The sequence below is a fragment of the Evansella tamaricis genome (genome assembly GCF_019042215.1).
In the GTDB taxonomy this organism is placed as follows: Bacteria; Bacillota; Bacilli; order Bacillales; family Salisediminibacteriaceae; genus Evansella; species Evansella tamaricis.
The window spans coordinates 1-102,875 of record NZ_JAHQCS010000107.1 but is presented as its reverse complement, the minus strand read 5'-3'; the positions used below and the strand labels follow the sequence as shown (position 1 = coordinate 102,875).

Annotated in this window: 81 protein-coding genes, 1 pseudogene and 1 other annotated feature; of the genes and pseudogenes, 54 read left to right on the top strand and 28 right to left on the bottom strand. The window is 40.0% G+C overall.

Annotated features, from left to right (window positions below; translation table 11 throughout):
- The 3 genes and pseudogenes from KS419_RS13420 to KS419_RS13415 all read left to right on the top strand — a co-directional run.
- Positions 1-215, top strand: a 215-nt coding sequence (locus KS419_RS13420; RefSeq protein WP_217065473.1) for a zinc ribbon domain-containing protein, incomplete at its 5' end; no start/stop codon positions are given.
- 162 nt (positions 216-377) lie between these two features.
- Positions 378-488, top strand: a pseudogene (locus KS419_RS25685) (Rv1352/Rv1906c domain-containing protein); the annotation flags it as partial.
- 367 nt (positions 489-855) lie between these two features.
- Complete coding sequence (locus tag KS419_RS13415) at positions 856-3,417, top strand: beta-mannosidase (protein ID WP_217066917.1); 2,562 nt, start codon at positions 856-858, stop codon at positions 3,415-3,417.
- Between the two features lie 1,182 nt (positions 3,418-4,599).
- Here KS419_RS13415 and KS419_RS13410 read toward each other — a convergent pair.
- The 8 genes from KS419_RS13410 to KS419_RS13375 all read right to left on the bottom strand — a co-directional run bounded on the left by KS419_RS13410 (position 4,600) and on the right by KS419_RS13375 (position 17,958).
- Positions 4,600-5,262 carry a hypothetical protein gene (locus tag KS419_RS13410; protein ID WP_217066916.1) on the bottom strand — a complete coding sequence of 221 codons (663 nt, stop codon included), beginning with the start codon at positions 5,260-5,262 and terminating at the stop codon, positions 4,600-4,602.
- Between the two features lie 5 nt (positions 5,263-5,267).
- Positions 5,268-5,951 (bottom strand): hypothetical protein, encoded by a 684-nt coding sequence (locus KS419_RS13405; RefSeq protein ID WP_217066915.1) that lies wholly within the window; start codon positions 5,949-5,951, stop codon positions 5,268-5,270.
- Positions 5,951-9,019, bottom strand: coding sequence for a serine-rich family protein (locus tag KS419_RS13400; protein WP_217066914.1), 3,069 nt, complete (start codon positions 9,017-9,019; stop codon positions 5,951-5,953). The genes KS419_RS13405 and KS419_RS13400 overlap by 1 nt, the downstream gene beginning before the upstream one ends.
- A 15-nt stretch (positions 9,020-9,034) precedes the next feature.
- Positions 9,035-11,917, bottom strand: coding sequence for an acetate and sugar kinases/Hsc70/actin family protein (locus KS419_RS13395; RefSeq protein WP_217066913.1), 2,883 nt, complete (start codon positions 11,915-11,917; stop codon positions 9,035-9,037).
- Between the two features lie 10 nt (positions 11,918-11,927).
- Positions 11,928-12,707: a hypothetical protein gene (locus KS419_RS13390; RefSeq protein WP_217066912.1), complete on the bottom strand. Its 780-nt coding sequence runs from the start codon at positions 12,705-12,707 to the stop codon at positions 11,928-11,930.
- 1,586 nt (positions 12,708-14,293) lie between these two features.
- A complete protein-coding gene (locus tag KS419_RS13385; RefSeq protein WP_217066911.1) occupies positions 14,294-15,526 on the bottom strand; it encodes a hypothetical protein in 1,233 nt (410 codons plus the stop codon).
- 373 nt (positions 15,527-15,899) lie between these two features.
- On the bottom strand, positions 15,900-16,409 hold the full coding sequence (locus KS419_RS13380; RefSeq protein ID WP_217066910.1) for an antibiotic biosynthesis monooxygenase family protein: 510 nt from the start codon (positions 16,407-16,409) through the stop codon (positions 15,900-15,902).
- Between the two features lie 250 nt (positions 16,410-16,659).
- On the bottom strand, positions 16,660-17,958 hold the full coding sequence (locus tag KS419_RS13375) for an ATP-binding protein (protein ID WP_217066909.1): 1,299 nt from the start codon (positions 17,956-17,958) through the stop codon (positions 16,660-16,662).
- 772 nt (positions 17,959-18,730) lie between these two features.
- Between KS419_RS13375 and KS419_RS13370 the strand changes: the two genes are divergently transcribed.
- The 3 genes from KS419_RS13370 to KS419_RS13360 all read left to right on the top strand — a co-directional run bounded on the left by KS419_RS13370 (position 18,731) and on the right by KS419_RS13360 (position 20,551).
- Complete coding sequence (locus KS419_RS13370; protein ID WP_217066908.1) at positions 18,731-19,087, top strand: helix-turn-helix domain-containing protein; 357 nt, start codon at positions 18,731-18,733, stop codon at positions 19,085-19,087.
- Between the two features lie 306 nt (positions 19,088-19,393).
- Positions 19,394-19,579 carry a sporulation protein Cse60 gene (locus tag KS419_RS13365; protein WP_217066907.1) on the top strand — a complete coding sequence of 62 codons (186 nt, stop codon included), beginning with the start codon at positions 19,394-19,396 and terminating at the stop codon, positions 19,577-19,579.
- Positions 19,580-19,813: 234 nt separating this feature from the next.
- Positions 19,814-20,551: a sulfite exporter TauE/SafE family protein gene (locus KS419_RS13360; protein WP_217066906.1), complete on the top strand. Its 738-nt coding sequence runs from the start codon at positions 19,814-19,816 to the stop codon at positions 20,549-20,551.
- Between the two features lie 65 nt (positions 20,552-20,616).
- Here the strand turns inward: KS419_RS13360 and KS419_RS13355 are convergent, their stop codons facing one another.
- Positions 20,617-21,834: an SEL1-like repeat protein gene (locus KS419_RS13355; protein WP_217066905.1), complete on the bottom strand. Its 1,218-nt coding sequence runs from the start codon at positions 21,832-21,834 to the stop codon at positions 20,617-20,619.
- A gap of 590 nt (positions 21,835-22,424) precedes the next feature.
- Between KS419_RS13355 and KS419_RS24955 the strand changes: the two genes are divergently transcribed.
- The 4 genes from KS419_RS24955 to KS419_RS13335 all read left to right on the top strand — a co-directional run bounded on the left by KS419_RS24955 (position 22,425) and on the right by KS419_RS13335 (position 28,357).
- On the top strand, positions 22,425-24,839 hold the full coding sequence (locus KS419_RS24955; RefSeq protein WP_246594020.1) for a right-handed parallel beta-helix repeat-containing protein: 2,415 nt from the start codon (positions 22,425-22,427) through the stop codon (positions 24,837-24,839).
- A gap of 265 nt (positions 24,840-25,104) precedes the next feature.
- A complete protein-coding gene (locus KS419_RS13345; RefSeq protein WP_217066904.1) occupies positions 25,105-26,118 on the top strand; it encodes a M28 family metallopeptidase in 1,014 nt (337 codons plus the stop codon).
- Between the two features lie 106 nt (positions 26,119-26,224).
- On the top strand, positions 26,225-27,043 hold the full coding sequence (locus tag KS419_RS13340) for an outer membrane protein assembly factor BamD (RefSeq protein ID WP_217066903.1): 819 nt from the start codon (positions 26,225-26,227) through the stop codon (positions 27,041-27,043).
- 477 nt (positions 27,044-27,520) lie between these two features.
- On the top strand, positions 27,521-28,357 hold the full coding sequence (locus KS419_RS13335; RefSeq protein ID WP_246594018.1) for a transglycosylase SLT domain-containing protein: 837 nt from the start codon (positions 27,521-27,523) through the stop codon (positions 28,355-28,357).
- A gap of 157 nt (positions 28,358-28,514) precedes the next feature.
- Here KS419_RS13335 and KS419_RS13330 read toward each other — a convergent pair whose 3' ends face one another.
- On the bottom strand, positions 28,515-29,270 hold the full coding sequence (locus KS419_RS13330) for a hypothetical protein (RefSeq protein WP_217066902.1): 756 nt from the start codon (positions 29,268-29,270) through the stop codon (positions 28,515-28,517).
- On the bottom strand, positions 29,270-29,995 hold the full coding sequence (locus KS419_RS13325; protein WP_217066901.1) for a DUF1129 domain-containing protein: 726 nt from the start codon (positions 29,993-29,995) through the stop codon (positions 29,270-29,272). The genes KS419_RS13330 and KS419_RS13325 overlap by 1 nt, the downstream gene beginning before the upstream one ends.
- Positions 29,996-30,152: 157 nt before the next feature.
- Positions 30,153-30,489, top strand: a binding site (T-box leader).
- Positions 30,490-30,677: 188 nt separating this feature from the next.
- On the opposite strand from KS419_RS13325, the gene KS419_RS13320 reads away from it, so the two are divergent.
- The 16 genes from KS419_RS13320 (at position 30,678) to KS419_RS13245 (ending at position 48,969) form a co-directional block, all read left to right on the top strand.
- On the top strand, positions 30,678-31,577 hold the full coding sequence (locus KS419_RS13320) for an SAM hydrolase/SAM-dependent halogenase family protein (protein WP_217066900.1): 900 nt from the start codon (positions 30,678-30,680) through the stop codon (positions 31,575-31,577).
- 40 nt (positions 31,578-31,617) lie between these two features.
- Positions 31,618-32,172 (top strand): ECF-type riboflavin transporter substrate-binding protein, encoded by a 555-nt coding sequence (locus KS419_RS13315; RefSeq protein WP_217066899.1) that lies wholly within the window; start codon positions 31,618-31,620, stop codon positions 32,170-32,172.
- A 115-nt stretch (positions 32,173-32,287) separates the two neighbouring features.
- Positions 32,288-34,039 carry an ABC transporter ATP-binding protein gene (locus tag KS419_RS13310; RefSeq protein ID WP_217066898.1) on the top strand — a complete coding sequence of 584 codons (1,752 nt, stop codon included), beginning with the start codon at positions 32,288-32,290 and terminating at the stop codon, positions 34,037-34,039.
- Positions 33,993-34,820 carry an energy-coupling factor transporter transmembrane component T family protein gene (locus KS419_RS13305; protein WP_217066897.1) on the top strand — a complete coding sequence of 276 codons (828 nt, stop codon included), beginning with the start codon at positions 33,993-33,995 and terminating at the stop codon, positions 34,818-34,820. Before KS419_RS13310 ends, KS419_RS13305 begins: the two co-directional genes overlap by 47 nt.
- A gap of 56 nt (positions 34,821-34,876) precedes the next feature.
- Complete coding sequence (locus KS419_RS13300; protein ID WP_217066896.1) at positions 34,877-35,836, top strand: S16 family serine protease; 960 nt, start codon at positions 34,877-34,879, stop codon at positions 35,834-35,836.
- A gap of 71 nt (positions 35,837-35,907) precedes the next feature.
- The gene (locus tag KS419_RS25520) at positions 35,908-36,660 is read left to right on the top strand and encodes a GNAT family N-acetyltransferase (protein WP_217066895.1); all 753 of its coding nucleotides are present in this window, start codon (positions 35,908-35,910) and stop codon (positions 36,658-36,660) included.
- Between the two features lie 390 nt (positions 36,661-37,050).
- Positions 37,051-38,292 (top strand): ROK family transcriptional regulator, encoded by a 1,242-nt coding sequence (locus KS419_RS13290; RefSeq protein ID WP_246594016.1) that lies wholly within the window; start codon positions 37,051-37,053, stop codon positions 38,290-38,292.
- Between the two features lie 392 nt (positions 38,293-38,684).
- Complete coding sequence (locus KS419_RS13285) at positions 38,685-39,383, top strand: hypothetical protein (protein ID WP_217066893.1); 699 nt, start codon at positions 38,685-38,687, stop codon at positions 39,381-39,383.
- Between the two features lie 4 nt (positions 39,384-39,387).
- Complete coding sequence (locus KS419_RS13280) at positions 39,388-40,755, top strand: FAD-dependent oxidoreductase (RefSeq protein ID WP_217066892.1); 1,368 nt, start codon at positions 39,388-39,390, stop codon at positions 40,753-40,755.
- A 3-nt stretch (positions 40,756-40,758) separates the two neighbouring features.
- Complete coding sequence (locus KS419_RS13275) at positions 40,759-41,934, top strand: ROK family transcriptional regulator (protein ID WP_217066891.1); 1,176 nt, start codon at positions 40,759-40,761, stop codon at positions 41,932-41,934.
- Between the two features lie 94 nt (positions 41,935-42,028).
- Positions 42,029-43,300 (top strand): ABC transporter substrate-binding protein, encoded by a 1,272-nt coding sequence (locus tag KS419_RS13270; protein ID WP_217066890.1) that lies wholly within the window; start codon positions 42,029-42,031, stop codon positions 43,298-43,300.
- A 59-nt stretch (positions 43,301-43,359) separates the two neighbouring features.
- Positions 43,360-44,334: a carbohydrate ABC transporter permease gene (locus KS419_RS13265; protein ID WP_217066889.1), complete on the top strand. Its 975-nt coding sequence runs from the start codon at positions 43,360-43,362 to the stop codon at positions 44,332-44,334.
- Between the two features lie 12 nt (positions 44,335-44,346).
- Positions 44,347-45,225: a carbohydrate ABC transporter permease gene (locus KS419_RS13260; protein ID WP_217066888.1), complete on the top strand. Its 879-nt coding sequence runs from the start codon at positions 44,347-44,349 to the stop codon at positions 45,223-45,225.
- A 22-nt stretch (positions 45,226-45,247) separates the two neighbouring features.
- Positions 45,248-46,846, top strand: a complete 1,599-nt coding sequence (locus KS419_RS13255) for a DUF4127 family protein (protein ID WP_217066887.1) — start codon at positions 45,248-45,250, stop codon at positions 46,844-46,846.
- Between the two features lie 27 nt (positions 46,847-46,873).
- Complete coding sequence (locus tag KS419_RS13250; RefSeq protein WP_217066886.1) at positions 46,874-47,599, top strand: helix-turn-helix transcriptional regulator; 726 nt, start codon at positions 46,874-46,876, stop codon at positions 47,597-47,599.
- Between the two features lie 41 nt (positions 47,600-47,640).
- Entirely contained in the window at positions 47,641-48,969 is a 1,329-nt protein-coding gene (locus KS419_RS13245) for an alpha amylase family protein (protein ID WP_217066885.1), read from the top strand.
- A gap of 278 nt (positions 48,970-49,247) precedes the next feature.
- Here KS419_RS13245 and KS419_RS13240 read toward each other — a convergent pair whose 3' ends face one another.
- The 6 genes from KS419_RS13240 to KS419_RS13215 form a co-directional block, all read right to left on the bottom strand.
- A complete protein-coding gene (locus KS419_RS13240; protein WP_217066884.1) occupies positions 49,248-50,249 on the bottom strand; it encodes a GNAT family N-acetyltransferase in 1,002 nt (333 codons plus the stop codon).
- Complete coding sequence (gene nagZ / locus KS419_RS13235) at positions 50,242-51,843, bottom strand: beta-N-acetylhexosaminidase (protein WP_217066883.1); 1,602 nt, start codon at positions 51,841-51,843, stop codon at positions 50,242-50,244. The genes KS419_RS13240 and nagZ overlap by 8 nt, the downstream gene beginning before the upstream one ends.
- 249 nt (positions 51,844-52,092) lie before the next feature.
- The gene (locus KS419_RS13230; protein ID WP_217066882.1) at positions 52,093-53,400 is read right to left on the bottom strand and encodes a hypothetical protein; all 1,308 of its coding nucleotides are present in this window, start codon (positions 53,398-53,400) and stop codon (positions 52,093-52,095) included.
- Positions 53,401-53,654: 254 nt separating this feature from the next.
- A complete protein-coding gene (locus KS419_RS13225; protein ID WP_217066881.1) occupies positions 53,655-53,876 on the bottom strand; it encodes a hypothetical protein in 222 nt (73 codons plus the stop codon).
- Between the two features lie 110 nt (positions 53,877-53,986).
- Positions 53,987-54,148, bottom strand: a complete 162-nt coding sequence (locus KS419_RS13220) for a type II toxin-antitoxin system antitoxin (protein WP_217066880.1) — start codon at positions 54,146-54,148, stop codon at positions 53,987-53,989.
- Between the two features lie 13 nt (positions 54,149-54,161).
- Entirely contained in the window at positions 54,162-55,004 is an 843-nt protein-coding gene (locus tag KS419_RS13215) for an SPFH domain-containing protein (protein ID WP_217066879.1), read from the bottom strand.
- 557 nt (positions 55,005-55,561) lie between these two features.
- Here KS419_RS13215 and KS419_RS13210 point away from each other — a divergent pair.
- A complete protein-coding gene (locus tag KS419_RS13210) occupies positions 55,562-56,140 on the top strand; it encodes a hypothetical protein (protein ID WP_217066878.1) in 579 nt (192 codons plus the stop codon).
- Positions 56,141-56,603: 463 nt separating this feature from the next.
- Here KS419_RS13210 and KS419_RS13205 read toward each other — a convergent pair whose 3' ends face one another.
- Complete coding sequence (locus tag KS419_RS13205; RefSeq protein WP_217066877.1) at positions 56,604-57,440, bottom strand: aldo/keto reductase; 837 nt, start codon at positions 57,438-57,440, stop codon at positions 56,604-56,606.
- A gap of 32 nt (positions 57,441-57,472) precedes the next feature.
- Positions 57,473-58,495: an NADH:flavin oxidoreductase/NADH oxidase gene (locus tag KS419_RS13200; RefSeq protein WP_217066876.1), complete on the bottom strand. Its 1,023-nt coding sequence runs from the start codon at positions 58,493-58,495 to the stop codon at positions 57,473-57,475.
- A gap of 305 nt (positions 58,496-58,800) precedes the next feature.
- Here KS419_RS13200 and KS419_RS13195 point away from each other — a divergent pair, with 305 nt between their 5' ends.
- Entirely contained in the window at positions 58,801-60,090 is a 1,290-nt protein-coding gene (locus tag KS419_RS13195; RefSeq protein ID WP_217066875.1) for an alanyl-tRNA editing protein, read from the top strand.
- 71 nt (positions 60,091-60,161) lie between these two features.
- Here the strand turns inward: KS419_RS13195 and KS419_RS13190 are convergent, their stop codons facing one another.
- The 3 genes from KS419_RS13190 to KS419_RS13180 all read right to left on the bottom strand — a co-directional run bounded on the left by KS419_RS13190 (position 60,162) and on the right by KS419_RS13180 (position 61,207).
- The gene (locus KS419_RS13190) at positions 60,162-60,338 is read right to left on the bottom strand and encodes a hypothetical protein (RefSeq protein ID WP_217066874.1); all 177 of its coding nucleotides are present in this window, start codon (positions 60,336-60,338) and stop codon (positions 60,162-60,164) included.
- A 304-nt stretch (positions 60,339-60,642) separates the two neighbouring features.
- Entirely contained in the window at positions 60,643-60,963 is a 321-nt protein-coding gene (locus KS419_RS13185; RefSeq protein ID WP_217066873.1) for a hypothetical protein, read from the bottom strand.
- A gap of 100 nt (positions 60,964-61,063) precedes the next feature.
- The gene (locus KS419_RS13180; protein ID WP_217066872.1) at positions 61,064-61,207 is read right to left on the bottom strand and encodes a hypothetical protein; all 144 of its coding nucleotides are present in this window, start codon (positions 61,205-61,207) and stop codon (positions 61,064-61,066) included.
- A gap of 446 nt (positions 61,208-61,653) precedes the next feature.
- On the opposite strand from KS419_RS13180, the gene KS419_RS24950 reads away from it, so the two are divergent.
- The 5 genes from KS419_RS24950 (at position 61,654) to KS419_RS13155 (ending at position 68,117) form a co-directional block, all read left to right on the top strand.
- A complete protein-coding gene (locus tag KS419_RS24950; protein WP_217066871.1) occupies positions 61,654-63,408 on the top strand; it encodes a CehA/McbA family metallohydrolase in 1,755 nt (584 codons plus the stop codon).
- Between the two features lie 155 nt (positions 63,409-63,563).
- A complete protein-coding gene (gene galU, locus KS419_RS13170) occupies positions 63,564-64,451 on the top strand; it encodes a UTP--glucose-1-phosphate uridylyltransferase GalU (RefSeq protein ID WP_217066870.1) in 888 nt (295 codons plus the stop codon).
- Positions 64,452-64,774: 323 nt separating this feature from the next.
- On the top strand, positions 64,775-66,967 hold the full coding sequence (locus tag KS419_RS13165; protein ID WP_217066869.1) for a hypothetical protein: 2,193 nt from the start codon (positions 64,775-64,777) through the stop codon (positions 66,965-66,967).
- A gap of 59 nt (positions 66,968-67,026) precedes the next feature.
- Complete coding sequence (gloA2, locus tag KS419_RS13160) at positions 67,027-67,413, top strand: SMU1112c/YaeR family gloxylase I-like metalloprotein (RefSeq protein WP_217066868.1); 387 nt, start codon at positions 67,027-67,029, stop codon at positions 67,411-67,413.
- A 218-nt stretch (positions 67,414-67,631) separates the two neighbouring features.
- Positions 67,632-68,117 (top strand): hypothetical protein, encoded by a 486-nt coding sequence (locus tag KS419_RS13155; protein WP_217066867.1) that lies wholly within the window; start codon positions 67,632-67,634, stop codon positions 68,115-68,117.
- 137 nt (positions 68,118-68,254) lie between these two features.
- Here the strand turns inward: KS419_RS13155 and KS419_RS13150 are convergent, their stop codons facing one another.
- Positions 68,255-68,947 carry a YetF domain-containing protein gene (locus KS419_RS13150; RefSeq protein ID WP_217066866.1) on the bottom strand — a complete coding sequence of 231 codons (693 nt, stop codon included), beginning with the start codon at positions 68,945-68,947 and terminating at the stop codon, positions 68,255-68,257.
- Between the two features lie 76 nt (positions 68,948-69,023).
- On the opposite strand from KS419_RS13150, the gene KS419_RS13145 reads away from it, so the two are divergent.
- The 10 genes from KS419_RS13145 to KS419_RS13100 all read left to right on the top strand — a co-directional run bounded on the left by KS419_RS13145 (position 69,024) and on the right by KS419_RS13100 (position 81,143).
- Positions 69,024-69,386, top strand: coding sequence for a hypothetical protein (locus KS419_RS13145; RefSeq protein WP_217066865.1), 363 nt, complete (start codon positions 69,024-69,026; stop codon positions 69,384-69,386).
- A 734-nt stretch (positions 69,387-70,120) separates the two neighbouring features.
- A complete protein-coding gene (locus KS419_RS13140) occupies positions 70,121-70,438 on the top strand; it encodes a hypothetical protein (protein ID WP_217066864.1) in 318 nt (105 codons plus the stop codon).
- Between the two features lie 109 nt (positions 70,439-70,547).
- A complete protein-coding gene (locus tag KS419_RS13135) occupies positions 70,548-70,958 on the top strand; it encodes a hypothetical protein (protein ID WP_217066863.1) in 411 nt (136 codons plus the stop codon).
- A gap of 101 nt (positions 70,959-71,059) precedes the next feature.
- Positions 71,060-71,971 carry a PGN_0703 family putative restriction endonuclease gene (locus KS419_RS13130; protein WP_217066862.1) on the top strand — a complete coding sequence of 304 codons (912 nt, stop codon included), beginning with the start codon at positions 71,060-71,062 and terminating at the stop codon, positions 71,969-71,971.
- Between the two features lie 277 nt (positions 71,972-72,248).
- Positions 72,249-73,463, top strand: a complete 1,215-nt coding sequence (locus tag KS419_RS13125) for a DUF418 domain-containing protein (RefSeq protein ID WP_217066861.1) — start codon at positions 72,249-72,251, stop codon at positions 73,461-73,463.
- A 322-nt stretch (positions 73,464-73,785) separates the two neighbouring features.
- Entirely contained in the window at positions 73,786-74,922 is a 1,137-nt protein-coding gene (locus KS419_RS13120) for an ABC transporter ATP-binding protein (protein WP_217066860.1), read from the top strand.
- A 76-nt stretch (positions 74,923-74,998) separates the two neighbouring features.
- Complete coding sequence (locus KS419_RS13115) at positions 74,999-75,892, top strand: carbohydrate ABC transporter permease (RefSeq protein ID WP_380086397.1); 894 nt, start codon at positions 74,999-75,001, stop codon at positions 75,890-75,892.
- Entirely contained in the window at positions 75,889-76,704 is an 816-nt protein-coding gene (locus KS419_RS13110; protein WP_217066859.1) for a carbohydrate ABC transporter permease, read from the top strand. The genes KS419_RS13115 and KS419_RS13110 overlap by 4 nt, the downstream gene beginning before the upstream one ends.
- Positions 76,705-76,720: 16 nt before the next feature.
- Positions 76,721-78,130, top strand: coding sequence for an ABC transporter substrate-binding protein (locus KS419_RS13105; protein ID WP_246594006.1), 1,410 nt, complete (start codon positions 76,721-76,723; stop codon positions 78,128-78,130).
- A gap of 247 nt (positions 78,131-78,377) precedes the next feature.
- On the top strand, positions 78,378-81,143 hold the full coding sequence (locus tag KS419_RS13100) for a hypothetical protein (RefSeq protein ID WP_217066858.1): 2,766 nt from the start codon (positions 78,378-78,380) through the stop codon (positions 81,141-81,143).
- Positions 81,144-81,207: 64 nt separating this feature from the next.
- Here KS419_RS13100 and KS419_RS13095 read toward each other — a convergent pair whose 3' ends face one another.
- Both KS419_RS13095 and KS419_RS13090 read right to left on the bottom strand, forming a co-directional pair.
- On the bottom strand, positions 81,208-82,038 hold the full coding sequence (locus KS419_RS13095) for a glycosyltransferase family 2 protein (RefSeq protein ID WP_217066857.1): 831 nt from the start codon (positions 82,036-82,038) through the stop codon (positions 81,208-81,210).
- Between the two features lie 529 nt (positions 82,039-82,567).
- The gene (locus KS419_RS13090; RefSeq protein WP_217066856.1) at positions 82,568-82,849 is read right to left on the bottom strand and encodes a hypothetical protein; all 282 of its coding nucleotides are present in this window, start codon (positions 82,847-82,849) and stop codon (positions 82,568-82,570) included.
- Between the two features lie 700 nt (positions 82,850-83,549).
- On the opposite strand from KS419_RS13090, the gene KS419_RS13085 reads away from it, so the two are divergent.
- From KS419_RS13085 to KS419_RS13035, 11 genes are all read left to right on the top strand, one after another.
- Positions 83,550-85,517, top strand: coding sequence for an NAD-binding protein (locus KS419_RS13085; protein WP_217066855.1), 1,968 nt, complete (start codon positions 83,550-83,552; stop codon positions 85,515-85,517).
- 291 nt (positions 85,518-85,808) lie between these two features.
- Positions 85,809-88,223: a glycoside hydrolase family 65 protein gene (locus tag KS419_RS13080; protein ID WP_217066854.1), complete on the top strand. Its 2,415-nt coding sequence runs from the start codon at positions 85,809-85,811 to the stop codon at positions 88,221-88,223.
- A gap of 48 nt (positions 88,224-88,271) precedes the next feature.
- A complete protein-coding gene (locus KS419_RS13075; RefSeq protein WP_217066853.1) occupies positions 88,272-89,588 on the top strand; it encodes an ABC transporter substrate-binding protein in 1,317 nt (438 codons plus the stop codon).
- A 390-nt stretch (positions 89,589-89,978) separates the two neighbouring features.
- The gene (locus tag KS419_RS13070; protein ID WP_217066852.1) at positions 89,979-90,854 is read left to right on the top strand and encodes a carbohydrate ABC transporter permease; all 876 of its coding nucleotides are present in this window, start codon (positions 89,979-89,981) and stop codon (positions 90,852-90,854) included.
- On the top strand, positions 90,854-91,690 hold the full coding sequence (locus KS419_RS13065) for a carbohydrate ABC transporter permease (RefSeq protein WP_217066851.1): 837 nt from the start codon (positions 90,854-90,856) through the stop codon (positions 91,688-91,690). Before KS419_RS13070 ends, KS419_RS13065 begins: the two co-directional genes overlap by 1 nt.
- A 61-nt stretch (positions 91,691-91,751) precedes the next feature.
- Complete coding sequence (locus KS419_RS13060) at positions 91,752-92,447, top strand: YesL family protein (RefSeq protein WP_217066850.1); 696 nt, start codon at positions 91,752-91,754, stop codon at positions 92,445-92,447.
- Between the two features lie 71 nt (positions 92,448-92,518).
- On the top strand, positions 92,519-93,562 hold the full coding sequence (locus tag KS419_RS13055) for a LacI family DNA-binding transcriptional regulator (protein ID WP_217066849.1): 1,044 nt from the start codon (positions 92,519-92,521) through the stop codon (positions 93,560-93,562).
- A 32-nt stretch (positions 93,563-93,594) separates the two neighbouring features.
- Positions 93,595-94,914 (top strand): sulfatase family protein, encoded by a 1,320-nt coding sequence (locus tag KS419_RS13050; RefSeq protein WP_217066848.1) that lies wholly within the window; start codon positions 93,595-93,597, stop codon positions 94,912-94,914.
- A gap of 47 nt (positions 94,915-94,961) precedes the next feature.
- The gene (pgmB, locus tag KS419_RS13045) at positions 94,962-95,639 is read left to right on the top strand and encodes a beta-phosphoglucomutase (RefSeq protein ID WP_217066847.1); all 678 of its coding nucleotides are present in this window, start codon (positions 94,962-94,964) and stop codon (positions 95,637-95,639) included.
- Positions 95,640-95,656: 17 nt separating this feature from the next.
- A complete protein-coding gene (locus KS419_RS13040; protein WP_217066846.1) occupies positions 95,657-97,930 on the top strand; it encodes a glycoside hydrolase family 65 protein in 2,274 nt (757 codons plus the stop codon).
- 124 nt (positions 97,931-98,054) lie between these two features.
- Entirely contained in the window at positions 98,055-99,080 is a 1,026-nt protein-coding gene (locus KS419_RS13035; protein ID WP_217066845.1) for a formylglycine-generating enzyme family protein, read from the top strand.
- Positions 99,081-99,510: 430 nt separating this feature from the next.
- Here the strand turns inward: KS419_RS13035 and KS419_RS13030 are convergent, their stop codons facing one another.
- From KS419_RS13030 to KS419_RS13020, 3 genes are read right to left on the bottom strand one after another with little or no spacing between them, the layout of a single operon-like run.
- Positions 99,511-100,281, bottom strand: coding sequence for an amino acid ABC transporter ATP-binding protein (locus KS419_RS13030; RefSeq protein WP_246593999.1), 771 nt, complete (start codon positions 100,279-100,281; stop codon positions 99,511-99,513).
- A 34-nt stretch (positions 100,282-100,315) separates the two neighbouring features.
- Positions 100,316-101,512 carry an amino acid ABC transporter permease gene (locus KS419_RS13025; protein WP_217066844.1) on the bottom strand — a complete coding sequence of 399 codons (1,197 nt, stop codon included), beginning with the start codon at positions 101,510-101,512 and terminating at the stop codon, positions 100,316-100,318.
- Positions 101,513-101,518: 6 nt separating this feature from the next.
- On the bottom strand, positions 101,519-102,691 hold the full coding sequence (locus KS419_RS13020) for an amino acid ABC transporter permease (protein ID WP_217066843.1): 1,173 nt from the start codon (positions 102,689-102,691) through the stop codon (positions 101,519-101,521).
- Positions 102,692-102,875 lie beyond the last annotated feature (184 nt).

The following is a 102,875-nucleotide window of genomic DNA, read 5'->3' as shown; positions in this document are numbered from 1 at the left end:
AATACAAAGCGAAATGGTATGGTAAAACAATCGTGAAAATAAGCAGATGGTTTCCGTCTAGTCAAATATGTTCCGATTGTGGACATCAAGATGGCAAGAAATCTCTTGAAATAAGGGATTGGACTTGTCCTGTTTGCAACGAACATCACGATAGAGATATAAATGCCAGCAAAAATATCCTAGCCGAAGGTTTAAGAACCTTAGTTTTGGCTTAAACAAAAAAATAGAACCGTAGGAATCTACGGGGATAGCTTGGTCAATAAGAGAAACCTCTGTTGGCAAAGAAATACGCTAACAAGTACGCTCTATTCCCAAGAATCTCCCACTTCTAACAACCCGAAAGGGTGTTAAGTGGTGAGTAGTTCAAAGGAGACCTTAATCATATCATCGCAAATGATATTGTAGATGGGTCTGTCATTGTTGAAATTTCATCCAGTGACTTCGGTTTCGAAACGTCAGGCTCCGGAGTGTGGACAAAGATAGATTAGTTATTGATGCAGCTGAATTTGTTCACGAAATAATATAAAAAGTATAAAAAGCCCGGTGGCCCCTAACCGTTAAAGTGAAATTCATACTTTAGGGTGAGTACCATATGGGCTTTTCTTAATTGTCCGAAAAACAAGATTTTGAAAAAATAAAGTGTATCGTTACCATTACCGCCGTTTCTTAATATCGTATTTCTAAATAAAAGAAGACCGATTATGGAAGGAGACGCTTGGTTTAAAGTGTCATAAATCGTCTGCGTCCATTTCTAATGGCCCTAATGTAGTTTAATGATAAAATGAAATAAAGAGCAGGCTATAAATTGAATTACAGTATTTTGTAAAGTTATGTCAACAAAGGAGGACCGGCCATATGATGAAAGTGGATTTAAACGGAAGTTGGAAGATGAAAAAGGTACAAGACAAGGAATGGATTGAGGCGACAGTGCCAGGTTCGGTTTTGTGGGACCTTTTAGCGGCGGAAAAAATTCCCGATCCCTTTTACCGGGACAATGAAGACTTTGTAAAAGAATGGACAAAATTTGATTATCAATATGAACGGGAGTTTCATGTGGACAGCAAGTTGATGGCTTGCGATAGGATCGTATTATCTACAAAAGGTCTGGACACACTTGCTGACCTTTTTATTAACGGGGAGAGCATCATCACCACGGACAACATGCACCGGAGCTATGAAGTAGACATAAAACCGAATGTTCAGGAAGGCTCCAATACCATAGCGGTAACCTTTTTTTCCCCAACCAACTATACAAAAAAGTTGCTAAAGGAGTTTCCGGATGTGTGGAATACATTGAATGGCCCCATGCCGGGAATCTCTCAAATCCGTAAAGCCCATTATATGTTTGGCTGGGATTGGGGGCCGCAGTTGCCGGACATGGGAATTTGGCGAGACATTGCAGTCGAAGGCTATGAAAACGGCAGACTGGAGGATATATACATAACGCAACACCACAAGGACGGGGAAGTTACTCTCATGATTGATGTGAAGGTGAGTCACTTTGGGGACAGGGACACACCTCTTGAGGGAGAAGTTCACTTAACGGACCCTTCTGGGAAAAAACAAGTGGTGGGAATACCAACCGTTCATGGGAAGGAACAAGTGGAGATACAAGTGGAAAATCCCCAATTGTGGTGGCCAAATGGTTATGGCAAACAGCCCCTCTATGAAGTGGAAGTATTGTTGAAGTATGATGACACGGTGATCGATTGTAAGGAAATGAAAATTGGGTTACGTACAATAGAAGTAAACCGGGAGAAGGATGAGTGGGGGGAAGCATTTGAATTTGTCGTCAATGGAGTTGATTTGTTTGCCATGGGGGCTAATTACATTCCTGAAGACAATTTGCTGACACGGAAGTCTGGGTACACAACAGAGAATTTGATTCAGGATTGCGTGGACGCCAACTTCAATTGCATCCGCGTCTGGGGAGGCGGTATTTATCCGAGCGACCATTTTTATGATCTGTGTGATGAATATGGATTAATCGTCTGGCAGGATTTTATGTTTGCCTGTGCTACATATCAGCTCACAGATGAATTTAAAGAAACGGTCAAAGAGGAAGCCGTCGACAACATCCGTCGTCTTCGCCATCATGCCTCGTTAGGACTCTGGTGCGGAAACAATGAGATGGAGGAAGCGTGGGAAGGATGGGATTTTCCAAAGCCGGATTATCTCCGTGAGGATTACTTGGAACTGTTTGAAAAAATTCTCCCTGAGATCGTAAAAAGGGAGGATCCAAATACATTCTATTGGCCAGCATCCCCATCTTCAGGAGGTGGGTTTGACGATCCCAATGACCCGAATCGGGGAGATGTCCACTATTGGCAAGTGTGGCATGGGAAAAAGCCGTTCACTGAATACCGCAATTTCTATTTCCGTTTCTGTTCAGAGTTCGGATTCGAATCGCTGCCATCTATGAAAACGATTGAGGAGTTCACTGTACCAGAGGACCGAAATCTTTTTTCCCATGTTATGGAAAAGCATCAGAAGAATGAAGCGGGAAATGGTCTGATTCTCCATTATCTGAGCCAGTATTTAAAGTACCCGGAGGACTTTGAAAGTCTCGTGTATGCCTCGCAAGTGCTTCAGGCGGAAGCGATCAAATACGGGGTAGAGCATTGGCGCCGTCACCGGGGCAGGTGCATGGGTTCCACATACTGGCAGATGAATGATTGTTGGCCGGTATCTTCCTGGTCGAGCGTGGATTATTACGGCAGATGGAAGGCACTCCATTATGCGGCGAAAAAGTTCTATGCTCCTGTCCTGTTGTCTTGTGAAGAGGAAGGGACTGAGGCAAGCCTGACATTAACGAACGATACGCGAGATTTGGTTGTTGGAGACGTACATTGGCAATTGTGTTCCCACGATGGCACTGTCTTGAGCAGGGGCAGCCAAGAAGTTGAAGTAGAAGCGTTATCGGCGAAAAAAATTGTGGAGATGGATTTTACGAAGGATCTGAAAAGGCAATGGGATTCAGATAAGGATGAGGTTGAGGTTCACTCGTATGCTGGCACTGACGGATCGGTTGAATTTGATAATGGCTCTGCTTTGCGAAAGACATATCTGCATTTTTATTTTGAACAGGATGGAAACATTCTCAGTGAAGGAACGACGTTGTTTGTCCCTCCAAAACACTTTGATTGGTTAGACCCAAAAATTTCAGTGAATGTGGAAGAGCTGGAGGACCAGTTTGTGGTTCGATTGACAAGTTCGGCATTTGTGAAATTTGTTTTCCTAGATCTAACGGAGGCTGATTGTAAATTCAATAATAACTACTTTGACCTAGTACCTCATCGTGAGTTTGTGGTGTCTATTTGGAAAGAAAGCTTGAGCAAAAAGGAATATTCCTTAGCTGATTTAAAACGCCAGCTGAAGATTCAGACCGTTTATGATCTGGAAGTGAAAAGGAATTAAGAGTCTAATGGGTGAGATAGTGCGGCATGGAGCAACTTCCTACCGAACCTCCGGCAGAAGATCCGTTTCGGTCAGAAGATGTAGCAACTTCCTACCGAACCTCCGGCAGACGGAACCGTTCGGTCAGAAGATGTAGCAACTTCCTACCGAAACTCCAGCTGACGCTCCCGTTGGGTCAGAAGATGTAGCAACTTCCTACCGAACCTCCGGCTGAAGCTCCCGTTCGGTCAGAAGATGTAGCAACTTCCTACCGAACCTCCGGCTGAAGATCCGTTTCGGTCAGAAGATGTAGCAACTTCCTACCGAACCTCCGTCTGAAGCTCCCGTTCGGTCAGAAGATGTAGCAACTTCCTACCGAACCTCCGGCAGAAGATCCGTTTCGGTCAGAAGATGTAGCAACTTCCTACCGAAACACCGTCTGAAGCATCCGTTTGGTCAGAAGATGGGGTAACTTCTTACCGAACCTCCGGCAGACGGAACCGTTGGGTCAGAAGATGTAGCAACTTCCTACCGAACCTCCGTCTGAAGCATCCGTTTGGTCAGAAGATGGGGTAACTTCTGACCGAACCTCCGTCTGAAGCATCCGTTCGGTCAGAAGATGTAGCAACTTCCTACCGAACCTCCGGCAGACGGAACCGTTCGGTCAGAAGATGTAGCAACTTTCTACCGAACCTCCGTCTGAAGCAACCGTTCGGTCAGAAGATGTAGCAACTTTCTACCGAACCTCCGTCTGAAGCAACCGTTCGGTCAGAAGATGGAGCAACTACCTACCGAAACACCGTCTGAAGCATCCGTTCGGTCAGAAGATGTAGCAACTTCCTACCGAACCTCCGGCAGACGGAACCGTTTGGTCAGAAGATGTAGCAACTTCCTACCGAACCTCCGGCTGAAGCTCCGTTTTGGTCAGAAGATGTAGCAACTACCTACCGAAACTCCAGCTGAAGCATCCGTACGGTCACAAGATCCACCAACATCCACCAACATTTTACCAAATACCAGCCCGACCAGCTTCAATCTCCAGACGGATTACATGAATGAGAGGGTAAATCTCGAGTCGAGAACTGATCAAGCATCGAGTGGCGGTTGGAGCGAGGTCACATTATAACCAGACTACTATTCCCCGTTCAGAGAAAACAAAAAAAAGCAATCCCAACAGGATTACCCTTGGGATTGCTTCCTTAGTTAGTTATTCAGATTTTCATAACTTTTCGTTTTATTTCGGTAATAAATAGATAGTAAGCTATCTTTCGTTTCATCGTCAGTTTCCAAATTATCATTCTTTCCATTTGAGGCATTTTGAAACTTAGTCTGAGGATAAAAGAATACATAGATGTTCTTGCCAAATTTAAACCCATCATCGCCACTGTATCCCTTATCACTTAAACTGCCCACCTGAGAGCTATCGCTATCAAGTAGTGGATGTAATTTGGATTCCTGCATGATAACTTTCGAATACTTCGAGAACTTTTCTAAGAACATGTCCAGTTCTTCCGTTTTCCAGGAACTATGTACTGGTGGAGGGAGTTCTTCTGTCAACTGTCCCACTAAAGGTGAAGTGGTGGGGTTTGAACCCGAGTTCGACTCCTTTTTCAAACCTACATTAACACACCATCTCATTCCATCTGGCAAGTATTCTTGGTCATTCATAAAACAAAAATCCACTTCGTCTTCTCCGTTGATGAAGGACGACACCTTTTTCCACCAATCCCAAAATACTCCTGGCGATGCATTTACAGAGGAATAATAGTCATTCCCTTTGTGGGGAATAAGTTCGAAAGAGCCCCCTCTAAAATGATAGGTTCTTATTTTTCCATGACGGATAAAGAAGAGATACTTATGAATCACTGATATTACCTACCTTCAGTTTCATTACTAATTTGTTTCATTTCCATCATCTTTTCTTGAATTTCCTCCGCAGAGAGTTCGGAATTTAACTCCTTTAGTGTGCTTTCCATAATGGAGGCAATCTGTTTGTTTTCAGAGATAGACAGGTTTCCTTTTAAATAGTCACTTAACTTTAACTCTTCAAATCCGTTCACTTTAAACTGTTCAATATAAGCCTTCACTTCTTCTGCTTTCATGTTTTGTTTCCCAACTTCCACCCAGAAATCAGCAGGGATACTAATCTCCGCTTTTTCTTCAATGCCTTTCGCAAGGATTGCGGTACCGATGGCCGTATATGCCATTCTTTCTTCCGGTTTTAAGTTTTTCATTTTTTCCGCATCCAATTGAACTTCCTCACGCAAATACTGGATGTAATCCTCTGTAGATTGAAATTCTTCTGCTGATTTATCGCTTTCTGCCGCTTTCGCCCCAAGATCTTCCGCCGTTTCATCTTTGTTTATTAGACCGAATATTTGAGACAAAGTCTCTACAGCCGCTGATATAACTCTTAAAATCATTTCAATTTTTGGTCCATTGACTACGATCGTTCTTGCTAAATTTGTAAGCGCAGTTCCGATGGCACTGGAACAGTTAGTAATAACCGTTACAACTGGACCTACAATCCCTGTTAAAAATGCTCCAAAACCCATTATGAAATCCCCCTTAAATGATCACTGTGATGGTTGATCGTTTGTTTTATGTTGTCTTTCAGAACATCTTGGAAAAAATCGTTTATATATCCTTTTCGTTCTTCTAAACTGCAATCCTTTTGGTGCTTATAAAGCTGAACGGCAATGATGTGATAAAGCATGTCCATTTCCATCGGAAAATCCGTTAACATAGTTTCTAAAAACTCTTTAAATCCCTTTAATTTATTTTGGTTGATAGCATCCCGGTACATGGAGAATAGTTCCTTGTCTTGCAATAAATCAATGTATTTTTCCAAAAATTCAACGCTTGGTTCCTGCTCTAACCATTCAATACCAGCAAAGATCCCTTTTTTATACGATGATTGATAGAATCGTAGAATTCTTTCCCGTAATTCCTGTTCTAATGTCTGGAAAGTCCCGGTTGTATTCGTTGTGGGAATAATTTGGACTTGTAACGCTTTATTCCACCCTTGTGTGAAAACAATGGCCCTTCCCACTTCCAGGTTGGATAAGAAGTTCTTTTGTTCGTCACTTAACGCCATCGTATTTCCAATTGCTTCTTTATCATCTTTTGCAAAAATCTTATGGACAATTTTGGTGTTTGTATTCTTCAGGACTTCTGACGTGAGCTTATCGGGAATCTGATCCACAATGATGAGGGATTCTCCATATTTACGAACTTCAGCTAGCATGTCCGTAAACACTTCTACCCCTTGTTTTTTAGTTAAACTTTCCCCAGGAACGTATTTACTTAAAAGACGATGTGCTTCTTCCATTAATGTAATGTGTTTAAATTCCCCTGTTTTGAAAAACTTGGCTTTCATGGCTTCCATGAGGTTGGTTAAGATAAATCCCATCATTAAAGATTTTTCACTGCCACTTCGGATTTCCTCCAATTCCAAGATAACTCTCCGTTCCAATAGGCTTTCAAAATCAATGGATCTTTTTGTGTTCAAAATAAGCCCTTTCGTTCCAACTAATAACCCTTGCAGCCTTGCTTTGATTGAACCGATATAATCATTTTTTAATCGATCATCAAATCCTTGTTGATGGACAACCTTCTCGATCTTATGTAGTAAATCCTCGAGAGTGGGGAAGGGAAAGATTCCATCTTCAAACGGGTTCGAATAGAACTTATTTTTGTTTGTGGCAATATTCCAACCATAATCTTCATAACATTCATAAATAGCCGCTTCTAGCAACTGAGGGATAGCCGCTTCCATTTTGAAGGATGCCTCCAAACTGGCTTTAATCATGTCCACTCTTGAAGTGATACTTTCATGTTCAAAAAACTCGAATGGATTCAATCGGAACGGAGCAATCGTATTTTTCCCAAGGGTAAAAATGAGTAAATCATCAAACCGTTCGTGTAAAATTCGATACTCAGTTTTGGCCGGTTCTATGACGAGAAACGGAAGTTCACTGTCCACAAGCAGTTTCTGACAAGTAGTGGTTTTTCCACTCCCAGTTACTCCTGTCACAAAGATGTGCTTATTTAAATTTTCCTTTTCAAGGGAGACTTCAATGGTCTGTAACTCCCTGCCGCTCTGGACTAAATTTCCCAAAGGAATAGACTGGGTTTCCTCTGAATGATCCTCTCCCTTCCTGGAATGGGGAAGGGAGTTGAAGTTAAGCCCAAATTCCACTTCTTCTTTCAAACTCAAGCCAACGACTTCCTTTTGAGGTAATCCAGCGATTAAACTCAGTTCATTCGTTGAAATCCAGTTTCCTAAATATGCCTTCGAATCCGTCACCACTTGAGAGAGAACCGATCTGGAAAACAATTCGTTTTGTGTCGTCTTTTCAAGAGTTCCCCTCGGAAGTTGGAACTTCTTAAAGCTATCCAACAACCGTTTGTTATCTGTTATATTTAATGTTAATGGTACCTTGTTACCGCTTTTTCCTGAATAGAGGGAACGCATCGTATTCCCCAGTTTAAATAAATTTAATTTGTTATTGGAGAGGAGAAATGCACTCGTAATAAAAATTCCATTCCCTTTTCCATAATCAAGTCTCGGAAGGATTACCTCATCCAAATACTTTAGCCATTCTTGTGCTTCTTTGTTGATAAATTCCAGTGTGACGGATTGGTTCTCACTCTTTGTATGCCCAGTGCTTTCAGTTGCTGATTCTCCATTTGTAATGGAGGTGGAGGTGGCATTACTTTCTGTGGAACTTTCCGACTCACTTTTTCCCCAAGTATCAGAGGTGCTACTCCCTTCCTGGCCTGATTCCGTTTCACTCCGCTGATTATTATTATGGGATTTGGAAGTTCCCTTTGTGGTTGACTTGGAAGTTCCGGAGCTGCCACCTTCGTTTGTGGATTGCCCTTCTGTTTTTCCCACCGTAATCGTCGTTCCGTTTACGTTAGAGTGCGTTGTTGTTTTGGTTTTCCCTTCGTTGACCCCGAAACTATTTCCCTCCTGCACATTCTTTTTCGTAAGTGGAGTGATGGAGGAGTAGGCATGGTTTACGTTCTTTTCCATTTCGGTGATGGATGCTTGGTCCATTGGATCAGCGATGATGACTAACCCGAATTGATCTCCCAACATCACATCGATTAATCTGTCAACCCCTTGAAAGTCCTTGCTGTCTTCGTTAATTCCAGGAACCCCCTCCAGAAATCCTCCATACTCCATGGATTGGATAGACTGGAGAAGCTGCTGTTTTCTTTTTGGGGGAACTTCCGTAATTTTACTTCCACGGAAGTTCCCGCTTAAACTGGGGCGTAAAATGTTTTCTCCAATTTCATTAATATTAATAGATAAAGGTTGTGCTGTTCCTTCATTTAACTTTCGGACGACACCGAAATAAAATTGAACCCCGTTTTGATCTCCAAGGATTAGGTAGATAAAACTCACCCCTTCAATCCGGAGAGCACTCAGGACATTTTCAAACGCTTCTTTTCTTGGAGACTGATCTTCAAACGTTAACTCTTCAATATGATAAAAAGAAACGTCCTGAAGCAAAAGCGTATCCAATTCCTTTGTCTTCAATCGATGATTATTCCCTAAGTAATAGTTAGTTTGGTTTGAGATGAAGTCTAGTACAAATGTGTCTTTTTCCATGGGAACCCTCTTTTATCAGTGTAGTTCTATCTGATTGATTTCGCTTAAATAGGATTCGTTTTTTATGCCATCCTCTGTTGCAACGACATATTCCATCATCGTCGGGCTCAATGGACGGATAAAAATATAGGCGTCCTCATCCAGGTAGTCAATCTTACATTTTTTACGTTGGGTCTGTTGAATTTCCAACTGATTTCTGCTGGCTTCCGGAAGAGTCGTATAATATAATTCGAAGTCTTCTTCCGATGCATCGATAAATAAATGCCATTTGCTGTAACCATTTTCCGGATCGAGAATAACTTTGAATTTTCCACGTCTGCTCATACCCACAAAGAACTTGAACTTCACTTCATCCTGAACAATATTATGATCTATCACCCGGATTCTTCCGCCTTTTCGGCTCTGAATCAATCCGAATGCAACACCTGTTTTTCCAGTTGGTTTTGTTATTTTATTCCGGTTGAACGGGACTCCCATTTCTTCCAATTTCTCATATGCCTCGTCTGTACCGAGGGGAGGGAAGATCTCAAACAGTTCTTTGTCTATCTTTTCGATTTGATATGCCCCAAACGTTTCTTCTTCCATATATTTATCAAATAGTTGTTTTACAATGGGAGATTTGCTAGCGTTTCCTGCTAGAAATATATTCACTTTTTCGATCTTGCGAGTTGCAGTTTTTTCAAAAGAACGTCTGAGGGAGTCGAAGAAATTACGAATTCCCTTTTCGATCCGTTGTTCAATAATATCTTCTAACCCTTCTTGAGTGATAGATAACTCAAAGTTAGGTTTGGCTTGTCCAGCCTTATCAAACAGATTTACTTTCAAGAGATCCTTTTCAAATTCTTTTTCATAATTTTCGTGTTTTTCCCAAAGAGGGCGGAGTTTTTCCATCAACTGTTTCATATTTAACTTCGCTTCTTGAGATTCACTGAGGAGGGTTTCACTCCCTGCAAACCGAGTGCACTCAGGTGGCAAGGTAAATGTGATCATTCCTTCTCTTAATTTATCTTGATTTGCCTTGAATACTTCGAATGCGAGTAATTCCAGTAAATTTTCTCCACCAAGGAATTTGTCTCCCCCAGCGGCGAAGTGTTCGATTACAAAGTCATAACGTCTTTCCTTTTCATTGGCTTCCCGCCAGATTCCAAAGTCAAAATCTGTTGTTCCACCTCCGAAATCAAATACCCCATAAAAAACAGAATCCTCATCGACAGGTTCAAAACCGTATTCCTGAAGGGCACAAATGGCATACGCTGCTGGTTCGCTTGCCCCATTGATTACACGAAAGTTTTTCATTATCTCCTCATCTTCTAAGAGGGATGTTGGAAGGGACTTTTTAATTCCCTTTTCAAAACTCTCGATGATTTTCTTCCGCACGTCTTTTTCATAAGTGACGGGGAAGGATAGGATATAGTCCATATAAATGCCATGGTGCTGGTTATTAATGTATAGTCCAATATAATAGGCATATAACTCAATAGGATTAAAGCCACCATCTTCGATCTCTAAAAAGGAAGGGAGGATCATGTCTTTTCCGGTTTTGTCTTTTAAGCGGATCTGTCTTCTTTTATCTCCGGCCCATTGCTTAATATCACTAATTACAGAATAATAATGCTCACTGCTGCTTTGCATCAGACTGTTAAATGCTGTGTGGGAAACGGTAATATCTTCCCAGCTGGTATTCGGTCTCCCTGGTTTTAGCTGATACTGGTTTAAAAAACTGTCCAAGTCAATAAATTCCATCACGGTTGGATTTTCATAGTGTTTTGGTTCCACTTTCTTACTGAAATGTCCTAAGCCAACCCTCATAGGCAATGTATGTTCACTATTTTCCTGATACACAACTACTGTACTCTTCGTTCCAAAATCAATCCCGATTACCCCATCTTGTCTAATATCTGCTGCTGGATTTCGAGAAATAATGGCGTTAGTTAATGGGATGGTTACCGTTTCCCGGGAATCTTTTTCCTCCCATAAATCCCAATGTCCCCTATTGGGATCTGTGAGCATCTTTTCATCATACGTTTCTATATCTGCTCTGTATCTTTCACAGTTTAGTAACTTGTCATAGAATACCTCAGAATCCATGATCAAATCAGAGGTGTTTTCTTGTAATTGGCGCAACAGTATGGATCTATCGAAACTCCTGCCACAGAGGGTACCTGAAAAATCTTGTTCCTCAATATCCTCTCGCAGTAATTCCATATCAACCGTTAAGTCTTGATTGAGATAATCCAACTCACGTAATGTGCAGAAAATCTTGAATACATCTTTATATTTTTGTTTGATTCCCTTTGGAAGAAGATGATGTTTTAACCATTGATGGATGACTTGATTGGAATCCAATTTTGTTGCTGGTGCTGGTTTTCCAAGCAATCGAAAAATGGGGATGACGACTCCAGGCTCATCTCTATATGTATTATCATCAATGTCAAATCCACCTAAAGTGTTTTTCCCTTTTTTATATGCGATGCGGTAAGTTTTGTTGTTTCCGTTATATTTAACATGATGTTCTCCTGATTTATGCGGGAAATTAATGGATCGGTTAAAAACAGTTTTCAATTCCTTAATAGTCATGAAATCTCCAGAATAACCACTGAATTTCAAGTAACTTCCTGGGATGTTTTGAATGAACCTATTATTTTCTGATGCTTTAAAACATTTATAGGATTCGAGATCCGGGAAAACGGAGACGGTTTCATTATCGTAAAAAACATTATTCTCCATAAAAACCCACCGATCTTCGATAAGCTTGTGGAAGTGTTTAAATAAGACTGCACCATCTTTGTTTACCTCTTCCACCACTTCCTCTAATAAATTATCAAAGTATAAACCGATGATTTCATCTAGTTCAGATGTATGGACATTGATGCGGTCGATAACTTTTGTTTTTTCCATAACTCTCTCCTTATATCTGGACAATGGATTTTTTGATGATTTTATTATTGATGCGATTATAGTATCCATTCAAGAGAACGGAGCTAATCTCCCCAATGACTTTACTGTTCCCCCCACGAATATGCAGGTCTTCATCAAACCTCTGACCAATAGAAGTACTCTGTATCTCATAGATGGGAGAATCATAGATTTTGTTGTATGCATGAAAGAAAAAGCGGAAGATTTCGTTGAGGGAATCTAAATCCTGATTACTTCCTTCGATTGTCTCCCGTTTCATATATTCCCAAAGGGAATCAAGATTTTCATATTGAACCCCACAAGAGAGGAATTCATGGATCGTCATCCCCTTAAATATCCCTACTAATGATTGTTTTGTGTTAGGCGATAAGTTTAAAAAAAGGTTATGGATTGATTCGAGAGGTTCATAGTTTTCTTTATAATGATTACGCTCTTGTAGCACTGTTTTGTGTTGTTCAAAAAGCTCTGCATGTTTGTTTTGCAGTCGAAGGTATTCCTGTTCTATTTTTGTTTTGTTGTCCGTTTCATGCTGCAATTTCGACTTTAATTGAAGAAGCGATTCCTCTTGGAATTTTTGAAGTGCCTTAGATTCTGCCAGTTCCTTTTCTAAGGAAGTGATTTTTTTATATAGCTCAGACTTTTTCTCACTCTTTTCTTCCTTCTGGAAGGGGGGATTCGTTGTGTGTTTTTGGGTGGTAATTTCCTGTATCTTTAAGACTACTTCTTCCTTCTCTAATGCGGCTAATAGATCGTTAATAAAAGCTGAATTCATCCTTTCACCTCTAGTCTAGTTCGATTTTAGTATGTAGGAGATTCTTGATGTTAGTTAGGTGAGTACTTTTTATTATTTACGTTTAAGTTGCAGATAAGTTTCGCTTAGGGTCATGGACAATCCTATATTCGGCAAAAAAATGTAGTCCAATTATACCATAATTGGAAAGTGTTAGAATGGGTCTCTTGTTTATGATTTGATATTCATTTTAGAAGGAATTGAATGTGGTGTGAATGTTTACTTTTGGGGTAGTGGGTAGTGTTGTGAAGTGAAGTGTAGAGTGAAGTGTTATGTAGTGTGTAGGGCGATTTAGTGCCCGAACATGGTGTACGGGCTGGTATTCGGTAGGAAGATGAGCGAACTTGAACCCGAGCGAGAGGGTCAGCCGGAGATTCGGTAAGAAGATGCTCGAACTAGTGTCCGAACGGGAGTGACGGTCAGGTATTCGGTAAGAAGTTGTTCGAACTTGTGCCCGAACGGAAGCGTCGATTTGGTATTCGGTAGGAAGATGAACGAACTAGTGCCCGAACGGAAGTGACGGTCAGATATTCGGTAAGAAGTTGTTCGAACTAGTGCCCGAACGGGGTGGACGGTCAGGTGTTCGGTAAGAAGTTGTTCGAACTAGTGCCCGAACGGAAGTGACGGTCAGATATTCGGTAAGAAGTTGTTCGAACTTGTGCCCGAACGGGAGTGACGGTCAGGTATTCGGTAGGAAGTTGTTCGAACTTGTGCCCGAACGAGCGGTTCAGTCTGGTATTCGGTAGGAAGTTGTACGAACTTGTGCCCGAACGAGCGGTTCGATCAGGTATTCGGTAGGAAGTTGTTCGAACTAGTGCCCGAACGAGCGGTTCGTTCAGGTATTCGGTAGGAAGATGCTCGAACTAGTGCCCGAACGGGGTGGGCGGTCAGATATTCGGTAAGAAGTTGTTCGAACTTGTGCCCGAACGGAAGCGTCGATTTGGTATTCGGTAGGAAGATGAACGAACTAGTGCCCGAACGGGGTGGACGGTCAGGTATTCGGTAAGAAGTTGTTCGAACTTGTGCCCGAACGGAAGCGTCGATTTGGTATTCGGTAGGAAGATGAACGAACTAGTGCCAGAACGGAAGTGACGGTCAGATATTCGGTAAGAAGTTGTTCGAACTAGTGCCCGAACGAGCGGTTCGGTCAGGTATTCGGTAGGAAGTTACCAGATCTTCTGCCCGAACAGGAGCATCACCTGGAGATTCGGTAGGAAGATGCTCGAACTTGTGCCCGAACCGTGGATGTAACCGGTCTTTAAGTAAGTAAGTTACCCGAAGTAGTTACTTGAAGACTAATATCTAAACAAAACAAAGATTTCCCAATTTGATAAAATACTTATTCGGCTAAAGAGGGGTCCAGAAAAGACAATAAAGCAATAAATAAAAAAAAACCTAGTCATCCATCTGTCATAAGATACTGGATCTTTTGACGAATGACTAAGTTGATGAATCTATAAGTCCTATCACTATTTTAATGAAAGATTGTCGGTTCCATGAAACAATACTAGTATCAGTATTGCTCTTTGTTAACCCATTTAGTTTTTATCCCAACCAAACCTATCAGATTAACGATCTAATCGAATAAATACTGCAGGGGAGTGTTCGTCTTCTAAGATGAATAGTATACTGTAATTGCCTACAGTGAAATCCAAATCATAGCCATCCCCGTGGGGAGCAGGATTATCTATGTTTGGGGTGCCAAAATGAGCAATTAAGTCTTCCCTGTAAAGAGCAGGGAAATGATCATCCACTAAATAGGTGATAGTATCTACGCTATCGCCACCTGTGCCAGTTAAGAAGTTATAATAAGCGTAATAATTGTAATCGGAATAGCTGTACATGATATTACCACCGTCATCCATCTTTTCATCGGGAAGGCCGCTTGCTGCTTCCATCTCCTCAAATGATGTTCCCACATGGTGACCAGAGAGGTATAAATATCCGTTTGTTGCATTGGTTCTTAACGTATCCAATACTTCTTCTTTAGGGTCAAGTTCATATTCTAAATCAGCAGTCACGAAAAATTCTTCATCCTCATGAAACTCGGTAGCGAAAACTTCCCCAAGCCTAAACTCATCACCACTGAATTCGAATGTTTCCAAAAGCTCGAATTCTCTTTCGGCCACGTTTAAGAGAATCGTATGGAACGTCCAGCTCCCTTGCTGGTTGTTATACCAAAAATGCTGAAAGGTATTTTGCTCCATTTTTTTATATATGGAAGAATTAGATATGAAGTCAGGATATGTGACTAGATGTAACTCTTCTTCGTCGATGATAAAACCAAGATTCTCCACGGCATTACTAGATAGTGTTTCTCGGAAAAAAATGACATCAGGCTCATTCTCTGTCACATAAAATGGAGTTCTGTCATGGTTAAACATCCAGTTATTTAGCTCGGTCGATTGAATTACAACGAATTCCCCGTCCACTTCACGAAGGGCAAATTGGTAATCCCCCTGTGTTATGAGGTCACCTGAATCAGCACCTGCCCATCCATGCTCCTCGGTAAACTCTTCTTCGTTTTCACTGAACAAATAGACAATAAATCGTTGACCGTTACTGTCGGTTACTTGGAACTCTTCCCGGACATTCCCGTTGAACTCATCGAAGGGAATACCATCTTCCTTGCCAAAAACATTTTCTTTAACTTCATGATCTTCCATGTCATCAACTTCATTATTTACTTCTCCCTCAACATTCAGGTTTTCTTGCTTTTCTCCAGATGCATCGTTCCCATTATTGCACGCCACTAAGAGGAGTAGAAAAAGCAGGGAACCAATAAATACTAGTTTCTTCATTCGTGATACCATCTCCTTATGTAATACTAGTTTAGTTATCTATTGAGATTAATAGAATACAGAGTGAATTGTGTTTAATAGGTTACGATAAAAGTAATTGTGTTAAATAAAAGTCAAAGTGATGATAAATGGTGGACTAATATCACGGCAATTGATTGCATGGAGGAAAAGCTTGGTAAAATTCCTTTTATGAATGAAAAGAAGTGAGTACATTTGAGGATGTAGAATGTTTACTTTCCTTTTTTCAAAAAACACTGTGAATATTATCCTATATAGGAGTCTATTTTTCAATATTTTTTCTTCATTTGAAGGAAGGGGGAAGGGAGAGGGGACGCTACATCCACTCTCCCCCTCAATATTCATAACGGAGGTGTCACAATAAAACGTCATATGTCTCCACAAAAGAAGGACGTGGAAAGATCTGAGGTTTTTGCATATCAATGCCTTCCGATGTCCCGCGTTTTTTATGGGCATGCTCATAGGCAGAGGACTGTTTCCAGTTTAAAAAATCTTGCTCTTTTTCCCAAAAAGTCATGATTACATACGTATCAGAGTTCAATGGCCGACACACCCGTATTGCCACAAATCCAGGTTCGTTTTCAATCATTCTGGCCCGATTCTGGAATCGCTGTTCAAAAACTTTTCTGCCATTTTCCACCACTGGAATATTATTGCACACTAGAAATGCACCTTTCTGAAGGGAAGAGGAGGCGTCAATGACTTCAAATATCAAATCGCTCTCTGTTAACTCCAATTCGATCATTGAGTCACTTTCAACCAGGTGAAGTAAATCGTCCTCACCTTTGAGCGTGAGACGGAAAATTTTTGGCTCAGAATCTAATTTTTCAAGTGTACGTTCTTTGTTTGTCAAATAAATATACATTTTTAGTTCTCTCCTTTGTAAATGCTACACCACTTTTTTTAAAAGGCTCAGTCATATTTTGTTGTTGCTTTTCCCTTTAGGGCGATCATTTTCACGGGTCGGTGGGGCGGCTCGAGAGCCTCATCGTTACTGTACTGCAATTCTGCGTGTCTCCCTGACTCACTGTTCTCGCTGGGAATCCAGTGTCTCTCACTATAATCATTACCATTGCCTGTTTAAAAAAGTAGTAGGGATTTGTGCAGGCAGATTGTTAATTATTACGTTGTGCGATCTCCAGCGTATTACCAGCTAATTGAGTAGAGCTGTCGTCTGAAATGGGCAACGAGATTTCCACTTCGGTTCCAACATTTTCTTCACTTGTGATAGAGAAGGTTCCTCCGTGGGACTCAATGATCCGATAAGTTACAAGAATTCCTAACCCATTACCAGATTGTTTTGTTGTGAAAAAAGGTTGTCCAATTTTTTCTAAAATTTCTTTTGGGATGCCAACCCCTTCATCTTTTATTTTTATCGAGAGAATGTCCACATTATTTGAAACAGTAATAAATATATTGCCCCCTGAGGGCATTGCTTCCATCGAATTTTTCAACAAGTTAATGAAAACTTGTTTCAACTGATTTTCTTCACAGTGAACTTGAGGTAGATCTCGGTCGATGGTGGTATGTATCTCTACTTTATTGAGCAGTGCCTCCGGTTTAATAAACTGAACTACATCAGTGAGTATCACACCTATGTTTTGAAAAACGAAGGAGACCTTTTGGGGCTTGGATAAAAACAAAAATTCACCAACAATCTGATTAATCCGTTCTAACTCCAACTCCATAATTTTCACGTATTCTCCACTTAATTCTGATTTCGAAAGTTGAATAAAACCTTTCAGTGAGGTGAGGGGGTTTCGTATTTCGTGTGCAACTCCGGCCGCCAGTTGACCAATGGCATTCATTTTATCAGAATGATACATCATTTCTTCTAATTTTTTGGATTCGGTTATATCCTTAATGATTTCAAAGAGACCAACAATTTCTTCATCTACTTTAATTGGGATCATTTTTACCATAACAAGCAGTTTTTTCCCAATCCTATTTTGAACGTGTATATTAAATTCTTGCGGAGAACCTTCCAGTGCTTTTTTTGTATGTTGGAACTTCTTGTCTAAATCATCCTCGCAAATGAAGGAAGATAATTCTATATTTTTGAACTCTTCTAACGTGTATCCGCTCATCTTGCAGATGACCGGATTCCCGTCTACTACATTTCCATTTGTGTCGCTCACTATGATGCCATCACTATTATTTTTGAATAAAGAATCATATAAGAGCGCTGTTTCGTTGACGAGATCCACGGTTATGGAATGGATGTTCTGCGATTTTTTTGTTGAAACGGGATTATGTGTTAAACGGTTTATATTCATATACAAGCCGAAGAGAAAAGAACATAGTAATAATGACAAAATAAGCCAGAAGTTTTCCCCATAAAAGGTTAATATTCCCCATGTTCCTAGACCAAGTAAAAGCATGGGAATAAACACTTGAAAAACCTTCTCTCTCATTCAATCCCATCCCCCTTAATAACGAAAAATTATTTATGTAATTCTATGTGTATTTTGGTAATACCGTATAAATGGTTTCCCGTCATTGGAACCCCAAATGATTACTCGTACTATGCCTTGAGGGCAATTGTCAAAGTGTTTACGAGAGTGGTATTTTTGTTGTACATTTATTGTAAAATTATAGCACAATTTGAAAATGATCACATGATTTGAATCCTGATAGTGAAAAACCCTTACACAGCAGTTAAATCTCTCATAACTCCTAGTAAGGGGACTCTTTTTGTCGGGAGGTGACAGGCACTTGTCGAATGGCACTTGTTCAATAATATGGATGAAAATTCCGAACAGGATAAAGTACGCTTTCAAATTATAGGTACCATAAACATACCAATCCAATAATACGGTTTATATTATACAAAGGTATAATATTTCGAGAAACAATCCGAAACTAATCGACACTCAACGACAAGTTCCATAACTCGTCGGAAGAATGTCGAAAAAGTTATTGATAGATAATGTGACTATATGACTATTATAATAGCCAGAAAATTGAAAATGTTATATAATGGTTAACGGTTTATCTGGAATATTAGGTAAATTGGTCTAGGCCCAGCAAAAGGGAAAAATAACATCTAAATTAAATTTCCGAACGGAAAAGGTGAACCATTAGCAACTACCATCAAAAGTTCACCGGAAAACATAAACATCGTATTACGTTTTAAAATAATAATAATAACGGGTAATATCTTTTAGTGAAAGAGTGGTGTGAACGTTGATTGGCAGTAGAATTAGAAGATATAGGAAAGGCGCAGGCTTAACATTAACAGAGCTTGCGGAAAGGGCGGGAGTTGCCAAATCATATTTAAGTACATTAGAGCGAGATCAAAATACAAACCCCTCTGTGGAGTTAGTCGCCAAGATTTCTTCGGAACTGGATGTCCCTGTTAATGAACTGGTTCCTGAGTTAATTGAACCTGAAGTCGCTCAATTTGATAATAGTGATTACGCATGGTGGAATCTTATACAAGAGCTTAGGGAGTCTGGAATTACCTTGAAAGAGCTCCAGGAATTCGTTGAGTTCCATAAGTGGAAAAAGCAAGTTAGAGGAGATGAACCATCTTCACCTTAATCAGGGAAAAAAGGAAGGTAAACCTATCAAAATTTAGTTACTTCGGAAGTGACAACCGAAGTCAAAGAGCGAACTTCTGTTGTCAATCCTCCACTGTCCTACGCTCGTGAGCATAGGCGGTTGCGCTTTTCTGATGAATAAAACCCAAAGTAATAACTTTTCACGTGTTGTTAATAATCTGTTTTTGTCCAAAAAACATCTGGAGAACACACTTTTGACATTCCGTCACAATCCAATAGGTCTTAAAAGTTCCCTTTGTCCATATATTTTATCATTATCATTTATACAGAGAAGGAGGGGACGGAATTGATTCTACGATCTAGGGAGATGAAGGTGAAGCATTTTGATTCAGATGATACCTATATTGACGATGATATTAATGAATGGCTAGAGGCAAACGACGTGGATATAATTGATATCAAATTTACAACGACCGTTTCAGAAGATTCCGTTTGCAATGATGCGTTATTGATTTATAAAGAACGATATTAGAGAGTGTGTTTGGGAGTATCGTAAGGTCACGATGCTCCCCTTCCTGCTTCTCTCTGTCCTTGACGATGGAAGGGATTATTCCACGTATTATTTTAAGAATAGAAGGTATGATAGTATAGAAAATAGAAAGAAAGTGTGGGTTGAGTACCTACTTTTCCAAACCGTAACTTTTTAACAAGAGAAAAGTGGCAAGAAGTAAGAGTTCCAGTTCAAAATCAGAAAGGTTCGCTAGTCATGGTCATTGAGTTAGTACTGATTTTTATTATCCTACTTTGCGGGAGTTTCGTTCAGGGAGTAAGTGGATTTGGATTTGGTCTCATTGCCATGAGTTTTTTACCATTTCTTTTTACCGTAAAAGAAAGTGCACTCCTAGTAATCACCTTAACTTTTATCTTGTCCTTAAGCATCGCGGTACAACTATTTAAACATATTCAATGGAAGTCCCTCCTCGTCATACTTAGTGCCGCCCTAATCGGCCGGGTTGGTGGTTTTTTAATTCTTCACAACTATGGGGATATGGATATTTTGAAAACATTCCTTGGCCTTTTTCTAATCACCGTAGTCATTTATTTGTTTTGGAATGAAAGTCCTAATCCAGAAAAAAAGGTAAATGGAACGTGGTTACCGATTGTCCTCGGACTATCCGGCGGTCTTATGGGAGGCATTTTTGCAGTTGGTGGACCGTTTTTTGTGTTTTATTTCCTTTTGGTTTTCCATGATAACAAATATGCCTACAGCGCCAACCTGCAAGTTACATTTGTGATAACGGCTATTCTCACCATTACTTTACATGGGGTGAGCGGTGACTTCTCCATGGAATTTATTAGTTACTTCCTGGTGGGTCTCGTCAGTGTGCTGATTGGTTCCCGAATCGGTATCCACTATTTCGCCAAGCTCTCCCAACAGAATATCAAAAGACTGGCCGCGGTTGTCGTTGCCATCGCCGCCGCGAATTTGATTTTATTTGGTTAAGGGAAAACGAAGTGAAGGGAATAACTAACCTAACTCCATCAGGGCATTCCCCCTATAGAAACCACTCATCCTGTCACAATGGATGCTCCGGTTTTCACAAACATCAACTCTTCTTGGCTCCCATCCACCAAGAAACCGACACTTTCCCCGGCTGATGCCATTTCACTGAACTTCCCAAACTTTTCAATTTTCTTAATTTTTCCATCAACGGAAATCCCGCCCGGAGCGTTTATCTTAATGGTATTGCCAGCAGCAAACTCACCCCGTTCCACATTCGCCAGTAAAATGATTCCCATATTCGAAATATTCAAGAAGTCCGACGTAATGGCGAAGTCCTCACTCACCCCAGGCAAATCCTTTGCCTCCAACGACTGCACAAACGCAATCTCCTTTTGGATAATATCCAACATATACTCCCTGAACGGAATATTCCCAGAGTGCTGCTCATTGCAAACATCCCAGCGAATCTCCAGTAACTTTATCATCTGATTTTTATAAATGGCTAAAGTATCCCTGTACCCTATCTCCAATTGATTCTCATTTGCTAACGTTATGTAAAAATTAAAATTCGAGTAATCATCTTTTGTAATAACGTGATGATCCAATGAAGTGAAATAGCGGTCCCACCATTGTTTTCCCAATTCTAAGTCCTTTACAACCGTATCCCTCCAGTAGAGACAAGCAATCTTCGCACACCCCACATTACTGCCGCCCGCCACCGCAGACTCATAATATTGAAGCGCCTTCACCACGTCCGGCTCGACACCTTCCCCGTACTCAAACATCCGGCCGAGGTAGATAGAAGCCGCCAGCACCCCAAGCCCGTGGGCCTCCTCCAACAACCTTCGCGCTTCCCTGTAATCCTTTCCAATGCTTCCACGACCATAATAATAATCACAAGCTTGATCGAACAGAACAAAAGCGTCCATTGGGATATCTGATCCCCCGTTCGGAGGGAAGACAAGTCCATCCTTCCTTTCTGGGAAAAACGACGTGTGAAGCTGCTGAATCTTGTCAATGATCTGATAAGGTTCCACTTGAAAATAGCCGTTGCTGTTATCCTTGTCATTGTCCTTTAACCAATTGTTCAGTTCTATTTCCAGAAGGTCAATATTTTCTGCAAAGAACTCCCGATAAACAAGGATGCGTTGTGTATCCTTATCCGTTGGAGCCTGACTTCCATCCAGTGTCATGGCAGGATCATCTTTCACACGACCAACCATTACCTTCCCTTCCATTGCTAGATTTAACATCACGTATATGTAACCAGAATTCCCATTCATATGATATTCCTCCCCGTAAATTAGCTGGTAATCTGTGATAACAATTAAGCATGGATGCCTTAATCAAACCTATCATTCCTATCTAAAAACTAGTTAGTATTCATGGTAACAAAAAGGAAGGCAGGGTGAAAGGAAGAGCATTCCCCTTGGTGAGAAAGTCAGAGTAAGGAATGCCATTATTTCTATGGGATTATTAAAGGGCAATTTTAAAATACTTTTAAACATGATTTTGTCGATTTGCGCTGTCAAATTTTCTGAATTAATAGTAGAATTTAGTGGACATGATAGAGTTATTAACTTTATGACGGTAATAAACGTTAAAACTATTATTTTGGAAGGGGAGTGGTTATATAGAATAAAAGACATATCTGCATATCTATCCTATCCTTACGTTTACGATGTATCCTAGATGGAATAACGAAACCCTGCTATAATACTAAAATTTCTATTTATTCTTATACGTTACTTAGAGAACTGATCTAACGGGATTGCTAGCATTAAGTGTTCTATATAGTGAATTGTAGATAGGTGAGTCGGAATATTCGAAATCATATTCTGAGAAATGACATTAATTGAAAAAGGTGATTATATTGAAAAAAAGATGGAAAACAAAATCTTTATTACTGTCAGTGGTATTATTGTTGTTTGTGTTACTGCCTTCAGCTTGGAGTGCAGGTGGAAACATCATTTACGTAGATGTAAATGCTACTGGTGAAAATAATGGACAATCGTGGGCCGATGCTTTCACTGATCTTCAAGATGCGATTGATGCAGCAGGGGATCGTCAAGAAATCTGGGTTGCTAAGGGAACTTATCGTCCCACCACATCTACATCTGTCGGAGAAATTGAACTTACAGGAACAGAGTATGTGGAAGACACGTCCTTCTTTCTGAAAAGTAATGTTTATATTTATGGTGGGTTTGCAGGTGGAGAAACGTATCGTTATGAACGGGATAGTAAAGCAAATGAAACGATTCTAAGTGGGGATCATGGCAATGGGAACTCTGTAGCAGTAGTGACTGGTAACCATGTCTCAGGTGTAGAGCTCGATGGGTTTACTATTACTGGGGCTAAATCGAATGGATCTTACGGGGGCGTTGGGATTGGATTGTTTTCTAGTGAACATATTTTCCTGCAGGATTTAGTAATCAAAGAAAACGCTGGATATCATGGTGGCGGAATCCTGTTAGAATACAGTAATGGTGTGAATTTACTAAATGTATATATTACGAATAATTCATCCGTTGAAGATGGAGGAGGAGTACAACTCTATCATAGTTTAGCGTATATATCTAATTCAACGTTTACAAATAACCATTCAAGTAAAAGTGGCGGAGGAATTGCCTCCTTATCCAGTAGTGTTACTGTTGCTAACAGTTTTATAACAGGGAATACTGCATTGGAATCAGGCGGAGGAATCTTCGCTTTAGAGAGTGAATTTCTAAGTTTTAATACTTTGATTGCAGGAAATACAGCTGAAATTTCAGGTGGAGGAATTTATGAGGCATCAAATCTTTTCAGGGAACCGGAAATGACTCCAATGCATTTAGGTGAATCCTTGGATTTTGAGTTAAAGATGGTCGCTGAAAACGAGATACAGGAATCGGTCAGTCTATATAGTATGACAATAACAAATAATGATGTAACACAAGGGTCGGGGTTTGGTGCTGGTGTTTCCCTTGCCTATAGGGAGCAACCACCAAGAATATTCAATACAATTATATGGGGGAACGGAGGAAACTCACTTGAAGAAAATTTATTGGTGCGAATGGATTCCGAATTCTCCTTACAATCGGAAATTGCTCCGTTAGAGATGAATCCCGCTGAATTTATGTCCAATTTAATCATTGGAGGAATTGATGCTCTACTAGATGAACAGGAACTAAGAGAACTGATGATCTTTAGCGATGATCCAATGTTTTTGGCACCAGCCCAAGGGGACTATCGGCTATCTGCCCATTCCCCTGCTATAGATCAAGGAAATAACGGTTTTGGAAGTGGATATAGTGATGTTGGAGGGAACACTAGAATCCAAAATGGAAAGATTGACATTGGGGCGTTCGAATTCCAGCCAAATATTGTTTCTTTGTCCGGGGGAGAAAATACGAATGTGACGTTTGGAAAAACGCTGGAAGAGATAACATCACTCCTGCCACAGAAGTTAACTGCTGAACTTCCGAGTGGGGAAACAGTTGATCTCCCCGTTTCCTGGGAACTGGAAAATGATCCTTATGATCCCACGTCCTTGAAATCATTAAATGTTCAGGGGGTATTAGATCTACCAGACCATATAACAAACACTAATGATATTTCAGTATCATTAACAGTCACGATTGAGGATGACTATCTCATTAGTTATGGTGTAGAGAGGGAAGTAGGCAGTGGCGCACACTATTATATTCAAGGGAGTAACAGCTCCATCATTATGCCAACTGATCTCCCTGAAGCGACGAGAATAAAAGTGGAGCAAGTGAATCCAGACAATATTTCTCATATGGATGACTATGTAGTGGCAGGGGATATCTATGAAGTAACGGTTGTATACCCGGATGGTACAAGTGAACCTTTAACACATGGGGACTTTATCTTAAACCTTCACTATTTTTCGGGATTAGATCCGGAGTTAGTTGAAATATATTATTACGATGAGGGTACAAATAAGTGGGTGTTAAAAGGTGGGCAAGTTGACAAATCTGAGCAATTTATCACATTGGAAGTCTCCCATTTTTCTACTTATGGTGTTTTCCAAAAAAGGCAAGAGCAGACACCAGTTGAAAAAGAAGAGGATAATGAGGGACCAATACTTGGAACATCCCCATCATCAGGTAAAGTAGGCAAAGATTCAACTAACGAGAAAAACCATGAAGTCAAAGATGGAGAAGCATTACCGTCAACGGCAACGAATTCCTATAATTGGTTATTGGTTGGTTTGTTGATGCTCCTTATTGGCTCAAGTATCTTCTTTTGGAATAGAAAAAAACAATCTTTAATGGGAGTGCACTGAAAAAGGTGCTTTTCTCATTTTAACAGTCCCTCTTAAATGGGAGTGTAAATTTTCTTAAAAAACGTTTTATCAGCATGGGGGTATTAACCTCCATGCATTTCTGTGTTAAATTATTTAGTAGAGTTTTCCATTCCAGACTTTTCCTATTAAATTTACAAAAAACTCTATTAACTTAGTGATTTGGAAAAAAATAGTGATATACTAGTCATAAAAGAATGGTTGGTCAATAGTTTAGTCGATAGTTGGAAGGGAGAAAAGGGAAGAAATGAACCGCCAATTTATTGAACTCATTGAAAATTTATCGGACCCGGTCTTAAATGGACGTGTTCCAGGAACCACAGGTCATGATCAAGCTAGGAAGCTCATCATCGACCAAATGGAGACGATGAAACTTGAGCCCCTTTTGACAAGTGGATGGGAACAGATTTATGTGGCTGATGACACGGTTATAGGCCGCAACATTCTCGCCGTGAAAAAAGGTAACGCCAAAAAAGACTGGTTATTGCTTGGAGCCCATTATGATCATCTTACTGGATTTCCTGGGGCTGATGATAATGCTGCTGCAATCGGTATATTGCTTTCCGTAATGGATTCTTTAAAAAATTCCCACTTAGACTTAAACATTGTCCTTGCCATATTCGATATGGAGGAACCACCTTATTTTAAAACCCCTGATATGGGGAGTGTTTACTTTTATCGACATTTACCGGAATGCTTAGACTTCCGCTTTTTCCACGGTGCAATTATTTTAGATCTTTGCGGTCATGATCTGGCTGTTTGTGATCGGGAAAACGCCTTGTTTGCCGTTGGGGCAGAGACAAGTCCTGCTTTATCCCATAGTATTAATAAAGCACGTGAGAAGAATGAAGAAATTCAGACTTATAAGTTAAAAAGCAGAGACATTTTATACTTATCTGATCATTATATTTTTGACATTAATAAAAAGCCGAATCTATTTTTTTCCTGTGGCCATTGGCCGTATTACCACACAAAACATGACACCTTTGAAAATTTGAATCATAAAAAGATCGAAAATATCGCAGAGTTTATTAAACATCTAGCTTTAGAAATGGACGAGACTATTCGTGGAAAAAACGTTGTTTTAAACCCGTTTACAGATATGGATGAGGCACTGGAACTAGGGAGATTCCTCGATACAAAACTTAGTACTACCCATTTAGATACCATTTGTAGTGTATTAATGACGGAGATTTCAACTGAACTGAAGACTGACTTGGGGACGTTACGGAGGATATTAAAGGAGTTAGGTCTTCTTTGATGAGCTTTTATACAGTTTTCTTAATATAGAATGTGCAGTTAACTCTAGCAAAGTGTAGATTTAATTTGGTAATTTAGTTGATTAGGAGAGGGAGGTAGTAGTTCAAGTGTGGAAAAAATGGAGTAGTTTTTTAGCAATTATAATATTATTTTTCTTATTGGCAGGTTGTTCTAGCAAAGCATCTGAGACATTTACAGACAATGTGGAGGCAGGCCATATGGCAATGTCTTTGGGGGATTATGAAGAGGCGATGGAAGCTTTTCAAAATGCCCTTGATGAGGATGCAGAAGCAGAAGAGGTGAAAAATTATTTGATTTATGCAGAATCATTGTTTTCCCTCCAGCAGGAGTTAGAGGAAGTTAGCGAAAACTCCAAAACAGAAGTGAAGGAATTGACGGACACGTTTTTAAATGATATTAAAAATTTGCAGTCAGTCATTTCTGAGAAGGAGCAGGAAGTAGCATCCTTGTCGGCACAATCTGGTACGAATGAAAGGTTAGAAACAGAACTGGAATCTGCTATGGAAGTCCTGAGTTTACAAGAAAAAAAGATTGAACAGTTAGAAGGTGCCCTTCAACAGTATGAGGAACTCCATAGTCAGGTGGAGCAGGCACAGCGCCAAGAAAGGGAAGCCCGTGAGAATTTGACGAATCCGATTACCATTGATATAACGGATGTTTACACGAACACGGCCGGTACGATTGTGGAAGGGGAAGTACAAAACATCAGCAACTTTAGTTTAAGATCTGTTAAATTACGCGCTCTATTCAAGGATGACAATGGGAACATCATTGACTCCTCTGAAACGTATCCCACATCAGGTACGTTACTGCCGTCTGCAAAAACAGGGTTTAGAACTTCAGCGCGACTGGATAACCGCATTACGAATGTGACTGTAGAACTTATTGATTTTAGAACAGAGTAAAACTAGAGAATATAAAAAAACCGTGTGCAACTACTGTAACACGGTTTTTCTATGAATTAATAGAAAGGGACTACTGTTTTTTCCAGAAAGTATTAGTTTTTGCACCTTCGGGCAATGTCTAGCTCCAGCCGCCTACTCCCTACGGGGCACTTCGGAAGTGACAACCGAAGTCAAAGAGCGGACTTCTAGTTGTCATTCCTCCACTGCCCTACGCTCGTGACCAAGGCGCTTGCGCTTTTCTTACATTCCCCTTTCCCTAGGTCTCTTATGTTAAATAATCTTCCTTTTGTTAAATTCAAATCTATCAAATTTCTTAATATATGTATAAATTCTATGAAATTGGTAATTGCTTGTTACTAAGAATTGCAAATTCACCTAAAACTATCAGAACATGATCGAGGCTCAATGGAAAAACTTCAAATCTAGTTTTTTCAAAAAGAACCATCAGGTGAACGCAAAAAGGAGGAGCAAGCAAAGATGAAAAAGTTAGTGATCATCTTATCGTTGTTGTCACTACTTCTAGTCACGGCAGTAATAGGGAATGAATATATCAAACTAAAAGGTCAATATACAAAGGTGGAAAGTGAATTTACAGAAATGGAATTGGAGATGTCCCAATTAACAGAGGAATACGATTTAGCCAAATCAGAAAACGCCCTTTTTCAGACAATCAACAGGTCCTTGGACTATCAAGTCGGGGGGTTAATGACGAAATGGGATTCGGAGAGGGACGGATTGATTGAGGCACTGGAAGTGGAAAGGTTACAAGTATATTTAGAAAACAGGTCAGAAACGTCACAGACTGCAGGATATCTCACTTGGGAACAGGCAAATGAACTTGCAGATCACTTTTATGAAGACAGTGGTGAACGCTTTGAAAGGGAATGGGGCCGTTTCTTAGTTCTAGAATCAACAGCAAAAGGTATTGATCCGTTTCTGATTTATGAACTGCTGCGGGTGGAGACAGGTGGAACATTCAGTCCTGATACCGTTGGGCCACAGACAAGATATGGACGGGCATACGGGTTAGCTCAGTTCATGGAAAACACGAGTCCGTGGATTGCAGACATGGCTGATCTGCCTTACAATCATGACATGTTATTCGATCCACTCTATTCCATTCAGTTATGTGTAACGTATTTAGAGTTTCTATACAATCAATACGGGGATTGGGATTATGCTCTGACGGCCTATCACCGAGGTATTTATGGTATGCAAAACTACGTGGAAGAGCACGGGAATGCGAGAAGTTGGTATGCCGTGGAGATTCAGGATAAAGCCAATAATAATAGAGCAGTAGCTATGAATCATTAGAATATAGGTGTAAGAAGTATCCCTCCTTCGTTCGTGGAAGGGGGGATACTGTTTAGTCAGATGGTAATAGCCACTGACCTACGAGGGCACTGAAAAAGTTTTAAACCACTTTTTCACTGCCCTCTTGACCTACTCCTGTGAGTTTCGTTCTGCTTTTCTATTCTATATCATACTCGTTTATATTCCTTAAATAGTCTACGGAACTATCTCCAAAGCCATATCCAGATCCATTAGGTATTTGTGGATAATAAATATTGCCCTCTTTATCAAACGGTTTCCAGCCGAAATACACACTGGAATGGGGGAAGAAACTGTCAAAGAATGAATCGTTAGGGATTTTAGCATGCTCCACTTCATAATACTCCTGCAAAAAAACCTTCCAGTCTTCCGGAATTGAAACCACACCAAACGATTTTTCTGAATTAGATGTGCCAGTAAATGGAATGGTCATAGAAAGTTGTACATGTGGAGTATAGGTGTGAACGTTATTGCTCACGAAGTAATTTCTTGGATTGATCATAAAGAATTCCCCTTCATGGAGATCTGTATCTGGACTCATATTCCAAAGGAAAACAAACGTAGAAGGATCTTCAGGGTCAACCCTCCAAATAGTGGGAGTTTGAATCGTATCAATGCGGCGTAAATTCCACTTTCTTTTTTCCCAGTACCAATAACTGGTGCCGTATATGTTGTTGATGCGGAATGGGACAAATACATGACTCTCATCTATGAAAATAATATCTTGTATTTCTGTACTAGAATCTGCCTCATAGTAATAATCACGAATCTCGTCTAGGAGAGCCCCCTCTGACAAAAACTCATCAGGACCGGAATAATAGTAATAATAGATCGCCCCAATACCGATCAATATGATGGTCAGAAGAATAGGTAACCGAAATCTCGTGTTCCACATTATTTCCCGCCACCCTTCAAAAATGATTCTTCCCCTCGGAAGTACCTTTGCCGTTCAGATGAATCAACTATTAACCCTTTCCCGTCTCGCTCCACATAGATAATTGTGGGTAAACCACTGCCCCACTTAGAAGACGTACCCGTCAATACATATGGAAAGATTTCCTCCCTGTCTGCAGGTTCCATATTAAAGTTTATGTCGTTGTACCACTCAATACTGTCAAAAGGCTCTTCTTTGAAGCTGGAAAAATGTTGTTTAAAGCTATCCGAATCAAATGTAACTTCCTCAGCGGAAGGGTGAATCGCAACCAGCATAGCATGTTCCTCCATGGTTGATATGTATGTTTCAAGGTCACTCTTAGGATAAATCAAGTTATGAAAGAGGACAGAGACGATAGCTGCCACAACAAAAATAAAATTCCCAATAAACCCTAGCCATGCGAAGGACCTATATTTATCCCAAGCCCCCGGCTTCCCCTTGGCATACCATAATAAAAGCCAAACTCCTATTGGTAGAATAGGAATCTTTATAATGGTGCCTAAGATCGCGAAGTCAAGTGAAAATGCAAATAAACCAACTAACATGGCAACGCATGCTTTCCATATTTTCGGCTTTCGATTTTGTTTTTGATAGTAATAATAAATCCCGTAGATGAGAAATCCCCAAGTGAGGGAAGTGGTGATTAGTTCAATGATATTTGTTGGAAAGTCAAGTGAAAATTGCATAATTATATCCCCCTTATATCTTATTCTAACAAAGTTTTGACATGGAGTGTGTGTAGCAATTCCCTCCAATGAAGAATATTTTTTCTCAACAAATAAAATTTTTTCAATATTTGTATTGATTTTTATATTCACATCATTTATGATTAGTCTTAAATAATTTAAGGCGATGAAGGGATAAAGTAAAATCAGCTTATTTTTCCGCAGAGAACCCCGGTAGCTGAAAAGGGGTAAAAATACTGATTTGAACAATGGGCTCTGAGCTGCGTGACTGAACTTGCCAAAGGCATCAGTAGGTTTCGACGAGTGTGGGTACTCGTTATCAAAACCACAGTATAAGAAACGGTAATTGCTGCGTTGACGAATCAGAACTATGATTCACAAACGATCCAACGGTCATTTTCCAGCGATTCATCGGAGTTCTGTACTTGCTAAGTCCAATTGTGTGAACAATTGGAAAATTAAGGTGGTACCACGTATAAGACTGCGTCCTTATCGAATGATAATGGCGTGGTTTTTTTATGCTAAAAAAGGGGGAAGTCCAACCAAACAAGAACAGACAACGCTAAAAGCTGAGTTTACATACACGAATACTATGAATTAAGTTCATCCATTTTTAACTAGAAATCAATATCATTTTTTAAAATTAAATGTATAACGATAATAAAAGAAGGGAGAGGTATACATGAGTCAAGCACTGGTATTGCAGACAGATTTTGGATTAAGCGATGGGGCGGTGAATGCCATGTATGGTGTTGCCCATTCAGTGAATCAAACTTTGCCCATTTATGATTTAACACACGATATACCTCCATTCAATATATGGGAAGCGTCATATCGGTTACTTCAAACTTGTAACTACTGGCCGAGGGAGACGGTGTTCGTATCTGTTGTAGATCCAGGAGTTGGTTCGGAACGTAAGAGTGTTGTGGCAAAAACCACAACGAATCAATATATCGTCACACCGGATAATGGAACACTCACCCATATTAGCCAGAGCATCGGCCTCGTGGAAGTAAGGGCTATTGATGAAAGGACAAATCGATTGCCGAAATCCGGTGCCTCACATACTTTCCATGGCAGAGATATTTATGCCTACACTGCTGCGAGGTTAGCGTCGAAGGAGATAACGTTTGAACAAGTGGGGCCACAAATTGATTTGAATTCGATCATAAATCTTTGCTCTCAGAAAGCCGATATAGAAAATGGTGAGATTAGAGGTATTATAGATATTTTAGATGTTCGATTTGGAAATCTTTGGAGCAACATTAGCCGTGACCTTTTTGAAAAACAGAAAATTAATTATGGGGAAACAGTGGAAATTGTGATTAAACACGGAAACCGAAAAGTGTATGTGAATCAGATGACGTACGGCAGGTCATTTGCCGATACGCGAATTGGTCAGCCCATTGTGTATGTAAATTCTCTCGACAATATGGCAGTTGCCATTAATCAAGGATCCTTCGCGAAAGCGTACAATATAGGAACAGGCTCCAACTGGAGTATTGCAATTCGTAAAACAGAATCGACCTATTCCAAAAATGGGATCAATTTAGCAACAAGGCAACATCAGCAGCAACAGTAAAACCAAAATTAAATCAGTGAAATTAGGAGGAATGGAACAAATGAATGGAAAATTAGCAACAAAAACAATCGTCGCAATTGGTATCGGGGTAGCTGTATTTGTCATTTTAAACCGTTTTGCCGCAATCCCTACAGGTGTACCTAACACAAACTTTCAAGTTTCTTACGCCTTTTTAGCATTAATGGCTGTCGTATACGGACCTATCGCAGGGGCATTAATTGGATTTGTTGGTCACGCATTAACAGATGCTATCGTCTGGGGATCTGTATGGTGGAGTTGGGTCGTTGTCTCCGGTTTTGTGGGGTTAGCCATCGGTTTAGTAGCGAAAAAGATTGATATTGAAAATGGAGTTTTTGGTTTAAAAGAAATCATTACCTTTAACGTGACCCAAGTGGTTGTGAACGCCATCGGTTGGATGCTCATTGCACCATCTCTTGATATTTTAATTTATGTGGAGCCTGAAAATAAAGTTTACGTACAAGGTGCTGTAGCTGGTGGTTTTAATATTTTAACAGTTGGTGTCATTGGTACACTTTTATTAATTGCCTATGCGAAAACACGAAGCAAGAGTGGAAGTTTAGACGCAGAAGCTTAATCTTCAACAACGCCGGGGGCATTCGCTTCCGGTTTGTTTTTTTGCAGAGGAATTGGTAAATTAAGATAGATAACTAAGATTCCTAATTGTTCGACAAAAAGTGGGGTATATTTGAATGAAAAATCCAATTATAGAATTCCAGAATTATAGTTTTAAATACAGAACACAGGTGTCTCCCACTTTACACGATATTAATCTCTCAATCTATGAAGGAGAGAAAGTGTTAATATGTGGTCCGTCTGGTTCAGGGAAAAGCACCCTCGGCCACATTATTAACGGCCTCATTCCCAATTCTTACAAGGGAGAGGTAACTGGAACCTTAAGGATTAAGGGAGAGGAAGTAACTAACCAAAATATCTTTGACAGGTCTCAATTAGTGGGCACTGTCCTGCAAGACCCGGACGGTCAGTTTGTGGGTATAACTGTCGGGGAAGATATTGCCTTCGCCCTGGAGAATAATTGTGCATCTCAAGAAAAAATGGTCGGCAGAGTGAAAGAAGTGTCTAAAATGGTGGACATGGCTAATCATCTTACTGCATCCGTACACCAACTATCCGGTGGGCAGAAGCAACGGGTTGCCCTTGCAGGAGTCATGGTGGATGATGTGGACATCCTTCTGTTTGATGAACCATTAGCAAATCTTGACCCTGCCACTGGAAAGCATGCGATCCATCTCATCGACCGCATCCAACGGGAAACGAATACAACTATTATTATCATTGAACACCGATTAGAAGATGTTCTGGCGTCACATGTTGATCGAATTATTGTGGTAAACAAGGGAAAAGTGGTCATTGAAGCGACACCGGCGGAGCTGTTAACAACAACCGTTTTAGAGGAAAATAACATTAGGGAACCATTGTATGTGAAGGCACTTAAATATGCCGGTTGCTCGATTACCGAGGAAATGCAACCAGAGCATTTGGACAACCTTGTTTTGGAAAAATGCCGTGAACGTATCAAGAACTGGTTTAAGGAAAGCCCTCCACCTATACCGCCAAAAATGGAAACACCAGTTTTAGAACTGAAAAATATCGATTTTACCTATGCCTCCGCAGACACGAAGACGTTGAAACAAATTTCATTCTCCATAAGTAAAGGGGAAATGGTTAGTATCGTTGGGAAAAATGGTGCAGGGAAATCCACCTTATCCAAACTTATTTGTGCCTTTGAAAAGCCTGATTCAGGTACTATCCTGATGGATGGAAAAGACATCACGAAGGAAACAATCAAAGAGCGGGCGAAACGTATCGGGATGGTGATGCAAAACCCTAATCACATGATATCTAAGCACATGATTTTTGATGAAGTGGCCTTTGGACTTAGGATCGAAGGGATTGCAGAGGAAGAAGTGAGGGAGCGTGTGGAGAAGACGCTGCGTATTTGCGGTCTCTACCCATTCCGAAATTGGCCCATCACTGCGTTGAGCTTTGGGCAGAAAAAACGGGTCACAATTGCTTCCATTCTGGTAATGGAACCGGAAGTGCTAATCCTTGATGAACCTACGGCAGGGCAGGATTTCCGTCATTATACTGAAATTATGGAGTTCATTGTGGAATTAAATCAGCTTGGGGTTACGATAATCATGATTACCCATGATATGCACCTCATGCAGGAATACACCCCGAGGGCTATCGTAATTGCTAATGGGGAAAAAATTGCCGATGATACAGCTGTAAATGTGATTACTGACCTGGAAGTAATTTCAAAAGCAAATTTAAAGGAAACTTCTTTGTTTGAATTGGCAGTAAAAGCAGGATTGGAAAAGCCAAAGGAATTTGTCCAACGGTTTATTGATTATGATCGGGAGGTGAGGGAACATGGCAGAAATGCTGTCGTACATCGAACGGAAATCTCCGATTCATAATCTTACAGGGGCTACCAAATTATTGTGTTTCGTTATGTGGTCCACTGCTGCGATGTTAACATACGATACTCGTGTCCTCGTTTTTATGTTCCTGGCAAGTCTCGTGATCTTTCAGATTTCGAAAGTGAAGATTCGGGAAGTATCATTCGTCTTAATTTTAATTTTGTTCTTTTTATTATTGAACAATATCGCAATCTATCTCTTCGCACCACAGCAGGGGGCAGAAATTTACGGCACGCAGACGGCTATCTTGACCCTTCCTGGAAACTATGATTTGACTCTTGAGCAATTATTCTATCAATTGAATATTACGTTAAAATATTTTGTGGTGATTCCAACGGCACTGCTCTTTATCATTACTACTAATCCAAGTGAGTTTGCCTCATCCCTGAATCGAATCGGGGTAAGTTACCGCATATCATACGCAGTGGCCATTGCCCTTCGCTACATTCCAGACGTGCAGCGGGATTATAAGACCATCGCCGTCGCTCAACAGGCAAGGGGCATTGATTTGTCGAAAAAAGAGAAATTGGCTACTAGAATAAAGAATGCCGCAAGTATCTTTACACCACTTATCTTTTTAAGTATGGAACGGATCGATGTTATCAGTAATGTAATGGACCTTCGCGGTTTCGGAAAAAATAAGAAACGGACGTGGTATGGATATCGTCCATTCCAAGCCAGAGACTTTGTGGCACTAGGACTACTTCTCATACTGCTGGTAGTTTCCTTAGTCATCACATTTAATGATGGGAACCGATTCTATAATCCGTTCGTTTAATATAGAAGGAAATTAAACCAGTTGTATTAATCATATCGTAACTTAAGGAGAATGGAATGGAACATGAGAGAATAATTGACTCAGAAACTAGTATAGAATTGGAATTGAAACGTGAGCTCGATAGACTCAACCACAAGCTTGCCATTTTGTATGCTATAACTGGTGCCACCATCATCTACGGTTTGTTATGGTTTATGTATTTTTTCGATTGGATTGGCGGATTTGTTTTCGTAGGAGCAATACTCTTTTTTTCCTCGATTACCATTGTATTTCTCATCCTCCAGCGGAAAAGGAAAAATCGGAGATTGGCAGGAACGATAGTATTGATTCTTCTGGCTGCCTTTCTGATCTTCGAGCTCCCAATCTTACAGTTTGAGAGTCACACCTATCATGTCAGTTCCTATTATGAACCGGAAGATCTGCTCGGTGATTCAGGAATTCACATTCTTGCCGTAAACACGAGCGATATTTATTATATTGAAGATCGGGAATGGCTTGTGGAAGGTTTGAAAAAAGACGGTATTGAAGTTCTTGAAGTATATGAAGTTACGAATAAGGACCGCTTCAATAGTAAAATGGAATACTTAATAGACCTCCTATTTTCACGGAAGAGTACGTTTCAAGTTATGGGGGAAAATGTCCGAGAACATATCGTGGATGATATTGATGAAATTACTTCTTTTTTACAACGGGAAAATTTGGATGGAAATAGTGCTGGATTAGCCCTTGGTTTGACGGCAATGGTGTACCGAGGGGAGCTTGAAAATAAAACTGCGATTGGGGTTACTGGAACTCTGGAGCCAGGAGGAGAAGTGGGACCAGTGGGAATGGTTATGGAAAAAACGCTTATTTCTGAGTTGAGTGATTTATCCGTCATCATTGTACCCGAATGGAATGTGGCAGAGGCGGAATATGCTAAACAGGAATACGGACTTTCCATTGAAATTATTAGTGCAACCCATATTGACGAAGCAGTGGAAGCGATTCTCCAGTTGAATAAAGATTTTTATCCATAAGAGTGAAGAGTTGGCTGTGATAGGTGTATTAATATGTATAGATAAAATCAATTAATGGGGAGTGAGGATAAGTGGATAATCTTTCCTTTGGAAACCTTCATACACTTGGCAATGTCGTAAAGGAAACCGAATTGTACAGGCAATTTCACTTCCCTGAAATGTTGGTTATGTACGATGCCAACTACATTGAGTTTAAGAAAATGCCGTCGGTTCCAGAATTTAAAGAGGCCGAAGAGTACTTAATAAATTTTCATCAGGCCCATGGGCAAGATCACGTGAAATTTTATTTTCCCGATGGTGAAAAACCAGATTCAAATCTGGAAATATATTTGACTTCCAATGGGTATGAACTGGACTTTATGGAATTATACGGAATTCGCCCATCTGGATTTCCAGAGATAAATCCAAATTTGTCAATTAATGTTCAGGTGGTATCGGAAGATAATGAAACAGCTTTTTTGGACCTTAATTATAAACATAGTCTAGACTATGGAAAAAACTACGCAGACCAGAAACGAGAACTTCTCAAGAGGCAGTTAAAGGATACTAAGCACGTTAAGGTTTTGGCGTATTATGAAGGGGAACCAGCTGGATACGTTCATTTAATTCAATCGGATGATACAGTTGAAATCGACGATCTCCATGTGGATGACGAGTTTCAAAAAAAGGGGATCGGAAGCGCCTTGCAGCAATTTGTGATGAGTAATTATCCGGAAAAAATAGTCATTTTAATCGCAGATGGAGAAGATACTCCAAGAGAAATGTATCAAAAGCAGAACTATCAGTATGTTGGTTTAAGATATGAAGTGTTGCGAACTTTTTAGTGTAGGTTGACTCAACATCTCCTTTTGGATAGGTGGTGAAACAAGCGCAAGTAGCTGGATTTCACCTCCGAACCAACCTATGCCAATAAGATCAAAGAATCAAATAGCATCGTTACTATCAACTCCAAAAGGTCATATAATTACATTTACAAAACCACTTTTGTTTGTTTACAATACAAACAAAAGTGGTTTATTTGTATTCGAAACAAATAAATTACCAAGTTCAAAGCACGATACTTATAACCCAACAACTATTAAACTAACAAGCTGCTATAGGAAGATCACCTACCCAATCAAGAACGAGTTGACTACAGAACGACGAATCAACCACCACAACCTAATAACACAATAGTAATACACTTCAAAACCAACTTTATAGGAGAGATGATCATGAATGTACCTCACAAATTAAGAGTGATGAATAAATCGTTAGTATTAAACATCGTCCGTGAACACGGAAGGATTTCACGGGCACAGATTGCCTCAAAAACGAACCTGACACGTGCGTCGGTGTCACAAATTGTGAATGACCTACTAGAAGATAATGTCATTTATGAAGCTGGTACTGAAAATAGTGCCCTTGGAAGAAAGGGAATCGGTTTGGAATTTAACCGATCCTATGGATATACACTGGGAGTAGATCTTGGTGGAACTAAAATATCTTTAGGTCTATTTGACTTTAACGGTGACATCATGGAGAAAGAGACATTTCCAACCTATGAAGTGGATAATAGCAATGAATTTATACATTTGTTGGGAAATAGCCTTTTAAAATTTATGAGAAAGCACAAAGTGGCTGATGAAAAACTTCTGGCGATAGGAATTGCAAGTCCGGGGATCATCGATTATAAAAATGGGATTGTGGTGGAAGGGTCACCAAACTTGCCAGAGTGGGATAGTCTTAACCTCAGTAAAGAAATTGAAAAAATTTTTGATGTACCTACATTTGTTGAAAATGATGTTCGTTCTGCTCTTATTGGAGAGTTCTGGAAAGGGAAATGCCAGGGTGTAAAGAGTGCAGTTCTTCTTTCCCTCGGAACTGGTGTGGGCTCTGCCTTGCTAATTGATGGACATATCATTCGTGGCGCAGGGAACGGAGCAGGGGAAGTGGGTTATTTTCTATTTAACCGAGAGCAATTGAACCAAGATTGGGGAAAAGAGGGATGTTTAGAATCCTTAATATCAGGTTCCGGCCTTCCGAAACAATATGACAAAAGACGGCAGATGGAACAGTCTAAATCAAACACATCTCCTTCAGATGGGAACAAAGACCCGAAGAGTAACCACGAACAAGTAACTGCCAAACAGATTTTTCAGATGGCAAAAGAAGGGGAACCAATAGCGGAGGAACTTGTGGATGAATTTATTGATTACTTATGCCTTACCATCTTGAATCTAATTGTCACGGTCAACCCGGAAAAAATAGTTCTCACAGGGGGACTCTCCCGTTCTGCAGATGTTTTTCTGGAAAAAGTGAAGGAGAAGGTGAACCGGCATACCTTCACTCAGCATGCCGTGGATCTGGAAGTCTCAAATCTTTTTGATGATGCTGCATTAAGTGGAATTGCCATACTATCTTTAAATTCCCTTCTCCCCGATATTAATTTCATGCAGGATATCAAAATTAGATGAACATGATCAGTTGCTAGTTATCAACAGGTACGCTCAAACTACATTATCACCATTTTAATAAGGTTTGTAAAATAAAGGTAGGAATAATACCATTTATTTGTTAGTAAACTTTACAAACGATAACCCCTTTCGGGAACAGGTATGTCCCGATCATATATGATGATGTCAGTAATTATTCGAAACTATAGTAAAAAAATGACTTGGGTTTCCGCAATTTAATGTATCAAAGTGGTAAAATGGTAATTTTATTACCTATCTGGGACAATTGATTGAAAATTTAAATATATCGTGTTTTACTAAGTGAAAGATATAAATTAGTTTAGTTAACTAATTAAAAGAAACGAACAACTAGGGAATAAATCCAAAATAGATGGGATCGAGAGGTGAGGAAATTGACAAAGAGTTTTACATCATTGCTGTCAGAACAACCTATGAATATTATTGTCAGTCTTCCAGTCAATTCGATGGAACATGTAAGAGCTGCAATTGAAGGTGGAGCTGATGTTTTAAAAGTACATATGAATGTGGAACATCGGGCAAGTGGGAATACCTTTGGAACATTTGATGAAAATCAAGAATTTTTTGAATCTATGAATAAAGCCTTTAAAGGGCCAATGGGAATAGTTCCAGGAGATTCCCCTGAGAAAGTAACCGAAATAGACATTCAGAGGTTAAAAAAAGTTGGTTTTCAGTTTTTATCCATTTATGGCCATACTGCACCAGCTTGGTTATTGGGGGACAATCATTTAGAAAAAATGATTGCCATATCAAATGAATATAAACAGCATGAACTCCAGGCTTTTCAGCAAGCAGATATTCAAATCCTCGAGGCGTCCATTATGGAACCATCACATTATGGAACACCTTTAACAATCCAAGACATACTCCATTATCAACACTTACTACAACAAGTAAATCAGCCAATTGTCATTCCAACACAGAAGAAGGTGAGTATCGAGGACTTGAAACCACTCTATCAAATAGGAGTTCATGGACTTATGATCGGCGCAGTCGTTACAGGGAAAAATCCAGATGGTATCTACGAGACTACGAAAGCGTTCAAAGAAAAAATTCTGGATTTAAGGAAGTGATTTAATGAAACGAGAGGAAAAATTTGATGTTGTTGTTGCAGGGGGAGGTCCATCAGGAATTATGGCAGCCATCGCCGCTGCACGATCTGGAGCAAAAACCATGCTTGTTGAACGATATGGATTTCTTGGGGGAATGGCTACCAATGCACTAGTTGGACCTTTGCAGACCTTCCACGCAGGAGAAAAGCAAATTGCCAAGGGTCTCGGCGAAGAGGCGATTCAGCGATTAAAAAAGATTGGCGGAACCCCTGGTCATGTGAAAGATATGATTGGTTTTGTGCCTACTGTCACACCAGTTGATGTGGAAAAATTAAAATTCGTCTATCAAGAAATGGTAGAAGAAAGCGGAGTACACCTCCAGCTTCATACAGTGGTTACAGGAGTTCAACTAGGGACAGATTCAAATTTGGAAGCGCTTCACTTATATAATAAATCTGGTCATTTTCAGGTGGAAGGCAAGGCCTTCGTTGATTGTACAGGGGATGGTGATGTTGTTCATTATTCAGGTGTTCCTTACGAAAAGGGGCGTCCAAAAGATGGATTGGCCCAGCCCATGAGTATGATGTTTCGAATGGGAAAAGTGGACCTGGAGCAAGTGAAAGCCTACATGAAAGAGAATGTGGATGACTTTGTCCTGGCAGATGAATGGGAAGATGCCCCTTTTGTAGCCGTCTCTGGTTTTTTTAAACTAGTGGAAAAGGGCAAGAAGGATGGAAACCTTAAGGTGGAACGGGATCGAGTATTGTTTTTCGAACTTCCAAATGAAGGGGAAATTAGTGTAAATATGACCAGGGTAATCAGATACGATGCAACAGATGGCCAGGCATTAAGTCAGGCGGAAGTGATTAGTCGAAGACAAGTCATGGAAGTCGTTCAATTCCTTCAAGAGTATATACCAGGTTTTAAAGAGTCTATTTTAATCAATTGTGGAACCCAGATAGGAGTTCGGGAATCCAGAAGGATTATTGGGGAATACATCTTAACAGGGGAAGATCTTATTAATGGGAAAAAATTTGAGGATTGTATTGCACTAGGATCATATCCAATTGATATCCATGCTCCGGACGGGGATGAATTAAATGTGATCGAAATGGAACCGGGTACAATCTATGATATTCCGTATCGATCTATATTAAATAATAAAGTACGAAACCTGTTAGTGGCAGGAAGGTGTTTGTCAGCCACACATGAGGCATTGGCATCAGCTAGAGTTACTCCAACTGCAATGCTCGTTGGCCAGGCCGCAGGGACTGCAGCTGCAATGGCGGCGAAAGCAGGCGTTTTGCCCCGAGAAGTAGATATCAAAAGTTTGCAGGAATCACTGAGAAAGCAAGGGTGCTATTTATCTGAAAACGAAGTTGAGGAGAGCTAAGGCATGATAAAAAAAGGTGGAGATCAAAGTTTTGTTAGAATTCATAACCAAAACTTAATTCTCGATGAAATCATTAAAAAGAAACAGATTTCCCGTGCGGATTTATCGAAAAGCTTGAATATCAGTGCACCTAGTATCTCAAGCAATGTGGAACCCCTCCTCCGATCAGGGATCTTACGGGAATGGGGGCCCGGAAAATCTGTTGCAGGAAGAAAACCAATTATGCTTCAATTTAATTCAAAATATGGCTACATACTAGGAATAGATCTCAGTAAAGGCCAAATCATCAGTGCCCTCAGTGACTTATCAGGAATTCCGCATGTTATTACAAAGGGAGAAAAAACAAGGAATGTGGTTGGGCATGACTTGATTAATATGATTGAAGAACATATTTACAAAGTGTTAAAGAGGGAAGGCATGGAACTGTCCTCCATCCTAGCGATCACGATTGCATCTCCAGGAATTATGATGAATCACCGACATATTCGAATTGATCCTGAGCAGATACATTGGCAGGATACGAATCCAGCACTTATCTTACAGGAACGATTAAATGTTCCAGTCGTCATTGAAAATGATATTAATGTAGCTGCACTAGCGGAATATAAAAACTTGAAAAAATATGAACGAACGGAAAATATGGTTTTTATCAGTGTCGGCAGGGGATTAGGTTCAGGATTGATCATTGGGGGACAACTCTATAAAGGTTCATTTGGCGGGGCTGGAGAAGTGGCTTTGATGTCATCTTCCATCTCCCAACAGCACTTGAGTTATTATGAAGCACTCCTTTCGCTGGAGACATTTAAGCAAGAAGTTGCTGGGAATCAGCCGAATTCGTCACCACCGATCAATGAGGAAGAGGATGAACAGTTCCTCCAACGGGTACAAGATCTCCTGTCTAAAGGTGATCCCTTTGTGGAACAAGCAGTAAATAAAATTTCCCGTCATATCGCTGTCATGATAGCAAATGTATCAGCCCTGTTAAATCCACAACTAGTCGTTGTGGGAGGGGAACTAATGGCCTTATCTAATTATCTTTTTCCGAAAATTAAGAATGATGTATACACATTATACCCATTTCCAATAGAGATGAAAGTTTCCGAAGAAGTGGAGCATGTGGGGCTCCATGGAAGCCTAGTCATAGCTCGAGATGAAGCTATTAGACGTTTAATTAAATAACAAACTAGAAGTCTTTTAAAGGGGTGATGTTCACAGGAAATGCAATTAAATGCTGAGTGTCGCAACCGACGAAAAATGATAAGGGGGATTAATTGTGAAAAAGTGGATGTTAGCTTTACTAGTACTTACCATGTTGATTGTTACAGCGTGTGGAGGAGACGATGATGCTTCCGGTGATGGATCCGCAGAATTAACCATATGGGTTGCAGGTAATAGTGCGCAAATACAGGAAACATTCAGTTCGATCATCGACGATTTTAATGAGCAGTATGAATCAGAAGGAATTACAGCAAATGTGCAGTTTGAGCCTTGGGGTGAACTGGATCAGAAGCTTAGTACAGCATTAGCAGGTGGTGTTGGACCTGATGTATTTATGCACGGGGCAGCAGCGGCGGCAGGATTTGCTGACGGAGGTCAGATTGAACCGTTAGATGCTTATTTTGACGGTTGGGACGATTACTCCGATTTTAACCCTGGATACTTAGAAGCTGGTTCTGTGGAAGGGGAGTACTACGTTGTTCCTATTCAAGGGGCAAACCGTATGATGTTCTACCGGGAAGATATTTTTCAAGAGGCTGGGGTAGAGATTCCGGAGACTTTAGATGAATTGCTTGAAGTTAGTGAAGCGTTTGTGGAAAAAGATGGATCCCGCTTCTTAAGAGCAGCAACCACATTACCGACAGAAGGAAATGATCTTCAGCAAGTATGGAGTGCGTTCCTGTGGTCCAATGGGGGAGACATCTTAAGTGAAGACTTTTCGGAAGCCGCTATTAATTCCGAAGAAGCAATTAAAGCCATCGAATTTTATAAAGGATTCTTTGAAAATGATTTAACACCAATCGCCGGAATGGATGGTCAAGGGGATCAACATCCATTAGGTACGGGAGAAGTGGCCTTCACTTTTGATGGAGTATGGGCCATTGAGCAAATTCTTGCGTATACACCAGATGCCTATGATCACGTGAAAGTGGCACCGCCACCACGTGGACTTGAAGGAACAACGACATTAGTAGGATCATCCGGATTCTTTATGAATGCCAATTCCGATCATAAAGATGAGGCATGGGAATTAATGTCTTTCATCGGTAATCAGGAAAACATTGAAAAAGTATCTGCAGAATTAAAATTCTTGCCTGTAAGATTATCTGTAGCGGATGCTGATTTCGTTCAAGAAGATCGACTATTTTCTGAGTTTGTACAATTGACAAATGAAGTGGATGGAAAAGCCAATCCAAACGTACCTCGATGGACGGCCATCCGTGATATCGTTGCATCAAGTGTGGAGGAAGCCATTTATGGTCAACTAACACCTCAGGAAGCTGTGGAAAAAGCGGAACTAGAAATAAACGAAGAGTTAAATCGATAAAAGGTTAAGTAGGGGGAAGTAATTCCCCCTATAAATTCATCAATTAGGGTGATTCACAGATGGCAAATAATCAATCTAACAGTCCATTGACAGTGTCTTCCACTCCCCCGCCTCCGAGAAAAACATTTCTTCAGAAGCAGCGGGCGTTTTGGGCAAGTAAGCAAAATAGAAAGCGAGCTATTGCAGGGTATTCCTTTATCGCTCCTGCCTATTTATTGTTTGTTGTCTTTTTGTTCATTCCTGTTATCTGGGCATTTTATTTAAGTTTTACAAGCTATACCATTTTCACACCAGGGGAATTTATCGGTGTAGATAATTACACGAGATTAGTGAATGATGGGGCGTTTCGAAATGCCCTTTGGAATACGACCTATTATGCTTTAATGGTTATTCCGTTAAATATCTCCATTTCTTTATGTCTCGCTGTATTAGTGAATCGAAAAATAAAAGGGATGAATTTTTTTCGGGCATCGTATTACGTGCCTGTTGTCACCTCCATTATCGCAGCTTCTATGATTTGGATGTGGCTATACGACTCGAATAACGGGTTAATCAACTATGCCTTAATTCAGTTAGGTTTTAATCCGCAAAGTTGGCTGAATGATCCTAACTTAGCCCTTCCAGCGTTAGCTTTAATGCGTGTATGGAAAGGTGTAGGTTGGAACATGGTTATTTTCTTGGCAGGGTTGCAGTCAATACCGAAGACGCTATACGAAGCTGCATCGATCGAAGGGGCAGGAAGATGGAAAAGCTTTTGGAAAATAACTTGGCCGCTTCTTGCACCGACTACATTTTTTGTATTCGTTATGGCAACGATCAGTACGTTCCAAACGTTTGGAGAAATCTATGCCATGACATCCGGGGGACCAGTAGGTTCCACCACCACCCTAGTTTATTTAATATTTGTTTACGGGTTTGAAAGATATGAAATGGGTTATGCATCTGCCATTGCCTTTGTTCTGTTTTTCATTATCTTCGCCTTAACATTAATTAATATGTTCTTTACACAGAAGAAGGTTAACTATGATCTGTAAGGAGGCTAGAGCATGAATAAGAAAAAAAAGAATCTAAAACAGTTTTCCAGAACAACCGGCCTCTATCTGCTGATGGCTGCGATTGCCGTCATCATGCTGTGGCCCTTCATATGGATGATGGTGACCTCCTTTAAACCAAATACGGAAATGTTTTCGTATCCACCAACGATCATACCAAATGAGCTCACCTTTGATCATTATGTTCAGGCTTGGAGAGCCGCCCCGTGGGAAAGGTTTTTCCTAAATACGACGTTTGTTGCTGTTGTCATCACTTTTAGTTCTTTACTGTTGAGTGCTTTAACAGGGTATGCCTTTGCAAGGCTCGAGTTTCCGGGAAGGAATTTTCTATTCATTTTATTATTGGCATCCATGATGATTCCGTTTGAAGTAATGTTAATCCCGTTATATTTGATTATCGTCAATTTTCCATTTGCTGGAGGAAATGACCTTTGGGGTGGAGGAACGGGATTATTAAACACGTATAGTGCTCTTATCGTTCCAAGGTTGTTATTTCCATTTGGGGTATTCCTCATGCGCCAATTTTTCTTAACCTTACCAAAGAGTTTAGAGGATGCTGCGAGAATTGATGGTTGTTCCGAGTTCGGCATTTTCTGGCGTGTCATGTTCCCGTTGATCAAGCCAGCTTCAGCTACACTAGTGGTATTTGTTTTCTCCATGATTTGGGATGATTTCTTTTGGCCACTCATTGTTATTAACGATCAGAGTATGATGCCGGTTCAGCTCGGTTTACAAAGTTTCCAAACTTCCCAGTATACAACTGATTGGGGACCTTTAATGGCTGCTACGGTTTGGGTCACTATCCCAATCATCATCGTCTTCATTTTTGCTCAGAAATATTTTATGAATATTAATGTACAATCGGATAAATAAAGGAAGGCAGGATCAGGATCTTATGAAAAAAATAGCTATCTTACCACTGGATAATCGTCCTTGCTGTTATGACTTTACCGAAAGCTTTGGAAAGTTTGGGGCAGTAGAGGTATTACAGCCTGAAAAAGAAATTTTAGGAGAATTCACCTATTTTGGCGACGTGAAGAGAATCAATCAATGGCTAAAAGCCGTTGCCGGAAAGGTGGATGGACTGATTTTAGCCGTTGATCAACTGGCTTATGGCGGTCTCATTCCGTCACGGATGATGGAGAGGGATTTTGACAAATGTGAAAAGATTGTTCAAGTGATCCGAGAGATTCGTAAGGAACATCCTGACCTCCTTATTTATGGTGTTAACGTGTTAATGCGAATTTCAGTCACAACGAAAAATAAGCAATTCCTCTCCTATTGGAAGTCCATTTTTCGTTACTCTCAACTATACGACCGCCTCCACAGATTAAAGGAAGTAGAAGTGGAGAAAGAGCTAAAGGAGATGGAGGCAGAGGTCCCATCGGAGGTTTTACAGGAGTATTTGCAGGCAAGGGAACGTAATCATCAGATCAATCAATTAATGATTGATTGGGTGGCAGATGGAACTCTCGATTTCCTGGCGATCACCCAGGAGGATGCGAGTGCCATTGGAATGCACCTTTTAGAACAGCGAATATTAGTGAAAAAAATCTTTGAATTAAACGTTCAAAGGAGAGTTCTTGTCTATCCTGGAGCGGATGAAGCAACACAGACACTTCTTGCGAGAATGGTACAATTTTTGGAAAATAAGAAACTTAAGATCTATCCGAAATACGGGTCCACATCTGGTAAGTTGGAAGTGGCAAAATTTGAAGATCGCCCTGTGGAAGAAAGTGTGATCAGTCATATCACCGCTGCAGGGGCACTGGTAGCTGATAATGTAAGGGATGCGGATCTTGTTCTATATGTGAATACTCCAATCGGGGGTACATTAGATGGAAATGATCCTTCTCAAGAAAAAGCACATTTCAATTCTCGTCACCCCTTACTTTATTTCATTGAATCCATAGATCATGATTTAAGGGAAGGGCGAGCTGTTAGTATCGCAGATATTAGTTTTCCGAACGCATCAGATATGGAATTAGTGTCCTTTTTACTAACGGAAAAATTATATTATCCCCTTACCGCTTATGCAGGATGGAATACAGCAGGGAACACGTTAGGAACGTGTATTTCTCATTCCATTATTCATCTTTTTGCACAAAGGAACCAGCGAGAAACCCAATCGACCGATGTCACTAATTTACATCAACGACATCTTGCTTTTATGACCGAGCGGTTATTGGATGAATGGGCATATCAGGCGCAAGTGAGGGGAAAAGTGAACCTGGAAATTACTGAAAAGTTCAATATAAATGGGGCGAATCTGGAAAATTATTATGAAACGGTCAATCAGACTGTTAAAGAAGAAATGCAGCCTTACTTTACTCAGTTGGTGGAACATTTGAGAGAATATGAAGTATCCGGTTCGTCAGTCACCGATAAAAGGGAAGGCGTTCAGAAAGAAAGAGGGACGTGGAAGTTTGAAATCTGTGAATTGCCGTGGAATCGGACGTTTGAACTTCGGGTGAAAGTTAGTCAGGAAAGGTGAATGTGGTTTAAAAAGGAGGAGGAAATGTTGAAGCTTAGTCAAGGAAGCAGTAGCCAGGTCGTGAAGAATCAGGAAAAACGTTTTGTTGTTACAAGACTGGAAAAAAAGCTGGAGCTTGCCCTTGAATCCTATGATCGGGAAGTTGTTATCCCTTTATTGAAAAGCTACATTCAACAAACCCCAATCCATTTTTCAACGGAAATAGATTCGAGGGAAAAATACTATTATCTAATCAGTCTATGTATCTCCTTTATTCAAAAAAAAGGATGGTATATACACGATGTATTAGGGGAAGGGGAGTTACCTCAACAACATGAGAGCAAAATCTCTCATGAAAATTTGTTGGAGATATTTTCTGAAAAACTCGAGAGAATTGTACAATACGGAAAAAAAGATTCAAAACCACAAAATCAGCTTATTCAACGGGTAATTAATATCGTGTCTGAGAAAGTTTATGAAGACATTACTTTGAAGGAAGCAGCCGATCTCGTCTTTGTGAATTCTTCCTATTTAAGCCGGTTATTTAAGCGGGAGGTTGGGCAGTCCTTTTCCCACTATGTGATGGAGCAAAAAATGCTCCATGCGAAAGCATTGTTGAACGAAGGGTACCGAATTTCAGATGTGGCTCAAAAACTGGCGTACAACGATGTCAGTTATTTCACTAAAGTTTTCCGAAAGTATTGGGGAATGACACCACGGGACATGTTGGCATTTATACGCTCGGAAGAACAATTGGATGTTGCTTGTCGATAGTGGGTTTGCTGAATTAACGAACAGAAGCTTAGGAGGAGAATATGGACGTTAAAACGGTTACCCTTTGGATTGATTTTATGGCGAACCAAAAAGTGCTCCAGTCAGAAAAGGAACAGAAATTGATTATTGAGAAGGCGGTAAGTTGTGGTGTAACAGACATTGTTGTGGATGCAAAAATCCCTTATGGTTACACCACTTTTCCGTCCCGTTTTAGTGGTCATGTTTCGGATTTTCCAGATGGGCGGTATGAACAATGGGCAGGAAGAGATTTCGTCAAAGAATTGATGATGAAAGGGTTAAAAGAAGGTGTCCGATTGTGGATCAAGCTCGATGTCTTTACAGAAGGTCACATTGATTTTCCACTAACACAACAGTTGGCGGAAAACGAGGATTGGCATGTCTCTTATTTAGGCGACCGACTGTCAGGCAGTTCCCAAAAGGAGGAAAAAGGGTCGGAAAAGACCATCTTTGTAAATCCTGCTCACCCAAAAGTTCAGAACTACGAATTGAATATTATAGAAGAAGTCGTTTCCATGTATACTCCCTTTGGGATTATTCTTGACCGAGCGAGATACCCAAACCGTTTCAGTGACTTCAGTGAATATTCTTTAGCCCAGTTTTCTGCATGTCTTACATGTCATGACCAATCTGTTTCGAAATCGGGAGGTCCGATTGGATCATTTAATAGTTCCATTGATTCCATTACTAGTTTCGAAATGGGGGAAAATAATTCACCCTTTGGTCTTAGTCATAAGAAGATGATTGAGCAAGTGAGGGGGGATCAAATCCTTCGATATGATCGTCAAATTAATAGTTGGATAGAGGGTCCGTTGTACCATAAATGGTTGATGTATCGGGCAAAAGTTATTCAAAATTTTTTCAAGAAGGTAAGACGCAGTATTCAACATATTTCCCCTTCCACCCAACTTGCCCTCTATACTGGATCCTGGTATGAAACTGCCCATGAGGAAGGACTGAACTGGGCATCACCTACTCATTCCTGGCAACCAGTTCCTAGTGTTTGTAAACAGGAAGAATATCTTACAACCAGTCTAATAGAATTTGTTGACCGGATTTATGCAGGGTGCTATTATCCTAAAATCTATCAAAGTGAGCGGTTAACCCAAGAGTTAAGTGAAAACACAGTGGAAGGGTCAGTCAGAAGAGCCAAAGAATTGACAAATCATGTCACTGAACTCCATGGAGGGTTATATCTTCTCCACTATAGGAAAGATAGAAGTAAGCTTAAGGATGCGTTTGAAGTCGTTGGAAAAAATGCAGACGGACTGATGCTATTTGACTTGGTTTACTTTGATGAGGATTTATGGGATGTTGTCCGGAGTTATAAGCACAGAGTGAATGAAAACTAATACTATGAATCATATCCTAGTGAAAAAAGGCATCAGATCCCCTATCTGATACCTTTTTTTTAAAGGAAAATTTAAAGTTTTGGACCTTCGGGCATTGTCTAGCTCCAACGCCTACTCGCATGGGAACTGAAAAAGTGGTGCTTTTCCACTTTTACAGTCCCTAAGCCACTTCGGAAATGACAACCGAAGTCAAAGAGCGGACTTCTAGTTGTCATTCCTCCACTGCCCTACACTCGTGAGCCTAGGCGTTTTCGCTTTTCTTACAACTTCTTAAGATGTCATGATTCATCAATCATTTTTTGTGCATGGACATACTTACGAAATGGACGAAAACCAAATTGGCCATAGAAATCCAATAAGATCGTCCAATCAATCACCATTTTTTTGACCCCTTCTTTCCGAAGAATCCCCAGGGCTTTCCCCATGAACAGAGCTCCAAGTCCTTTCCCGCGATACTCCTTGGAAATCCCAACGGGACCTAAACCACCAATATTGGGATTTCCCCCTTTCTCCCAGTAGACACTTGGAATCCAGAAGCTATCCCCAATAGAATGGACATGGGTAAATCCAATAAGCTTAGTGTGATGAAACAGGCCGATCATGGAAGTTATATTCTTCTCGTAAAGGAGACTCCACTTCGTATCTACCAACCACCTCAAACTGAAATTCTCTTCTATAAGGCAAAACAAGTTCCTTTGATCAGTTGGATGAAGACGTCGGACATCATATTCAGCAAATGCCGTCGCATCATCATGCACTATCAGCTTATCTGGTCCATTGACCAAATCACCAGCTAGATCGTAGGCTTCACCACTAACATCAAACCCGTGCCCTTTGAAAAAAGTCTTTGCATTATCTAGGTCATTTGGGATTCCAGGGAAAAAATGGTGGGGGTCCGTCCCCACATGACATTCCTGAAATTTCTGCACATCCTTATCATCCCCTGCTAATGCCTTTCTCACCATTTCCCCCCCATAGCCATTCCTTTGGAAATCTGGGTGGACAACAATACAAGAAATCCAAAAGCGATTCGGTTGATCTTTCCCATGAAGGACACCGTAACGATCCGATTTCCCAATTAGAAATCCCTGTACCTTTTCGTCATCATCAAGCAATAAACAAGACCTTCCCAAATTTAAATAAGGGGAGTGGAAGACATTCCTTTCCAATAGATCCACTGACAAGGAAAATTCCACCGGCATGCTAGTATTCCATACCTCTACCAGTTCTGAAATCCAATAACGTGCATTCCTCTCCTTAAATGAAAATAAACTAAGCATTCCCGTCCGATTCCTTTCCCAAAATCGTAACAGGAGATTTTCCAGTTGGTATGACTTCCCCACGAAGAATCCGCTCCAACGCCTTTAACACGTGTTCGGTGTTGCTGTAGCAAGCGATGAATGTGCTATCTGAGGGAATAGCTTCTAATAATTGTGGATTCCATAACGATGCAACGATTAATCCCGATGTTTTTTTTCCGAGACGATCCATTAACACGCGCCATTTCCGTTTTAACTGACGCCGTTCATTCAGCAGGATAATGACGGGTTGCCTGGATTGAATGGCATCAACCATCTCCCGACTCTCTTGGTCAGTGGGCTCACTTCCTTGCACAGCGAATGACTGATACACTTCTTTTGGAAAAATGGAGGGGGCTGCATTCTTCCGATCTCCCATATAGTTTTCATCATTGAACGTTGTCTGATATATGACAAAAGGCTTCATGTCCCTTGATGAAGTAACAGGAAGGAGGTTTTTTGGATCCTGCACCACCGTTATACCCTTGGAGGCGATGACCTCCATGGTCTGTTTTAGTCGAGAATCACTGTCATATAGTTTTACATTACCCTTGTCTTGTGATAATTCTCGTATCCATTTCTTCTTATAGGCTTTATTTCTCCCATAAGCCGTATCGATGACCTGTTCTTGGAGTTCACCTTGTTCGACAGCATGAATAGCAGCATCAATCATTCCCCACTGGCGCTCGTAATCACCACCACAGGCCAATATAATATCTGCCCCGGCATGAAGTGCCATAACCGTCCCCTTTTCCCGCCCGAAATACGTGGAGATCGCCTCCATTTCCATGGAGTCTGTAATGACCAAACCTTCAAACCCTGCGCGATCCCTTAAAATATTTTGTAATATGAGTGGACTGAGGGTTGCAGGCTTTTCTGGATCAATTTGTGGGTAAAGAATATGTGCCGTCATCACTGCTTCCAAACCATGGTTCATAGATTCATGAAAAGGGTAAAGTTCAAAAGCCTCTAACTCTCCCAGAGACTTATCAACCGTTGGGAGGCTTAAATGGGAGTCCATTTCCGTATCCCCGTGACCAGGATAATGTTTACCACACGCAAGGATGCCGGCGTCGTGTAGCCCTTTGATGGATTGTATTCCGAATTCAGTGACAAGTTCTTTGTTTTCCCCGAAGGAACGGGCACCGATAACAGGATTGAGAGGGTTGTTGTTGATGTCGAGCACAGGGGCGAAGTTCATGTTAAAGCCAATGTTAAGTAATTGTTCACCCATATGAAAATGTGCAGTATAGGCGTTAGTAGGATTGCCAGTGGCGCCAAGCAACATATTACCAGGAGAAACCACCATATTTTTCCACAAGTAAGCAATCCCTCCCCCTTCCTGATCAATGGAAATCCAGAGTGGTGGACGGCCAACCTCTTTGGCATAGGCTTGAATATCTTGGATAAAAGAGGTGACCTTCTGAAAATCACGCAAGTTCTGCTGAAACAGAATTAAACCTCCGATATTATAATCTCGAATGGATGTTTTTAATTTCTCATCCAGCTCTTCATTTGGAACGGAAAGAATAAACAGTTGACCGGTCTTTTCTTTCAAGGTTACTGGTTTAGTCATAGACGAATAGCCTCCTGTATGCAAAATAGCTGTTTCTATCATTAAACCTTCCTTTGATATCAAAAACAACCGTCATGGAAAAAGAATAATAATAATGCTAAGAAAAGTCATTAGAGTACTGTAGTAACAGGGTCGTTGGAGCCGTGTGAAAAAAGATTGTAAGTAACATTAGATGGACATGGGGACTAGGCGAACAAAGAAAACTTGAACCCCCAAAAAGGAAAGGGGGTTCAAGCAGAGTGAGAAATTCTAATATTTTAAGACTAGTTTGATGTGGGTGACATCGATCAAACTGTCATCATAAGTACCAGTCAATGGCTCCGGGTCAACCCATGATACTCCACCATCATAGGAAAGCTTAAAGTGTGTGGATTGCCCTTTTACAGGATTCTCAGGAACGCGGTCCCTGTTCGCCTGTTTTGGTAATAGGTCGTGAGTAGTAACATATTTCGGTTTTATATAGTTACTGAAAAGTGGTGCCACCGCTTCGAAATGAGGGTCATAAGCTAACCCTTCCTCATCATAGTAAGTAGGGTCATACAGCCTATCAGGAGTGGAACCTAAATGTCCCACGAGCATATACTGCGGACGATCGATATAGTTTAAATCAAGGAAATAGCGTGAATAGACCGCATGATTGGCAGGAACGATCTGGAATCCTCCCATCAGTTCCATGTCCCACGTAAATCCAGCGTAAGGAGATACTGATAAATCTAAAACTCCCCCGTGATTTGCGCGAACATATCCAGTGTGAGCATACTCAGAACCACCGAAACGCCCAGTTCCTTCCACACGCTGAAGTACCGTTGCAATTGGTTTGGAAAACCCATTTTCGTAATGTAACGTAATGTCACCGCCCACTTCATTTTCAAAGATGATAGATTTCGGACTTCCGTTTTCCGTAGAAGGTTTATAGACTTCGATTTTTATATTTTCTGGGGCCTCATTATCGTCATGTTCATGATAGAAGTAATCGATAGACACCCATTCCCCGTCATCATTAAGGTATTTTACCGGCGAACCTACATACGCTGATGATATACCGCCAAAGAGTTTTGTTCCTCCTGGTATATCGGTGGAGATACGACCAGGGTGGGGGCCAACACCTGCTTTATTGTATTCGCGGTCCGGTAGTAAGGAGATAAGCTGTGGTTTCCATACTTCATATCTACCTTCTTGAGCCTGTTCCGGATCATAGTAGTCATCCGGTGCTACTCGCAGATGCATAGCATTGACAGCCGTTGCCGTTACATTCCCAGCATAGCCATCAATAGAGCGGGAGAATTGTGCAGCCCAAAACCCATCGGAAGCAGTGTACGTACTATCGGCAGGGACAATGACGTTCCCTAATTTCTCGGTACTCCCATCTGGATCTTCTCGATAAATAGAACCGTCTGAATAGTTTTCAATGTAGATACTGTACTGCAGTGTATAATCAGCGTTGTTTTCTTCATAGACTTCTTCAGGAATGTCTGACTTAATGAAGTTGGATCCTGCATAAACGGATGTTGCAAGGAACAGAAAAACACCAAGGACCATTAGAGATTTTCTTAGCATATTAGATTTCCTCCCATGAATTTATTTTTCATAGAGGATTATACTAACTATTTTTTGAAGAATGGTGTCGATTGGGTGATAGGTCATGAAAGTACAAGGGAAATAAAGCGAATGACCTAAGTGCTTGTTTAACCGATACGGTTTATTGGTTGACGGGACTATGAGACTAGGATGGTAGATGTGTCAAATTGGGATATTAAGTTTATAGAATGAAACAAAAAAATCCTCCAACAAACATTGGAGGATCAGTTTCATTAATGCTCATCTTCAAATAATTCATCATCCGGAATAAAATCATCCGATTCAAAGTCATCTCTATTAGGAGATTCTTCAAATTCATCGTTCACTTCTGTTTCATAGTAAAATATAGAATCATTTTCTTCGGCAACTTCACACTCGATACATTTACTAAGGCTCCGTGCATCCAACACATTAAATCTCTTTCCGCATTCCATACAGATTTCAAATCTAGGCATCGGCGAAACCCCTTTCTCCATATAATAGTTTCATAGTACCACTGGATCAACAACTTGTCAGTAACAAGTTGCGTGTATAAAGGGTGATTTTTCGACAAGTGACAGGCACCTTAGTCTTTCTTTTTAGGAAGTCTGCCTGCCTTTTTCGCCGCATCCCGAAGAATGTATTCGATGTGACTGTTCACGCTACGGAAATCATCTGCTGCCCATTTTTGCAATACTTCATAAAGCTCTGGATCCATACGTAGTGGAAAACTTTTTTTCTTAGCCATTTAAAACACTCATTTAATACAATGTCCCTGTATTGATGACAGGCTGCGTCGCTTTTTCAGAGACGATGGCAACGAGGAGATTATTAACCATTTGAACTTTCCTTTCCTCATCTAATTCAATCGTATTATTCTCTTCTAATTGCTGCAGCGCCATTTGTGCCATTCCAACGGCACCTTCCACAATTTTTTTACGGGCAGAGATGATCGCAGAAGCTTGTTGGCGCTGAAGCATTGCCTGAGCGATTTCAGTGGAGTAAGCTAAGTGAGTTAGGCGTGCTTCAATTACTTTTACACCAGCTACATCAAGCCGGTCCTGTAATTCGGTGGTCAGTTCACTCGAGACCTCTTCTGCATTTCCCCTCAATGTCAACTCCACGTTTTCAAATGTATCATAGGGATACTTCGTCGCCACATGACGAATTGCCGTTTCGCTTTGGATTTCCACAAATGCTTCATAATTGTCCACATCGAAAACAGCTTTGGCTGAATCCACTACTTTAAAAACAATGACGGCTGCAATTTCAATGGGGTTTCCGTCAACATCGTTTACTTTTAGTCGTTTACTGTTAAAGTTCCTTACCCTCAAAGAGACGCTTCTCCTGTAAGAAAGGGGTACGGTTAAGAATAAACCACTGTCTCGTATGGATCCTAAATACCTTCCAAAGAAAGTAACTACAATGGCTTGATTTGGCTGAACAACGGTGATCCCACTTGCTAATGCCACAGCAACGAGCAACAGTGGGACAGCAATTGGCAGTGATTGCTGAACAAGCATAAATACGCCACCACCGGCAAAAAGAGCGATTAACAAAACACCAATAAATCCGTTTACCTGAAAAGCTTTCGTTTCTTTCAAATAAATCCCCTCCTGATCATTAATATTATTTATATATCATTATGATATCACTTTTGTATAATTTTGTTAATTAATATCCCTTGAAGAAATTCAATTAGTTCCAATAAATTAGTCATTTTTTCTAGAAAGAGGCACTGCCTACGCTCGTGTTCAAAGAGCAATTCTTCATGAATAAGCTACGATTTGTGTCGACGAATATTCTTCTGTGAAATACTGGTAGAAGAAGATACATAGGCGCTTGCGCTTTTCTTATTGTCTAGCTCCACCGCCCTACGCTCGTGACCATAGGCGCTTGCGCTTTTCTTGTTTCTAACTGGTATAATAGTATTAGTTCGTTCTATTTAGTTAACTTAAATAATTGAATAATAGTATCATAGAGGAGGAAAGTAATCAGAGAGAATTTTTGTCCTACATGTGGTTTGAAGCGGGGGGAAAAGGCTGATTTTTGTATAAATTGTGGATATAAATTTACCACAGTCAAGCTGGATGTGAACCAAAGCGTTATCCAACCGCATTTGGACTCCACTCACACGTCAATAGACCGAGGCCAGACAACCGTGGAACCCCCACAAAATATTGAAACTGCACAATCTAACCAGACTGGAAATGAAGAATATGTAGCTAAAATATCCAGCGCTGTTGTGCCAGTGATAGATAAGGGAATTGGCAAGATTGTGAAAGTAAGTAATAATAAGAAAATTGGGATTCTAAATTTATTAATAAATCTTTTATTTACATGGATCATTATTTTTTCCTATGCGGTCTTAGAAAGATACATCGATTATGGAGGGCCGGAAAATCAAGTTAAGTTTTGGCTATTTATGGGTGTTTCTGGTTTTGCAGTTGTCTTCTTTCTCCATTTTAAGAAGTTTAGTCATACCATTTGGATTCCTGTTGTTGTTAGTGCCTTTCATATTTGGCCAACTATCAAACTCTATAACAGTTTTAAGAATTGGATAAGTTATCAAAGTTCGATGATGCAATCTGCTTTTTCTGGGGATTCTACGTTATTAATTCTATTTATTGCTTTATATATCGCTATTCCAGTTATCATTGTTTTTCATCTGCTGAACAAGTCTCAGCCAACTAGCCATCATAATAACAGGGAGTTCAGACATCACCCGATGGTTAGATAAACGTTGTAAGGACTAGACACTAGAAAAGTATAATGTATTCAACAAATAACCCCCAAAATCTTATTATAGATTTGGGGGATTTACGTTTTATCTTTAAAAAAACTTTAAATACTATTCTCTTTTTTCGTTCAATGTTGATTTTCACTTCAGGCTTATCCCTTGTCTCCTGCGATTATTCGTCGTATAAACCCTTTGCTCCTGCGATTACTCGTCGCATAAAACCACCTGCTCCTGCGATTACTCGTCGCATAAAACCACCTGCTCCTGCGGTTACTCGTCGCATAAAGACATTGCTCCTGCGGTTACTCGTCGCATAAAAACATTGCTCCTGCGGTTACTCGTCGCATAAAGACATTGCTCCTGCGATTACTCGTCGCATAAAAACATTGCTCCTGCGATTACTCGTCGCAGAAAACCACTTGCTCCACTAATTAACCACGTATCTTATGAACTGGGAGCCAGCTTAAAACCCATAATCAAATACATCTGGATCTGGGCCAACGCGTTCATCTTTATTTAATGCATCTAACTGTTGCATATCCTCGGCGCTCAGCTCGAAATCAAAGATATCAGCATTTTCAATCATACGGTGTTCCTTCACCGATTTCGGGATAGTAACCACTTTATTTTGCAGATCCCACCGTAAAATAACCTGTGCAGGAGTTTTTCCATATTTTTCGCCGATCGCTTTGATGGTTGGTTCATCCACTAACTGACCTTGCTTAAGGGGAGACCATGCTTCCAGCTGAATACTTTCTTTTTCACAAAATGAAAGCAGTTCCTTTTGCCCAAGGTGAGGATGGTATTCCACTTGGTTCACCATCGGTTTGACTTCCGCATCTTTCATTAACTCTTGCAAGTGATGGACTTGGAAGTTACTCACACCAATAGCTCGGACACGGCCATCTTTGTAAAGTTTCTCCAACGCTTTCCAAGTGTCTTTGAATTTGTCTTTACCGGGCCAGTGTATTAAATATAAATCTAAATACTCCAAGCCGAGTTTTTCCATGGTGGTATCAAAAGCCTTTAGGGCATTCTCATAGCCCTGGTCAGAGTTCCAGACTTTCGAAGTGACAAATAACTCTTCACGGGGAACGCCAGATTCACGGATTCCACGGCCTACACCTTCCTCGTTCCCGTAGATGGCCGCTGTATCAATACTTCTGTATCCGTTTTTTATTGCTGTCTTTACGGTTTCTACCGCACTTTCGCCTTCCTCCACCTTAAATACTCCAAGACCGAACCATGGCATTTTCACACCATTATGTAATGTGGTAGTATCCTGTAAACTTGTTGGCATATTTATTTCTCCTTTTTCTTTTTTTGAAAAAATTAGTTGATGCTATAACCAGCTGATAACGCTGATGGTGTCAAAGGTTTTCCCCCTAAAGCAAGAGAGGCTTCATTTGCCCAGAATGGATTACGTAGCATACCCCGGCCAACAGCTGCCATGTCAGCTTTCCCCTCCCGGATCGCGTCGTCACTCAACTTTGGATCTTCCATTCGTCCAACGGCAATGACCGGAACGTCTAACTCTTTTTTTACAGCAGAAGCTAAATCCAGCTGGTAGCCAGGACCGTTATAGGTAGGTCCAGAACTGCTTTCTCCACCAGAGGAGATATCGAAAATATCGACACCTGCATCCCGGTAGCGCTTTGCAAGCTTCAGAGAATACTCAAGGTCATACCCGCCTTCAGCATATTCAACGGCTGAAATTCTCATTAGTAGCGGCATGGATTTTGGAAGTACACGTTTAGCAGCCTCAATAATCTCCACACCAAAACGGGCTTTATCTTCTCCATAAATATCACTTCGCTGATTTGTTAGAGGGGAATGGAACTGGTGAATCAAATACCCGTGGGCACCATGGACTTCCACCGTATCTGCACCAGCTTTTATAGCCCTTTCAAATGCCGATTCAAACTTTTTAACCATTTGTTGTACTTCTTCTGTTGTTAATTCCCGCGGCGCTTTATATTTTTCAGAAAAAGCAAGTGATGTGGAGGATACAGGTTGTGGTGCATCTTCCGCTTTCCGGCCTGCATGTGCTACTTGTATACCCACTTTTGTTCCGTAACTTTGGCATGATTCAATGATCCGTTTAAAAGCTGGAATTTGTTCATCAGACCATAGTCCAAGATCATAATCAGAAATTCGGCCATCCGGTTCCACATCTGTCATTTCCATGATGATTAAACCTGTCCCCCCAACGGCACGGCTTGTATAGTGGGTAAAATGCCAATCATTTGGTTTACCGTCTTTAGCGGTAACAGAATATTGACACATGGGAGGCATCACTACCCGATTTTTCAAATGTAATCCCTTATATTCAAATGAATCTAATAATCCTGGCATTACAGTGATCTTCCTTTCTGTGTGTATTTCCTATGTAGGAGGGTTATATTGCATTTGTACACCTAACCTTGTGAACAGTCAAACATTTCGCCTTACTAAGTTTAGTATGGTCCATATGTTGAAAAATAAATATGGAGTTGCAGGCGGCTATCTCTTCAGATACTATTTTAATGTGATGATCAAAGACGGATTAGAACGGGAAATCCCTTAATTGAATGAATAAGCATGTTATACCTAGGTATCCATTAAGCGAAAGACAAAAAGACTAGAAAATAAAATTAGTATCGGAAGTGAGGTTATAGTCCATGACGAGTAGACTATATTATAAGGACCCCTACATAAAGAACTTTATCACGACCGTTTTAAAACAGGATCAGGAACTGGAAACTAACCGGAGATATGTTGTACTAAAAGATACCGCATTTTATCCAACCGGTGGAGGTCAACCTTCTGACCGAGGTACTATCCAGAATAGGCTTGTTACTGGAGTGGAAAATGTGAATGACGAAATTCGTCATTATATTGAATCACCCCTTGAAATGGAGGAAAACAAGGAGGTTACTTGTCAGGTTGATTGGACACGTCGTTTTGACCATATGCAGCAACACACTGGACAACATATTCTTTCTGCTGCATTTGTTGAATTATGGGATGTGGATACTGTTGGTTTCCATTTAGGGGAAGAGATCTCAACCATTGACTTGAAAGTGGATGCCTTATTGGAAGAAGACCTATTAAAGGGGGAAGAGTTGGCTAACAAGATCATTTTGGAGAACCGTCCCATAGAGACCACTTGGGTAAGTGCCGATGAATTGTCAAATTACCCATTAAGGAAAAAACCAAAAGTCTCAGATAACATCCGTCTCGTGATAATACCCCAGTTTGATTATAATGGTTGCGGCGGAACGCATCCTAACTCCACAGGGGAAGTGAGTACAATAAAGGTCCTTAGTTGGGAACGGATGAGGGGAAATATTCGAATTCAATTTGTATGTGGAGACAGGGTTCGAAAAGTATTGGGACGTAAACATCAGGTATTGCAACGTTTGACGGATCTTCTCAATACGCCTGAAGAGGAATTACATATTTCGGTGGAACGGCTGTTGGGGAAAGAGAAGGAATTGATTAAGAATATAGAAGAAAAAGTAGAGTCTTTATTGGAGTATGAAGCAAGGGAACTTTTAATGAATAAAACAAACTACAATGTTAATCCAAAAGAAGCGACTTCTATTACGTCACTGGAAACGAATACGAAATTAATAGAATTGCCGTTTCAAGTCATCAACCATACTTTTCACAATCGACCAATCAAAGAACTGCAGAAAATGGCTAAAATAATGCTGCAACGTGGAGACCGAATGGTGATACTCTTGGTAAACGAGACAGAAGATAAGCAGATTCAATTCTTTTGTACACGTGATAAAAAAACAGAGTTGAATTTAAAGAAGTTGGCACCAAAACTCCTATCCCTTATTAATGGAAAAGGTGGGGGAAAGGAAACACAAATTCAAGGTGGAGGAAATGGGGACATTTCAGGAGAAGAGTTCATGAAAAAGGCGTTAGAGCAAATAACTGAGATTCTAGGAAACCAGTAATTTTCTTTCCCAGCATGGAATGGGATCCATAGGTGATTGCAGCCACCTTTCCTATCATTGCGTTATTTTCATCACTTTTCGTTTATTTCGTCTTCCATAATGGCACGATGGTCTTTCATTTTCACGTAAACATACATAACTACGCCAACGATTAAACTGGTAAGAATAGAAAGGGGCCAAGAAGGATAAATAAGATATAGGGTAAATCCCGTAGCGATGGGGACTAGGGTGCGAATCAAAAACTTCATTTGACAAGAGCTCCTCCTACGACGTTCAAGATTTTAAAATAGTATTATGGACATTGTACCATTTTTTTGTTTTATGATCTTTTGGTTTTGGGGAAAAATCATGTCATTTCCTGGGGAATAATATTCATCATCATACACTATCTAAAAATGGGATATGCAACTGAAATCAAACAAAGAAGTTAAGTTGGAAAAATTAGTCCTTAGTTATAGCTTAAATGGCAAATGAATGTAAATCAAATGAGGTTACCTTCCTTAGTAACTCAGTTAATTACTAAGGAGATAACCTCTATAAGTCCAAGTCTCATTATTTTTTTCTGTTTTTATATTCTTCCAGTTCTTCCTGTGCTTTATCTAACTTTTGGAAAAATTCTTCTTTCTCTGCCGCTTTCCTTTCTTTCTCTTGAACCATTTGATCTTTTCTCCGTTTTAGTTCCATCGTACAGGCAGCTTTTTTTTCGGGGCTAGCACTTGTCTCCCCTTTTGCAATTGCAATGAGGGACTGATTATCCATAGATTCGGCTTCCAATGAATAGCGGTTTATCCGAGACTGTTGCTCTCGCCCTCTTTCTATTATTTGATCTCTACCTTTCGCTACGGCTTTAAAAACCCCTCCCCAAAAACCCATCGACCCACTCCTTTAAATAACTAATTATGAAAAATTCCTACTTGTAAATTTATCTATTTCCCAATCTATTAAACTCCTAAGCTCCAACTTTTAGACTAAACTATTTTCGGTTCACTTCTGCTTGGCAGGAAGAACAAATTCCATTATGACCATCGGATTTGGTTCGATTTCTATGGAAATCAGACAGACTTTTCTCTTGACCGCATTTTTGACATCGTTTCATCACTGTAGATTTTCTAGACATATTATTCTCTCCCCGTTTCTTTTGGTATTTATGGATGAAAAACAATATAATGTTACCCACTGCCAAAAACATTGTTTTTCAAAATAAGGCCATTAGCCCTCCTTCCATGGTAACATATGCCACAGGTCGTTTCACCAAAAAGAACGACTCTAAAGCGGTACAGAATAGGAGAAGTAGGAGAGAGTTCAGTAATGGATTGATTAAACACAAATGCGATTATCTTGATTATCTGAAAAGAAATACCACCACCTTTACCGCTGATAGTTTCTAAAACTTTGTAACTGCATCTAACACACCACTATTATCCATCATTATTTTTAGAGGATAGGGAAGAAGTTTGTAGAATAATAGTTTAAAATGGAACTAAATGTTAGGAAATGATTCATACCAATTCCCAAATGCAGCACTAATTTTTTCAAGACGAAATGATTTAGGAGGTTCCACCTGTGACTAGATTCAGAAGTGACCAATTGCTAGGCAAAATAATGCCCCGAAAACGAAACGCATTTCCCGCTTACAGTCCAGTGTCGAAATCAATGGGAAAACACCCATATAAGAAGGGAAGATGGGGCGTCCTACGAAATTACTTCATCGTTTTAGCCCTAATCGGAATCATTGGTTACGCCCTGATATCTCCCACAGCAACGACATATCAACCGGAAGCCAGCCTCCTTTGCACTCCAGGTGGAGATACGATTGAATATCATGGCACGTTAAGTAAAGACGTGGAGAAAACGTACGAAGTGCTCCCGTTTGAAGTTGCCCCCGAAACCACCCGAATCGAAGTGACGTATGATTATGGTAATGAAGGATTTATTCCAGGTACACCGTTTACGAATACCACTGTTGATTTAGGATTATGGGATCAAAACGGATACGACACATCAGAGGGATTTCGGGGATGGTCAGGTTCACGGATGCGTACTGTTTTTGTACAACAGGACGAAGCAGAACGGGGATATCTTCCTGGCGTCATTGAGCCTGGAACATGGCATGTGGAACTGGGATATGCTGCCGTTGCCCCAACTGGCGGCTGGTGGGAACTGTCCATCACCTGCTCTAATCCTGAAGTGGGGGAGCCGTTCCAAGCAGAAGCCGTTGATCCGACACATATAGCCAATTCTGAACCAGGCTGGTATCACGGGGACTTCCATATGCATAGCTATCACAGCCATCCCGATGCTCTAGAGTATGAAGGTTTTGTGGAATTTGCCAGAGAACAGGGCCTTGATATTTTGTTCATGACAGACTACGTGTCCTCCTCCCATTGGGGAGAACTGGGGCCAGTACAACAGGCAAACCCGGATCTTCTCATTTGGCCAGGGCGAGAAATCATCACCTATTACGGACATGCCAACGCCCTCGGAGAAACGTGGGACTATATCGAATACCGTCATGGATTTAACAATGTTACCCTTGGAGACATTCAGCGAGAAACTAAGGCAAGGGATGTCCTGTTTCAAGTAAATCATCCAACCACCTTCGCAGGAAGTGTATTTAACAATTTTTGCCGTGGATGCGGCTTTACCCTAGAAGATGATATTGATTGGGCACAAGTGGATACGATCGAAGTAGTAACCGGACCAGCGATCTTTCATCCATCAGACCACCTGAGCCTTGGAAACCCATTTGTGACCAGTGCCATCGAGATGTGGGAAGAACTATTAAACCAAGGCTATCGGATCACCGCCGTTGGTGGCTCCGACGATAAACTGTCCGGTCGCGGAAGCAGCCCTTATGGAGGATACGCTCCCCACGGCGAACCTGCTGTTGCAGTATATGCCACCGAACTCTCTAGAGCCGCCGTGACCCGTGGTATTAAAGACGGCAAAGCATATATCCGGACATTAGGCGTTCACGAAAGCCCCACCGTTGAACTAGAAGTGACAGGAGACCGGATCGAGACCGGCACGGGGAAAACGGAAGTTGCTGCAATGGGAACATTCGGTGACACGTTTCTTTCTAATCAAGTAGAAGCGACTGTGAAGATAGCTAACGGTTCCGGACAAACATTGCACCTCATCCAGAATGGAGTCAGTGTCCAAGAAGTGGAAATCACCTCAGACCAATTCCACTTTACCTGGTTGGCAGACCGTGGTGAGGCGAAGGAAGGCCCCCTTGGAACATGGTGGCGCTTTGATATTGAAAACAATGACGGAAGAACAATCATCGCAAACCCATTCTACCTAGTGGGAGAATAGGTAAGGTGCCTGTCACTTGTCGAATTCGACAAGTGACAGGCACCTCCCGAACCAAATATTTTATTTTTGTAATGATTGTAAAATTATTCAAGTTACTAATTCTTCCTTTTCTAATATGGTATAATGACGTTAGTTTAAATACAGGAGTGATAGTAATGAAGGTACGTAAAGCGATAATTCCCGCTGCTGGTCTCGGCACTAGGTTTTTACCTGCAACAAAAGCACAGCCAAAGGAAATGCTCCCTATCGTGGACAAGCCGACGATTCAATACATTGTGGAAGAGGCCATCGCGTCTGGGATTGAAGATATTATTATTATTAGTGGCCGAAGTAAAAGGGCGATAGAGGATCACTTTGATAAATCGTATGAGTTGGAAGAAACATTGTTAAAGAAACAAAAAATGGCATTATTAAAAGAGGTTCAGGCTATTTCCAATATGGCCAATATTCACTATATTCGTCAGAAGGAAGCGAAAGGGTTAGGACACGCCATTGCCTGTGCTAGTCACTTTGTTGGTGATGAACCGTTCGCAGTATTGTTGGGTGACGATATCGTTCAGTCTGAAAAACCATGTTTAAAGCAGTTAATTGATGTGTTTGAAAGATATAATTCTTCTGTAGTTGGGGTGCAGCCTGTAGCGGATGAGGATGTATCTAAATACGGAATTGTTGCTCCAAAAACTACCGAGATTGAACCTGGAGTTATTCACGTTCAGGATTTAGTGGAAAAGCCAAAAATGGAAGAGGCCCCATCAAATTATGCGATTATGGGCCGCTATGTTTTACGGCCAGAAATCTTCCGTATTCTTGACGAACTGCCACCGGGAGCGGGAAATGAAATTCAATTGACCGATGCTATCAAAAAGTTAAACGAGGAGCAAATCGTTCTGGCATATGAATTCGCAGGGGAACGATACGATGTTGGGGATAAATTAGGCTTTGTGAAGGCGACTGTTGACTTTGCACTCCAACGGGAAGATTTAAAATACGATGTGATGGAATATTTAGATGAAGTTTCTAAAAAGTTTTTAACAAACAAATAAACAAATAACTAAATTAATTAAGTTAACTTTCGGATTTGCGAGATGAAAATTCCGGCAATCCGCCATAAAATCCCTTTCCCAATTAAATTTGGGAAGGGGATTTTTGTATCGATAAAAAAGTTTTACTATTGGCGCCAAGTTACTGGCTTTACTTGCCGCCGCGAAAGCGGAAAAGGATTCCATTTGTTTCCGAAAGGATATCCCACAGTCGTTGTCGAAATGAGTATTATTCTGACATTTGCTTATTTGAAAAAAATCAAAGCCATCCATCTATGAGTGGATGTTGGATACTATAATTTCATGGCATGCAGGGGGATGAATTCATGACATCAGGTAAATTTGAGTTATGGTTAGACGAAAGTGGTGATTTTATAAAGGAAAGTGAAAAAAAGGGAACACCATCTATGGTTGGGGGAATATTGGTTAAACAAGCAACCATAAACGATACATGGCCTTCTTTGTTAGTGGAGCAAGCGAGACAAACTTACAATATTAATGAAAGGTACATACACGGAGCGGAAATTCACGGGGAAAAATATGGTGAAATGGCTGTAAAGCTCATTAAAGAAATTCAACAATACGGGGCAGAGCCCATCGTTTTTGAAAATCCTGAGAGGGTAGATATTGTCAGCAGTGACATGACCTATTTAAATATTCTTGCGGAGGGAATTATTCAACTGCTCCAAGCATTGGCAGCAGAGTTTGATGAAGTGGAGCTTGCTATCCTCGCTGCCAATCGAATTAAGGTGGATGGGAAAGAGGAACGAAAGATTACCATCCTCCTGAAGGATCAAGACTATAAGCAACGGTTAGAAGAAAAAATAGCGATTGGAATGGCGCGGAGAAATCTCTCCAATACCGAATCGTGGAATTGGTCATTTAAACTTGACTCCGCTAAAACGAATCCACGGCTTATGATAGCAGATGTTATCTGTCACTCTTGGTTTGTTCAAAACAGCAGGAAATTTACAGATAAGACAAGACAAGAACTAATATCCTATTATCAACCAGCCAATATTTTCTCTGTGTTTGAACATGCCACCGAATCTGCTATCCGCCGGTCACTTGCAAGTGGAGCAATTGGTGATGCGTTATTTGAATGGCTGGAAGCCAAAACAGAGAATCATTTTTACGAGACAGGGAGTAAAGAGAATGTAATCAGGCATGGAGAAAAGAAAGAAATCGACTTTGACCACTATCTCGACTTGATAACAAAGAAACTTTCCTCCCTTCCGGATTTTGTACAGCCAACCCAGTTGCTAATAGTGGAAAACAATCTAGAGTCCCTTGTATCCATTGAAAGAGACTTTGTCAGGGCGAGATATATGCTCGATGTTTTGAAACAGGAAGTGGCAGCGTCTCTCCGCAGATATCGTATCCAAGGGGACCAGTTTTTGTTTAGGACCCACTTAAACTTGCTGAAAACGGCTAATCACAGTGGAAATGTCATCTTAGCAGAAGAGCAAATGGGAGTGTGCCGGTCAGCCATGGACCAGTTGGCTGGAAGATGGGAAACGATCGATGATGTCTTGAATTTCCTTGTTTTAGAAGGGGTTCATCATATGAATACGTTTAATTTTAACGGTGCAATTACGAAAATGAATCAAGTTCAGCGATTTATCGACACGTCTTTTGATCTCCTTTCCATGAGTATGTTGGAAGATCTTTCCTTAATCACCGAGAATATAAAGTCTAATATTAAAGGGAAAGTTTTGGGGACGAGACTTCAAGCGAGGTGTTTTCAAGTCCGATATAATAAAGAGCAATTGGAACAGGCAGTCATTGATTCAGATAATGCCATACAAGAGTTTTCCCGTCCTGGGGATCTGAGCCGTCAGTATCAGTACCGTTCCCAACTGGAGTGTGAAGCGAAGAATCTGCACGGGGCACTGGCCTGGTTAGGGAAAGCATTTCAGGTGGAGTATGATAATGGACAACAGTTAGGGGAACTCTTACAGGCCATAAAGGGATCCCATTATATTAGTATCATTTTTGGAGCAATGCATTATTCGCGGGCAATGGCAGCAGCAGTGGATTGTGACGAGTTTTCGTTGGCAGAAAAAATGTATGGAGAATGGATAAAGAATGAGATGGATGATATCTTGTTTCCGAATGGGGAAGCAGTAAGTGAACATCCATATCAAATCATCCTGTGGAAACATGCGTATTATTTAGGGAAAACGAATAGCCTGAAAGCATCCATTGCTAAATACGATGAGGCTATAAAGATCTGTCATACAAGGCAAGAAAGATATACCATTCGGGCGATTGGCTTGGGAATTCAATGTGAGAAAGTTTCCGTTTTATTAGAGGGTGGTGCGAAGTTTTCCAAAGATGCCAGCAAGGAACTCAAACTTTTTTTGAAAAACTTTGAGCAGTTTATGGAAGAAGAGCTACCCGTGGAAATGAGGGACTTCTTCGAACCGTGGGAGGACACATTACAGCAGTTGGATTCCAGGTCTATTGAGGAGCAAAGGAACCAATTATTTATTCTATCACAAAAGATTCCTTACTAGAGATTGTCTGAAGGCTCGACCAAGAGAAGTTATTAGATGAAAAGTAGAGGTGTCATCCTTTGAGAATAAAAAAGATTCACCATGTGGCAGTAATCTGTTCTGATTACGAACGCTCAAAAGACTTTTATGTTCGTATCCTCGGGTTGAAACCGGTCAATGAGGTGTATCGCGAAGAACGTGGATCTTATAAGTTAGATTTGACGGTGAACGGGATGTACCAAATCGAATTGTTTTCCTTTCCAAATCCCCCAAAGCGACCGAGTTTTCCCGAGGCTGCAGGACTACGTCATTTAGCTTTCGAAGTGGATAGTGTCGAGGAAACGGTTGAGCATTTGATAGGCGAAGGAGTTCCTGTCGAGGAAGTCCGGATAGACCCTTCTACGCAAAAAAAGTTTACATTTTTCCCTGATCCAGACGGACTTCCCATCGAGATTTATGAAGCATAAAGGTGAGCGAAGCCCATAATCAAAAAAAGTGAAAATTGTTTCAAGCTTAGATGTTGTTTCCATACATAGTACTACTTCCTTCCTGAATAGATATAAATGTTGTCATCGCCAATAACGTTTTACATTAGTTGGACCGACAGAGAAAAAAGGTCCGAGAATGAGTTGAGTAAACCGTATTGGATAAGGTGACAGGGATTAAAAGGGAAGGGAGTAGGGGAATGAAACTAGGGAGGGTTTTGTTTGGGGTAATCTGTCTATGTTTGGCAGCTGTTCTGCCGGCGTGTGGGGAGGATCCAGTTCAAGAGGATATTTTGACTTACATGGATGAGCTGGAGCCGTTAATCACTCTAGAAGAGCAAATTGTATATGAGTTTGAGAGTGTTACTGGTGTGAATTCTGTAGATGATTGGACAACTTACATCCATATAGAAGACGTAGTAATTCCTTTGTATTTGGATTTTATAGACAGGTTAGAGGAAATCACACCAGCCACAAGGGAAGTACGGGATATTCATGAAATATATATTGAAGGTTCCAATCTTCAGTATAATGCCTTTTTAAAAATACTATCGGCAATTGAATACGGGAGTTATGACATGATCGGGGAATCCAATCAAATGCTTGCAGAGGCAAGGGCATTAATGCGAAACTATGTTAGTGAATTTGGACATTTAGCAGATGAACATGGTGTGGAATTTGAATAATATACTTACTCACCAAATGGAGAATCGGTTTTGAAATTCTATTGAAACGATAAAAGAGCAGTCGCATACATTTGTTATGCGCTTGCTCTATTTTTTTGGGTTCTTAGATCAATTAAAATTTAACTGAGGACAGAGTGCTATAATACGTCCTCAATAATACCGGACCATTTATCTACATAAAGACTACCATCTGACTGAAGTTGGGCGATAAGAACTTCTTTTAAATTGGTTACACCCTTTTTTTCTAGTTCTTCCATCAGCCAATTGGTCGAAAGATTCAGTTCGTTTAATGTCTCTTCTAAAATATCCCCTTCTATAACTAAAATGCGAGGTTCTTTTTCCGGTTTGGAATGGAGATCGTTGACAGTTGCATTACTTGCACTCTTCTTCTTCATCGCACTTAGATCCCCGGTAGTCTCCAGAACAGCTAATTGAATATCCCCAAGCTTAAAATTTCCTCCCTTTCTCAACAGAAGCATAATGTTATGAATGGTCATGTTTTCCTTCAGAAGTGCCTCTTCCCGGACTTTTCCATTTTCAATGATCACTGTCGGTCTGCTTTCAAATACTCTGCGAAAAAATAAATTTTTCCTGCTTAATATACTTTGAAGGACAGGAAGAACGCCCCATACTGCAGCAGCCACGAAGGCATTCACGGGGCGAATTTCCGGTTCAACAACAATACTTGCAGTGAAGTTTCCAATTGTAATGCCGACGATGTAATCGAAATAGGTCAGTTGTGACAACTGCTTTTTCCCCATCAGTCTCGTTAATATAAACAGGAAGAAGAAACTAAGCAATGCTTTGAGAACAAAAACGGAATCAATCATGAAATGGAAACCTCCATTAAAAATATTAACCTTATTATTGGACAAAATAGAAAAAATAAACAAAGGGGGAATTTGTTTGAAGGTTTTATCAAGTAAGTTTTCAAAAACAATGTTGACGATTTTAATAGTGGCGGTATTAAGCTGGACTCATACGATACTTGAAACAATGGACAATCCCCTTTCTAGACAAGTGGATAAAGTAGCTGCAGCGGTTGAATCAGAGGATTGGGATACAGCACGGACGGAAGTCATTGAGTTACGGGAACAATTTGAACGTAAACGGTGGATTTTAGAATTCTTTGGTCCTGTAGAACATGTCAGTGTCACGAGATACCACATTATCTCATCTATTCAGGCTATAGACGGTGAGCAGGATATAGAATCCAAGCAATTATTGGCTAAGATAAAAGGAAGATTGAATGAATTTATTATATTTTAACTATTTTCGTCACTGAGGAAGCATGGGGAAGGGAGAGTGTACTTTCCCATGCTTCCAGCCAATTCAATGTTTCTAAAGAGATAGAACGAACATCAATTAATAGTAAACATTTATTCTGACTTGTAAAATGACAAACCTTTTATTTTATTTATTGGAGAAATGGTATAAATAGATTCCCAATGGAGCATACTAGTTTACTAGATAGATCTTATGAGAGGTGGAATTCCTGTGAATACAGAAGTGATTTTACCGGAAGAACTTCCAGAGGATGTTAATGATTTTTTAGAGATGTTGTATGAGTTAGTATTAAAGGATTAATGCACGACTATATATTGATACTATCAAAAATATTGTTATATTATAACCGAGAATCGATAAGGTTCTTGGATTTTTTTTGTATTTTTCAAATACCATTACATTGATGAGGGACTGAAAAGGTGATGTTTTTCCACTATGCCAGTCACTCGAATCAATGAGCGTAGCTGTCACAATCTTTAAACGGATAAGGGCGGATTTTCCTATCAGTCAAGTGATGAGTGAAGTTATTGCCATACAAATAAAAGGCAGAGAAAAAGTTGATTTATCCATTTCAGTGCCCTCACATTTATATAGGCCTTTTTTCTTTAATATCTAAAAAAAGGATGTTAGTACTGTAATATTTAGTATAATTTACATATGTGTACTATTTCACAAGTGGAAAACTTGAAGCTACCACCAAGGAGTGTGAAGGGATAATGGAATATAAATTGACTAACAGTCGTGATGAAGAATATGTATTTGAAGGAAGATTACTAGATTCCACGTTGTTTTATCCAACAACTGGACGGGAAGGAAAGGAAATGGTCATACGGATATACCGAACGGCAGATGCCCATTACATGCTAGAGAAAAGAGAAGTGGAAAACCTTAGGGTCACAGATACGGTTATTTTTCGGACAGCATCTCAAAAGCAACTCACTCAACGTCTGGCATATTTTACAGAAGCGGAGGAGTGTAAACAACAATATATTGAAAAAATTCAACGTTTAATAGGGAAAAATCTAGTACTTTAAGAGACATTGGTGCTTAAGATTGTCTGAATGTATTTCAAAACATCCTCATCAAGATCGTTAGATCAACACAGTTATAAAGATTCCATTTTGTGAAGGAGAGGAATTTATTATGAGCATTTTGGATAACTACCATCACCTTTTTCCGGAAGAATCTGTTTCTGTAGTTCGTTGGGATAAACTGACGTATGAAACAGCAACCGTAATTTTTCCAATAGAGAAAGTTAAGAAACTCCACCGTGTCTTTCAAGATGTACCTCATGATCAAACGTTGGAACAACTTGGGTTCCGCAAAACGGCTGGGGTAAAATGGCATTCCTTGAGGTATTTTATCGATTCCTTACTTCTACAATCGGAAGGGGACTTCAACCAATCGTGTGTTCTGATTCATCACGACTTAATGAGTAACAATAACTATGACGAGGCCCCTTTAACCCTTTGGAGAAAGGTAATTATGGATATATTGGATCTACTGGATTCAGGGGAGTTATATGACGAGTCACTCCTGGATCTTCTAGATTAACTATTTTTTTTGGCAGACACAATAGCTTTTTTCAAACGGAGGGAAGAAGGAATGGGACGACATTTTAAATAACCTAGGAAGGTAAAAAGGAGGCAATTGTGATGGTATGGCAGGGTGAACAATTTTTTGATGAGAAAGTGTTACAACAGATAGATAACAAAGTAAACTTACATAAAGAAATAGATCACGTGAGAAGTAGCGCAGCGGCATGTTTAAATGTATTAGGAAGTCTAGGGTTATCTGGAAACGAAAAGGAACTCCTCCAATTTCTCAGGGCGGTTGGGGTGAATGCAACAGAGATAATCCCTTTTCCAACAGGCGTTAATATGGAAGGTGAAGTTTATGAAGATGAAGGAAATGTTGTGTTTGAATGGATCGGACCGAAAGAATCCCCTATCCATGAAGGGAAAGGGAAGAGGGGACAAAACAGGACGAGTGTGGATGCCTATATATTAACCGTAATAGATGGAAAAGTAACGCAGTTGCTTATTGAATGGAAGTATACTGAAAAATACAATAGCGGTGCTGTTCTGCGTAAATTCAGTGGAGCTTCAGGGATTGAAAGGTTAAGGAGATATTCCGATATACTTGCTAAACTAAGAATGGAGAAGGATCTCCCGTTTCAGCTAAGTGATACAGGACGTTTAGGTGTGGCTGATTTAGGATATGAACCGTTTTATCAACTCATGCGAATGACGTTGCTTGCAAGAATGATGAAGGGGAACCCCCTTCCATTAACAGAATCAATAACGGTGGAAGATTATAAGATCATCCACTTAAGTCATTCGAAAAACGATGATCACAATATTCTGCAGGAAAAACATCTCCGTTTTTCTCCAGGGTTACAAAAGTATGCTGGCCTCCCATTGCACGATGTCTGGAAAAACGTTGTTCTTTCCGATAGGGAAAAAGAACGGTTTATTGGTGCCTATTGGGATCTCGCTGTGGAATCATTGTCCCCAGGTCCACTGAAATCTTATTTGCAGGAAAGATATAGTACTTTTCCGTTATAATGCTCCGTCCATCGTAAAAGGCAAAAAAAAGAGTAGACTGGTATATATTTACTGTACTATGATGGGAAAGTGTTCTAATTCTACTATTATAAAATTCTATTTTTCAAAGGCGCTCGGATAGAAGACTTCAATCAAATCTGAGCTACAAAGAATACTATACAGAAGATAGCAACTCTCAGAGAGATGGTTTATGTAACGTTGTTTATGAAACCAGTTGGGCTCATTATCGTATGTATTATAAGTATTCCAACTTTTGAAAACGAAGGGACGTGTTTAGATGGACGAACGGCTGCAGCCGGTAGACAGAGCGGACCGGATTATAACATTAGATGTCATCCGCGGCTTTGCTTTACTTGGAATATTTTTAGTGAATATGGGTCTTTTCACTTCACCGGAAATTTTTATGACAGCTGGGGATGTAACGTTATTCGATGACCCCCTCAGCCAAATAGCATCCTGGTTTATCACGATTTTTGCCACAGGGAAGTTTTTCACCACTTTTTCCTTTTTGTTCGGACTTGGATTTTTTCTTTTCATGGACCGTGTGGCAGCAAAAGGTTTATCCGTCCCAAGAGTATACTCTAGGAGACTCCTTTTCCTTTTTGTTGTGGGACTAATCCATGGGGTTATCTTTTGGAGTGGTGATATTCTCCTTCCATATGCCATTGCCGGATTCTTTTTACTCCTTTTCCGGAAAAAAACGGTGGAATCAATCCGTAAATGGGCCATTGGTCTCTTTAGCAGTGTGTTAATTATTTTAGGATTTATGACGTACTTAAACGATGTTGTCGAAAATGTTTTTGATCCAGAAGGAACGATCAGCGGGTATTATGTGGAGTTGGTGAATACTGCAATTGATGTTTACCAACACGGCAGTTTTATGGAGATTCTATCGTTCCGTATGGCAGAAGAAGTACCTCTTATTATGATGAATCTATTATTCACGGTGCCGATGGTATTATCTATCTTTTTATTTGGTTTATATGTGGGGAAAAAAGGTGTCCTCACGGATATTCAAGCGTTTTTACCGTGGATCCGCGGCATATGGAAAAAAAGTTTTGTTTATGGATTTATCTTGACTGCCCTTCACGTGATTTTATTGGCCGAAATCTTTGTTGTTCCTGCATATTTCCATGGTGCGGTTGTGGAAGTAATAGGATTAGTATCCGGTCTTATTATCAGTTTCTTCTACATCTCATCCATAACATTATTGTGTCAACAAAAAGAATGGCTAGCGAGATTACATGTTTTAGCCCCTGTTGGCCAAATGGCGTTAACGAATTATTTATTACAGACGTTCCTGAGTATATTAATTTTTAACGGATACGGATTAGGCTTTTATGGGAATGTTAACCCCGCTGCAGGTATATTGATAACCGTTGGTATCTTTGTCATTCAGATTTTCCTTAGTAAGCTATGGTTGAGCAAGTACCGATTCGGACCGGCAGAAAGAGTTTGGAGATCCTTTACTTATAAAGGGATTAAAAGTTAGTCATTATAATAAGCTTAATCATTTTTCGGAGAGGTGCTGCTTAGGTGCGGCACCTCTTTGTGTTGTTTGAGAGTGTTCATTCCCACGGTTCTTGGATTATCCTTGTCAAGAATATATCATTTCAGTCATACACTTCATATTCCTTTAACTCACATTTACAGAGATTAAAAAGAGCTTTATATGGGATTAATAGTTTATTGCTATTGTTAGTCATGGAGTAGAAATAATCCACATGATTATCAACATAGAAATCCTCTACAGAGAAAATCACCGTCACTTTAGAGAAATTATATCTCACTTTTTTAACTATGGAGGGGATCGAATGAACCATATTGAACTACAGCATCTTAGCAAGAGTTACGACCAAAGTTCCTTTGCTGTTGAGGACGTTACAGTGTCCATTGAACAGGGAGAGTTTTTTATCCTGGTTGGTCCATCTGGTTGTGGGAAGAGTACCATGCTGCGAATGATTGCAGGTTTGGAAAAAATCAGTGCAGGAAAACTATACATTGATCATCAATTAGCCAATCATTTACTACCTAGTCAAAGGAATTTGTCTATGGTTTTCCAAAACTATGCCCTGTATCCCCATTTGAATGTGGAAGAGAATATTTTATTTGGTTTGAAAGTTCGCAAAATTAAAAAAACAGTTCAAAGGCAAAGGTGTGAAGAGGCTGCAGCCTTATTAGGATTAACAGATTATTTGAAACGGAAACCGCGGGAGTTATCAGGGGGCCAACGGCAAAGGGTGGCTTTGGCAAGAGCGGTTGTTAGCGAAGCACCGATTTGTCTGATGGATGAACCCCTTTCCAATCTTGATGCTAAATTAAGAGGGCAGATGCGTACAGAGATCCGCCAACTGCAAAGGAAATTGGGAATCACGATGATTTATGTGACACATGACCAAGTGGAAGCCATGACGATGGGAGACAGAATCATGGTAATGAAAGATGGGAAGGTGCAGCAGGTTGGCACACCACTGGAAATTTATAATAAACCGAAAAATTTATTTGTGGCTACGTTTATTGGGGCGCCGCCGATGAATATTGCCAAAGCAGAGGTAGATCGTTTAAACAAACAACTAATTCTAAAAAATGAAATAGTCATTACATTAACGGAGGAACAACTGTTTTCTCTTAAAAGTGACATTGTTTACATAGGTGTACGACCAGAACAAATGGCATATGGAAAGGGTTCCAATCGAGATGCTCACCTCAACGTATCCCTATCTAACATTGAGGTCCTTGGAAATGAGACATTACTGGCATTTAATGTGGGAGATGATATTTGGAAGGCAAAGTGGCTTGGACAGTGGCCTTTGGATATTAATAAACGGACGGAGATTTCATTTCCTAAAGAACAGCTTTATCTATTTGATGGAAAAACAGAGGAAACACTCTTCTCACCCGTATGGAATGAGAATGTTTTGAAGGAGGTTCTCGCCGGTGAATCTCGTTGAGGTGAAAGCTCAAGGTCAGCAGGAAGCAACACTGGAAGCAGAACGGGTTCGGGAGATTATCGCAGAAAAACAGGTAATTAGCCATCAGAATGTATGGAGAAAAACCACTAATATTCGGTTGGCAATTCTTTATCTCCTGCCATCCATTATCCTATTTTCCGTTTTTCTCTTTTACCCCATGTTTAAAACAGTCTACTTAAGTTTTTTCTTGACGGATGCCAGAGGAGCAGCAGCGGTATTTGTTGGTCTTGAAAACTACCTTTATTTGCTCCAATCGGCCAGATTCCAAAAGAGTATGGTTTCAACAAGTCTCTTCGTGTTATATACCGTACCAACAAGTGTTATCATTGGCTTATTTTTAGCGTTGATTGCCAATGAAAAACTCCGAGGTATTGGATTTTTTCGGACAATCTTTTCTTCAACGATGGGGATGTCCGTTGCAGCATCTGCTGTGATTTGGCTGTTTTTATTTCATCCGACGGTTGGGATCATTAATAATTTTCTTGGGCTGTTTGGAATTCCAGCGGTAGGGTGGCTACTTGACCCCACATGGGCGCTGATTTCCATTGCCATCACAACCATTTGGATGAATCTTGGATTCTCGTTTCTCATTATATTAGGTGGACTTCAAAATATAGATACACATCTCTATGAAAGTGCCAATATTGACGGGGCAGGTTATTTTTATCAATTACGACGTATTACTGTTCCTATGCTATCACCAACCTTATTTTTCATTATCACCATTACTTTTATTAACTCGTTTCAATCCTTTGGTCAGGTAGATATTTTAACCCGAGGTGGCCCGGCAGAGTCCACGAACCTCATTGTTTATTCTATTTATCAAGATGCATTTATAAACTATCAATTTGGAACAGCTAGTGCCCAGGCAGTCATTTTATTTCTTATCGTATTCGTCCTGACATTCCTACAATTTAAATTTGGGGAAAGGAAGGTGCATTATCAGTGAGAAAAAGAATCCGGCCAATTATTTTCTATTTGTTGCTCGCATTGTCCGCTATCCTTATCTTTTTCCCGATTTTGTTCGCTTTTTTTGTGAGCTTTATGAACGGGGCTGAGGTGCTGAGTAGGGCAGTGTTTCCATCCACCTTTGAGTTTGATAATTACGAAAGGGTGTTTGGAACTGTTCCATTAATGCATTATTTAAAAAATAGTTTTATCGTATCGAGCATTGTGATGCTTGGACAACTAGTCGTTTGTTCTTTATCTGCATTTGTGTTTGCTTTTATTCCGTTTAAAGGGCGGACCGTTGTATTCCTGATATTTATCTCCACTTTAATGATTCCTTGGGAAGCGGCAATGATTCCAAACTTTTTAACGATTCAAAGTTTGGGGTGGATGAATTCTTACTTGAGTATGACGGTTCCTTTTTTCGCATTAGCATTCGGAACATTCCTCCTTAGACAGCATTTTAAAACAATTCCTCATGAACTCTATGAGGCTTCACAAATAGAGGGGTTATCCCGATTTCAATTTTTTTACAAGGTCGTCATTCCTTATGCAAAAACTAGTTTGGTGACTCTTGGTATTTACGGATTTTTAACCACATGGAACATGTATTTATGGCCACTGCTAGTGACAACAAATGACATGAAGCGAACCGTACAAATCGGTTTGAAGCAATTGCAGACAGTGGAAGTATCTACAGAATGGGGTGTGGTAATGGCAGGTGTTGTGATCGTTATCCTTCCAACTTTAATCTTATTGTTTGTAGGTCAAAAGCAGCTTCAAAAGGGCCTTACACAAGGGGCACTTAAATAAAAAGGAGAGAGAATTCATGTTAAAAAAATTATCTTTGTTGTTAATCGTTGTGATGTTTGCAGGAGTGTTTGCAGCATGTTCCGCAGAGGAGACTGATTCTGCTGAGGCGGGGGAAGACCAAAATCAAGAAGAAAATAACAGTGATAATTCAAATGATGATTCTTCCGATGCTGGAGAAGAAACAGACGTTGCTCCTGGGGAAAAAATCTCTGTAGAGTTTTGGCACGGAATGGGTGGAGGACTTGGGGAAGCACTTGATGCCTTAGTAGATCAATATAACTCCTCTCAGGATAACGTGGAAATTGTGTCTGAATATCAAGGATCTTATGAAGAACTGTTAACAAAGTTTCGTAGTGTTGGTGGAACCAGTGATTCTCCAGGACTTGTCCAAGTATTTGAAGTGGGTACAAAATATATGATTGATTCTGGTTATATTACTCCAGTTCAAGATTGGATTGATAAGGATAATTATGATGTGTCCCAGTTAGAAGGAAATATTTTAAGTTATTATACTGTAGATGGTGATTTGTATTCCATGCCATTTAACTCATCTACACCGGCACTTCTTTATAATAAAGATGCCTTTGAAGAAGTTGGATTAGATCCAGAAAATCCCCCAACGACTTTTTCCGAAATTAAAGAAGCGGCAGAAAAGCTGACTACTGATGATCGATATGGATTCTCTATTTTAGGACATGGATGGTTTTTTGAGCAATTATTATCGACACAAGGTGCAGATTATGTGAACAATGATAATGGTCGATCTGATGTGGCAACAGAAGCAATTTTTAATGGAGAAGAGGGTCTTCGTGCCTTTCAATGGATTAACGAAATGAATGAAGCAGGTACTTTTGGCTACTTCGGAACAAACTGGGATGATATTCGTGCAGCCTTCCAAGCTGGACAAGTGGCTATGTACTTAGATTCTTCAGCAGGAACAAGAGGGACAGTGGATAACGCAACATTTGAAGTTGGCTCTGGTTTTGTACCATATGCAGATGAGGTAGAGCGAAATGGAGTTATCATTGGTGGAGGATCTATCTGGATGGCAAACGGTATCTCTGAAGAGGAACAGGCAGCAGCTTTTGATTTTATGAAATACCTTCAAACTCCAAAAGTTCAAGCAGAATGGCATTTAGCGACAGGGTACTTTGCAATCAATCCGGCCGCATATGATGAATCCATTGTTTCTGAGGTACATGAAGAATACCCGCAGTTACTTGTTCCAATTGAACAACTTCAGGCTACTTTACCAGGTACTGCAACACAAGGAGCATTAATTTCCGTATTCCCTGAATCTCGCCAATTAGTTGTAACTGCGCTTGAGAACATGCTTCAAGGTATGGACCCTAAAGAAGCATTAGATCAAGCAGTAGAAGGAACAAACAGAGCAATTGAAATTGCAAACCGAACATCAGGAAACTAATCGAACTAAAAAAACTTGAGATCATTCTATTCTGAAATGTGCGGGCATTGTCCCGCACATTTTTAACGTTTTAAACTCCTTGTATACTCTTATTTTATCAGTGTAGTAGTCATTTTATCGGTGTGGTAAATCTCACTATTTTCCATACAGGAGAACTGCCTTTTTTGTAGAATAATGTATAGATGTGCAAATTTTAAAAAATGAAGCTAGTTGGATTCAAACCAATCAAAAGGGGATTATCATACAGATGAGAAAGAGTAATATAACCTTCCAATATCATTTTATTGCTGAAGGATCCATGGTAAGTAAAGAAGAACGTAATGGAAAATTGCATTTTGTCATTCGGTCAAAAAAAACAGAAGAATCTTTTCCAACAGAGAATACCGTAATCTTAGACGTTGGAAATCAGTTGATTGATGGAGTAATAGACCATCATCATCTTAAAAATGGAGTGACTTTCAATAATCAAAAGCCAAAAAGTACAACAGCGATTGTTAAGGCATGTCCCAGTTTGCTAAAAACGGTTTGTGAATATGCCGATCGAGCCAATACGACAGATAGACAAGTTCCTAACGATGTCAGTACTGATCAAAAGAGCGAGTCTAAAATTACTATTATTGTTCATCGATCTCCAGATTTTGATTGTTTTGCCTCAGCTTATCTTGTCCAGGAATATATAGAGAACCGTAGTTTTCCAGAATTTACAGATGAGATGGTGGAGTATGCCAATAAGATTGATTCTGGAGAGATGCTTTTAAATCCAGAGATGGTCATATCTCCTTATACATTAACGCTATTTATTGGCGAGATAACAAGAAAAGCCTGTAAAGGGAATCCGAAAATCATGTATAACCAAGAGATGATGAAACGTGGACAAAACCTTATTCACTATTTATTCATTCGAATGAAAGAATTGAGTCCGACGGAAAACAGTCTATACAGCCCAACTATTCTTGGGGATGATCATCCTTTACAGGAAGAAGCTACCGAAGTGGTTAATGATTTTGCCAATTATAAAAAAGACAGAGATAATCCAAAAGTATGTGAAGTACGACAAATGCCCCTACCAAGTAAAAACCACGTTAATACGGTTTCAGAAGTGGATGGATTGTTTTGGAATACTGTACCAACCTGTTCCTTACATAAGTTATGGGCAAGAATTGACCCTGAATCCCCTTCTGGAAAAGGATTTGTGTTTACCTTTATCCCTGGAAAAGTCGATGAAGAAAATAGTGAAGAAGTGGAAGTAGGACAGAGTGTGAGTATCAGTAAAGTGACGATCTCAGTGAATCCCATTAGTGATGCTGTCCTGACTAACATGGGGAAGTATTTAGAGTATGCAGAAGTGGAAGAAGAGATCAAGCAATTCGGAAAAGATAATGTATCCGAATGGCGCACGAGGGAAGAATTTCGATATCCAGAAGAGTGGTGTACGAACGGTGATCCATGGTATGACGGTCGCGGACATGATTTCACAATCATAGAATCTCCACGGACTGGGAGTCTTCTCTCTACGGAAAGGATTAAAGAGATTACGATTCAATACACGAAGCCGATGGTGAAAAAGAATTTTAGCCGTGTTCTTTTTCCATTTGAATTTAATCATAAAGAATATCAAAAAAAATACAAACAGCTACAAAAAAATAAGGAACTACAAAGAGTAGATTTCATGGAACAGAAGGAGCGGGTGGAGTACTTTCGCCCTTATATCCAAAAGTATTTATTCGGGGCAGGTAACGGAATAGATCAGGAAAAAGATGAGTATTGTTGTGAATTTTCCTATCAACAAATGGAAGATCATTACCTCTGTTTTAAGGAGAGTGATCAGAGAAAGATCATTGATCTTCATTTTTTCAACGGGAGCGGTCCTATTAAAGAATCCAGAGAAACAATTTCAAAGATTGATAATGCCCATATTATTCTCTTTAAATATGGAATCGGGTTTTTAGTTGTGGACACAGAGATCGTAACAGAAGCAAATAAGGACATCCCGATGGAGATAGTGGTGGACACAAACCGTGCCCTTTCAGATGATAGAATAGGAAAGAAGAGGCTGACAACCTTTTTCGAGGAGAAAATTAACGGTCAAATCGATCTTTCAAATGCGGAAAAAGGATTAATATATACGAATGTTTTACTCGATCCTAGCAGTTATTTTGAATCATCAAAGCAAGAAATACTTTATAAGTTATGTAGTAATACTAGTTGGGGTCTGCCGTTTCAACAGGAGAATAAGCGGATGAAAGAGACATTGGAAAAAATGTTTTATGACTACAATGATTATGCTGTTTACGGATTCAGCAAAAATGGTAGCGCCCTAATGATCGTGGATCAAACGGACTCTCGTACTCCGGCATATAAAAAGAAGCTAATGAAAGAAGAGACAGAACAGTTAATGTCGGAGTTTAAAACCGTAAACTTTGATATTTTCCTTATGGTACTCCATCAGCGGTATTGTCTCATGAACTTTTCTAAACAGTTATCAAAACTCGGAACTGGCCGGTACGTGAAGGAAGTCAGTTACTTAAGGGATATTCTATTGGAGTTCATCGTTCAAGGGTGGTTTAGTCAGATCACAAATGATGAGATTGGAATGGAAAAATATAAAAAGTGGAATGAGATTTTTGAAACGGAGAGCCTGCATGATGAAGTGCTAGATCAGGTGTCAACGATAGACGACTATCATAAGTCAAGATTTTCCAAGCGAGTGGAAGTGGTTTCAGCCCTATTCTTGCCGCTCGTAACGTTAAATGTATTTATGGGTATCGGATTTATCCGGATTGAGGCATTCTCCACTTTTTTAGCCCCGGAAGGTGGAACAACCTTAGAAAATTGGCTTACACTTGGTGGGGCTGTACTCTTGACATTTATCCCACTTTATATTTATTTAATGTACACGAAGAAAAACAGAGTGTGGTTGTGGTTTAAATGGTTATTTAAGCCTAAGTTCAATCGAAAAACAGTCCACCGAAAACAAGCTATTAAAGAAACGAATAAAACATATGATGCATAGAACATAAACCAGGTGCCAGGCACTTGTCGAATCCGACAAGTGTCTGGCACTGATTTTTGCCTTTCTAAGCACCTGTCTCCATGTTGTTAACTAATCTTGAAATGATTGGTTGGCCATCCCAAACCACTTTACTAAGGGCTTTTCTTGCTACCACTTCTTCTTCCTCCAGCAATAAAAAGAAATTCTTCGTTGGGAGTTCTCCCAAACCATGTTTTTCACATAAACGATCGAGGTACTTGCGCATGGATGCCGTATAGCTCGACTGATTAGTTCCGCCAGCGGAAAACTCATATAAGACATTAGCCACAGGACTCCGCTTCACCTGATATACATTTGCCACACGCAAAAAGAAATCCCAATCCCAGTAATTTTTTACTTCCATATCAAAGTAACCAATTGTTTCATGAATCTTCCGGCGGTATAGACAACCAGATGGCACAAACGTGGAGAACTTTTTCATTGCGTCCAAATCGTATTGATAGGCAAACAAGAATCGGTTTGTAACATAACGCACATGATCCTTCACTTTATAATCCACGATCTCCACGTCAGAATAAACAAAGTCACAGTCCTCGATAGCCTCAACCATTGTTTCAATATGGGTATCTAAGATGATGTCATCGTCATCGATAAGCATGATTAATTCTCCATTTGCTTGGGCTACTCCTGTATTTCTTGCAAACACGTGATGCTGATTTTCAGGTAAATTAACAATGGTTATATTTAATTCGCTGTAAAGATCTCTTATAATATCTACCATTTCCCCTGCGTCGTTAACGATAATTACTTCGAAGTTTTGATAGGCTTGTCTGCTCAACGCTTCTATCAGTTCAGCTAAAGGATACAAACGGTTAAAGGTAGGAATAACAATGGAAACTAAAGGTTTCGTGTTCATCAGACCCTCCAATATGAAATCAATTTTTTTGAAAGAGAGGAAGTCGCATCGTTCAGTCGGTCAAAATCGAGGTGACATAAATGCGCTTGCGCTTTTCTTAAAAGATAAGAAAATATAAGTTTTTGCACCTTCGGGCATTGTCTAGCTCCATCGCCTACTCGCTGCGGGGCACTTCGGAAGTGACAACTGAAGTCAAAGAGCGGACTTCAGGTTGTCATTCCTCCACTGCCCTACGCTCGTGTTCATAGGCGCTTGCGCTTTTCTTATTGTCTAGCTCCAGCGCCTACGGGCTCGGATCACTTCAGGCAGGCTACTACCTGAGTTGCATCCTTGCTGCCTTGCGACGAGTAATCGCAGGAGCACAAGGAAGCCAAAAAGCGGCTTCTGTCAACTCTTCTTCGAGTATGCTATCCAACGAGGAAATCTTCACGAATATGCTTCGAGTTGCCTCGACGGATACGCATCCTAGAAAAGCTAGAAGAGGAAGAGGCAGTGACTTTCGCCCGTGACCAAGGCGCTTGCGCTTTTCTTATAAATCCTGCTGGGAAAGCCATTCCGTTACTTGCGATTTTTCAGACTCTGTTAATTGGAAGTTAGGAGAATCGCAGCCTTCTTCCTGCAAAATAATTTGTAAAGGCTGTTTATCTTGATTCAAGATAACTAAAATTTCTGGATCTATGATATCTTGCGGAAGCATTTCCGAGGAGAAAGTGATAAAGCAGTGAATCCACTGCTGCACCTTTAATCTTTCTTTGAGACGGAAATTCGTTAGTGTTATTTCAGCGTATGATTCTGCATTTATATCGATCATTGTGCGGCACTCCTTTAACGATACTGAATTAAATTATGCAATGACAGTTCACTTTGGCAGGAATGTTATCTTATAGATTTTCCTGAGTGGAAAACGTATTGTTTTAACGATTGTATTTATTTTAAAACAATTCTTTTCATTAATCGAGATAATTGTGGTGGATAGCAACGCAATGCTGAAAAGTAAAATAAATGCATAAGTCGAATAGACTTGATTTATATATTAATTTCAGAATGCCTGTGAGAAATGACGATCATTTATAAGGAGAGTTTCTTTTTAAAAGAAAGCTCTGTTATCGTTCAATGTTGATTTTTGCGAAATTCACTCCCTTTCCGCGGGCGGTTCGGGAGCCTCCTCGGTGTTTCACACCTTGCGGGGTCTCCCCTGAACTCGCTTTTCCCGCAGGAGTGTCGTAAATTTCGCTAAAAATCATCCTGTTAAAAAATCAACATTAGCCTTTAACATAGCCTAAAAGAAAAAGAATGTATATGTTTTGGCACCTTCGGGCATTTTCGAAAAAAATTCTTCAGATACTATCAAACCTCGGACTATCTTTATATGAACATATCCCCTTCAAAGTAATAACTCTGAAAAATTTTAATAAGTATGTCTTATGGACAATGTTTTAGCAAAAGTTCTCAGATCATTAATCTAATTCCTCGAGCTAAAATACCTCTTGATGTTTTGGAAGGAGGGGACAATGGACCGATATCAGGAATACAATGAAAATAAACGAATTCGTATACAACAGTACATGTCAATCTACTTATTAGGATTTCTATTCATCATAACGTTTTTATTTGGATTCCACGGCTATTATTCATTCCCTTCCATGAATACATCCTCTGCACTGTATTCAACAATACGTTTATTTTTGTTTAATTTCGATATCCCAGATGGAAGTGGAATTGCGCCGCCAATCACTTTGGAAATAGCAAAATGGACTGGCGTGGCAGCTACGAATTTATTAGTCTTTCAACTCCTATTTAAGACATTCAGCGACTTTATGAAAAGACATTACACTACATTTTTCGGGAAGCATACAATTATTATCGGTTTAAATCAATACTCCTATCTTCTGGCGATTGACCTTATCAAGAAAAAACAAAACGTAATCATGGTTGCTGAAGAAGATGAGAAATCTTCCTTAAAAATGAAACTGACTAATAATGGTGCTGTCGTTGTATCAGGGGATCCATTGAATTATACTATCCTTCAAAAAGTCCGTTTAACCCGTTGTCGTACAGTTGTACTGTTCACTTTTAATGATGATTTTAACATGGAGCTTTTATACCGAATATCCATTTTGTTGCATAAGGAAAAAAGAATAGCTGATCTAGAAAAAAATTGTTCGATTCATGTTCATCTGAATGATATTCATATGAAATTTTTGTTTGATCGTGATGTGACGGAAGTGGAAGAACTCCATTCATTCAATCAGAATGGTCAAGTTCATTTCTTTAATCTTTATGAGATAAAAGCCAGAAAATTGTTTCATGATTATCCACTCTTTTCACAGGACTTAAAAAATGAGGGTGAGGGTAAATTACCGACGTATAAACCTCATATTCTAGTAATCGGTTTTAACGATCTGGCAAAAAAAATAGTCCTGCAAGCAGCCAAGATTGCCTATTATCCATCAGGAGAAAAACTGAAAATCACGATTGTTGATCGTCACACGAAGAATAACGCTACTAATTTACGTCTCCAATATCCTAATATTGATAAGGTGTGTGAAGTCCATTTTATCGATTGGAATTTAAGAGAGGCGTCCTATGAAAACGCGACAGGGGAACTTCACGATGTTACGTATTGTGTTACTTGTATGAGGAATAAGGAGTTTGATTATGTAAATGGACTCCAACTAATAAAACAGTTAAATATCCAGGAAATTTATATTTATAAGCCGGAATATTTTTACACTAGTGTGACACATTTCTTAAAGGATTTACGTGGTATATCTCACATAAAAGAATTTGGAAACATGAATGATATTGCCACAGAAGATGTCATCATTAAACAGAAACTAGATGAGGTAGCAAAATGGAGTTACAGGATTCAAACAAGGACTATAAATAACAAGGGAAATATTCGTGTAGCATCACACTCCCGTTTTGACCGGAGAAAAATAAGGTGGGGCCAAAAAATAAGGACAGTGAATAATAGTGACCGTAAAGAATTAACGCCAGGAGTGTGGGAACATTTAACTCATGAATATAAAGCAGCAACCATCTCTAAAGGGGACTTTTATCCAATTATTCTTCATTTACTTCATTTGAAAGCAGTTCCAATGGATGATATTAGTCCGTCTCACTCCATTGTTACGAGAGGGTTATATCGAGAGATTTGCAGAGAACAACTGGACCTGTTAGCAAAATTACTGCATGCCCAATGGAAAGCCGTTCATCATTTAAATGGATGGGTCGGGGCGAGTACGGCGTTACTTAATTCCCAAGTATCCAACGCATCTAAAGGAAAGAGGGATACAATAAAAGCAAAGTCCTTCTCCAATTCTCCCGATCCTGCGTTAGTTCGATGGGATAAATTAAATAAGTTGTCTGAAATAACAGGAATTCAATATAAAGAGTCTTACCGAAATGAAGTTCTTGCCATCGTCGATGTTTACGATTTGGCAGGTTATGAACTAGTTGAACGCTATGAATCTTAGGTGCCAGTTGATTTTCGTCGAAGTACCTGGCACCTAATAATTACAAATTAAAAATATTTTTTTGAATTATTTAATATTTATAATTGACAGATTAGGAGAATGCGTCCTATACTATTATTGAAAGCGCTTCAAATCCCGCTTTATTATTTTTCAACGAGGCAAAAACGTTTTCGGTAACCTAGACTTTTTAACAGCAAAAATTAAAAAGTTTATTTTTTACGAAAGGTCTAAAACGTTTTTGTTGAATTTTCGCTCGGTTTCTAAAACGTTTTAGGAAGGAGCCAATTACATATGATGAACTACACAAGTGGAAATGGAAATATTAAAAATTGGGTTCTTTCCGAAGAACAGTTTCATCCAGATCAATTAGGGAAATGTGAATCCATTATGTACCTAGGAAATGGATACCTAGGTTTAAGATCTGCAACAGAAGAACCTTATTTGCAGGAAAAAAGAAACTTGTTTGTAAATGGTACTTTCAATCAAGGGGAAGAGAATGAAGTTACCGAGTTACCAAATCTGGCAGATATGACAAGATTTGATATGAAGATAGACGGGGAACGCTTTAGCCTTGAATTTGGTAAAACGAAAGAGTATGTTCGCCAGCTTAATTTAAAAACAGCTGAATTAACAAGGAAGATCCAGTGGATTTCCCCAAAGGGAAAAGAAATTTGGTTCCAATTTAGAAGATTTGTTTCCTTGCATAATCTACATCTCATTGGAATGAAACTGGAAGTGGAGTCGGTATCACATCCGATCCAGCTAACTATCGAATCAGGAATTAATGGGCAAATGACCAATTCCGGATCCCAACATTTCCTAGAAGGGGAACGGCGTGTTCACCAAAAGTGTGCCCTAGAAATGATTCAAACAACGAAAGAATCAAAGATTAATATTATTTTAAATGCGGTACACACCTTAAGAATTAATGGGGAAGAGATACGGAACGATCCTGAAATGAATATGTCCAGACGAAAAGTCTGGCTGACATATAACGTTGCACTACAGCCTTCTGATCAGTTTGTTTTCGAAAAACTAGCAACCGTTTACACGAGTGTTGATAAGGAATTCTCTCGGTACGATAAAGGTATGTATGATGTGGAATATCAGCTCGATGATTCTATAAAATACATTCGAAAACAAGCCAGCAAGGAACTACAGGAATTACATAATAAAGGATATGAAATGCTATTTAATCAACATGCAGAGAAATGGGAAACCATTTGGAACATTTACAAACTTGAGGTAGACAGTACCGAGTCATTTGACCAACTTGCTCTCAGGTTTTCCTTGTATCACCTGATAGCAATGACACCAGCACATGACGAGAAGATGGGAATTGGTGCGAAAGCATTAAGTGGGGAAGGGTATCGAGGACACTCCTTCTGGGATACTGAAATTTTCATACTTCCTTTTTTCACCTACTCCAACCAAGCAATTGCAAAGTCATTATTAACTTATCGATACCTTGGGTTGGAAAGCGCCAAAAGAAAAGCGAAGGCCAACGGTTATGAAGGAGCGATGTATCCATGGGAAGCTGCTAAACCTTCTGATGGGGAAGTCACTCCAGAATGGGGAGACATTGATATCGTTACCGGTAAACCGACAAAAATTTGGCCTGGACTAATTGAACAGCATATAACTGCAGACATTGCGTTTGCAATCTACCAATATACGAAGGTGACAGGTGACAAAGATTTTCTCATCGCTTATGGGTACGAAATCATCTTTGAAACTGCTACGTTTTGGGCTAGCCGGCTAGAATGGTCTTCAGAAAACGGGCAATATTATATCAACGATGTGATTGGTCCCGATGAATATAAGGAGCATGTCAATAACAACGCTTACACCAATTATATGGCATACTTCAACCTTAAACTTGCGATCCGCTTTGTTGATCAATTAAAGCAAGACGACAAAAAAAGATTCTTACAAATGGACAAAAAGCTAGATTTAAACAATCACTATCTTAACTGGCTCGAAAAAGCTGAAAAACTCTACCTGCCAGAACCGCGGGCAAAAGATCATGTCATACCACAGGATGACACCTACTTGAGTTTAAAGGAACTTGATTTGTCCAAGTATAAAAACCAAGATTCTGTCAGGGGAATTTATAAAGATTATAATCCGGAACAAATTAATCACTTTCAAGTAACGAAGCAAGCCGATACACTTCTGATATTTTACTTATTGGAGCAAACTTTTTTAGCTGATGATGAAAGACTATCCCAACAGGTGAAATCAGCAAACTTTCATTTTTATGAACCAAGAACACTCCATGATTCTTCCTTAAGTCTTTCTACTCATGTCATTCTTGCCTGTGACTTAGGGAAAGTTGATTTAGCCTATGAAATGTTTACCAAATTATGTGAAACGGACTTAGGTCCTTCTATGGATACATCTAATGAAGGGATTCATGCGGCATCTATCGGAGGGATGTGGACAGCAGCTGTCTTTGGCTTTGGGGGTGTACGTCTTTATCAGGAAGAACTCAGAATCAATCCCCAACTCCCGACGCAATGGAAACAATTGAAATTCGTCTTTCATTGGAGAGGCCATCCATTGCATATTACGATAACAAAATCTACCCTCCGTGTGGAAGCATCAACCATGGAGAATATCCGTTTCCGAGTTTTTGAAAAGGCATTTACCTTTAGGGAATCTATTGAAATCCCATTGGAAAAAGGAAGTCTACTATCTTACTAGGTTAGTAATGGATGAATTTCATCCAAAAATATAAAGGGGGCACTATCAATGAAGTTTTGGAAAACGATTTTAGCATTACTATTAGTTACATCTTTATTCTTTTTAGCAGCATGTGGTGGCGAAGATGAAGAGGCAGGAACAGACGATGGAGGAGGTCAAGATACAGAAGAACCGGCAGAAGACAATACCGATGATTCTGGAGATACAGGTAGTGACACTGATGGAGAAACGGTTGACAAAATTACTATTTTCCAAAGTAAGGTTGAAATAACAGAAGAATTAGAAGAGTTGGCTAAAATTTATGAGGAAGAAACAGGAGTGGAAGTGGAAGTTTGGGGAACAACAGGTGACGACTATTTCCAACAACTGCAAATTCGTTTAAACAGTAATCAAGGACCATCGATTTTTAGTCTTCGACACTTAACGGAAGCGATGTCACTAGAATCATATGCTTATGACCTGAGTGATGTGGAATACGCACAATATATTGCTGAAAACATGGCTCTCGAAGTAAATGGAAAGCTACTTGGAATTCCATTTGGTGCTGAAGGTTTTGGATTAGTATATAACAAAGATTTAATTGATCCTGCAGATGTTGCGGATTATGCATCATTTGTGAATACACTCCAAGAATTCGATGGGACGGATGTATCTGGTTTATCATTATCCCAAGAAGGGTTCTTCCTAATTGGGCATATCAGTAACTATCCTTTCTCCCTTCAAAATGACAATATTGCCTTTATGGATCAAGTGAATGCAGGGGAAGTTTCCCTTGGAGATGTGGAAGAGTTCCAGGCTTTTGGTGAAATGTTAGAAGACATTCGAGCTTATACACGCAACCCATTAGAAGTAAACTATGATTCTCAAATTGGTGACTTTGCATCTGGAAAAACAGCGATGATCCACCAAGGTAACTGGGCATATGGTATGTTCTCAGATTATGAGCTTGATTTCGAAATGGGAATGCTTCCTGTTCCATTGATGGACAATGATAGTTTAGCAGTAGGTGTTGGATTGCACTGGTCTGTAAATGCAGAGAAGGATGATGCTGAAATTCAAGCTGCGTTAGACTTCTTAGACTGGTTACACACAACTGAAATTGGTCATAGTTACCTTGTAGAAGAATTTAATACTATCCCGGCATTAACGAACATTGAGGTATCTGACTTTGACCCGTTATCTCAAGCTGTCTTTGATGCAATTAATGAAGGAAAAACAATCCCTTGGTCTCACACTTATTTCCCGGCAAATCTAGTTGTGAATGACTTCGTTCCAGTGGCAGAGAACTTCTTTATTAATGAAAGCCTTACAGGTCAGGAAGTCGTGGAAATGATGGATGACGCATGGCAGAACGCGATTAGATAAATGAGGGAAACCGGAGTAGGAGCGGAACTGACAAAAGAAGTCAGTGTTACCGCTCCATCTCCTCCGTCTATTCTTTCTGGAAAAAAGCCGTCTTGCCTAAAAATGATGGCTTTTTTCTATTAAGCAATGCATGTTGCTCTATGACGAACGTGTATTAAACTTTGTTACTTTTTGAGAAAGCTTGGAGAAGTGAAAGGCGGCGACTCAAGCGGGAACAGCACGAGGTGAAGACACTGCGAAGAATGAGTAGATGTCGGACTTGTGACCTTGTGTAAAAGCGTCTGCCTGTAGTGTATCCAAGCAAAAATTTTGCCTTAAAACAACAATCTATGCGAAAAGAGCCATTTATATACAGTTCCTCAATGATCTTACTGGAAAGAGGGGGTTGACGTGAAACTAAGGAAAAACAAAGGGTGGTTCATCTTATTTACAGTACCACTTCTTATCATTTTCACTACCGTTGTTCTTATTCCATTTGTAATGGGAATCTATTATTCTTTTTTTAGGTGGGACGGGATCGGGGCTAACCCAATGACGTTTGTTGGTCTCGAAAACTATACTCGGTTATTTGGAGATAACCGATTTCTCGATTCAGCATGGCTGACTGTCAAGTTTACAATCCTATCTTTGATTTCAGTAAATGTGATTGCCTTGACCTTTGCATTATTGGTGACTACTAAACTAAGGACGGTTAATGCAGCAAGAGCGATGTTTTTTATGCCTAACCTTATTGGGGGACTAATCTTAGGTTACATCTGGCAGTTTATTTTTTCCGATGCCTTTCGAATCATGGGAGAACTGACAGGATTTGAAACGTTATTTTTCAATTGGTTACTTAGTCCTGATTATGCATTATATGCTTTAGTATTTGTATTTACATGGCAAATGGCAGGATATATGATGATTATCTATATTACTGGGATACAAGGAATTCCAAATGATGTCATTGAAGCTTCCACGATCGATGGTGCCAGTTACTGGGATAGATTACGGAAAATTATTTTCCCATTATTAATGCCAGCATTTACGATTTGCTTATTTTTAACCCTATCCTTTGGATTTAAAATCTACGATGTGAACTTGTCTTTAACCGGTGGAGGACCAATTAACTCCACGGAATTATTTGCTCTCCATATTTATAATGAAATCTTCGGATACAGCAGATATGGCTATGGTCAGGCGAAGGCAGTCGTATTCTTTATCATCGTTGCAGCCGTTACACTATCCCAAGTGTATATGACGAAACGACGGGAGGTTGAAATGTAATGAAAAAGGTCAGTAAATTTTCAAGAGAAATACTACTCTTTTTAGGAGCACTCTTGTTCCTGTCTCCCGTTTATATCATGTTTGTCAATTCCTTTAAAACAAGGGCTGAAATGTATGAAAACGTCTTGGCTTTGCCACAGGAACTGACGTTTGAATACTATGCCGGGGCAATGCACAGAATGAATTTCATAACAGCATTTGGAAATTCCTTGTTTATAACAATAGTATCTATTATTTTTATCGTCACCTTATCTTCTATGACAGCATGGATGCTGGCCAGAACAAATAATAAACTAAGTAAAATCATCTTTATGACATTTATTGCAACGATGCTTATTCCGTTTCAGACAATTATGATGCCTCTTTTACAGTTGATGGACCAAATCATGCGTGCAACGGGAATACCAATGCTCAATACCCGTGGAGGGCTTATATTTATGCACATTGGATTTAATTCCAGTATGGCAGTGTTCCTCTATCACGGTTTTGTAAAGTCGATTCCCAAATCACTGGAGGAAGCGGCAACAATTGATGGATGTACGAAGTTTGGGACTTTTTGGCGGGTGGTTTTTCCAATGTTAAAGCCGATTACCGTTACCGTCATTATTCTAAATGTGATTCAGATTTGGAATGACTTTCTATTACCGTCCCTCGTGCTCACAAGTACAAATCTCCGAACCATTCCATTATCCACGTTCTATTTCTTTGGGGAATTTACGATTCAGTGGAATATGGCGATGGCAGGTTTAACGCTTACGGTCATTCCAGTTGTTATCTTTTATATTTTTGCCCAAAGGCATATTATTAAAGGGATAGGAGAAGGTGCGGTGAAATAGAATATTGAACTTATCATAAGTGAACATTGTCTGTCTGTGTCCAAAGAAAGGGTGTATAGTTATGCAGCGCAACTTGGGGTTTTCTGGATTAATAACAATCATTGCTGATTGGATCATGAAGTTATCTGTCCTGAATATTGTATGGATGATTACTAATTTGCCAATTTTATTTATTGCTTTTCTGATGATTTTTAGTCCATCTGATTATGTATTGGCAGTCTTGACGATCCCTTTAGTGATTTTCCTCCCAATTGTGTTTTTCCCTGGAACTACAGCGATGTTTGCGACAGTCCGTGAGTGGGTGATGAAAAAGGAGCAGCCATCAATTATAAAATCGTATTTAAGTCACCTGAAAGATAATTATATACAGAGTATGTGGTCAGGTTTAGGTCTGACAGGGCTTTGGGTTGTGTGGGCATTGGATTACTTTTTTTTCCGAACTAGGCATGACCTTCTGGCTGTGGTGTTTCTCCTCATCGGTGTATTATTAATTATCTTTACGATCAACTATTTTTGTATAAGTGTCCACTATCATATGGGGAAAAGGGAAATGTATAAGAATGCTTTTTATATTACAGTTGGAAGTCCGCTCCTTTTAATTACTCTTATCTCAGCAAATATATTGGTGATTTATTTGAGTGCTCGATTTTTATTTTTGATTCCTTTTTTTACTGTTTCACTAATTGTACTTCTCTCTTATCTGGCGTTCTATCAATTCACGCTTAAGGTAGAGAAAAAACTGACAGAAACCAAATAAACACGTTGTCACCAAACCATTAGGAATGGGTATAGCTGTATTAAATAAAATCAATAGGAAGTGTGTAAAGGATGGCTACAATAAGAGATGTTGCAAATAAAGCAGGTGTATCCATAGGTGTCGTTTCAAGAGCATTTAATAACTATCCCGATATTAATGTAAAAACGAGACAACGAGTATTTGAGGTTGCGAAGGAATTAAATTATTCCCCCAACCTTGCGGCAAAAAATTTATCTTCTAAAAAGCAAACGGCAATCGGATTGATAGCCTCAGGTATTTTCACAGAAAACAAAAAGGATACTGTTTCTTACGATATTTTCAAAGGCGTTTACACCGCGGTGGAAGAAACAGGTTATGAATTATCAATCTATTTTATTGATTCTCTTAAACAAGAACAAAAAAGTTATGTACAATTTTGCCGTGAAAGAAAGATTGGGGGAACAATCCTTCAAGGTATTCGGACAGATGACAGTTATTTTAAGGAAATGATGGATACGAATATTCCATGTGTCCTTGTGGATATAGGAACAGAGCTTGATAATCGCCTTATCGGTAGTGTCTCTATTGATAATTTCAGTGCCACGAGGGAGGCAGCCCTCTATCTATTGAATAGAAACCACAGAGATATTGTTGTTGTAGCAGGAACCGAGGAAACTTATGTGAATTATGAGCGATTCGAAGGTACAAGAAATGCCTTTCAGACATTTGATTTACAGTTAACGGATAATGATATTATTCATGCAGACTTCTCCGAAGAAAAGGCGTATGCTATGACGAAAACGTATTTAGAGAGGAAACAGCCATCTGCATTTCTCTGTTATAGTGATTTAATGGCATATGGGGTAATGCGGGCTGTGAAAGAAGCCGGTTTACAGATTCCGGAAGATGTATCTATCATAGGATTTGATGATTTAATTATCAGTGATTATACACATCCTCGATTGACGACTGTACGTCAGGACTTTATGGAAATAGGACGTCAATCGGCAAAGTTGTTACAAAAACTGATGGAAAATAATGAAACAGAAAGACACGTTTACGTCCCACATCAGTTTATGGATAGAAATAGTGTCAAAACACTTCCCCCTTATGATGTTAGCAACCAGTCGTCATAACGAAAAGTAGGGGAAGGATGGAGGGGAATGGAATGGAAAAACCAAATATAATAATGGTTATCTCACACGATACTGGACAGGAATTAGGTTGTTATGGAAAAAAAGTCAATACACCGGAATTAGATGAGTTGGCAGAAAAGGGAGTACGGTTTGGAAATTATTTTTGTTCCCAGCCCCAATGCAGTCCGAGCAGGGGGAGTATTTTAACAGGAATGTATGGACATAATCATGGAATGCTTGGTCTGGCACATATGGGACATTCCATGAAGTCCAATATCGAGACGATTCCAACCGAACTAAAGAAGGCAGGATATGACACCTGGTTATTCGGCTTCTTTCACGAATCCATTGATGGGGAACTTGACGGGAAGAGACTTGGATATGAAAATGTCATCGAAGTACCTGGAAACGGGGCAAATAATGTAACAGATCAGCTAGAATCATTTTTAATGGAGAGAGGAAGCTCCTCCGACACTAAACCATTTTATGCGTCTGTGGGCTTTGAAGAGACGCACCGACCTTTCGACCACTTTGAACCAGTCCCTCTTGAATCTGTGGAGGTTCCTCCCTATTTACCTGACACGGAGAAAGTACGGGAGGATTTAGCTAGTTTTTATGGCTCGGTAAAGGAACTGGATCGTGCCATAGGAAGGATAAAACAAATTCTCGAGGAATCAGGGCTGGCCGAAAAAACCATGCTTATTTATACAACCGATCATGGAATCGCCTTTCCACGGGCAAAAGGAACGTTGTTTGATGCGGGGTTAGAAACTGCACTCATTATGCGTCTTCCAAAGGGAATGACAAATGGGGGCAGAGTACAGAATGAATTATTGTGTAACATCGATTTAATGCCCACGCTAGTGGATATTGCAGGTGGGAAGATCCCCGAGGGAATTGACGGAGTGAGTTTCCTTCCATTATTAAAGGAAGAATCTTACGAAGAAAGGGAGAGCTTCTTCTGTGAACTTTCCTGGCATGACCGTTACCATCCCATGCGCGGAATACGCACGAAAGAATTTAAATATATCCGAAACTTTGAAAAGGGTCCGAAAGTTTACCTCCCGTTAGATATTCATGAAAGCCTTTCAGGTCAGGAGGTAAGAGACGATTATTATGTTGCCAATAGTGTGGAAGAACTTTACGATCTTAAAGGTGATCCATTGGAAGAAAATAATGTGGCAGGACTAGAATCTTATCGTGATGTTCTCCTGGATCTACGGGGACGAGTAGAGCGGTGGATGAAAGAAACGAATGATCCATTACTGGAAGGGTCAATTCCTGGAGAAGAAGCACCTGGGTGGAAAAGGGAAGATGAGGCAGGTAACACCTTCTTTACCCGGAATAAATAATAGTTTGATTAAATTAGATAACTAGAATACTAGAAAGGATTTGTGGCATGACCGTTTTCCCAAAAGCATTTATTTTTGATTTAGATGGTGTGATTACAGATACGGCAGAATTTCATTTTTTGGCTTGGCAAAAATTATCATCAGATTTAGGTATCACGATTAATCGGGAATTTAATGAACAACTAAAGGGCATTGGCAGAATGGAATCCTTGGAGCGAATTCTTTCTTTAGATGTTCGTTTCGAAAATCTTTCCTTTGAAGAGAAGGAAAGAATTGCATCGAGAAAAAATGAGTATTACCAAGCATTTATTAAAACGATCCAACCGGATGACATCCTCCCCGGTATCCTGCCTCTTTTGACCGAGATTAAAGAGAATAAGATATACATTGCTTTAGGGTCTGCCAGTAGAAATGCAACAAAAATCTTGGAACAGCTTCACTTGACTAGTACGTTTGATTTTGTTGTAAATGCTGCGAGTGTCTCTAAAGGGAAGCCGGACCCGGAAACCTTTTTAACTGCAGCGAATGCCTTAAATGTCCCAAATGCGGACTGTATTGGAATAGAAGATTCCGCTGCAGGAATTAATGCAATTAATGGGGCAGGCATGTTTTCTGTAGGAGTAGGAAATCAAACACATCTGCACAAGGCACATTACCTTGTTGACGAAACCTCCCTCTTAACATTTGAGGACATCATCCAGCAATATACGGACTGGAAAAATTAACTGTGGGGGCTAGTTTAATGACTTGGAAAATAACAAACCAGTCACTGGATAATCACCAATTATTGGTAGATGAAAGCCTTTTTTCATTAGCAAACGGATATTTAGGTGTCCGTGGTAATTTTGAAGAGGGCTATTCAGATAAAATGGCATCTATTCGAGGAGCATATATCAATGCATTTCACGATGAAACGGAAATTACCTATGGGGAAAAACTCCATGCCTTTCCCGAAACACAGCAAAAAATATTAAATATTATCGATTCACAGACAGTGCTGCTTTACCTTGATGGAGAACGTTTTTCCTTGTTTAGTGGAGAAATTTTATCTTATGAAAGGAACCTCCACATGGATAAAGGATATGGGGAGAGGATCATTCACTGGAAATCTCCAAATGGTAAGGAAGTAGTTCTTCACTTTAGAAGATTAGTATCGTTTGTAACAAAAGAGTTGTTTGCAATAGACTTGGAAGTGAAGCCTGTTACACCGGTGGAAAAAATCGAAATTGTCTCTATTGTAGAGGGAGATGTTAGTAATTTTGTTGACAAATCGGATCCGAGAGTGGCTTCAGATCATGCGAAACGTCTGTTTGTATCTGAAGTATATGAACATGAACATTATCATATTTTGAAGGCTACAACGTATTCCAGTAAGTTTGATGTAGCTTGTGTAACAACAACTAACGTGGACCAAAACTATTCTTATAAAAGTACTGTTAAAAAAACAAGCACGGAAGAAGTTTATGAAGTTTCGGGAGATTCTTCTTTCCGTTTTACTAAGTTAAATATCTATACTGATACAATGCGTCATGGCGATAATGTGGTGGAACAGGGAATTAAAATTCACAAGGAAATAAAAAAGGAAACCTTTGAAGATCTTCTAAAAAAGCAAGAAAACTATTTGACTGATTATTGGAAGAAAGCAGATATCGTCATCGATGGAGATAATAAAATACAGCAGGGAATTCGGTTTAATTTATTCCACCTTTTACAGGCAGCAGGCAAAGATGAATTCAGTAACATTCCTGCCAAGGGGCTTTCAGGAGAAGGGTACGAAGGGCACTATTTTTGGGATACGGAGATTTATATGAACCCCGTATTTCTAATGACGAACCCAGAACTTGCAAGAAGTCTACTGTTGTACCGATACTCCATTTTAGACTATGCCAGACAGAGGGCGAAAGAAATGGGCCATGCTAAAGGGGCACTATTTCCTTGGCGTACCATTTCAGGAACAGAATGTTCTGCCTTTTTCCCAGCAGGCACTGCCCAATATCATATAAGCGCAGATATTGCTTACGGCTTTATTCAATATTACTTAGTGACTGGGGATGGGGAATTTCTAAAACAATACATGGCAGAGGTTTTATTCGAAACAGCTAGATTGTGGATCGAAGTTGGCCATATGTATCAAGGTGAATTCCGGATTGATAATGTAACTGGACCTGATGAATACACGTGTATCGTCAATAACAATTACTATACGAATGCAATGGCGAAACACAATCTATTATGGGCAGAAAAAGCATATCACATACTTAAGGAAACAGACCCTGTGCGGTTAACTGAATTAACGGAATCCATTCATTTAACAGCAGAAGAAGTCCGCCAGTGGAAAGTGGCAGGAATGGCGATGTATCTTCCATTTGATCAGGAATTACGGATAAACGCCCAAGATGATTCTTTTTTAAGGAAAGCCCGTTGGGACTTTGAAAAATCAGATGAAGGAAAAGGGGCACTGCTGGTACGCTATCACCCCCTCACGTTGTACCGTTATCAGGTTTGTAAGCAAGCGGATACTGTACTGGCTCATTTTCTACTGGAAGGGGAAGAGGATCTGGAAACGATTCGTCGCTCCTATGACTACTATGAGGAAATCACAACTCATGATTCCTCCCTATCCTATTGTATTTTCAGCATCATGGCGTCGAAACTAGGATACAGTGAAAAAGCCTATCAATATTTTATAGAAACGGCAAGGCTTGATTTAGATAATACCCATAGTAATACAAAGGATGGCCTACATATGGCCAATATGGGAGGCACTTGGTTAGCTATCGTCTTTGGATTTGCCGGATTGCGGATTGCGGAAGAGGGAATTACATTACGCCCCTCCTTACCGAAACAATGGCGTTCCCTCCAATTTTCCTTATCTTATAGGGGGCGTCTTGTGAGAGTACAACTTGAGAAGGATCAGGTGACTTACTCTTTAACTGAAGGAGATATATTGTCCATCACTCACTGCGGGGAAAAACAGGAATTACATCCGAATCAAGATCTGGTCATCCCCAACTGATAAGGAGTAAGAGGTTAGCATCACATCAATCAAAACTCCTCTGAATCTGTTGTGTAAAACTTTATTAGTTCAATAATGGATGCCATCTGTTATGATTGTCCTAAAGTAACAGGGGGATTGGAATATGTCTGAAGCGAAGAAAAACAGCTGCTGTGCATCAAGTAGGGGAAAGGTCAATCATAATAACCCCCTTCCATCGAACGAAAGGGAACGGGTCCTTCTTGATTATGGTGAAAAGTGTCATTTCCAGTCTGATAACATGGACATCTTTCCCCGTGTCAAAAAACTAGTTGGGAAAGATAAAATGGTCTATGTTCCAGGTGGGAAATTTTTGATGGGGACCGAAGTGAAAAATGGATTTCCAACCGACGGAGAGGGTCCAATACGGGAAGTAACCATTGATTCTTTTTATATGGACGCTTATGCTGTTACGAATCGGGAATTCCATGCATTCATTAAAGATACTGGATACGTAACGGAAGCGGAGCGATTTGGCTGGTCATTTGTATTTTATCAGCTTGTCAGCAAGGAAACGGCTAAAAAGGTCATACAACAAGTAGAAAGTACACCGTGGTGGTGGGTAGTGGAAGGGGCAACATGGAACCACCCTGAAGGCCCAGATTCGACGATAGAAGGAAGATGGGATCACCCGGTGATTCATGTCTCATGGAATGATGCCGAAACATATTGTGAATGGGCAGGAAAGCGCCTGCCAACAGAAGCGGAATGGGAATATGCAGCCCGAGGTGGCTTGGAACAGAAGCTTTATCCATGGGGAGACGATCTTAATCCTAGTGGAAAACACTATTGTAACATCTGGCAAGGACAGTTTCCCGGGAAAAATACGCTTGAGGATGGTTACCTTGGAACGGCTCCCGCCAAATCATTCCCCCCAAATAACTTCGGATTATTTAATGTGGCAGGAAATGTGTGGGAATGGTGTTCAGACTGGTTCACGAACCAGTCTGAAAATCGTGGGGGAAGTGAAAATCCACAAGGTCCGGCAACCGGAGATAGTAAGGTGATGCGGGGAGGTTCTTATCTCTGTCATCATTCCTATTGTAACCGTTACCGAGTGGCAGCACGTACTTCCAATACTCCTGATAGCTCCACTGGCAATATTGGATTCCGCTGTGCTGCAAATGAATAAGAAAAGCGTAAGCGCCTATGAACACGAGCGTAGGGCAGTGGAGGAATGACAACTAGAAGTCCGCTCTTTGACTTCGGTTGTCAGTTCCGAAGTGTCCCGTAGCGAGTAGGAAGCAACTGAAAAAGTTTAAAACCACTTTTTCAGTTCCTTTTATTTGTATGGCAATGGCTGCGCTCGTCGCTCGCATGATAGGAGAAAACCACTCCTATCAAGCTTTTAAAGATTGCGACGGCTACGCTCATTGCTTAGGGACTGTAAAAGTGGAAAAGCACCACTTTTTCAGTTCCCATGCGAGTAGGCGCTGGAGCTAGACAACGATAAGAAAACTTATACTTTCTTATCTCTTAAAAGAAAAATCCCCTGTAAGCTATTTTTGGGGCTTACGGGGGATTTTTTGTTAAAACCTGGCTCTACATTTATGCTACCTGTTTCATAAGATTTGTGACAAAAACAGCTTTGTCCGATCATGCTGCGGGTTGTCAAATAGTTCAGATGGAGTACCAGTTTCGATGATTTCTCCAAAATCGAATAGGACAATTCTATCGGCCACTTCTCTTGCGAAATTCATCTCATGGGTAACAACAACCATTGTCATTCCAGTTTTCGCTAACTCTTTCATAACATCTAAAACTTCCTTAATCATTTCAGGATCCAATGCAGATGTTGGTTCATCAAACAGCATGATTTTTGGCTGCATCGCCAATGCCCTTGCAATGGCAACACGCTGTTGTTGTCCCCCTGAAAGTTGCCCTGGATATTTGTTTGCCTGCTCTGGAATCCCCACACGCTCCAAAAGTTCCAATGCGATTTTTTCCACTTTATCCTTTGGCCACTTTCTAACCCAAATTGGTGCTAACATAATATTCTTTAAGATTGTCATATGTGGAAAGAGATTGAATTGTTGAAAAACCATTCCCGTTTCTTTTCGGATTGTTTCAATATCACTAGTGTCGTTAGATAATGTTGTCCCATCAACCGTAATTGTACCTTCTTGAATTTCCTCTAAGGCATTTAATGTACGGATAAATGTTGACTTTCCTGAACCAGAAGGACCTAGGACAACAAGAACTTCCCCTTTTTTCACGTTAAGGTTCACATTCTTAAGAACATGGAGATCTCCAAACCACTTATTTAAATTCTTGCATTCAATAATATTTTCCCGTTCTGCTAGAGGAGTGCTGTCATTAAATTCTTCTAACATTGTAATTCCCCCTTCATTTTTTCACTCTTCACAGCTAGCGTTTCCCTACTCCGAGAGAGTTTTCAATGCGACGACTGGAGTAGGATAGCATATAACAGAAAACAAAAAATATAGCTGCTACAAAAAGAAACAATTCCATTTGTTTTCCTAAATATTCCGGATTCTGAGAAATGGTTTTTGCCATTCCTAAGATATCTATTAATCCAACAATAGTTACGAGGGAGGTATCTTTAAAAATAGCGATAAACTGCCCTACCATTGCAGGAATAACTGTTCTTAATGCCTGTGGCAATATAATGAAAAACGTCATGAGGGAAGAATTGAACCCAAGTGCGTGGGAGGCTTCAAATTGTCCTCGAGGTATTGATTGTAATCCCCCTCTCACATTTTCCGCTAAATATGCTGCATTAAATAATGTCATACCAATCATGGCTCGAACGACATTGTTAAATTCCAGGCCTTGCCCCAAAAATAGTGGCAGCATGATTTGGGCAACAAATAGGATTGTAATTAATGGTATCCCGCGAATGAACTCAATGTACCCAATACAAAAATATTTAACAACCGGTAGTTTACTTCTTCTTCCTAATGCCAGTAGTACGCCAATTGGGAAAGAGAAGACAATCGAAACAATGGCAAGCAATAATGTCAATAAGAAACCGCCACAAAGATTTGTACCGACTTTTGTTAAAATATCAAACCCATTTAATAGAAAGATTGTAATTGGAAAAAGAAGAAACCAACCTAATAGGATTGTTTTTTTAATAGGGAGTTTCTTTCCCCCATAGTATCCAGCAACTAAAAGGACGACACCAGTAAAATTCCAGATTCTTGATTCTATTGAAACAAATGGAAGCAATCCACTAATTAGAAATAATACAGTAAGAAAGATGGATAAATGAGTAATGGTACCATTCCATATTCCCCCAGAAAAACCTAACAGTATGGAGACAAGTAAGATACATACCCAAACTCGCCATAATTCCACAATGGGATATTGTCCGGTTAACAAAAGTTTAAAATTGTCTGATACAACGCTCCAGTCTGCGGAAAAGAAAACCCAGGTCAGCGTACCTTTTAAAACGAAAAAGACAAGAATTCCTAATCCTATTGTAAATAAGGTGTTAATCCAACTACTGAATAAATTATCTTTTAACCACTCTAAGATATTCACTTTCTTTTTCGGTGGTTTTTCTATTAGTGGTTTTTTTTCATATTGAATTTGATTCATATGACATCACCTCTCCACCAACTGAGTATATTTGTTGAAGATATTCATAAAGAGAGACGTGATTAAACTAAAGGTTAAATACAAGATGATCATAATAATAATCATTTGAATGGCACGTCCAGACTGGTTTAGAATCGTATTCCCTACACTGACGATTTCCGGATATCCGACGGCGACCGCTAAACTTGAATTTTTCGTCAAGTTTAAATATTGACTGGTGACAGGAGGAATAATAATCCGAAAAGCCTGAGGAAAGATTACTAATCGTAAAGTTGTGGAGCTTTTTAAACCTAATGATTGTGCTGCTTCCAGCTGACCTTTATTAACCCCCATAATTCCAGCACGGACAATTTCGGCTATAAACGCAGAGGTGTACATGACAAGGGCAATTAAGACTGCTCCGAAACTAGGGGAGATAACAAATCCGCCAACAAAACTCCTGCCGTTTGAATGGACTTCAGGCATGGACAATAGGAATGGTCCAGATTGTGTAATCCCCATGGGAAGAAGGAACGAAATCAATATGACACCAATGACCCAAAGGGATGGGTACTTTCTTATACCAGTTTCCACTTGCTGTTTCATCTTCCACTTCCATACAAGAACTGCCATGATAATACCGACCAGTACAAAGGATAACCAGATCCAAGTCATTGAGGTAACCTGAATCCATGGGACCGCGATCCCTCGATTACTAAAGTAAATGTTCCCTGCAAAAATATAACTGTTTTCAATAAGTGGTAACATTAAAAATACAGCAGAGAACCAAATAATCATTTGAACTAAGAGTGGAGTATTTCGAAATATTTCCACATATACCAATGATGTAGTTCTTGCAAGCCAGTTGTTAGATAATCTGGCGATCCCTAATGTAACCCCAATTATTGTTGCGAAAAATATACCCAAAACAGCAACTCGCAGTGTATTTAAAAAACCCACTAAAATTGCCCGACTATAGGAATCTGTTGCTGTATAATCAATTAATTTATCCCTTGAAATATCAAATGAGGCTGTGGAATTAAGAAACCCAAAACTTAAAGATAAGCCAGACCTTCTTAAACCGGATAAGGCATTATTAATAAAATAAAAAAAGAAGATTCCTACAATAATTACAAAGATAATCTGTAGCAGAATTGGTTTAATCCGTTTGTCTCTCCAAAAAGGAGTAGTGGGATTCATCTTTTGTCACCTCACAGTATTGAAGAAGGCCTGCTCCCACCGAAGTGGAGGGGAGGCAGGCCTAATTGTTAGTGTTGCTTGCGCTTTTCATTGTCTAGCTCCAGCGCCTACTCGCTGCGGGGCACTTCGGAAGTGACAACCGAAGTCAAAGAGCGGACTTCTAGTTGTCATTCCTGCACTGCCC

What these genes read in the sequence shown, in the direction of transcription:
- KS419_RS13390 (WP_217066912.1), bottom strand. Translation starts at nt 12,707, where the DNA reads ATGAATTCAGCTTTTATTAACGATCTATTAGCCGCATTAGAGAAGGAA.
- KS419_RS13155 (WP_217066867.1), top strand. Translation starts at nt 67,632, where the DNA reads ATGAAACTAGGGAGGGTTTTGTTTGGGGTAATCTGTCTATGTTTGGCA.
- KS419_RS13150 (WP_217066866.1), bottom strand. Translation starts at nt 68,947, where the DNA reads ATGATTGATTCCGTTTTTGTTCTCAAAGCATTGCTTAGTTTCTTCTTC.
- KS419_RS13375 (WP_217066909.1), bottom strand. Translation starts at nt 17,958, where the DNA reads ATGAGAGAGAAGGTTTTTCAAGTGTTTATTCCCATGCTTTTACTTGGT.
- KS419_RS13330 (WP_217066902.1), bottom strand. Translation starts at nt 29,270, where the DNA reads ATGTGGAACACGAGATTTCGGTTACCTATTCTTCTGACCATCATATTG.
- KS419_RS13240 (WP_217066884.1), bottom strand. Translation starts at nt 50,249, where the DNA reads ATGCTTAGTTTATTTTCATTTAAGGAGAGGAATGCACGTTATTGGATT.
- KS419_RS13075 (WP_217066853.1), top strand. Translation starts at nt 88,272, where the DNA reads ATGAAGTTTTGGAAAACGATTTTAGCATTACTATTAGTTACATCTTTA.
- KS419_RS13035 (WP_217066845.1), top strand. Translation starts at nt 98,055, where the DNA reads ATGTCTGAAGCGAAGAAAAACAGCTGCTGTGCATCAAGTAGGGGAAAG.
- KS419_RS13020 (WP_217066843.1), bottom strand. Translation starts at nt 102,691, where the DNA reads ATGAATCCCACTACTCCTTTTTGGAGAGACAAACGGATTAAACCAATT.
- KS419_RS13315 (WP_217066899.1), top strand. Translation starts at nt 31,618, where the DNA reads ATGAATGGAAAATTAGCAACAAAAACAATCGTCGCAATTGGTATCGGG.
- KS419_RS13140 (WP_217066864.1), top strand. Translation starts at nt 70,121, where the DNA reads ATGGAATATAAATTGACTAACAGTCGTGATGAAGAATATGTATTTGAA.
- KS419_RS13355 (WP_217066905.1), bottom strand. Translation starts at nt 21,834, where the DNA reads ATGAATGGGAATTCTGGTTACATATACGTGATGTTAAATCTAGCAATG.
- pgmB (WP_217066847.1), top strand. Translation starts at nt 94,962, where the DNA reads ATGACCGTTTTCCCAAAAGCATTTATTTTTGATTTAGATGGTGTGATT.
- KS419_RS13395 (WP_217066913.1), bottom strand. Translation starts at nt 11,917, where the DNA reads ATGGAAAAAACAAAAGTTATCGACCGCATCAATGTCCATACATCTGAA.
- KS419_RS13300 (WP_217066896.1), top strand. Translation starts at nt 34,877, where the DNA reads ATGGAACATGAGAGAATAATTGACTCAGAAACTAGTATAGAATTGGAA.
- KS419_RS13050 (WP_217066848.1), top strand. Translation starts at nt 93,595, where the DNA reads ATGGAAAAACCAAATATAATAATGGTTATCTCACACGATACTGGACAG.
- KS419_RS13055 (WP_217066849.1), top strand. Translation starts at nt 92,519, where the DNA reads ATGGCTACAATAAGAGATGTTGCAAATAAAGCAGGTGTATCCATAGGT.
- KS419_RS13255 (WP_217066887.1), top strand. Translation starts at nt 45,248, where the DNA reads ATGAAAAAAATAGCTATCTTACCACTGGATAATCGTCCTTGCTGTTAT.
- KS419_RS13280 (WP_217066892.1), top strand. Translation starts at nt 39,388, where the DNA reads ATGAAACGAGAGGAAAAATTTGATGTTGTTGTTGCAGGGGGAGGTCCA.
- KS419_RS13320 (WP_217066900.1), top strand. Translation starts at nt 30,678, where the DNA reads ATGAGTCAAGCACTGGTATTGCAGACAGATTTTGGATTAAGCGATGGG.
- KS419_RS13065 (WP_217066851.1), top strand. Translation starts at nt 90,854, where the DNA reads ATGAAAAAGGTCAGTAAATTTTCAAGAGAAATACTACTCTTTTTAGGA.
- KS419_RS13030 (WP_246593999.1), bottom strand. Translation starts at nt 100,281, where the DNA reads ATGTTAGAAGAATTTAATGACAGCACTCCTCTAGCAGAACGGGAAAAT.
- KS419_RS13305 (WP_217066897.1), top strand. Translation starts at nt 33,993, where the DNA reads ATGGCAGAAATGCTGTCGTACATCGAACGGAAATCTCCGATTCATAAT.
- KS419_RS13040 (WP_217066846.1), top strand. Translation starts at nt 95,657, where the DNA reads ATGACTTGGAAAATAACAAACCAGTCACTGGATAATCACCAATTATTG.
- KS419_RS13120 (WP_217066860.1), top strand. Translation starts at nt 73,786, where the DNA reads ATGAACCATATTGAACTACAGCATCTTAGCAAGAGTTACGACCAAAGT.
- KS419_RS13230 (WP_217066882.1), bottom strand. Translation starts at nt 53,400, where the DNA reads ATGCTAAGAAAATCTCTAATGGTCCTTGGTGTTTTTCTGTTCCTTGCA.
- KS419_RS13245 (WP_217066885.1), top strand. Translation starts at nt 47,641, where the DNA reads ATGGACGTTAAAACGGTTACCCTTTGGATTGATTTTATGGCGAACCAA.
- KS419_RS13100 (WP_217066858.1), top strand. Translation starts at nt 78,378, where the DNA reads ATGAGAAAGAGTAATATAACCTTCCAATATCATTTTATTGCTGAAGGA.
- KS419_RS13025 (WP_217066844.1), bottom strand. Translation starts at nt 101,512, where the DNA reads ATGAATCAAATTCAATATGAAAAAAAACCACTAATAGAAAAACCACCG.
- KS419_RS13135 (WP_217066863.1), top strand. Translation starts at nt 70,548, where the DNA reads ATGAGCATTTTGGATAACTACCATCACCTTTTTCCGGAAGAATCTGTT.
- KS419_RS13060 (WP_217066850.1), top strand. Translation starts at nt 91,752, where the DNA reads ATGCAGCGCAACTTGGGGTTTTCTGGATTAATAACAATCATTGCTGAT.
- nagZ (WP_217066883.1), bottom strand. Translation starts at nt 51,843, where the DNA reads ATGACTAAACCAGTAACCTTGAAAGAAAAGACCGGTCAACTGTTTATT.
- KS419_RS13265 (WP_217066889.1), top strand. Translation starts at nt 43,360, where the DNA reads ATGGCAAATAATCAATCTAACAGTCCATTGACAGTGTCTTCCACTCCC.
- KS419_RS13360 (WP_217066906.1), top strand. Translation starts at nt 19,814, where the DNA reads ATGGTCATTGAGTTAGTACTGATTTTTATTATCCTACTTTGCGGGAGT.
- KS419_RS13405 (WP_217066915.1), bottom strand. Translation starts at nt 5,951, where the DNA reads ATGGGTTTTGGAGCATTTTTAACAGGGATTGTAGGTCCAGTTGTAACG.
- KS419_RS13090 (WP_217066856.1), bottom strand. Translation starts at nt 82,849, where the DNA reads ATGATCGATATAAATGCAGAATCATACGCTGAAATAACACTAACGAAT.
- KS419_RS13180 (WP_217066872.1), bottom strand. Translation starts at nt 61,207, where the DNA reads ATGTCTAGAAAATCTACAGTGATGAAACGATGTCAAAAATGCGGTCAA.
- KS419_RS13185 (WP_217066873.1), bottom strand. Translation starts at nt 60,963, where the DNA reads ATGGGTTTTTGGGGAGGGGTTTTTAAAGCCGTAGCGAAAGGTAGAGAT.
- KS419_RS13205 (WP_217066877.1), bottom strand. Translation starts at nt 57,440, where the DNA reads ATGCCAACAAGTTTACAGGATACTACCACATTACATAATGGTGTGAAA.
- KS419_RS13125 (WP_217066861.1), top strand. Translation starts at nt 72,249, where the DNA reads ATGGACGAACGGCTGCAGCCGGTAGACAGAGCGGACCGGATTATAACA.
- KS419_RS13085 (WP_217066855.1), top strand. Translation starts at nt 83,550, where the DNA reads ATGGACCGATATCAGGAATACAATGAAAATAAACGAATTCGTATACAA.
- KS419_RS13200 (WP_217066876.1), bottom strand. Translation starts at nt 58,495, where the DNA reads ATGCCAGGATTATTAGATTCATTTGAATATAAGGGATTACATTTGAAA.
- KS419_RS13220 (WP_217066880.1), bottom strand. Translation starts at nt 54,148, where the DNA reads ATGGCTAAGAAAAAAAGTTTTCCACTACGTATGGATCCAGAGCTTTAT.
- KS419_RS13400 (WP_217066914.1), bottom strand. Translation starts at nt 9,019, where the DNA reads ATGGAAAAAGACACATTTGTACTAGACTTCATCTCAAACCAAACTAAC.
- KS419_RS13195 (WP_217066875.1), top strand. Translation starts at nt 58,801, where the DNA reads ATGACGAGTAGACTATATTATAAGGACCCCTACATAAAGAACTTTATC.
- KS419_RS13190 (WP_217066874.1), bottom strand. Translation starts at nt 60,338, where the DNA reads ATGAAGTTTTTGATTCGCACCCTAGTCCCCATCGCTACGGGATTTACC.
- KS419_RS13380 (WP_217066910.1), bottom strand. Translation starts at nt 16,409, where the DNA reads ATGTATATTTATTTGACAAACAAAGAACGTACACTTGAAAAATTAGAT.
- KS419_RS13385 (WP_217066911.1), bottom strand. Translation starts at nt 15,526, where the DNA reads ATGAAGAAACTAGTATTTATTGGTTCCCTGCTTTTTCTACTCCTCTTA.
- KS419_RS13080 (WP_217066854.1), top strand. Translation starts at nt 85,809, where the DNA reads ATGATGAACTACACAAGTGGAAATGGAAATATTAAAAATTGGGTTCTT.
- KS419_RS13345 (WP_217066904.1), top strand. Translation starts at nt 25,105, where the DNA reads ATGAACCGCCAATTTATTGAACTCATTGAAAATTTATCGGACCCGGTC.
- KS419_RS13260 (WP_217066888.1), top strand. Translation starts at nt 44,347, where the DNA reads ATGAATAAGAAAAAAAAGAATCTAAAACAGTTTTCCAGAACAACCGGC.
- KS419_RS13310 (WP_217066898.1), top strand. Translation starts at nt 32,288, where the DNA reads ATGAAAAATCCAATTATAGAATTCCAGAATTATAGTTTTAAATACAGA.
- KS419_RS13290 (WP_246594016.1), top strand. Translation starts at nt 37,051, where the DNA reads ATGAATGTACCTCACAAATTAAGAGTGATGAATAAATCGTTAGTATTA.
- KS419_RS13415 (WP_217066917.1), top strand. Translation starts at nt 856, where the DNA reads ATGATGAAAGTGGATTTAAACGGAAGTTGGAAGATGAAAAAGGTACAA.
- KS419_RS13335 (WP_246594018.1), top strand. Translation starts at nt 27,521, where the DNA reads ATGAAAAAGTTAGTGATCATCTTATCGTTGTTGTCACTACTTCTAGTC.
- KS419_RS13325 (WP_217066901.1), bottom strand. Translation starts at nt 29,995, where the DNA reads ATGCAATTTTCACTTGACTTTCCAACAAATATCATTGAACTAATCACC.
- KS419_RS13225 (WP_217066881.1), bottom strand. Translation starts at nt 53,876, where the DNA reads ATGCCTAGATTTGAAATCTGTATGGAATGCGGAAAGAGATTTAATGTG.
- galU (WP_217066870.1), top strand. Translation starts at nt 63,564, where the DNA reads ATGAAGGTACGTAAAGCGATAATTCCCGCTGCTGGTCTCGGCACTAGG.
- KS419_RS13130 (WP_217066862.1), top strand. Translation starts at nt 71,060, where the DNA reads ATGGTATGGCAGGGTGAACAATTTTTTGATGAGAAAGTGTTACAACAG.
- KS419_RS13095 (WP_217066857.1), bottom strand. Translation starts at nt 82,038, where the DNA reads ATGAACACGAAACCTTTAGTTTCCATTGTTATTCCTACCTTTAACCGT.
- KS419_RS13165 (WP_217066869.1), top strand. Translation starts at nt 64,775, where the DNA reads ATGACATCAGGTAAATTTGAGTTATGGTTAGACGAAAGTGGTGATTTT.
- KS419_RS13105 (WP_246594006.1), top strand. Translation starts at nt 76,721, where the DNA reads ATGTTAAAAAAATTATCTTTGTTGTTAATCGTTGTGATGTTTGCAGGA.
- KS419_RS13275 (WP_217066891.1), top strand. Translation starts at nt 40,759, where the DNA reads ATGATAAAAAAAGGTGGAGATCAAAGTTTTGTTAGAATTCATAACCAA.